Source organism: Streptomyces chisholmiae (assembly GCF_031845445.1).
GTDB classification, from domain to species: Bacteria; Actinomycetota; Actinomycetes; order Streptomycetales; family Streptomycetaceae; genus Streptomyces; species Streptomyces chisholmiae.
Genome location: NZ_JAVREO010000006.1, coordinates 115344 through 228408 on the forward strand (window position 1 = coordinate 115344; position 113065 = coordinate 228408).

Annotated in this window: 103 protein-coding genes and 3 pseudogenes (2 of these 106 only partly in view); 46 read left to right on the forward strand and 60 right to left on the reverse strand. The window is 73.1% G+C overall.

Annotation, left to right across the window (positions count from 1 at the left end; genetic code table 11):
* Together RM844_RS11885 and RM844_RS11890 are read right to left on the reverse strand one after the other, a co-directional pair.
* Positions 1–661: the 5' portion of a substrate-binding domain-containing protein gene (locus RM844_RS11885; protein ID WP_311667046.1), read on the reverse strand. 2552 nt of this gene lie to the left of the window's left edge; 661 of the gene's 3213 nt are visible here — the first part of the coding sequence; the start codon lies at positions 659–661; its stop codon lies beyond the left edge, outside the window.
* A gap of 466 nt (positions 662–1127) precedes the next feature.
* The gene (locus RM844_RS11890; protein WP_311667047.1) at positions 1128–2099 is read right to left on the reverse strand and encodes a pectate lyase family protein; all 972 of its coding nucleotides are present in this window, start codon (positions 2097–2099) and stop codon (positions 1128–1130) included.
* A 298-nt stretch (positions 2100–2397) separates the two neighbouring features.
* Here RM844_RS11890 and RM844_RS11895 point away from each other — a divergent pair, with 298 nt between their 5' ends.
* Both RM844_RS11895 and RM844_RS11900 read left to right on the forward strand, forming a co-directional pair.
* Positions 2398–2631, forward strand: coding sequence for a DUF2277 domain-containing protein (locus RM844_RS11895; protein WP_311667048.1), 234 nt, complete (start codon positions 2398–2400; stop codon positions 2629–2631).
* Positions 2628–3449 carry an alpha/beta fold hydrolase gene (locus tag RM844_RS11900; RefSeq protein ID WP_311667049.1) on the forward strand — a complete coding sequence of 274 codons (822 nt, stop codon included), beginning with the start codon at positions 2628–2630 and terminating at the stop codon, positions 3447–3449. The genes RM844_RS11895 and RM844_RS11900 overlap by 4 nt, the downstream gene beginning before the upstream one ends.
* A gap of 90 nt (positions 3450–3539) precedes the next feature.
* On the opposite strand, the gene RM844_RS11905 is transcribed toward RM844_RS11900, so the two are convergent.
* Entirely contained in the window at positions 3540–5207 is a 1668-nt protein-coding gene (locus tag RM844_RS11905) for a DUF885 domain-containing protein (RefSeq protein ID WP_311667050.1), read from the reverse strand.
* Positions 5208–5249: 42 nt separating this feature from the next.
* On the opposite strand from RM844_RS11905, the gene RM844_RS11910 reads away from it, so the two are divergent.
* Positions 5250–8549, forward strand: a complete 3300-nt coding sequence (locus RM844_RS11910) for an ATP-binding protein (protein ID WP_311667051.1) — start codon at positions 5250–5252, stop codon at positions 8547–8549.
* Between the two features lie 63 nt (positions 8550–8612).
* Here the strand turns inward: RM844_RS11910 and RM844_RS11915 are convergent, their stop codons facing one another.
* From RM844_RS11915 to RM844_RS11935, 5 genes are all read right to left on the reverse strand, one after another.
* On the reverse strand, positions 8613–9503 hold the full coding sequence (locus RM844_RS11915; RefSeq protein ID WP_311667052.1) for an ABC transporter permease: 891 nt from the start codon (positions 9501–9503) through the stop codon (positions 8613–8615).
* Complete coding sequence (locus RM844_RS11920; protein ID WP_311667053.1) at positions 9500–10546, reverse strand: ATP-binding cassette domain-containing protein; 1047 nt, start codon at positions 10544–10546, stop codon at positions 9500–9502. The genes RM844_RS11915 and RM844_RS11920 overlap by 4 nt, the downstream gene beginning before the upstream one ends.
* Before the next feature lie 140 nt (positions 10547–10686).
* Entirely contained in the window at positions 10687–11253 is a 567-nt protein-coding gene (locus RM844_RS11925) for an NADPH-dependent FMN reductase (protein WP_311667054.1), read from the reverse strand.
* Positions 11254–11431: 178 nt separating this feature from the next.
* Positions 11432–14020, reverse strand: a complete 2589-nt coding sequence (locus RM844_RS11930; RefSeq protein ID WP_311667055.1) for an ATP-dependent Clp protease ATP-binding subunit — start codon at positions 14018–14020, stop codon at positions 11432–11434.
* 211 nt (positions 14021–14231) lie between these two features.
* Positions 14232–14360, reverse strand: a complete 129-nt coding sequence (locus RM844_RS11935) for a hypothetical protein (protein ID WP_311667056.1) — start codon at positions 14358–14360, stop codon at positions 14232–14234.
* Between the two features lie 212 nt (positions 14361–14572).
* Here RM844_RS11935 and RM844_RS11940 point away from each other — a divergent pair, with 212 nt between their 5' ends.
* Entirely contained in the window at positions 14573–15577 is a 1005-nt protein-coding gene (locus RM844_RS11940) for a 1-aminocyclopropane-1-carboxylate deaminase/D-cysteine desulfhydrase (protein ID WP_311667057.1), read from the forward strand.
* Positions 15578–15768: 191 nt separating this feature from the next.
* Here RM844_RS11940 and RM844_RS11945 read toward each other — a convergent pair whose 3' ends face one another.
* Together RM844_RS11945 and RM844_RS11950 are read right to left on the reverse strand one after the other, a co-directional pair.
* The gene (locus tag RM844_RS11945) at positions 15769–16557 is read right to left on the reverse strand and encodes a class I SAM-dependent methyltransferase (protein ID WP_311667059.1); all 789 of its coding nucleotides are present in this window, start codon (positions 16555–16557) and stop codon (positions 15769–15771) included.
* A gap of 194 nt (positions 16558–16751) precedes the next feature.
* Positions 16752–17006 carry a hypothetical protein gene (locus RM844_RS11950; RefSeq protein WP_311667060.1) on the reverse strand — a complete coding sequence of 85 codons (255 nt, stop codon included), beginning with the start codon at positions 17004–17006 and terminating at the stop codon, positions 16752–16754.
* Positions 17007–17166: 160 nt separating this feature from the next.
* Between RM844_RS11950 and RM844_RS11955 the strand changes: the two are divergent.
* The 3 genes and pseudogenes from RM844_RS11955 to RM844_RS11965 all read left to right on the forward strand — a co-directional run bounded on the left by RM844_RS11955 (position 17167) and on the right by RM844_RS11965 (position 18769).
* A pseudogene (locus RM844_RS11955) lies at positions 17167–17973 on the forward strand (helix-turn-helix domain-containing protein).
* The gene (locus tag RM844_RS11960) at positions 17963–18145 is read left to right on the forward strand and encodes a DUF397 domain-containing protein (protein WP_311667061.1); all 183 of its coding nucleotides are present in this window, start codon (positions 17963–17965) and stop codon (positions 18143–18145) included. Before RM844_RS11955 ends, RM844_RS11960 begins: the two are co-directional and overlap by 11 nt.
* A 207-nt stretch (positions 18146–18352) precedes the next feature.
* Positions 18353–18769 carry a tellurite resistance TerB family protein gene (locus RM844_RS11965; RefSeq protein WP_311667062.1) on the forward strand — a complete coding sequence of 139 codons (417 nt, stop codon included), beginning with the start codon at positions 18353–18355 and terminating at the stop codon, positions 18767–18769.
* 25 nt (positions 18770–18794) lie between these two features.
* On the opposite strand, the pseudogene RM844_RS11970 reads toward RM844_RS11965, so the two are convergent.
* Positions 18795–20082 (reverse strand): annotated as a pseudogene (locus tag RM844_RS11970) (helix-turn-helix domain-containing protein).
* Between the two features lie 186 nt (positions 20083–20268).
* Here RM844_RS11970 and RM844_RS11975 point away from each other — a divergent pair.
* Together RM844_RS11975 and RM844_RS11980 are read left to right on the forward strand one after the other, a co-directional pair.
* Positions 20269–20733 (forward strand): glycine-rich domain-containing protein, encoded by a 465-nt coding sequence (locus RM844_RS11975; protein ID WP_311667065.1) that lies wholly within the window; start codon positions 20269–20271, stop codon positions 20731–20733.
* A 111-nt stretch (positions 20734–20844) separates the two neighbouring features.
* The gene (locus tag RM844_RS11980; RefSeq protein WP_311667066.1) at positions 20845–21534 is read left to right on the forward strand and encodes a class I SAM-dependent methyltransferase; all 690 of its coding nucleotides are present in this window, start codon (positions 20845–20847) and stop codon (positions 21532–21534) included.
* Positions 21535–21604: 70 nt separating this feature from the next.
* Here RM844_RS11980 and aspS read toward each other — a convergent pair whose 3' ends face one another.
* Complete coding sequence (gene aspS / locus RM844_RS11985) at positions 21605–23380, reverse strand: aspartate--tRNA ligase (protein ID WP_311667067.1); 1776 nt, start codon at positions 23378–23380, stop codon at positions 21605–21607.
* A gap of 120 nt (positions 23381–23500) precedes the next feature.
* Here aspS and RM844_RS11990 point away from each other — a divergent pair, with 120 nt between their 5' ends.
* On the forward strand, positions 23501–25621 hold the full coding sequence (locus RM844_RS11990; protein WP_311667069.1) for a SpoIIE family protein phosphatase: 2121 nt from the start codon (positions 23501–23503) through the stop codon (positions 25619–25621).
* Between the two features lie 76 nt (positions 25622–25697).
* Here RM844_RS11990 and RM844_RS11995 read toward each other — a convergent pair whose 3' ends face one another.
* On the reverse strand, positions 25698–25823 hold the full coding sequence (locus RM844_RS11995; RefSeq protein WP_311667070.1) for a hypothetical protein: 126 nt from the start codon (positions 25821–25823) through the stop codon (positions 25698–25700).
* A 236-nt stretch (positions 25824–26059) separates the two neighbouring features.
* Here RM844_RS11995 and RM844_RS12000 point away from each other — a divergent pair, with 236 nt between their 5' ends.
* Entirely contained in the window at positions 26060–27586 is a 1527-nt protein-coding gene (locus tag RM844_RS12000; RefSeq protein WP_311667268.1) for an NHL domain-containing protein, read from the forward strand.
* Between the two features lie 54 nt (positions 27587–27640).
* Here the strand turns inward: RM844_RS12000 and RM844_RS12005 are convergent, their stop codons facing one another.
* Both RM844_RS12005 and RM844_RS12010 read right to left on the reverse strand, forming a co-directional pair.
* Complete coding sequence (locus RM844_RS12005) at positions 27641–28138, reverse strand: hypothetical protein (protein WP_311667071.1); 498 nt, start codon at positions 28136–28138, stop codon at positions 27641–27643.
* 40 nt (positions 28139–28178) lie between these two features.
* Positions 28179–29273 (reverse strand): hypothetical protein, encoded by a 1095-nt coding sequence (locus RM844_RS12010; protein WP_311667072.1) that lies wholly within the window; start codon positions 29271–29273, stop codon positions 28179–28181.
* Between the two features lie 382 nt (positions 29274–29655).
* Between RM844_RS12010 and RM844_RS12015 the strand changes: the two genes are divergently transcribed.
* From RM844_RS12015 to RM844_RS12025, 3 genes are all read left to right on the forward strand, one after another.
* Positions 29656–30375: a hypothetical protein gene (locus RM844_RS12015; protein ID WP_311667073.1), complete on the forward strand. Its 720-nt coding sequence runs from the start codon at positions 29656–29658 to the stop codon at positions 30373–30375.
* A 66-nt stretch (positions 30376–30441) separates the two neighbouring features.
* Complete coding sequence (locus RM844_RS12020) at positions 30442–32274, forward strand: FG-GAP-like repeat-containing protein (RefSeq protein ID WP_311667074.1); 1833 nt, start codon at positions 30442–30444, stop codon at positions 32272–32274.
* Between the two features lie 200 nt (positions 32275–32474).
* Complete coding sequence (locus tag RM844_RS12025; RefSeq protein WP_311667075.1) at positions 32475–32813, forward strand: hypothetical protein; 339 nt, start codon at positions 32475–32477, stop codon at positions 32811–32813.
* 88 nt (positions 32814–32901) lie between these two features.
* On the opposite strand, the gene RM844_RS12030 is transcribed toward RM844_RS12025, so the two are convergent.
* Positions 32902–33144: a DUF397 domain-containing protein gene (locus tag RM844_RS12030; protein WP_311667076.1), complete on the reverse strand. Its 243-nt coding sequence runs from the start codon at positions 33142–33144 to the stop codon at positions 32902–32904.
* A complete protein-coding gene (locus RM844_RS12035; protein WP_311667077.1) occupies positions 33141–34013 on the reverse strand; it encodes a helix-turn-helix domain-containing protein in 873 nt (290 codons plus the stop codon). Before RM844_RS12035 ends, RM844_RS12030 begins: the two co-directional genes overlap by 4 nt.
* Positions 34014–34917: 904 nt before the next feature.
* Between RM844_RS12035 and RM844_RS12040 the strand changes: the two genes are divergently transcribed.
* The 4 genes from RM844_RS12040 to RM844_RS12055 are packed head-to-tail and all read left to right on the forward strand — an operon-like array spanning position 34918 to position 36576.
* Positions 34918–35442, forward strand: a complete 525-nt coding sequence (locus RM844_RS12040) for an NUDIX hydrolase (RefSeq protein WP_311667078.1) — start codon at positions 34918–34920, stop codon at positions 35440–35442.
* Positions 35442–35591: a hypothetical protein gene (locus RM844_RS12045; protein ID WP_311667079.1), complete on the forward strand. Its 150-nt coding sequence runs from the start codon at positions 35442–35444 to the stop codon at positions 35589–35591. The genes RM844_RS12040 and RM844_RS12045 overlap by 1 nt, the downstream gene beginning before the upstream one ends.
* Before the next feature lie 15 nt (positions 35592–35606).
* A complete protein-coding gene (locus RM844_RS12050; RefSeq protein WP_311667080.1) occupies positions 35607–36260 on the forward strand; it encodes a hypothetical protein in 654 nt (217 codons plus the stop codon).
* Positions 36261–36279: 19 nt separating this feature from the next.
* Positions 36280–36576, forward strand: a complete 297-nt coding sequence (locus tag RM844_RS12055; protein WP_311667081.1) for a hypothetical protein — start codon at positions 36280–36282, stop codon at positions 36574–36576.
* 252 nt (positions 36577–36828) lie between these two features.
* Here RM844_RS12055 and RM844_RS12060 read toward each other — a convergent pair whose 3' ends face one another.
* Together RM844_RS12060 and RM844_RS12065 are read right to left on the reverse strand one after the other, a co-directional pair.
* A complete protein-coding gene (locus tag RM844_RS12060; protein ID WP_311667082.1) occupies positions 36829–37809 on the reverse strand; it encodes a pirin family protein in 981 nt (326 codons plus the stop codon).
* Positions 37810–37916: 107 nt separating this feature from the next.
* Positions 37917–38450: an SseB family protein gene (locus RM844_RS12065; protein ID WP_311667083.1), complete on the reverse strand. Its 534-nt coding sequence runs from the start codon at positions 38448–38450 to the stop codon at positions 37917–37919.
* A 113-nt stretch (positions 38451–38563) separates the two neighbouring features.
* On the opposite strand from RM844_RS12065, the gene RM844_RS12070 reads away from it, so the two are divergent.
* From RM844_RS12070 to RM844_RS12080, 3 genes are all read left to right on the forward strand, one after another.
* On the forward strand, positions 38564–40390 hold the full coding sequence (locus tag RM844_RS12070) for an acyl-CoA dehydrogenase (RefSeq protein WP_311667084.1): 1827 nt from the start codon (positions 38564–38566) through the stop codon (positions 40388–40390).
* Positions 40391–40520: 130 nt separating this feature from the next.
* Positions 40521–41840 carry a M18 family aminopeptidase gene (locus tag RM844_RS12075; protein WP_311667085.1) on the forward strand — a complete coding sequence of 440 codons (1320 nt, stop codon included), beginning with the start codon at positions 40521–40523 and terminating at the stop codon, positions 41838–41840.
* Positions 41841–42068: 228 nt separating this feature from the next.
* Positions 42069–42893, forward strand: coding sequence for a maleylpyruvate isomerase family mycothiol-dependent enzyme (locus RM844_RS12080; protein WP_311667086.1), 825 nt, complete (start codon positions 42069–42071; stop codon positions 42891–42893).
* A 121-nt stretch (positions 42894–43014) separates the two neighbouring features.
* Here RM844_RS12080 and RM844_RS12085 read toward each other — a convergent pair whose 3' ends face one another.
* A complete protein-coding gene (locus tag RM844_RS12085) occupies positions 43015–44706 on the reverse strand; it encodes a protein kinase domain-containing protein (protein ID WP_311667087.1) in 1692 nt (563 codons plus the stop codon).
* 232 nt (positions 44707–44938) lie between these two features.
* On the opposite strand from RM844_RS12085, the gene RM844_RS12090 reads away from it, so the two are divergent.
* Positions 44939–46597: a protein kinase domain-containing protein gene (locus RM844_RS12090; RefSeq protein WP_311667088.1), complete on the forward strand. Its 1659-nt coding sequence runs from the start codon at positions 44939–44941 to the stop codon at positions 46595–46597.
* Positions 46598–46605: 8 nt separating this feature from the next.
* Positions 46606–47652, forward strand: coding sequence for a phosphotransferase (locus tag RM844_RS12095; protein ID WP_394814489.1), 1047 nt, complete (start codon positions 46606–46608; stop codon positions 47650–47652).
* Positions 47653–48145: 493 nt separating this feature from the next.
* Here RM844_RS12095 and RM844_RS12100 read toward each other — a convergent pair whose 3' ends face one another.
* Positions 48146–48817: a response regulator transcription factor gene (locus RM844_RS12100; protein WP_311667089.1), complete on the reverse strand. Its 672-nt coding sequence runs from the start codon at positions 48815–48817 to the stop codon at positions 48146–48148.
* A gap of 343 nt (positions 48818–49160) precedes the next feature.
* On the opposite strand from RM844_RS12100, the gene pdhA reads away from it, so the two are divergent.
* The 3 genes from pdhA to RM844_RS12115 are packed head-to-tail and all read left to right on the forward strand — an operon-like array spanning position 49161 to position 52988.
* Positions 49161–50510 (forward strand): pyruvate dehydrogenase (acetyl-transferring) E1 component subunit alpha, encoded by a 1350-nt coding sequence (gene pdhA, locus RM844_RS12105; protein ID WP_311667090.1) that lies wholly within the window; start codon positions 49161–49163, stop codon positions 50508–50510.
* Position 50511: 1 nt separating this feature from the next.
* Positions 50512–51492 (forward strand): alpha-ketoacid dehydrogenase subunit beta, encoded by a 981-nt coding sequence (locus RM844_RS12110; protein WP_311667091.1) that lies wholly within the window; start codon positions 50512–50514, stop codon positions 51490–51492.
* Between the two features lie 26 nt (positions 51493–51518).
* Positions 51519–52988, forward strand: a complete 1470-nt coding sequence (locus tag RM844_RS12115) for a dihydrolipoamide acetyltransferase family protein (protein ID WP_311667092.1) — start codon at positions 51519–51521, stop codon at positions 52986–52988.
* Positions 52989–53088: 100 nt separating this feature from the next.
* On the opposite strand, the gene RM844_RS12120 is transcribed toward RM844_RS12115, so the two are convergent.
* The 9 genes from RM844_RS12120 to RM844_RS12160 all read right to left on the reverse strand — a co-directional run bounded on the left by RM844_RS12120 (position 53089) and on the right by RM844_RS12160 (position 61438).
* Positions 53089–53649, reverse strand: coding sequence for a bacterial proteasome activator family protein (locus RM844_RS12120; RefSeq protein WP_311667093.1), 561 nt, complete (start codon positions 53647–53649; stop codon positions 53089–53091).
* Between the two features lie 21 nt (positions 53650–53670).
* Complete coding sequence (locus RM844_RS12125; RefSeq protein WP_311667094.1) at positions 53671–56526, reverse strand: FtsX-like permease family protein; 2856 nt, start codon at positions 56524–56526, stop codon at positions 53671–53673.
* Complete coding sequence (locus tag RM844_RS12130) at positions 56526–57293, reverse strand: ABC transporter ATP-binding protein (protein WP_311667095.1); 768 nt, start codon at positions 57291–57293, stop codon at positions 56526–56528. The genes RM844_RS12125 and RM844_RS12130 overlap by 1 nt, the downstream gene beginning before the upstream one ends.
* Positions 57290–57922, reverse strand: a complete 633-nt coding sequence (locus RM844_RS12135; protein ID WP_311667096.1) for a PadR family transcriptional regulator — start codon at positions 57920–57922, stop codon at positions 57290–57292. The genes RM844_RS12130 and RM844_RS12135 overlap by 4 nt, the downstream gene beginning before the upstream one ends.
* A 118-nt stretch (positions 57923–58040) precedes the next feature.
* Entirely contained in the window at positions 58041–58352 is a 312-nt protein-coding gene (locus RM844_RS12140) for a hypothetical protein (RefSeq protein WP_311667097.1), read from the reverse strand.
* Between the two features lie 152 nt (positions 58353–58504).
* A complete protein-coding gene (locus RM844_RS12145; protein ID WP_311667098.1) occupies positions 58505–59515 on the reverse strand; it encodes an NAD(P)H-quinone oxidoreductase in 1011 nt (336 codons plus the stop codon).
* Positions 59516–59570: 55 nt separating this feature from the next.
* Positions 59571–59843 (reverse strand): hypothetical protein, encoded by a 273-nt coding sequence (locus RM844_RS12150; protein ID WP_311667099.1) that lies wholly within the window; start codon positions 59841–59843, stop codon positions 59571–59573.
* A 407-nt stretch (positions 59844–60250) separates the two neighbouring features.
* Entirely contained in the window at positions 60251–60562 is a 312-nt protein-coding gene (locus RM844_RS12155; protein WP_311667100.1) for a TFIIB-type zinc ribbon-containing protein, read from the reverse strand.
* A 33-nt stretch (positions 60563–60595) separates the two neighbouring features.
* Positions 60596–61438, reverse strand: coding sequence for a phosphotransferase family protein (locus RM844_RS12160; protein WP_311667101.1), 843 nt, complete (start codon positions 61436–61438; stop codon positions 60596–60598).
* Between the two features lie 156 nt (positions 61439–61594).
* On the opposite strand from RM844_RS12160, the gene RM844_RS12165 reads away from it, so the two are divergent.
* Complete coding sequence (locus tag RM844_RS12165) at positions 61595–62404, forward strand: aminoglycoside adenylyltransferase domain-containing protein (RefSeq protein ID WP_311667102.1); 810 nt, start codon at positions 61595–61597, stop codon at positions 62402–62404.
* 142 nt (positions 62405–62546) lie between these two features.
* Here the strand turns inward: RM844_RS12165 and RM844_RS12170 are convergent, their stop codons facing one another.
* From RM844_RS12170 to RM844_RS12180, 3 genes are all read right to left on the reverse strand, one after another.
* Positions 62547–63566, reverse strand: coding sequence for a ketopantoate reductase family protein (locus RM844_RS12170; RefSeq protein ID WP_311667103.1), 1020 nt, complete (start codon positions 63564–63566; stop codon positions 62547–62549).
* Between the two features lie 62 nt (positions 63567–63628).
* Complete coding sequence (locus RM844_RS12175) at positions 63629–64714, reverse strand: L,D-transpeptidase family protein (protein ID WP_311667104.1); 1086 nt, start codon at positions 64712–64714, stop codon at positions 63629–63631.
* Positions 64715–64913: 199 nt separating this feature from the next.
* Entirely contained in the window at positions 64914–66449 is a 1536-nt protein-coding gene (locus RM844_RS12180) for an ATP-dependent DNA ligase (protein ID WP_311667270.1), read from the reverse strand.
* Between the two features lie 106 nt (positions 66450–66555).
* Here RM844_RS12180 and RM844_RS12185 point away from each other — a divergent pair, with 106 nt between their 5' ends.
* Positions 66556–67638 carry an ABC transporter ATP-binding protein gene (locus tag RM844_RS12185; protein ID WP_311667105.1) on the forward strand — a complete coding sequence of 361 codons (1083 nt, stop codon included), beginning with the start codon at positions 66556–66558 and terminating at the stop codon, positions 67636–67638.
* A gap of 24 nt (positions 67639–67662) precedes the next feature.
* The gene (locus tag RM844_RS12190) at positions 67663–69381 is read left to right on the forward strand and encodes a DUF6297 family protein (protein ID WP_311667106.1); all 1719 of its coding nucleotides are present in this window, start codon (positions 67663–67665) and stop codon (positions 69379–69381) included.
* A 35-nt stretch (positions 69382–69416) separates the two neighbouring features.
* Here the strand turns inward: RM844_RS12190 and RM844_RS12195 are convergent, their stop codons facing one another.
* Positions 69417–70148, reverse strand: a complete 732-nt coding sequence (locus RM844_RS12195; RefSeq protein WP_311667271.1) for a sulfite exporter TauE/SafE family protein — start codon at positions 70146–70148, stop codon at positions 69417–69419.
* A gap of 405 nt (positions 70149–70553) precedes the next feature.
* Here RM844_RS12195 and RM844_RS12200 point away from each other — a divergent pair, with 405 nt between their 5' ends.
* The gene (locus RM844_RS12200) at positions 70554–71720 is read left to right on the forward strand and encodes an acyltransferase (protein WP_311667107.1); all 1167 of its coding nucleotides are present in this window, start codon (positions 70554–70556) and stop codon (positions 71718–71720) included.
* Between the two features lie 73 nt (positions 71721–71793).
* Here RM844_RS12200 and RM844_RS12205 read toward each other — a convergent pair whose 3' ends face one another.
* The 8 genes from RM844_RS12205 to thiC form a co-directional block, all read right to left on the reverse strand.
* On the reverse strand, positions 71794–73164 hold the full coding sequence (locus RM844_RS12205) for a polysialyltransferase family glycosyltransferase (protein ID WP_311667108.1): 1371 nt from the start codon (positions 73162–73164) through the stop codon (positions 71794–71796).
* Positions 73161–74135 carry a glycosyltransferase family 2 protein gene (locus RM844_RS12210; protein WP_311667109.1) on the reverse strand — a complete coding sequence of 325 codons (975 nt, stop codon included), beginning with the start codon at positions 74133–74135 and terminating at the stop codon, positions 73161–73163. Before RM844_RS12210 ends, RM844_RS12205 begins: the two co-directional genes overlap by 4 nt.
* A 140-nt stretch (positions 74136–74275) precedes the next feature.
* Positions 74276–75136: an Fpg/Nei family DNA glycosylase gene (locus tag RM844_RS12215; RefSeq protein WP_311667110.1), complete on the reverse strand. Its 861-nt coding sequence runs from the start codon at positions 75134–75136 to the stop codon at positions 74276–74278.
* A gap of 70 nt (positions 75137–75206) precedes the next feature.
* Positions 75207–75812, reverse strand: coding sequence for a DUF1707 and DUF4190 domain-containing protein (locus RM844_RS12220; protein WP_311667111.1), 606 nt, complete (start codon positions 75810–75812; stop codon positions 75207–75209).
* Between the two features lie 279 nt (positions 75813–76091).
* On the reverse strand, positions 76092–78401 hold the full coding sequence (locus RM844_RS12225; protein WP_311667112.1) for an excinuclease ABC subunit UvrA: 2310 nt from the start codon (positions 78399–78401) through the stop codon (positions 76092–76094).
* A 145-nt stretch (positions 78402–78546) separates the two neighbouring features.
* A complete protein-coding gene (locus tag RM844_RS12230; RefSeq protein ID WP_311667113.1) occupies positions 78547–80457 on the reverse strand; it encodes an NAD-binding protein in 1911 nt (636 codons plus the stop codon).
* Positions 80458–80574: 117 nt separating this feature from the next.
* Complete coding sequence (locus RM844_RS12235; RefSeq protein WP_311667114.1) at positions 80575–81057, reverse strand: hypothetical protein; 483 nt, start codon at positions 81055–81057, stop codon at positions 80575–80577.
* Between the two features lie 139 nt (positions 81058–81196).
* Positions 81197–82843 carry a phosphomethylpyrimidine synthase ThiC gene (gene thiC / locus RM844_RS12240; protein ID WP_311667115.1) on the reverse strand — a complete coding sequence of 549 codons (1647 nt, stop codon included), beginning with the start codon at positions 82841–82843 and terminating at the stop codon, positions 81197–81199.
* Positions 82844–83021: 178 nt separating this feature from the next.
* Here thiC and RM844_RS12245 point away from each other — a divergent pair, with 178 nt between their 5' ends.
* Entirely contained in the window at positions 83022–84398 is a 1377-nt protein-coding gene (locus tag RM844_RS12245; RefSeq protein ID WP_311667116.1) for a YibE/F family protein, read from the forward strand.
* Here RM844_RS12245 and RM844_RS12250 read toward each other — a convergent pair.
* Together RM844_RS12250 and RM844_RS12255 are read right to left on the reverse strand one after the other, a co-directional pair.
* On the reverse strand, positions 84367–84576 hold the full coding sequence (locus RM844_RS12250; RefSeq protein WP_311667117.1) for a DUF5326 family protein: 210 nt from the start codon (positions 84574–84576) through the stop codon (positions 84367–84369). The genes RM844_RS12245 and RM844_RS12250 overlap by 32 nt on opposite strands.
* 251 nt (positions 84577–84827) lie before the next feature.
* Positions 84828–85145, reverse strand: coding sequence for a cupin domain-containing protein (locus tag RM844_RS12255; protein WP_311667118.1), 318 nt, complete (start codon positions 85143–85145; stop codon positions 84828–84830).
* Positions 85146–85193: 48 nt separating this feature from the next.
* Between RM844_RS12255 and RM844_RS12260 the strand changes: the two genes are divergently transcribed.
* The 5 genes from RM844_RS12260 (at position 85194) to RM844_RS12280 (ending at position 88824) form a co-directional block, all read left to right on the forward strand.
* Positions 85194–85565 (forward strand): phage holin family protein, encoded by a 372-nt coding sequence (locus RM844_RS12260; protein WP_311667119.1) that lies wholly within the window; start codon positions 85194–85196, stop codon positions 85563–85565.
* A 31-nt stretch (positions 85566–85596) separates the two neighbouring features.
* Positions 85597–86100, forward strand: a complete 504-nt coding sequence (locus RM844_RS12265; protein WP_311667120.1) for a low molecular weight protein-tyrosine-phosphatase — start codon at positions 85597–85599, stop codon at positions 86098–86100.
* A gap of 7 nt (positions 86101–86107) precedes the next feature.
* Positions 86108–87013 carry a fructosamine kinase family protein gene (locus RM844_RS12270; protein WP_311667121.1) on the forward strand — a complete coding sequence of 302 codons (906 nt, stop codon included), beginning with the start codon at positions 86108–86110 and terminating at the stop codon, positions 87011–87013.
* An 87-nt stretch (positions 87014–87100) separates the two neighbouring features.
* A complete protein-coding gene (locus tag RM844_RS12275) occupies positions 87101–88243 on the forward strand; it encodes a cystathionine gamma-lyase (RefSeq protein WP_311667122.1) in 1143 nt (380 codons plus the stop codon).
* An 83-nt stretch (positions 88244–88326) separates the two neighbouring features.
* Positions 88327–88824 (forward strand): NUDIX domain-containing protein, encoded by a 498-nt coding sequence (locus tag RM844_RS12280; RefSeq protein WP_311667124.1) that lies wholly within the window; start codon positions 88327–88329, stop codon positions 88822–88824.
* A 121-nt stretch (positions 88825–88945) separates the two neighbouring features.
* On the opposite strand, the gene RM844_RS12285 is transcribed toward RM844_RS12280, so the two are convergent.
* Both RM844_RS12285 and RM844_RS12290 read right to left on the reverse strand, forming a co-directional pair.
* Positions 88946–89842 carry a pyridoxamine 5'-phosphate oxidase family protein gene (locus tag RM844_RS12285; RefSeq protein WP_311667125.1) on the reverse strand — a complete coding sequence of 299 codons (897 nt, stop codon included), beginning with the start codon at positions 89840–89842 and terminating at the stop codon, positions 88946–88948.
* 75 nt (positions 89843–89917) lie between these two features.
* On the reverse strand, positions 89918–91135 hold the full coding sequence (locus RM844_RS12290; protein ID WP_311667126.1) for a globin domain-containing protein: 1218 nt from the start codon (positions 91133–91135) through the stop codon (positions 89918–89920).
* 225 nt (positions 91136–91360) lie between these two features.
* Here RM844_RS12290 and RM844_RS12295 point away from each other — a divergent pair, with 225 nt between their 5' ends.
* A complete protein-coding gene (locus RM844_RS12295; protein ID WP_311667127.1) occupies positions 91361–91810 on the forward strand; it encodes a GNAT family N-acetyltransferase in 450 nt (149 codons plus the stop codon).
* Between the two features lie 34 nt (positions 91811–91844).
* Here the strand turns inward: RM844_RS12295 and RM844_RS12300 are convergent, their stop codons facing one another.
* Positions 91845–92162 (reverse strand): DUF7586 domain-containing protein, encoded by a 318-nt coding sequence (locus tag RM844_RS12300; protein WP_311667128.1) that lies wholly within the window; start codon positions 92160–92162, stop codon positions 91845–91847.
* The gene (locus tag RM844_RS12305; protein ID WP_311667129.1) at positions 92138–93382 is read right to left on the reverse strand and encodes a serine hydrolase domain-containing protein; all 1245 of its coding nucleotides are present in this window, start codon (positions 93380–93382) and stop codon (positions 92138–92140) included. Before RM844_RS12305 ends, RM844_RS12300 begins: the two co-directional genes overlap by 25 nt.
* Before the next feature lie 189 nt (positions 93383–93571).
* On the opposite strand from RM844_RS12305, the gene RM844_RS12310 reads away from it, so the two are divergent.
* Complete coding sequence (locus RM844_RS12310; RefSeq protein ID WP_311667130.1) at positions 93572–94447, forward strand: GNAT family N-acetyltransferase; 876 nt, start codon at positions 93572–93574, stop codon at positions 94445–94447.
* A gap of 217 nt (positions 94448–94664) precedes the next feature.
* Positions 94665–95057: a VOC family protein gene (locus RM844_RS12315; RefSeq protein ID WP_311667131.1), complete on the forward strand. Its 393-nt coding sequence runs from the start codon at positions 94665–94667 to the stop codon at positions 95055–95057.
* A 207-nt stretch (positions 95058–95264) separates the two neighbouring features.
* Here the strand turns inward: RM844_RS12315 and RM844_RS12320 are convergent, their stop codons facing one another.
* The gene (locus RM844_RS12320; RefSeq protein ID WP_311667132.1) at positions 95265–95951 is read right to left on the reverse strand and encodes a helix-turn-helix domain-containing protein; all 687 of its coding nucleotides are present in this window, start codon (positions 95949–95951) and stop codon (positions 95265–95267) included.
* A 27-nt stretch (positions 95952–95978) separates the two neighbouring features.
* On the opposite strand from RM844_RS12320, the gene RM844_RS12325 reads away from it, so the two are divergent.
* Positions 95979–96392: a VOC family protein gene (locus tag RM844_RS12325; RefSeq protein ID WP_311667133.1), complete on the forward strand. Its 414-nt coding sequence runs from the start codon at positions 95979–95981 to the stop codon at positions 96390–96392.
* Here RM844_RS12325 and RM844_RS12330 read toward each other — a convergent pair.
* From RM844_RS12330 to RM844_RS12340, 4 genes and pseudogenes are all read right to left on the reverse strand, one after another.
* The gene (locus RM844_RS12330) at positions 96332–96988 is read right to left on the reverse strand and encodes a phosphotransferase family protein (RefSeq protein ID WP_394814495.1); all 657 of its coding nucleotides are present in this window, start codon (positions 96986–96988) and stop codon (positions 96332–96334) included. The genes RM844_RS12325 and RM844_RS12330 overlap by 61 nt on opposite strands.
* Positions 96958–97260, reverse strand: a pseudogene (locus RM844_RS33545) (phosphotransferase); the annotation flags it as partial. The gene RM844_RS12330 and the pseudogene RM844_RS33545, both read right to left, overlap by 31 nt.
* Positions 97261–97373: 113 nt before the next feature.
* Positions 97374–98543, reverse strand: a complete 1170-nt coding sequence (gene argJ, locus RM844_RS12335) for a bifunctional glutamate N-acetyltransferase/amino-acid acetyltransferase ArgJ (protein ID WP_311667135.1) — start codon at positions 98541–98543, stop codon at positions 97374–97376.
* Between the two features lie 107 nt (positions 98544–98650).
* Positions 98651–99346, reverse strand: a complete 696-nt coding sequence (locus RM844_RS12340) for a haloacid dehalogenase type II (protein ID WP_311667136.1) — start codon at positions 99344–99346, stop codon at positions 98651–98653.
* A gap of 154 nt (positions 99347–99500) precedes the next feature.
* Between RM844_RS12340 and RM844_RS12345 the strand changes: the two genes are divergently transcribed.
* Complete coding sequence (locus RM844_RS12345) at positions 99501–100037, forward strand: CGNR zinc finger domain-containing protein (RefSeq protein ID WP_311667137.1); 537 nt, start codon at positions 99501–99503, stop codon at positions 100035–100037.
* Positions 100038–100190: 153 nt separating this feature from the next.
* Here the strand turns inward: RM844_RS12345 and dnaB are convergent, their stop codons facing one another.
* Positions 100191–102851, reverse strand: coding sequence for a replicative DNA helicase (gene dnaB, locus RM844_RS12350; protein ID WP_311667138.1), 2661 nt, complete (start codon positions 102849–102851; stop codon positions 100191–100193).
* A gap of 443 nt (positions 102852–103294) precedes the next feature.
* Between dnaB and RM844_RS12355 the strand changes: the two genes are divergently transcribed.
* Complete coding sequence (locus tag RM844_RS12355) at positions 103295–104695, forward strand: MATE family efflux transporter (RefSeq protein WP_311667139.1); 1401 nt, start codon at positions 103295–103297, stop codon at positions 104693–104695.
* A 99-nt stretch (positions 104696–104794) separates the two neighbouring features.
* Here the strand turns inward: RM844_RS12355 and rplI are convergent, their stop codons facing one another.
* The 4 genes from rplI to rpsF form a co-directional block, all read right to left on the reverse strand.
* The gene (gene rplI / locus RM844_RS12360; protein ID WP_311667140.1) at positions 104795–105244 is read right to left on the reverse strand and encodes a 50S ribosomal protein L9; all 450 of its coding nucleotides are present in this window, start codon (positions 105242–105244) and stop codon (positions 104795–104797) included.
* 24 nt (positions 105245–105268) lie between these two features.
* The gene (gene rpsR, locus RM844_RS12365) at positions 105269–105505 is read right to left on the reverse strand and encodes a 30S ribosomal protein S18 (protein WP_003978893.1); all 237 of its coding nucleotides are present in this window, start codon (positions 105503–105505) and stop codon (positions 105269–105271) included.
* Between the two features lie 57 nt (positions 105506–105562).
* Positions 105563–106135: a single-stranded DNA-binding protein gene (locus RM844_RS12370; RefSeq protein ID WP_311667141.1), complete on the reverse strand. Its 573-nt coding sequence runs from the start codon at positions 106133–106135 to the stop codon at positions 105563–105565.
* Between the two features lie 216 nt (positions 106136–106351).
* Positions 106352–106642: a 30S ribosomal protein S6 gene (gene rpsF / locus RM844_RS12375; protein ID WP_122183433.1), complete on the reverse strand. Its 291-nt coding sequence runs from the start codon at positions 106640–106642 to the stop codon at positions 106352–106354.
* A 192-nt stretch (positions 106643–106834) separates the two neighbouring features.
* On the opposite strand from rpsF, the gene RM844_RS12380 reads away from it, so the two are divergent.
* The 3 genes from RM844_RS12380 to RM844_RS12390 all read left to right on the forward strand — a co-directional run bounded on the left by RM844_RS12380 (position 106835) and on the right by RM844_RS12390 (position 109581).
* A complete protein-coding gene (locus RM844_RS12380; RefSeq protein WP_311667142.1) occupies positions 106835–107161 on the forward strand; it encodes a hypothetical protein in 327 nt (108 codons plus the stop codon).
* 167 nt (positions 107162–107328) lie between these two features.
* Positions 107329–108447 (forward strand): lipid II:glycine glycyltransferase FemX, encoded by a 1119-nt coding sequence (locus RM844_RS12385; protein WP_311667143.1) that lies wholly within the window; start codon positions 107329–107331, stop codon positions 108445–108447.
* Between the two features lie 102 nt (positions 108448–108549).
* Positions 108550–109581: an alanine racemase gene (locus tag RM844_RS12390; protein WP_311667144.1), complete on the forward strand. Its 1032-nt coding sequence runs from the start codon at positions 108550–108552 to the stop codon at positions 109579–109581.
* 100 nt (positions 109582–109681) lie between these two features.
* Here RM844_RS12390 and RM844_RS12395 read toward each other — a convergent pair whose 3' ends face one another.
* Positions 109682–110764 carry an inositol-3-phosphate synthase gene (locus RM844_RS12395; RefSeq protein WP_311667145.1) on the reverse strand — a complete coding sequence of 361 codons (1083 nt, stop codon included), beginning with the start codon at positions 110762–110764 and terminating at the stop codon, positions 109682–109684.
* Positions 110765–110820: 56 nt separating this feature from the next.
* The gene (locus RM844_RS12400) at positions 110821–111462 is read right to left on the reverse strand and encodes a PadR family transcriptional regulator (protein ID WP_311667146.1); all 642 of its coding nucleotides are present in this window, start codon (positions 111460–111462) and stop codon (positions 110821–110823) included.
* 435 nt (positions 111463–111897) lie between these two features.
* Here RM844_RS12400 and RM844_RS12405 point away from each other — a divergent pair, with 435 nt between their 5' ends.
* Positions 111898–113065 carry the 5' end (the start) of a transglycosylase domain-containing protein gene (locus tag RM844_RS12405; RefSeq protein ID WP_311667147.1) on the forward strand. Its footprint extends 1541 nt past the window's final position, so 1168 of the gene's 2709 nt are visible here — the first part of the coding sequence; the start codon lies at positions 111898–111900; its stop codon lies off the right edge, out of view.

Consider the following 113065-nt stretch of genomic DNA (forward strand, 5'->3'; position numbering starts at 1 on the left):
CCACCTCCTCGGGAACCCGCACGCCGCGCGCGGTGAGGAAGCGGAGCGCGTCGGCGGCGAGCGCGTCGCTGCACGCCACCACCGCGTCGAAGTCCCGCCCGGGCCGCAGCCCCCGCACGTCGATCAGCACCCGCATGGCCGCCGCGCCGGCGCCGGCGGCGTAGTCCAGCGAGGCGGCGGTCAGCGTGCGGTCCTGCGGTATCCGGTGCCGGCGCAGCGCCTCGGTGTAGGCGCGGGCCCGGTCCAGCGCTACCGGGTTGGTCAACGGGCCCCGGATGCAGGCCAGTCGACGTCGGCCGTGGCCGGTCACCAGGTGGCCGACGGCCTTCCGCATCCCCGCGTAGCTGTCCAGCAGCAGCGTCTCGTGGTCCGCCAACGCCCGGTTGAGGCTGACCACCGGCAGCCCGCCGAGGGTGCGGACCAGCCGGGCGGCCCGGTCCCCGGGGGCCGGCAGGCCGAGCGTCGAGGTCCAGCAGATGGCCCCGTCCAGCCCGGCGGAGTCGAGCAGTTCGTAGAGCGCGTTGCGCGGCGCGCCCTCGCGGACCGCGTCCCCGGGGAAGCAGACCAGGCTGGCGCCGCCGCGTTCCACGGCCTCGCGCACCCCGGACCACAGGGTGGCGCCGACGCCCAGGTGGATGTTGGCCGTCAGCAGGCCGAGCACGGGACGGTGAACTCGCCCGGCCGCGGGGGGTCTTGCGGCGGGGGGTCGTGCGGGGGTGGGTCTTTCGGGGCTGGTTCTTTCGGGGGCGGGGCGCGCGGGTCCGGCGGTGCGCACGGCGAGCGGCGCGGGCGCCGGGCGGGGGACTTCGGGGGGCACGGGAACGTCCGACGATCCGGCCGGTGCGGGTCCGGCCGGCGGCTCGGTCGGTGGGGGGTCCCCGAGCGCGTGTTCCACCATGCGGCAGCCTCGCTCCTCGGCAGCGCTTGGGCGCGCGCCGCGCGGCGCGCTGCGGTGCCCCGGCGACGCCGCCGAGGTGGCGAGGACGATAGCGCCGCCCGGCCACGCCGACAAGGCCAGCGGCACGGCGTTCACGTGCCGTACCGCTGGCCCCGGTCAGTCGGGCGCTGCCGTGCCCGGCCCGCCGGCGGCCGGTCCGACGTCGGTCGGCCGCGCCGGTGGAGTCCCGCTAGAGCTGGCCGACCCCGGCGCCGCCGGACACGATGGACTTGACGTCGGCCGCCGCGTCGGGCGAGTAGCTGTAGGGGATGCCGGCCACCGAGCCGCCGGTCTCGCCCGAGCCGGAGTTCTCGAAGTGGTTGTCCCTGGCCACGATCGAGCCGTCGCCCGAGTCCCCCTCGCCGAGGTGGAACGGGTCGTCGGTGTTCTCGAAGTAGTTGGCCTCCACCAGCACCCCGGCGTCCTCGGTCGAGGCGACGCCGTAACTGCCGATGTCCTGGTAGTAGTTGTTGTAGACGTGCACCGGGTCGCCGAACCTGACCCGCGGGTTGCGCTGGTTGACCCCGTCGAACCAGTTGTGGTGGTACGTGACGTTCAGCTTGCCGATGTCCTCGGAGCCGTTGCCGTCGTCGTGCCCCAGCAGCATGTTCTTGTCGGAGTCGTAGGTGTGGTTCCACGACACCGTGATGTCGGTGGACGCCCGCTTGATGTCCAGCGCCCCGTCGTTGGGGTTGGTGAAGTCGTTGTGGTCGATCCAGACGTTGGTGCTGTACTGGACGTTGATCCCGTCGTCGTTCGAGTCGGCGAACACGATGTTCTGCACGATGACGTTGTCGGCCTCGCTGATGTTGAGGCCGCTGCCCTCGATGGTGGCGCCGGATCCGGCGCCGACGATGGACTTGTCCGAGGTGACCCGGACCATGGAGTCCACCGAGACGGTGCCCTCGACCTCGATCTGGAGCGGCCCGTCGCTGCCCGCGGCCTCGATCAGCTCGTCGCCCGAGGTGACCGTGACGACGTCGCCGCCGGCTCCGCCGGTGGTGCCGGCGCCGAAGCCGGTGGGGCTGCCGACCGCCAGCGGGGCGATGTCGGCCGGCTCCGAGGCCGACCCGGTCGCGGCGGTCAGGCCACCGACGGTCGCCACGGCCGCGGTCACCGCGACCGCGCTGGCCAGCTTGAATCGTGCGCTCGTCCTGCGCATGAGACTCTCCGTCCGGTATGTGGGGGGTGTTGGGGGGAGAGAAGCCGTGCCGCGCGACCTGGCATCCGCTTCGATGCTAGGGCGGGGGCTGTGGACGATGACGGGGCGTGTGTGGACTATCGCGCTGGGCGTGCGCCGGGGCGGGCGGCCGCGCGAGACGGGCGGGGCGAGCAGGGGCGAGGCGGCCAGTGGCGGGCGGCCAGTTGGGGCGGGGCGAGCGGCTGGTGGGCGGCCGGGGGCCGGCGGGCGGCGGCGGCTCGTCCGGCGGATTGTCAGTGGGCGGGGGCACACTGGGCTCATGTGTCGCAGCATCAAGACCCTCCGTCCCCCGGCCACGCCGGATGTCTCCGCGGACGACATCCGGGCGGCGGCCCTCCAGTACGTCCGCAAGGTGAGCGGCTTCCGGGCCCCGGCCGCGCACAACCGGGCGGTCTTCGACCAGGCGGTGGCCGACATCACCGCCGCCACCGAGCATCTGCTGGCCCACCTGGAGGTGCGCGGCTCCTCCGCCGGGGGCGTGAGCCGGGGGTGAGCGCGCTGCGGCTGCACGTCGGCCGGATCGACGGCCCGGCCGAGCGCACGCTGCTGGTGATCCACGGCGGCCCCGACTGGGACCACGGCTACCTGCTGGACCCGCTGCGGCGGCTCGCCGGCCGGCGCCGGGTGCTGCTGCCCGACCTGCGGGGCTGCGGCCGGTCGCCCGGCGGCCTGGCGCCCGAGCGGTACACCCCGGACGCCGCCGTGGGCGACCTGCTGGCGCTGCTCGCCGCACTCGACGTGGCCCGGGTCGACGTGCTCGGCTTCTCCTACGGCGGGCTGCTCGCCCAGCGGTTGGCGCTGGCCGCGCCGGAGCGGGTGCGCCGGCTGGTGATCGCCTCCAGCACGGTGCTGCCGGTGCCGGCCGACGCCTACGACGACTGGCCGGAACGGGCCGAGCGGCGGGCCCCCGAGGCGAGGGTCTGGGCCGACCCGACGCTGGACGGCCCGGCCCTCACCCGGGCCGCCGCGGTGGCCGGGGCGCCGGCCAACGTCTGGCGGGCGGCGGCGCTGCCTGACTATCTGGCGCGGCTGGCGCGGGTGCGCTTCACGGCCGAGTGGCTGGGCCCCTTCCGGGCCGGCACCCTGCCGCCCGCGCTGCCGACGGACGCCGCCGGCAGGCTGGCCGCGCTCGGCCTGCCGACGCTGCTGCTGCACGGCCGCCAGGACATGGTCTTCCCCGCCGCCCTGGCGGAGCGGGCCGCGCGCCGCATACCCACGGCCCGCGCCGTCCTGCTGGACGAGGCGGGCCACATGGCGCATGTCGACCAGCCGACGGCCTGGTTGGCCGCCGTCACCGACCACCTGCGCTGAACCACCGCGCTGCACCACCGCGCTGCACCGCCCCCGCGCGGCCGGCCGGCGACGGGGGCCGACCGCGGGGTCGGGCGGCGGGCCCGGTGGCTAGAGCTGGCCGAGTTCGCCCGTCAGGTCGTCCAGGCCGAGGGAGCCGAGGGACAGCGCGGCCATGTGCCAGGCGCGGGCGTCGAACGTGGCGCCGGCCCGGCGGCGGGCCGCGTCGCGGCCGGCGAGCCAGGCCCGTTCCCCCAGCTTGTAGGAGACGGCCTGCCCGGGCATGCCCAGGTAGCGGACGATCTCCGAGTCGGTGAACGACTGGTCGAAGCCGGTGCTCTGCCGGAAGAACGCGGTGGCCAGCTCCGGGGTCCAGCGTTCGCCGGGGTGGAAGTCCTCCCCGGCGGGGACACGCAGCCCCAGGTGCAGCCCGATGTCGATGATCACCCGCACCGAACGCATCATCTGGGCGGAGAGGTAGCCGAGGCGTTCGGCGGGCTCGGTGAGGTAGCCCAGCTCGTCCATCAGCCGTTCCGCGTACAGCGCCCAGCCCTCGGTCATGGCGCTGACCGAGCCGAGGCTGGCCTGGTAGGTGGAGAGCCGGTCGGCGACGTGCACCCACTGGGCGAACTGGAGGTGGTGGCCCGGCACCCCCTCGTGGTACCAGATGGAGACGAGCTGCCAGGTCGGGAAGCGGGTCGCGCCCCGGGTGGGCAGCCAGGTCCTTCCTGGCCGGCTGAAGTCCATGGACGGCCGGGTGTAGTAGGGCGCGGCGGCGCTGCCCGGCGGGGCGATCATCGCCTCCACCCGGCGCACCGGTTCGGCCAGGTCGAAGTGGACGCCGTCCAGCGCGTCGATGGCCCGGTCCATCAGCTCCTGGAGCCAGTTCCGGACCGCCTCCTCCCCCTCGATGGCGGTGCCGTGCTCCTCCAGGTGCCGCATGGTGGCCAGGGTGGTCTCGCCCGGCAGCACCTCGGCGGCGGCGGCGCGCATCTCCGCGGTCAGCCGGCGGTACTCGGCCCAGCCGTAGGCATAGGCCTCGTCCAGGTCCAGGTGGGCGCCGTTCCAGGCGCGGGCGCCGAGCAGGTAGCGGTCCCGGCCGACGCCGTCGGGGGTGTGGGCGGCGGCCGGCAGGTAGCTGTCGGTCAGGTAGCGGCGCAGCTCGGCCACGGCGGCGCTGGCCTGCCGGGCGGCTTCGTCGAGTTCGGCGCGCAGCTCGGCGGGTCCTCCGGCGACGAGGGTGGTGTACCAGTCGGCGGCGAGGAGTTCGCGCAGCTGCTCGGCGAGGGTGCGCACCTGCCGGGGTGCGGCCAGCAGCCCGCGCTCGACGCCGACGGTCAGGCTCTCGGTGTAACCGGCGAGCGCGCGGGGGGTGTTGCGCAGCTGGCCGGCGATGACCGCCCAGTCGTCCGGGGTCTCCTTGGGGGCCTGGATGAGCATGCCGCGGAGGTGGAAGAAGGGGGAGAACAGGTTGCGCACCTGGCGCAGCCCCTCGCCGGCCTCGTGGTTGTCCAGCTCGGTGGTCAGGCGTTCGCGGAGGAGTCGGGCCGCGCGGCGTTCCACGGCCGGTAGCCCGTCGTCGGCGGCGGCCTCGGCGGCGGTCAGGTCCCGCAGGGTGGCGCGGCGCGCCTCGGCTATCTCCTCCTGTCCCGCCGGCGAGTAGTCGGGGAGCGCCGAGACGCCGGGGCGGATACCGAGGGCGAGGCCCGTGGACGGGTCGAGGTCGGCCAGCGTCTCTACGTGGGCGTCAGCGATGAGCCGAGGGGTGGAAGGCAGCATTGTGTCATCCTCATACAGCACAGGACACGACGGAAGGCACACGTGTTCGATCCACTGATCGGCCGGGAGCACGCCCTGTCGGTGCTCGGCGCCGAGATCGCCAGGGCCGCCGCCAGCCACGGTGGTCTGGTGCTGGTCGCCGGGGAGGCCGGCATCGGCAAGACCGCGCTGGTCACCCGGGCCGCCCAGGAGGCCGGCCGGCAGGGCTTCCTGGTGCTGGGGGGTTCCTGTTGGGACGCGGACAACGCGCCGGGGCACTGGCCGTGGGTGCAGGTGCTGCGCGCGCTGCGCCGGCTGCTGGACGCCGAGGAGTGGGCGGAGTTGGCGCGTGTCTCGGGCCACGCGCTGGGCGTGCTGCTGGGTGGGTCGGACGAGCCGGCCGGGCGCGGGCCGGGCGAGGACGGCGCGCGCGGCGACTTCGCGCTCTTCGACGCGCTGACCACGGCGCTGGTGACGGCCGCTCAGCGCCGGCCGCTGCTGGTGGTCATCGACGACCTGCACTGGGCGGACGCCGCCTCGCTGCGACTGCTCCGCTTCGTCGCCCAACACACATGGTTCGAGCGGGTGTTGTTGGTGGGCACCTACCGGGACGCGGAGCTGGGCCCGGCGGCCGACGGCGGGCCGGGCGACGGCGGGCCGGCGCAGGCCTCGGCGACCGACCCGGCGGCGACCACGGAGGCGGGCGCCGGGGGAACGGCGGCACCGCAGCCCCGTTCGCCGCTGGCGGCCGTGCTGCCGCTGCTGGCCCGCGCCACCACGCTCTCGCTCGGCGGCCTGGACGAGGCCGAGGTGGGAGCGCTGATCGGCCGCACGGTGGGCCGGGAGCCGGACGGCGCGCTGGTGGCCGAGGTGCACCGGCGCACCGGCGGCAACCCGTTCTTCGTCGAGGAGACCGCCCGGCTCTGGCACGCCGGTGGCGGCACGGTGCCGCCCGGGGTGGCGGACGCGGTGCGCCGGCGGGTGGCGCTGCTGCCCGGTGAGGTGACCGAACTGCTGCGGCAGGCCGCGGTGTTGGGCCGGGAGTTCCACCGGCGGGTGCTGGCCGGCAGCCTGGCGACGCCGCCGGCCCGCGCCGACCGACTGCTGGAGACGGCGCTCACCGCCCGGCTGGTGGTGCGGCGGGGCACCGGCCGGTTCGGCTTCGTCCACGACCTGGTGCGGGAGACGCTCTACGCGCAGCTGCCGGAGGCCGAGGCGCGGCGCCGGCACGCGGCCGTGGTCCGGGGCCTGGACCAGCAGCCGGAGTTGGCCGACCTGGTGGTGCCGGCCGACCGGGCCCGGCACGCGCTGCTGGCCGGCGACCAGGTGCCGGCGGCGAGCACGCTGGCCCTGCTGCGGGCGGCGGCGGCCGACGCGGGCAGCCGGATGGCGTACGACGAGGAGCTCGGCCACCTGCGGCGGGCCCACGAGCTGGCCGCCGACGTGGACCCCAGGCGTCGGGTGCTGCTCGGTCTCGAACTGGCCGAGAGCCTGGCGGCGGACGGCGCGTGGGAGGCCGTGTGGCCGTACGTCCAGGGCGCGTTGGCGGAGGCCGAGCGGCTGGCCGACCCGCTGCTGTCGGCCCGGGTGGCCCTCCGCCTGCACCGGTCCCGGGCGGCGCGCCGCGGGCTGGTGCGGGAGACGCTGCCGGCGCTGCTGGCCGCGGCGCACGGCCAGCTGGTGCCCCGGGGTGGCGAGCAGCCGGTGCCGGCGCCCGACGACCAGCCGACGCTGAACCGGCTGGCCCGCGAACTCGCCGTGCGCGTCGCGGTGTTGGGGCGGCGCGAGGGGAACGACGACGTGCTGGCCGCCGGCCTCTGGTCCCGGCACGCGGCGATCTGGGGCCCCGGCTCGGCGGACGAACGGGCGGTGCTCACCCAGGAGTTGGCCGCCCTGGCGCGCCGCACCGGGGACGCCGACCTGGAGCACTTCGCGACCTCGCTGCGCTGGGTGGCGCTGTTGGAGCTGGGCGACCCGGACTACCGGAAGCAGCTGCGGGAGTTCGAGACGACGGTGGCCCGGCTGGCCCGGCCCAGCTTCGAGGTGTCGGCGCTGGTCGACCGGGCGGTGGTCGCCGCCCTCCAGGGCGACTTCGCCGAGTCCGAACGGCTCCAGGACCGGGCCGAGTCGCTGGTCACCGAGCGCCGCCAGGACCGTATCTACCAGCGGCACGTGCTGCACATGGACTGGAGTCGGCTGCTGCTCCAGGGGCGGCTGGCGGAGGCCGAGGAGCTGCTGGCCGAACTGCCGGCGGTGGGCTACCGCCATCCGGAGCTGCTGGAGGGCATCACCGCGGCGGAGCGCGGCGACGGCGAGCGGGTCTGCTGGGCGCTGGCCGCGGCCGGCGACGGGGACCAGCGCTATCCGGGGTCGGTCCGAGCGCTCTGGCTGCGTTTCCAGGCGCAGGCCGCGGTGCTGCTGGGGGACCGGCGGCGCTGCCTGGCGGTGGCCGAGACGCTGGCGCCGGTCGCCGACCAGTGGGCGGTCTCGCTCTACGGCTCCGACATCGGCGGCCCGTTCGCGCTGTGGCTCGGCGAGTTGGCGGCGGCGCTGGGCGACTGGGAGACGGCGGCGGCGCGGTTCGCCGCGGCGGCGCGCTCGGCCGATCTGCTGCGGGCCCGGCCGTGGGCCGCGCGGGCGCGGGTGCGGCAGGCTGAGGTGCTGCTGACCGTCGGCGGGCCAGGCGCCGGCGAGGAGGCGGAGGCGCTGTTGCGGGCGGCGGGCGGGGAGGCCGAGGAGTTGGGGCTGGCGCGGCTCGGCGCGCGGGTGCGGGAGGTCAGGGACGGCCGGCTGTCGCTGGGGCGACAGGACGGGGAGGAGGCGGAGTTCCGCTTCGACGGCGCGCTGTGGACGCTGTTCTTCGCGGGCCGCACGGTGCGGCTGCCGCCCGCGAAGGGGCTCACCGACCTGCGGGAGCTGCTGGCCAGGCCGGGCACCGACGTGCCGGCGGCCCGGCTGCTGAACCCGGCCGGCGGCGAGGAGCTGGCGGCGGCCCGTTCGCTGGGCGGTGACCCGGTGTTGGACGACACCGCCAGGGCTGCCTACCGGCGGCGGCTGGCCGAGCTGGACGCGGAGATCGACCGGGCGGACGCCCGGGGGGACGCCGCCGGGGCCGGCCGGCTGGACGGCGAACGCCGGGCTCTGCTGGCCGAGCTGCGGGCGGCGGCCGGCCTCGGCGGGCGGGCCCGGCGGCTGGGCGACGAGGCCGAACGGGCCAGGAAGACCGTGACCGCCCGGATCAGGGACACCCTGCGGCGGCTGGACGAGCGGCACCCGGAGCTGGCCGCCCACCTGCGGGCCGCCGTCACCACCGGGACGCGGTGCGGCTACCACCCGAAGGAGCGGGTGCGCTGGCGGCTCTGAGCCACCGGCGCCCCCGCCCGGGCCGCCACCCCCGGGTAGCGCGGCTACTCGCGGCTGTAGCGGCTACTTGCGGTTGTAGAGGCGCATGGTGAGGGTGCCGAAGACCGCGGTCAGCAGCGCCGCCGCCACGAACACCCAGAGCAGCTGGCCGGCCTCGACGTTCCCGTCCATCAGGCCGCGGACGGCGGCGACCAGCCGGGTCACCGGGTTGACGTCGACCAGGGACTGGAGCCAGTCGGGCATGGTGTCGGGGGAGACCATGATGTTGCTCAGGAAGGTGGCCGGGAAGAGCACCATCATGCTGACGCCCATCACCGACTTCTCCGAGCGCAGCAGCAGGCCGAACATCGTCCACACCCAGGAGAAGGCGAAGGAGAAGCCGACCAGCAGGGCGATGGCCAGCAGCACACCTATCGGGCCGCCGGCCGGCCGGTAGCCGAGGACCAGGCCGAGCGCCAGGATGACGACCGAGGCGATGCTGTAGCGCAGCATGTCGCCCAGCAGGTAGCCGACCATCGCGGACGGCCGCCAGACCGGCAGGGTGCGGAAGCGGTCGAAGACGCCCTTGGCGATGTCGGTGTTGACCGCGACGCCGGTGTACATCGTGGTCATCACGACGCTCATCACCATGATCCCGGGCAGCAGGAACTGGAGGTACTCGCTGGTCGAGCCGGCCAGCGCGCCGCCGAACAGGTAGGTGAACATCAGCGTCATCATCACCGGGAAGACGGTGACGTCGGCGAGCTGCTCGGGGACGTGCTTGATCTTCAGCATCGCCCGCCAGCCGAAGGTGACGGAGGCGGAGAGCGGGCTGGGGCGCGGGGGCCGCTGGCCGGGCGCCAGCACGGCGGCCAGCGTCGCGTGGTCCGGCTCGTAGCCGTCCGCCGGCTCGGCCGCGGCCGGGGTGGCGGCCTCGGCCGCGCTCGGGGTGGTGGTGTCCGCCGCGGTGCTCATGCCACGGCCTCCTTCTGCTCGTTGTCGGACCGCGGGCGGTCGGGGTCGGTGGGGCCGGTGGGGCGCGCGGGCTCGGCCGGCCTGCCGGTGAGGGCCAGGAAGACCTCGTCCAGGCTGGGCTGGCCGAGCGCGAAGTCGTCGACCGTGACGCCGCCGGCGGCCAGCTCGCCGAGGGCGGCGGCGGCCCGCTCCGCGGGGCCGCGCGCGGTGTCGTCGGCGGGCAGCCGGGCGGTCAGCGAGAGCGGGTCGGCGTCCAGCTGGACCTCCGTGCCGAGCCGGGCGGCCAGCACCCGGCGGGCCGCCTCACGCTGGTCGGCCGCGCGCAGCCGGACCCGGACGGAGCCAGCGCCGACCGAGGACTTCAGCTCGCCCGGCGTGCCCTCGGCGATCACCCGGCCGGCGTCGATGACGGCGATCCGGCCGGCCAACTGGTCGGCCTCGTCGAGGTACTGGGTGGTGAGCAGCACCGTGGTGCCCTGGGCGACGACGGCCCGCACGATGTCCCAGACCTGGTTCCTGCTGCGCGGGTCGAGGCCGGTGGTGGGCTCGTCGAGGAAGAGGAGATCCGGGGTGTTGAGGATGCTGGCGGCGATGTCCACCCGGCGGCGCATCCCGCCCGAGTAGTTCTTCACCTGCTTGTCGGCGGCGGCGGTCAGCCCGAAGGCGGCCAGCAGCTGCTCGGCGCGCTGGCGGGCGGCCGGCTTGCGGTGGCCCAGCAGGCGGGCCAGGAGTATCAGGTTCTCCGCGCCGGTGAGGTCCTCGTCGACCGAGGCGTACTGCCCGGTCAGGCTCACCCGGGAGCGGACCAGCTCCGCCTCGGCGACCACGTCGTGCCCGAACACCCGGGCCTCGCCGCCGTCCGGGCGCAGCAGCGTGGCCAGCATCCGGACCGTCGTGGTCTTGCCGGCGCCGTTCGGCCCCAGCACGCCGTAGACCGTGCCGGCCGGGACGGCCAGGTCGACGCCGTTGACGGCGCGCTGCGCGCCGAAGGTCTTGACGAGCCCCGATGTCTCGATCGCCCACTCGTCCCCGCGCTCACTCATTCCAGTCCTCTCCAAGGGGTGTTGCGGGGTGGACCGCCCCGGCGGGAAGAACTCATCGCCCCGACACACCCGTAATCGAATTTCCGTTCGTTTTCCTGGGTAGCCTAACGCGGGGGTCTGACAACGCCCCGGCGCGCGGCTCAGCCCACGTAGGGCCGCCGCAGCTTGGCCTCGCGCAGCGCCAGGCCCCACCACCGCAGCTCGGCCAGCATCGCGTCGGCCGCGGCCGCGTGCGCCGGGCCGCCCAGCGGTGCCGCCAGGTCGATCGCCACGCAGTCGCGCACCGGCACCGTCCGCAGCTCGTTGAAGACCAGCCGCAGCCCGGCCACCGCGAACTGGCCGCAGCCGCCGTGCCCGTACGAGACGAAGCCCACCGGCTTGGCGTGCCACTCGTCGTAGGCGTAGTCCACGGCCTGCTTGAGCGAGGCCGGGTAGCCGCCGTTGTACTCGGGGGTGACCACGACGAAGCCCTCGGCCGCGTCGATCGCCCGCGCGAACCGGCACATCTCGGCGGTCGGCTCCTCGGGGAACCGCGCCGGGAACACGTAGTCCGCCAGGTCGACCGCCTCGGCGACCAGGTCGTCCCGGCCCTCGACCCGCGCCAGGACCCATGCCCCGACCGCCTCGCCGACCCGCCCCTCGCGGGTGCTGCCGACCAGCACCGCCAACCGCAGCGGTGTCCGCCTCCCGGCCGAATCCCGTGTCACGCCGCCCACCTCCCCGGCTCCGCGCCGGCCGCTCCGGCGCCCGCACCCCACGGGCGCCAGAACGGCCGCGAGATCGGATCTAGCGGACACCCCCACGCGTCCGGACACCCGCACGACCGGACGCCCCGCACCGCCCGGCGGCTCCTCCTCCCGGTCCCTGGGCGGGCGGCCGGTCCCGCTACCCCCCGCCGGTGCCGGACCCGGCCGGCTCCCGCGCCCGGAAGTCCAGCCGGCCGTCCGCGACATCCACGGTCAGCGTCGAGTGCGGGGCCAGCTCGCCGCGCAGCAGCCGCCGGGACAGCTCGTTGGTCACCTCGCGCTGGATGGTGCGGCGCAGCGGCCGGGCCCCGTACTCCGGCTGGTAGCCGCGCTCCGCCAGCCAGTCCACCGCGGCCGGGGTGAACGTCACCGCCACGTCCTGGGCGTGCAGCTGGTGCCGGGTCTCGTTGAGCAGCAGGTCGGTGACCTCGCGCAGCTGCTCGCGGGCCAGCTGGCGGAAGATCACGATCTCGTCGATCCGGTTCAGGAACTCGGGCCTGAAGTGCTCCCGCAGCGGACGCACCACCCGCTCCCGGCGCTCCGCGTCGTCGCCCTGGCCGCCGGCGAAGCCGGCCCGCGGGCCGCGCGCGCTGATCGCCTCGGAGCCCAGGTTGCTGGTCATCACGATCACCGTGTTGCTGAAGTTGACCTTCCGGCCCTGGGCGTCGGTCAGCCGCCCGTCGTCCAGCACCTGGAGCAGGATGTTGAACACGTCCGGGTGCGCCTTCTCCACCTCGTCCAGCAGCAGCAGCGAGTACGGGTTCCGGCGCACCGTCTCGGTCAGCTGGCCGGCCTCCTCGTGGCCGACGTAGCCGGGCGGGGCGCCCACCAGCCGGCTGACCGTGTGCCGCTCCTGGTACTCGCTCATGTCCAGCCGGACCATCCGGTCGTCGCTGCCGAAGAGCGCCTCGGCCAGCGCCCTGGCCAGCTCGGTCTTGCCCACCCCGGTCGGGCCGAGGAAGAGGAAGCTGCCGATCGGCCGGTCCCCGCTGGCCAGCCCGGCGCGGGAGCGGAGCACCGCGTCGGCGACCGCGTCAACCGCCTCGTCCTGGCCGATCACCCGCTCCTTCAACCGCCCGGCCAGACCGAGCAGCCGGTCCCGCTCCTCCTCGGTGAGGCTGCTCACCGGGATGCCGGTCTGCCGGGAGACCACGTCGGCGATGTCGTCCACGGTGACCTCGGCGATCCGGTCCCGGTCGGGACGCCGCCGCCCCTCGTCCTCGATCCGCCGCTCCAGCTCGGCGATCCGGTCCCGCAGCTCGCTGGCCCGCTCGTAGTCCTCGGCGGCCACCGCCTGGTCCTTGTCGCGGCCGGTCTGCTCCAGGTCCCGTTGCAACGTCCGCACGTCCCCGCTGGTGGTCGAGGCGCGCATCCGCACCCGCGCGCCAGCCTGGTCGATCAGGTCGATCGCCTTGTCCGGCAGGAACCGGTCGGTGAGGTAGCGGTCGGCCAGCCGCACCGCGGCCACCAGCGCGTCGTCGGCGTATCGCACCTGGTGGTGCGCCTCGTAGCGGTCCCGCAGCCCGCGCAGGATGGTCACCGCGTCCTCGGTGGTCGGCTCGGGCACCAGGATCGGCTGGAAGCGGCGGGCCAGCGCCGCGTCCCGCTCGATGTACCGCCGGTGCTCCTCCAGCGTGGTGGCGCCGATGACGTGCAACTCGCCGCGGGCCAGCGCAGGTTTGAGGATGTTGGCGGCGTCCATCGCGCCGCCCTCGCCGCCCCCGCCGCCGGCGCCGACCACGGTGTGCAGCTCGTCGATGAAGACGATCACCTGGTCGGACTGGGCGCGGATCTCGTCGATCAGCCCGGTCAGCCGCTCCTCGAAGTCGCCCCGGTAGCGGGTGCCGGCCACCAGCGCCGAGAAGTTGAGCTGCACCACCCGCCTCTCCAGCAGCACGTCCGGCACGTCCCCCTCGACCATCCGCTGGGCCAGTCCCTCGACCACCGCGGTCTTGCCGACGCCGGCCTCACCGATCAGCACCGGGTTGTTCTTGCCCCGCCGGGCCAGCACCTCCACGGTCTGCTCGATCTCCCGCTCCCGGCCGATCACCGGGTCGATCTCCCCGGCCCTGGCCAGCTCGGTCAGGTCCCGGCCGTAGCGGTCGAGGTTCGGGGTGCGTCCGCCGTCCCCCCGGCCGCCGGCCGCCGGGCGCGGCCCGGCGCCGCGTTCGGCGCCCGCGCCGAGCGGGCCGCCGGCCGGGCCGGCGGCGGAGGCGGACGGGTCGAACCTGGCGGCGTCCAGGGTGCGGCCGGCCGTCGAGTCCTTGTTGGCGGCCAGCGCCAGCAGCAGGTGCTCCGGGCCGATGTAGCTGGCGCCGGAGGCCAGCGCCACCCGGTGCGCGTCCAGCAGCGCGCGCTTGGCCGCCGGGCTCACCGAGATGGAGGCGCGGGCCGGCCCCTCCCGCTCGCCGGCCCGGTCGTCGATCGCCTGGGCCAGCGCGTCCGGGTCGGCCCCCGACCTGGCCACCATCGACCGGGTCGGCTCGGTGACCAGCGCGGTCCGCAGCAGGTGCTCGGTGTCCAGGTCGTCGCTGCCGTGCCGGGCCGCGTAGGAGGCGGCGCCGGAGACCAGCTGCCAGGCCGGCTCGCTCATCAGCCGGAGGTAGTCGTGGTACCCCCGGTCGGGGCCGGCCCCGCCGAGGGGCGCGCCGGCGCCGCCGAAGAGCCGCGCCAGGTACTCCCCCAGCGGATCGCGGCCGAAGTCGTCAGGACCCAAAGGACTCGTCATCGCTGCCACCCGTCGGCCGGCCAGCGCCCTGGCCGGGATCGCTCGTGCTGGACGTGTGCCAGCGCCGAGTTCCCCCCGGCCGCCGATCCACACCCCGCCCCTGACGGACGGGACGGGGCGGGACGGCGGCCGAGTGCGGGCGGGGGTGGAGCGGGACGGAACGGGTCAGCGGGCGCCGCCGGTCAGTGGGCGTGAACGCGGGCCCGCCGGGTCAGCCGCGATGGGGGGAACACGTGACGGAGGACTGACAGGCGTACCCCCGGCCCTTGCAGTGCCAGCAGCGGTGCGGGGCGACCACGCCCTCCGCCTCGCCGTTGTTCGAGAGGTAGAACGTCTCCATGACGTCCACCCGTTGACCGCCGCAGCCCCGGCACTGGGGATGCGGACCCGGGCATCTGAACTGCCATCTCCTGGTCATGCCGTTGGTGGCCTTCCGTATCGGTGGGGGCGATTCGGTCCGCATCGGTGGGGACGATCCGGTGAGTGTTACCACTGAGTCACTTCTACCCGGTCCACACGGGACCTATATCCGTGCTTCATACACTTGTCCTGATGCTGCCAAACTTGCCGCCCGAGCCGGCGGCCACCCCGGTTCCGGCCGGCGCGCCCGCCCCCGAGTGGCGCGCCTGGACGGCGGCCGCCGCGCTGCCCGCGCCGCTCCAGCCGGTCTCCGACCCGCGGCTGGCCCGGGCCGGGGTCAGCCTGTGGCTCAAGCGGGACGACCTGATCCACCCGGTGGTCTCCGGCAACAAGTGGCGCAAGCTGCTGCCCAACCTGCGCGCCGCGCACGCCGCCGGCCAGCGGCGGCTGCTGACCTTCGGCGGCGCCTACTCCCACCACCTGACGGCGGTGGCCGCCGCCGCGGCCGCCACCGGCTTCGCCAGCGTCGGCCTGGTGCGCGGCGACGAGCTGGCGGACGCGCCCCGCAACCCGGCGCTGGCCAGGGCCGAACGGGACGGCATGACGCTGGCCTTCCTCAGCCGCGCCGACTACCGGCGGACGCTGCGGGAGTTGACCGAGCCGGCCACCACGCGCCGGCTGACGGAACGATTCGGCCCGGCCTACCTGCTGCCCGAGGGCGGCTCCAACGCGCTGGCCGCGCGCGGCGCCGCCGAGCTGGTCACCGAGCTGGCCGGCCAGCTGCCCGACCTCGGCCCGGGCGACGTGGTCTGCTGCCCGGTCGGCAGCGGCGGCACGCTGGCCGGCATCGCCGCCGCGCTGCCGCCCGGCGCCCAGGCGCTGGGCGTCGCGGTGCTGCGCGGCGGCGCCGGCTACCTGGAGGCCGAGATCACCGCGCTGCACCGGGCGGGCTGGCCCGGCCGGACGTTCGACCGGTGGTCCGTCGACCACGCGCACCACGGCGGCGGCTACGGCCGGATACCGGCCGAACTGGCCGCGTTCACCGACCGGTTCGAGGCGGAGCACGGGCTGCGGCTGGAACGCCGCTACGTCGCCAAGGCGGTGAGCTGCCTCTACCACCGCGCGCTGCGCGGCGACTTCCCGCACGGCACCCGGCTCACCGCCGTCATCACCGGCGCCCCCAGCGACCACGACTGAGCCGCGGCTCGGCCTTCGAGGGGCCGCCCGCGAGCGCCCGAGGTCGGGGCGCGCGGACTCGGCAAGCCCGCCGCCTCAGGCCCCGAGCCGGCCTGGGCCCCGCCGGCCCAGGCCGCGAACCGGCCCAGGCCACGAACCGGCCCAAGCCGCCAGCCGGCTCAGGAAACTTGCCGTCTCGGGCCCCGCCGGGCTCAGGCCCCGCCGGCCGTGATCCGCAGCTTGGACTGGCCGTGCGGCAGCCGCTCCCAGTCGTCCATGAAGCGGGCCTTCAGCCCGTGCCGTTCGGCCAGTCCCACCAGCGTCTCCGTCCGGTAGTAGAAGTCCTCGCGCAGCACGTGGTGTTCGCGGCCCTCGGTGCGGTCGAAGGTGAAGTCGAAGAAGCCACCGGGGGCCAGCACCCGGCCGACATGGGCGAGGCACTCGTCGATCACCTCGATCGGCGAGTGCGAGAACACGCTGTGCGCGTGCACCACGTCGAAGTGTCCGTCCGGCAGGAAGTCCAGGGTCAGGTCGCCGCTGATGGTCAGGTACGGCAGCTTGGCCTGCAACTCGTAGGTCACCAGCGTCTTCTTCGCGCTGACCAGGATGTCGGGGGAGATGTCGATGCCGTAGTAGTGCCCCGGCTCCAGGTAGTCGATGAACCGCCAGCCGGCCCGCAGGTTGCCGCAGCCGATGTCCAACATCCGGTGCGCCGGCGTCAGTCCGTGCTCGCGCAGGTAGTCGAACTGCATCAACCCCAGCGCCAGCCACCGCTGGTGGCTGCGGCTGCCGACGGCGGCCGCCGGGTCGCGGGCGGCGTCCGAGGCCATCACCGCGCGGTAGTAGCCGACATGGTCCCGGTGTCTGGCCCGCAGCCACAGGTCGCGGGCGGTGCGCCGCAGATACGGCACCACCCGCTCCGGGTGCCGGGCGGCGTACCGCGCCCGGTGCACCACGCTGGCCCGGTTCACGTTCAGCTTCTTCCGTGGCTGGCCCGCCATGAACGGCTCACTTTCCTCGGCGTCCCCCACGCCAGCCTGGGTCACCGGCCCGCCCGGCGGCAAAGCGGCACGCGGCGAACGCCGAAGGTCCCCACCGCCCGGTGACCGCCGCAGCGTCGCGTTGACGCGGAAGCCACCCCCGCACCGGCGCTGGGCAGGCCGGTGCGAGGGTGGCAGCTGGAGGTGGAGGGCTCTCAGCCCGTCGTCTGCCGGACCGGGGCGGCGTTCAGCGCCTCGACGATCCGCCGCACGATGTCGCCGCGGGCTCCGCCCAGCTGCACCAGGCAGGAGTCCGGGTCGGGGTTGTCCACATACGTCGACTCCAGGCCGAGCGACGGCAGGACGAGGCCGTGCCGGCGCAGGGCCTTGCTCATCTCCGCTACCAGGCCCAGCGGTTCGTCATCGTCGTAGGACAGGTCGATCTCGTCGCTGCGAAGGTACGTGATCACGCGCTTACCTCCTTCGGGGGTGGGTCACGAGAACACCACACACGGCGACGCGATGCTGTGCATGATGCGAGCTCGGGAATCCCCGTAGTGGCGTGAAATGGGGCAGTCGCAGGAAGAAGGACTGGTGGGGACGTTGAATGTTGTAGCAAGTCCTGGGGGAATGAACGACCTTGAGTATCTTGGGGTCGAGGTGAAGGGCGCGCGGGACCGGGCCGGCCTCTCGCAGCGCCAGTTCGCGGCCGGGACGGGGTTCAGCCAGAGCTCCATCAGCAAGGTTGAACACGGAGCGCTCATCCCTTCGGAGGACTTCGCGCGGAAGTGCGATCTGGTGCTGGCCACGGACGGGCTCTTCGAGCGGATGCGCGCCCGCGTGGTCGAACGCGGCCACCCCAGCTGGTTCGCGCCGTTCGCCAAGCTGGAGAAGCAGGCGGTAGAGATCTTCTACTACTCGACCTGGCTGCTGCCCGGGCTCCTTCAGACCGAGGAGTACGCCCGGGCGATCTTTCAGGGTGGCAATCCAGACCAGCCTGAGGACTGGGTGAACCACCAGGCGAAGGCCCGAGTGGCCAGAAAAGAGACGCTCACCACGAAGGATGCGCCTACCTTCTGAGCCGTGATCCAGGAGTCGGCCCTGCACACCCGCATCGGCGGCAGCCGGGTGATGTGCGAACAGTTGCTCTCCCTGGTGACCGCCGCCGAGACGCCCCGGGTGACCATCCAGGTGATCCCCTTCACGGCAGGTGCGCCGACTGCCACCGACGCGTTCATCCGCTTGCGACTCCGCGACCGGCGGGCAATCGTGTACGCGGACACCGTGATGGGCGGACAGATGAGCGAGTCCCCGGACCGAGTAGCCTTCACCGCGAGGACGGCCGACCTGCTCCGGGCCGAGGCACTGAGCCCGCAGACATCCATCCGCCTTCTCAAGAAGATCGCAAAGGGAATGCGGAGAGACGATGAAGACTGACACCCGGTGGCGGAAGTCCTCCTACAGCAGCAGCCAGGGCGGCGACTGCCTCGAAGTACGGGACGACGTCCCCGGCACCGTCCCCGTCCGCGACAGCAAGCTCACCGGCGGCCCGGTCCTCACCATCTCCACCGCGGCCTGGACCAACTTCCTGCGTCTCGCCAGGCGTTGACCGCACCCGACCGCACGCGAGCCCCCCGTGGACGACGACCCCCCGGGGGGTTCGTCCGTGTCGGCGTTCGGGCCGCCGAATGGACATCGGCCGGCCAGGCGGAATAATCAGTCCCGAGGGACGGTCGGGAACGGCGGTGCGGCACCGGGGGGGCTCGGGAGTCGGCGGCCGGCCCGCCGAGACGAGGGGGGCTAGGTGGGCAAGGAAATGCACGACTGGTTGGCCAACCGCAAGGCGGCGTTCCGTGGCGCGCCCTACCGGGACGCCAGCATGGCGATGTGCGCCCTGGTGGCCACGGCGGACGGCTCCGTCCACCCGGCCGAGCGGAAGCGCGTCGAGTCGCTGATCGCCGGGCACGAACGGCTGAAGCACTTCCCGCCGGACCAGTTACTGCGTCTCTTCAACCGGCACATCGACCGGCTCGGCGCGGACTTCCGGCGGGCCAGGGTCGGGGTGCTGCGGGAGATCGCCAAGGTCAGGGAGCAGCCGGCGCTGGCCCGCGCGGTGATCAGGACCGGCGTCGTGGTCGCCGGCGCCGACGGCCACTACGCCCACGCGGAACGCCAGGTCATCCACGAGGTCTGCGAACTGCTCAACGTCTCCCCCACCGAGTTCGGCCCCTGACCAAGCCCCGTGACCGGCCCCCGGGTCAGCGAGCGCCCGCGACGGCGACGTGCAGTTCCCGCACTCCGCGCGCGCGTGGATGGTGGCGAACCAGCTCGGTGACGATGTTACGGATCGCGGGCCGGTCGCGGACCTCTCCGGGACTGGCCCGGTGGGCGTCGAGCAACGCGTGGGCGGTCTGCTCGGGGCGTTGCCGGGCCCACCAGGCCCGGGCCATGTCGGTGCCAAGGCGGGCCCTGCGTTCGGCGGTCGGAAACTGTTCGGGGCGCAGGCCGGCCCCGGTCGCGAGCGCGGCACCGGCGTCCCCGAGGGCCCAGTGCACGCCGACCGCGTACAGCTCGACGGAGGCCGGGGTGACGGGGAACAGGCGGCCCGGGGGCACGTCGCCTGGCAGCCCGCTGGCGGCCCGGCGGGCCTCACCGGTCATGGCCAGTGCCTCGTCGCGCTGTCCCCCTCGGGCCGCGGTGTAGGACAGGGTGCAGAGCAGTTGGGCGTACGCGGCGGCCGACGCCTCGGTCCGCAGCCCGGTCGCCTCCACGTCGGCAGCCGCCGAGGAGACCAGGCGCTGTGCCTCCACGGTGCGGTCCTGGTGGCGCAGGACGATGGCCAACTCCCGTGCGGCGGCGGCCGACGCGAGCGGCGAGCCCGACACTTCCGCCCAGGTCCGGGCGCGGTCCGCGGTAAGCCGGGCCCGGTCGTACGATCCGAGCTTGACCAGGACCGCGGCGGCCAGGCTGTAGACGGAGGAGAGGCGGGCCTGATCGAGTTCGTGACGGGAGGTGGCAGCGGCGTGGCCGTCGGCGATGAGACCGGGCAGTGCCGCGAGGAGCTGCCCATGGGCTCCGCTGTCGTACCGAGCGCGGGCGGCGACCAGTCGGGCGTCCAGCGGGCCAGCGTCGGTCGTCCGGGGAGTGTCAGCCAAAGCCTGGTCCAGGCCCAGCAGCAGGGTGGCCGGTCCAGCTGCTGCCCGTGGCGCTGAGCATCGTGCGGCGGCGCATCGGGTCCTCCTCGGCGTGACTGGCCGTCACTCTAGTGGTCGCCGAGGTGGCTGGCGCGGGTGGCGCCAGCGCGGCCAGCAGAACGTGTCGGGGTACGCCGACTTCGAGGGCCGCGCGCTGGAGCAGCGCGAGATCGACGACCCGGCTGCTGCGTTCCAACCGGGAGACCGTGGCGGGCGAGCAGCCAAGTCGGTTGCCCAGCGTGGCCAGGGTCCAGGAGCGGTGCCGGCGGCCGAGGCGGACGAGTGCGCCCAGGCGTCGTGCCGCGGCTAACTCGCGGGCCTGATGAGTGTTCCAGAGCGGGTCAACGGGCACTGGCCCCTCCCACGCCGCACGACCGGGCTCTCCACGGTACGGACGCCGACTCGGGCTCGTCGAGCGCTCTTGCACGATGTGCAAAGACCTTGCGCCAGCCGGTTGTTGTTCCCTGCGGGCCGGATCGGCGCGGTGTGCTGGAACCGGCGGCTCCGAACAGCGGGGCCCCTGTCCATTGGAGGCACCATGGCAACCGCCATCGCATCCCCCCTGATCGCCGGTCCCTACACCGGCCCGGCTCGCTCCGTGACGGAGATCGTGCCGACCGCCCTGTGGGACAAGCAGATCGGGCTCCTGGCGCGGGACTACCCGTACGACACGATCATGGCCGCGCGAGTCCTCGGCCAGGGGTACGCCTACCTGCTGACCGCGATGCGGCACCGGGGCGAGTCCCTGGGGCTGGCACCCAGCAAGCTCGTTGACATCGGTGTACACACGATCATCCTCGACACCGTGGCGTACGCCGAGCTGTGCGAGAAGTACAACGGAGGTCACTTCCTGCACCATGTGCCCAAGGTCGCGACCAAGAACGACGGTTCGGTCCTGAGGACCGCCCGCCTGGTCGCAGGCGACGGTTGGGAGGTTGACCTGCCCCTCTGGGCCAACGCCGCCGACTGCGGACCGTGCCATCCGGGCAACGACTCGCACTGACCCACAGCGGCCTCCGGGTCCTCGGTTCACCGCGACCGAGGACCCGGAGGTCTCAGGTGACATCAGGCGAAAGCCGCCCGGACGCCCGCCCCACCCGGGCAGGATGAGGCGGTGACCGCACGCACCGATCTCTGGCACCACTACGGCCGCGGCCGCGCCGAGCGCGACCACGCCGTCGACGACGCCTTCCGCTGGGTCTGGAGCCAGGACGGCGGGCCGGGTGCCGAGCTGTTGGGCGACCTGACGGGGCGGAACGTCGCGGACCTCGGCGCCGGCGCCGCCCGGCACGCCGCTCACCTCGCCGTGCACCACGAACCCGCCCGGGTCACCGCCATCGACGCCTCGCCGGCCCAACACGCCTTCGCCGACCGCATGTTCGGACACCTCGCGCCCCGGCTGCGGCTGGCCAGGGCCGACGCGGTCGCCCACCTGAGCGCCGCGCCCGGGTCCTACGACGTGCTGTACAGCGTCTTCGGCGCGGTCGACTTCACCGATCCACGCCGTCTGTTGCCGGCCGCGGCCGTGGCGCTCCGGCCGGGCGGGCGGCTGGTGTTCGCCACCCTGGCGCAGCACGTGGGGGGCGCGCCGGCGCGGCCGGCCGTGTTGGCCACCGACATTCCGGCGCGCACCCCGGAGGGCGAGGCGACCACCCTGCGTCGTTGGGTGCTCCAGGGACCCGTGTGGACCGCGGCCCTGGCCGAGGCCGGCTTCACCGCGGTCACGGTGGAGGTGCGGCCAGCGCGGCACGGCGGGCCACGGGACGCCGGCACCCTCCTGGTCACCGCCCGCCGCCCCGGCTGAGATCGCGGCGAGCACGCGCCCCGGCCCCTGACGCGGGTGCGGCAGGGGCCGGGGCGAGGCTGCCGGTGGGCTACTTGGTGGGCGGCTTGCGCAGCGCCAGGTGGAGTTCCTTCAGCCGGGCCTCGGAGACCTCGTTGGGCGCGCCCATCAGCAGGTCCTGCGCGTTGCCGTTGAGCGGGAAGGCGATGGTCTCGCGGATGTTGGGCTCGTCGGCGAGCAGCATCACGATCCGGTCCACGCCCGGCGCGATGCCGCCGTGCGGCGGGGCGCCGAAGTGGAACGCGCGGAGCATCCCGCCGAACTCGCGCTCGACCTCCTCGCGGGAGTAGCCGGCGATCTCGAACGCCCGGTACATGATGTCCGGCTCGTGGTTCCTGATGGCGCCGGAGGACAGCTCGATGCCGTTGCAGACGATGTCGTACTGCCAGGCCAGCACGTCCAGCGGGTCCTGCTTCTCCAGCGCGTCCAGGCCGCCCTGCGGCATGGAGAACGGGTTGTGCGAGAACTCGATCGCGCCGGTGTCCTCGTTCCGCTCGTACATCGGGAAGTCGACGATCCAGCAGAACCGGAAGACGTTCTCCTCGAAGTGGCCCGCGCGCTGGGCCGCCTCGACCCGGACCGCGCCCATGATCTTGGAGACCTCGTCGAAGGCGCCGGCGCCGAAGAAGATCGCGGTGCCGGGGCCGGCGGACAGCCGCTCGGTGAGCGCCGCGATGTTCTCCTCGGTGAGGAACTTGGCGATCGGGCCGGTCAGCTTGCCGTCCTCGCCGACCCGCACCCAGGCCAGGCCCTGCGCGCCCTTGGAGACGGCGAACTCGCCGAGCTGGTCGAAGAACTTGCGCGGCTGGCCCGCCGTGTCCGGCACGGCCAGCGCCCGCACGTGCTTGTCGGCGAACGCCTTGAAGCCGGAGCCGGCGAAGACGTCGGAGACGTCCACCAGCTCCAGCTTGGCCCGCAGGTCGGGCTTGTCCGAGCCGTACTTCAGCATCGCCTCGCGGAACGGGATGCGCGGGAACGGCGAGGTGACGTGCCGGCCGCCGCCGAACTCCTCGAACAGCTCGGTCATCACCCGCTCGATGACCCGGAAGACGTCCTCCTGCTCGACGAAGCTCATCTCGACGTCGAGCTGGTAGAACTCGCCGGGCGAGCGGTCCGCCCTGGCGTCCTCGTCGCGGAAGCAGGGCGCGATCTGGAAGTACCGGTCGAAGCCGGCGACCATCAGCAGCTGCTTGAACATCTGCGGCGCCTGCGGCAGCGCGTAGAAGGTGCCGGGGTGCAGCCGGGACGGCACCAGGAAGTCGCGCGCGCCCTCGGGGGAGGTGGCGGAGAGGATCGGGGTGGCCAGCTCGGTGAAGCCCTGGTCGGTCATCTTGCTGCGGATCGCGCTGATCACCCGCGAGCGCAGGATGATGTTGCGGTGCATCCGCTCGCGGCGCAGGTCGAGGAAGCGGTACTCCAGCCGGCGCTCCTCGTTGACCCCGTCGTCCGCGTTGATGGTGAACGGGATCTGGTCGGCCGCGCCCAGCACCTCGACCTCGGCGACCTCGACCTCGATCTCGCCGGTCGCCAGCTCCGGGTTGACGTTCTCGGCGCCGCGGGCGACGACCTTGCCGTCGATCCGCAGCACGGACTCCTTGCTCAGCGAGCTGAGCCGCTCCTGGACGGCCGCCGCGCCGGGCGCCTCCGGACGCACCACGAGCTGGGTGATCCCGTAGTGGTCGCGCAGATCGATGAAGAGGATGCCGCCCAGGTTGCGACGATTGTGCAGCCAGCCGGCCAGCCGAACGTCCTTGCCGAGCTCCGCCGAACGCAGTTCGCCGCAGGTGTGGGACCGGTACCGATGCATCGTGAGTCCAAGTCGTCTACGTGATTCCGGGAACGGGCTCAGACTACCGTTGCCCGCCCGGGTACCGCCCCGGCGTATCCCGCCCGGCGAACAGGAATGAATCGGCATAGATTCCCAGATATGCGCACGGAGGATGTGCTGGCCGCCGCCGGGGTCGGCGTCTGGACCTGGGACGACGCCCGGGGCGTGATGGTGCTGGACGCGGTGGCCGCCGAGCTGTTCGGTCTACCGGCCGAGGCCGCGGTGCTGACCGAGGCCACCTTTCGGGCGCGCGTCCACATCGAGGACTTCGCCACCATGGAGCGGGTGATCGGGCTGGCCGCCAGCGAGGGCCCCGACGCCGGCCCCCGCGAGGTGGTCTTCCGGGTGGTCGACACGTCCAACGAGATCATCGCCCGGGTGCGCAGCCGGATCCGGGTGATCGACCCCAGGGAGCTGGACGGCGGCCCGGGCGACGGCTCACCCTCGCTGGTCGGCGTGCTCATGCCGACCCAGGACGCGGACGAGCGGGAGCTGGGCGGCGACTGGGAGACCACCCGGGCGCGGGAGACGTTCGTGCTGCGCACCGGGCAGGCGCTCTCCGAGGCGAACACCGTGCACGAGGTGCTCCAGGTGGTCGCCGGCCTGACGATGCCGGGGTTCCGGCCGGACGGGGTCGCCGTCTTCGACCGGGCGGGCGACGAGCTGCGGCTGCTGGACTACCAGGGGCGGGACCAGGACTTCGCCCCGATGGGCTTCCCGATGCCGATGGACACCGACTACCCGGCGGCCGAGGTGATGCGCACCGGGCGGGCGGTCTACGTCTCCACGCCGGAGGAGTTCGCCGAGCGGTTCCCCCAGGTGTGGCCGGTGGTCGAGCCGCTGAACCGGACCTCGTGGGCGTACCTGCCGCTGGTGGTGGCCGGGCGGGTCATCGGGGCCTGGCTGGCCGCCTTCGACTACCACCTGGACTTCGACTGGGCGGAACGGGCCACCTTCTCCAGCATCGCCCGGCTGGTGGCGCAGGCCCTGTCCCGGGCCTCCCTCCAGGACACCGAGCGGGAGCTGGCCGCCGACCTCCAGCACGCGATGGGGCCGAGCCCGACGCCCCGGGTGCCGGGGCTGGCGATCGCCGCCCGCTACGTGCCGAGCGGGTCCGGGCTCCAGGTGGGCGGCGACTGGTACGACGTGATCCCGCTGCCGTCCGGCCGGGTGGCGCTGGTCATCGGGGACGTGCAGGGGCACGACGTGCGGGCGGCCGCGGTGATGGCGCAGCTGCGGATCGCGCTGCGCGCCTACGCCTCGGAGGGGCACCACCCGGACGCGGTGCTCAGCCGCGCCTCGCGGTTCCTGGCGGCGCTCAGCCCGGCGGGCGACGGCGAGGCGGCCGACAGCCGGTTCGCGACCTGCCTCTACGTGGAGGCCGACCCGCGCGCCGGCACGTTCGACGTGGCCAGGGCCGGCCACCCGGAGCCGGCGCTGCTCTCGGACGACGGCACCCTCCAGGTCCGGCCGACGGACGGCGGGCCGCCGCTGGGCGTCGAGCTGAGCACGGACTACCCGGTGACCCGGCTCAGCCTGCAACCGCGGGAGACGCTGCTGCTGTGCACGGACGGGCTGCTGGAGACCGGCCGGCGGCACCAGGACGCCGGCTGGGAGCGGCTGCGCCGGGTGGTCCGCGGCCTGCCGGTCACCGGCCTGGAACAGCTGGCGGACACCTTGCTGGAGTCCGTCCCCGACGAGGACACCGGGCCCGGCGGGGCCCCGGCGGGCGGGGCGGGCAACGAGGACGACATCGCGCTGCTGCTGCTGCGCCGGGAGGAGGCCGGCTGGCAGGTGCCGCGCGGCGGGGCGCCGGTGCGGCGCTTCGTGCTGCAGGTGGGGCAGTACGAGCCGGCCAGGATCGCCCAGGCCAGGCGGCAGTTGACCACGCTGCTGCACGACTGGACCGACCAGGACGCGGTGCACGGCGCGGTGCTGATGCTCTCCGAGATGCTGACCAACGTGCTGGCGCACACCGAGGGGGACGCGCTGCTGGTGGCCGAGGTGGGCGGGGTGGTGGGGGACCGGAAGCTGCGGGTGGAGGTGGCGGACTCGTCGGACGAGCTGCCGCACCGCAGGGAGCCGGGCGAGCTGGCCTCCTCGGGGCGCGGGCTGCTGCTGATGGACTCGCTCGCCGACGCCTGGGGCGCGGAGCCGCGCGGCGCGGGCAAGACCATCTGGTTCGAACTGGGCGAACGCTCCGGCGCCGGGCACGCCTGAGCCACCCCGGCGGCCGGCCGCCGGGGTGGGGCGACCCCCGTCGCTGACCCGGGCCCACGCGGCGGCCCCGGCGGCCTCAGCCGCCGGCGCCCGGCACCCGCTTGGCGTACTGGACGAACCCACGCCAGGCGTCCCGCCGAGCGGTCACCGTTCCTTTCCCGCGTGCCTTGGTGTCCCGCACCATGAGCCGGAGGACGAGCACGGCCGGGTCGGTCCACGCGGCGCCGCGGGTGGGCCACGCCCAGTCGAGCAGGGGGGGTAATGGCCGTTCTGACCCGCCGTTCGCGGGGCCCCGGGGGTGGGGGCGGGGGCCGCATCGTCAACGTTACGGCGAGGAGCACTCATAAGTGATTTACCGGCCTGGGCGGCTCGAGTGGCTGATGCAATTGAGGCGCATCTGACTGTAGTGGGCAGTCGGTGGCCGACGAAAGGATAGCCATGAGCACTGACCAGGCAGAGACTGCCGACGGTGAGGGCTTTGCCCCTCGGATCAGCACGATCGCCGGGACCGGGACCGCGGGTTTCGCCGGCGACGACGAGGCCGCCGTCTCCGCCCAGTTCAAGCATCCGTACGAGATGGCGGTGAGCAGCACCGGCATCCTCTACGTCTCGGACTACAGCAACCACCGGGTCCGGAGGATCACCACCGACGGCAAGATCAGTACGGTCGCCGGGACCGGGGTCGCGGGCTCGGGCGGCGACGGCGGTCCCGCCGCCAAGGCCCAGCTGAACTGTCCCCGTCAGATCGCGGCGGACAGGGACGGGTCGGTCTACATCGCCGATGCGGGCGGTCATCGGGTGCGGAGGATCGGTCCTGACGGGATCATCAGCACGGTCGCCGGCACCGGGACCGCGGGTTCCGCCGGCGACGAAGGCCCGGCCGTCAAGGCGCAGTTGAACAAGCCGTTCGGGGTCGCGGTGGACGCCGACGGGGTCCTGTACGTCTCCGAGTTCCGCGGTCATCGGGTGCGGAGGATCGGACCTGACGGGATCATCAGCACGGTCGCCGGCACCGGGACCGCGGGTTCCGCCGGCGACGAAGGCCCGGCCGTCAAGGCGCAGTTGAACAGTCCGTACGGCATCACCGTGGACAGCACCGGCATCCTCTACATCGCCGATTCGGGCCGCCACCGGGTGCGGAGGATCGGACCTGACGGGATCATCAGCACGGTCGCCGGGACCGGGACCGCGGGTGACGCCGGCGACGAAGGCCCGGCTGACAAAGCGCAGTTGAACAAGCCGTACGGCATCACCGTGGACAGCACCGGGGTCCTGTACGTCTCCGAGTACGGTGGTCATCGGGTGCGGAGGATCGGACCTGACGGGATCATCAGCACGGTGGCCGGGACCGGGACCGCGGGTTCCGCCGGCGACGGGGGCCCGGCCGCCGAGGCCCAGCTGAACTGCCCGTTCGGTCTCACCGTTGACAGCGTCGACGCTCTGTACATCGCCGACCACCTCAACCACCGCATTCGTAAGGTGACATCGGCGTTGATGGCCGGGCTGCCGGACACGGGGTCGGTGGTCGCCCTGGGCAATGTCCGCAGCAGGCTCCGGGCCGGCGTGGTCCGCGAGTCCACGAAGGACGGCAGCGAGATCCACCAGTCCCTTCCCTCTCCGAGGGCCCACCAGCAGTGGCGCTTGGTCGTCGCGGGTCAGGACGACGGCGAGGTCCTGTACCGGATCGAGAACCTCCGCAGCGGCAAGGCCCTGGAAGTCGTCGGAGGCGGGACAGCGGAGGGAGCGGTGGTCGCGCAGCGCACCTATGAAGGAACCGAGGCGAGCCACCAGCACTGGCGGCTCATCCCCACCGGCCCGGCCGCCGATAGCCCGCGGGTGTACGAGATCGCGAATCGCAACAGCGGCCTGCTGTTGAGCATCAGCACGAGGGCGCCGTCCGTGCTCAGGCAGTTCGGTGCACAGGGGGATCACCGCGACCGGCAGTGGCAGCTACTCCCGGTGTGAACACACGAGTGGTCAGAGGCAAAGACGCCTCTGACCACTCGTTTCGCCGTGGATCTACTGGGAGTCGGCCGGTTTCTCGGCAGTCGCCTTGGGAGCCTGGGGCTGCTCGGCCTCGGGGGAGGCCGGGGCGTCGGGGGCCTTGAAGTCGCTCTTCTTCGGTGCCTGCAGACCCTCGTCCTTCTGCAGGTCGGCGTTCTGTTTCACCGTCTCGCTCGACGTCTGCATGCCCGCGGCCGCGGCTGTGGATACCGAGCCGGGGTTCTGCGCGTACTGGCTCTGGGCGTTGGCGGAATCCTGGGTGGTCTGGATGAAGGAGCCGAGGAAGCCCAGGATCGCCCGTGCTTCGGGCGCCTGTTCCTGCACGGTCTTCGCCCGGTGGGAGGCCCCGTGGATCCCACTGGTGAACAGGCTGGTGGTCGTGTCGTCGTACGTGTGGTCGTCTGCGTCCTCGAAGTCGACGTCCGCCCCGGGTTGTGGCTTGTCGCGGTCGGTGGTCACCGAGAAGAGCCCTGCGCCCTTGCCGGCGGAGCCGAAGATGTTGCTGAACACCATGGTCGTCACCTCTGGTCGTTGTGGCGGCACAGCCTGCCGGTTACGGCGTTTTGTACAGGTCTCGTTCGCTGTCGGTGAGGCTCTCGCCGTCGAACATCGTGTGATGGACCTCCAGGGCGGAGACGACCTCGGCCAGCCCCTTCATACGGAAGCCGCCGCCGGCCAGGTCGAGGTCAGCGATGTCGCGGGCGACCACCGGAGCGAGCCGGGGGTAGTCGTCCGGCTGCGGGGGAGAGAGGACGGCCACGGGAACGTCGTAGTTCACCGCGAACAGCCCGGAGAAGGTCACCGGGATCTCGTAGGTGTACTGCCTGAGAGCCCGGCGCTGCGTGACAATGGTCTCAACCCGTGAGCCCGGCGGGACCTTTCCGGAGATCTGCGACTTCGAGGCCCAGCTGGTGGTCAGGGAACCGCCGACGGAGGCCGTGATGCCCAGGGCGAGCGCGGCGTTGAGAGTGGCGGTGCCGGACGCGCTGCCCGTGGTGGTGAAGTCCACCGAGCCGGCCAGCGAGGTGGATGCGGAGTTCGTCATCCCGTTGGTCACCGATGTGTCGACGGTGTTGGCGTTGTCCACCCCCACGCTGTCCTTGCTGTTCTTGTTGGTCACCGTGTTCGCGTTCTTGTTCGACATGTCGTTCTTGAGCTGCGTCCCGAGCTGCGTCTGCAGGTTCATTCCGAGCTTGCTCTGCAGCTGCAGCTGGAGTTGGGCGCTGACGCTGCCGCCGAAGGTGAGCTTGGAGTCTCCCGAGAGTGACCAGGTGGCCCCGTTCGACACGTTGAAGTCGACCGAGTCGGTGAAGTTCATCTCGGACCCGCTGCGGTTGACGTAGGTACGCGAGGAGAACGAGTCGGGTGGCGGCTGGGCGATGTTGCGCCGCTCCTCGATCAGCGGCTCGCCGAGGTTCATGTATGCGAGCCAGCCCAGCCCGTGCGAGGTGCCGGGGAAGGAGCCGAAGCTCGACTTGTTGACGGAGAACCCGACGGGCTTGTGGCTTACCCCGTAGTCATCGACGTAGACCAGGTTGGGGTGGTCCAGAATGGCCTGCCAGGTCTGCTCGATATTGAGTTCCCGCAGGTTCTTCTTCGTCAGCGGTTGGCGCTTGGCCCGCTCCAGATTATACGCGTTGGAAGGCAATTTCTGTCCTCGGCTGATTTGGTCGAAACCGCACTCGGTGAAATGGCAACAAAGAAGATGAGCAAGAAAATGAACAAGCTTCGAAAGCAAAGCTAGCAGGGCCCGTCGGCCCCCGAGAAGGCGCCTCCGGGCACCGCACTCAAACGAGTGACCCAATAAGGCTGACGGTTTCTGTCACTCGATCGATGGTCGCCCGGCTGCCCACCCTGGGGCCCCGACCTCGAAAGTCGCCACTTTGGGTGCATTTACTTCGATCACACTTTCGTTTGTGCAGCCATTCAGATCGCAATCGATTGAGCACCGGGAAACGCCACGTGATAAACCATTTCACTGAGTTCCCGAGGTGTTGTTCTCCGCATCAAGAACAGGTGAGGTTTCCGCGATGTACACCCAAGAACGCACGGCAATGACCAATTTGGTGGTCGGCGGCCCGGTGGCAGTGAACAGCTACGACAACGCGATCGTGGCCGCACTCGTCGAGAACCGGCCGGTCATGCTCGTCCACGCCTTCAACGGCGGCTACCTGCGGCCCGCCGAGCTGGCGGCGAGCAGCCATGACAAGGGCGTCAAGCTCGCCACCGCGCTCGACCCCGCCACCAAGGAAGCCCAAGGCCACCTCTGGCACATCACCCCCGGCGGCTTCTTCGGCCAGCGCCCGCTGTACTACATCGAGAGCGCCGCCGGCCAGGTCGCACCCCCGGCCCCCGGCACGGCCGAGACCGACAGCGGTCGCGGCGACGACGGGGCACCGAAGCCGCAGCGCCGACGCGTCACCGCCCACCAGGACGCCCCGCAGAGCACGGCCGACACCGTGCAGGTCGGCCTGCCCTCCAAGGTGAGCGACAAATGGCGTGGCAAGAACGGTGCGGTGGAGGACACCCAGCTGTGGATCGTCACAGTGACGCCCTGGGGCGGCATCACCTTCGTCCCGATCACCCACCCCGACGCCATCCTCGGGTTCAAGGACCACACGGTGGCGAAGGACAGCGAGGCACGGCTCACCTACAACTGGGGCGGGGACTTCACCGGGACCGTCATCAACACGTTCTACCCGCGGCTCCCCAACGAGTGGGACGTCCCCTACCACCACGTCTTCACGTGACCCGCGGCCGCCACCGCGCCGCCCCCGTCCCGAGCCGACGCCCCAACCGCTGGAAGAGGCACCACCATGCCCGTGCCCACGCACGAACTGAAACTGGAGATCGTCAACGCCGCCACGGGGCAGACCCTAGGCGCCAGGGCCACGCCGGGCCCGGACGGAGCGCTCGTCGTCCGGGACTTTCCCGAGGACGGCCCGAGCCCGGAACAGTGGCACTTCACCCCCGTGCCGGGCACACAGGACGATCCGGCGTACGTGATCCGTAACGCCGCCACCGGCAAGGTGCTCGACGATCCCGCGGCCACAGACCGCGGTGTCCGCCAGTGGGACGCCGCCGCCAACAAGAAGAGCCAGCAGTGGCGCCTCGTTCCCGTCGAAGGCGAAGCGGGACTTCACTTCATCGAGGGCGCGGCCGACGGCACCGTCCTCGACCTCGACGACACCGGCAAGGACGAGGCCCGGATCGTCCTTGCCGAGTACGACGACAGCGCGCAGAGCCAGCGGTGGCGCCTCGTCCCCGCGGAACCGGAGCGCACCAGCGACCTCGTCCTGAACTGGGCATCCCTGAGCCACTGGAACAGCCGCCAGTCCTGGCGACTGACCCACAACAACACCTCGCTGCGGCCGGCACCCGACGCGACGCCTTCCTTCAGCAATCCACTGCTGGTCCTGGAGCAGTACGGAAGCGACCAGGACGCCGGCGGGTGGCAGACCACAGGGCCCGGCCACCACCCTGCCGGGCAACCGGGCTGGTGGGCAGGGCCCGGCGACCGGCTTCTCGCCGACACCACGGGAACGGGGCGTGCCGACGTCGTCGGGCTCAAACCCGCGAAGGGGGCCGTGGCAGCGTCCGGCAGAGGGGACGGGACGTTCGACGACGAAGAGCGTGTCCTGCACCCACCCGCTCCGTCCGCGAGCCCCAAGGACCTGTGGACCCTTTCCGACATCACCGGAGAGGGGCGTCCCAGTGCCGTCGTACTCTGCGCCGAGGGTGTGCGGGTAAGCACCCAGGACGAGAGTGGCGCGTTCACTCCCGCGGGCGGCGAACTGGTGATCGAAGCGTTCGGACACGGGCCGCAGGCCGGCGGGTGGCTCGCCGAGAAGCATCCGCGTTTTCTCGCCGACACCACCGGTGACGGCAGGCTCGACATCGTCGGCTGCCACGACGACGGCCTCTGGGTGTCCCTCCAGGACGAGGAAGGCACGTTCGCGCCGCTCGCCGACGAACCCGCCCTCCGGGCATTCGGCCACGGAGAGGAGGCCGGCGGGTGGCTCGCCGAGAAGCATCCCCGTTTTCTCGCCGACACCACCGGTGACGGCAGGCTCGACATCGTCGGCTGCCACGACGACGGCCTCTGGGTGTCCCTCCAGGACGAGGAAGGCACGTTCGCCGAGCCTCTCTACGTTCTCGACGACTTCGGAGTCGACCAGGGGTGGAGCTCGACCGCGGAACACCCCCGGTTCGTGCTCAGCACCACCGGCGGGAAAGTCCCCGACATCGTGGGCTTCGGCCCACTGGGCGTCGTCGTCGCACGCGGGCGCGGTGACGGCACGTTCGAGCCCTCCCGGCTCGTCCTGAACGACTACGGACAAGCCCAGGGCTGGACGAGCACCCGGCACCACCGGCTCCTGGCCGACGTCACCGGCGACGGCGCCCCGGACATCGTCGGCTTCGGCAACGAGGGCGTCTGGGTGTCGCGCAACAACGGCGGCCAGTTCGAACAGGCCCAACTGGTGTGCCGCGGTTTCGGATACAACGAGGACGCCGGCGGCTGGCGCACCGACCGCCACCCCCGCTTCCTCACGGACATCACCGGCGACGGACGCGTCGACATCATCGGCTTCGGAGGCCCGGGCGTACACGTAGCCCGCAACCTCTTCCGCCGCTTCAGGACCCAGTAGCCCCAGAACCACACAACCACGCGGGCCAACCGGGCGTGGCGGTCGGTGTCGAGCAGGTCGGTCTGCCGGAGGACGCCGATCGGAGTCAGGTCCAGGCGCTGTGCGAGGCGCATCGTGTAACCGGGCAGGTTCTTACCGGGCAACGGGGCCGGGCATTGTGGTAGTCGGCGGGACAGTTGGGGCACGGATCAGCCTCGCCCATGGCCGGTTCGGGGCCCAGCCCGTCGAGGCCCACCACGACGCGGCTGCGATGCACCTCGACGAGGATGTCGTCGCCGCTACTGGAAAAAGCCGCCGCCGAGGAGGAGCCGGACACGGTCGCCGAGGACAACGTTTACTCGTCCCGCGACAACCGCGCCCACCTTCGCAAACGCCGTATCAAGGCGGTTATCCGAGAGAAGAAGGACGCAGCCACCAACCGGAAGAAGAAGGGCTCCAGCGGTGGCCGGCCCGTCAGGGGCGCCGACGCGGACGGCATTCCCGGCCGCAACTCCCTCACCGTCCTCGGCAACCGCCACGGCTTCACCGCCACCACCTGAACGCCAACCGCGCGACAACGCGCCCTCGTTCCCCGGCTCGCTGCCGGGGAACGCGGGCGCGTCTTTCGTTCTGCGCGGCGCTCACCGGTCAGGAGGGCCGAAGCCCGCCCGCGCCGGTGGCGTTGACGAAGGAGGACCAGCTGGTCGGTGCCACCAGTAGCGCGGCACCGTGCGGCATCTTGGAGTCACGGACCGCGACGCCGCCGTAGACCTCGGACACGTCGGCGGTCTCGACGCAGTTGTTCCCGGAGCCACTGCTGTATGAGGACTTGTACCAGTCAGCAACGCCAGCGAGGTCGGCGGCCCGGAGCGTGCGGGTGTGGTGGGTCATTCTGTGATCTCTCGCGATAGTTGTTGCAGGAACTTCGGAGTGTCCTCGGGCGGTAGCGCCGAAGCCACCAGAGCGTCGAACTTCCGCGTGAACTTGCCGACCTCCTGTGGTGTGTCCGAGACCGACGAAGCTCCCCACGCGTTGTCCACCTGAACCGTTGTCGGCAGCGTGTCACCAAGGTCCAGGATAGTGAAGTCGTGATCTGGCAGATATCCCCGCACGGCCTGCGGAAGCACCTGGACGGTCACATGGTCCAGCGAGGAGAGCTTAGTGATCTCGTCGTACTGCTCGCGCATGGTTTCGGCACCGCCCACTACGTAGCGTAGCGAAGGCTCGTAGAGGATCACCCAGAGCCGCAGGGGATCTTCCTCTACGAACAGTGACTCCTTGCGCTTCATCCGTACCTTGACGCCGTTCTCGATGAAGGCGTTGGTGGTGTCCTCTATCGGCTTGGCGATCTCGTACAGGGCCCTCGCGTAACCCTCGGTCTGGAGCAATCCCAAGACCAGGCACGGGTGGTAGGCCCGGATGGACTGGGCCGCCGACTCGATCCCGACGAACCTCGGCATCCCCGAAGGCATCGAGCTGCGGAACTGGGTCCACCACTCCCGGCTGGACGCGCCGCGCTGGATGGCCAGCAGCCGCTCCACGTCCTCGTCGTCGGTGACGTCGTAGCGGGCGAGCAGCTTGCGTAGGTCGTTGGCGTTCCGAAGGTCCTGAAGTCCCGTCTCCACCCGGTAGAGCTTGGTGTCGCTCAACGGCAACCCGCGAACCGCCTCTTCCAGGGTGAGCTCCGCCTGCTGGCGCAGCTGTCGTAGTTCATGGCCAAGTTCGATGCGTCGGGCCGTTGGCCTCGCTCGTGCTGCCATCTGTACGTCTCCACTCTTCATGTGCCCGGCGCCGACGGGATGCTGGCGCCCCAGCCGCCCAACTGCCCGCCGAAACAGCCTATGTGCGCGTCATGGCATGTGCCACTTTCCCCGCGAGCGCTGATTCAGTGCGGTTTCACTTGCGCTCTCACTCTGCCACGCGCCACCGTAGATACACCCCGGTACGTCACGGGGATGCGAGGGGGGAACAGCCTGCCGAACCCTGATCAGGAGCGGCGGCATCCGCGTTGCTCACCAACGGAGTTGACCCATGCCGCTACAGCACACGCCACACCGTAGTAACCATCCGAGTGACGGCCTGGCCGCCGTCCCGGCGGACCAGTCCGAGCGGGAAGTCGTCGAAGACGCGCCCCTGCCCGACCTCAAGCCCGGCGGGGAACCGCGGTCGGCCCCCCTTACCGCAGAGGAACTCGCTGCCAGGCAACGCGCCTTGAGTATCCAAGTCGCCGAGCATCTGCACAGGTTGTCGAAGTGACGGGGCGGGATGTTCGGCGGCGACTCCCCACGATTGATGGGCTGTTCGCTGGTCTGGCCCTGATCCTGCTCAACGTCTTCGGGCTCGTGTTCCTGCTCTACGGCGCGGGGACTACCGAGGCCACGTCGCCGGTACCCAGCGACGCACCGCACCACTCGATGCGGCTTCCCCCCGAGGCATAGCCGCACCTGCCAAGACCCCGTCCGACTCGTCGGTGTGGCTTCCGGTCTGCCCAGTCCTGGAGGCCACCCGGCGAGTCGGGCGGACCGTCGCCCGCGCCCCGCACGCCCCGCGCCATGCGGCGGGTGCGGGCGACACCTCCGCTTCCCGGGCCGGTCGAGGAACCTCCCGGCCCGGGGATGCGGCCCAACCCCTTCTCCACTCACCAACGAACGTTCGGAGCCCGCCATGTCCCACCCCACCCCGGCCAGTGTCCGTACCCCCGGTGCGCCGGCGCCCCAGTCGGCGCGCGAGCTGACCGTCCGGCTGTCGCTGCTGGCGACCACCCGCGACAACCACGTGCTGATGGTGCGCGACCCGCATGTCGATGGCGGCTGGCAGTTGCCCGGCGGCGTGGTCCCGGCCGGCGCCTGCCCGGTGGCCACCGCCCGCCAGCTGAGCATCAAGCAGACCGGGTACTACCAGGAGGCCACGCACGCGCTGGCCATCACCTTGGAGCATGGCCCGTCCGGGTACCCGATCGCGCTGGACTACGTGCTGGACGGCGGGCGCACCGACACTCCCCCCGGCGGCGAGGAGTCCCTGGCGGCCGACGCCCGCTGGCGCCCGATGCGGGAGTTGTTGGACTCCACACCCCTGGTACAGAACGCCCTACTGGCCCTGACCAACGGCGAGCGCGTCCCCGTCCTGATCAACGGCGACCAGCCCTCCGCCGCCTGGTCGGATGCGGAGAACCCGTTCCCGTCCGCCTGATGCTGCTGGTGCTGTGCGCCACCCCGCTCGCGCTGCTGCTGCCCCTCCTCCCCGGGGGCGCCTTCACCGTCGCGTTGGTGCTGCGCATCTCCCAGGCCCACCGCGACACCACTGCCACCTTCGACCTCGGCCATCGACCGGAAAGCTGATCACCCGTGCCTGACATGCTCGTTCCCGAAGCCCGGACCTGGGGCCCTCGCCACCTCCCGGTGCCGTACGCGGCCTACTGGAGTGGTGAGGGGAGCTACGGGCGGCGGGTGATGATGCGCCCGGACGGGGCCGGTATCTGGTACCCGGACGAGACCCGGGCCGACCGGGACGCCTTCGGCGTGCTGTGGGCCCGGGTCGCCGACGAGCCCGGCCAGGGCCGTCCCGAGTTCTCCGCTCTCCACCCCGCCCGCCAACGGCGGGCGCAGGCCGAGCGGTTGTGCCAGGTCTGCGGCAAGGTGGCCAGCCACACCCGGGACGGCTGGCTGTTCCTGATGACCGGCGACGGCGAGGGCGACGCGGACGCGTGGGAGGGCTCGCTGAGCACCAAGCCCCCGATCTGCCTGCCCTGCGCCGCCCTCGCCGCCCGTTTCTGCCCGCACCTGTCCCACCCGCTCGGCGTGCGCGCCCGCCGCCCCAAGATCTGGGGCGCCTTCGGCACCCTCTTCGTCCCCACGCCGGACGCGCGGATTCGAGCCCACCCGGACGACCAGTACCTGCCCTACGGCCACCGCGCCAGCAGGTGGTTCCTCGCCTCCCAGCTGGTGGTCGAACTCAAGCGCTGCACGGTGGTCGATCTCGACGCGGAGCTCGCGGTCCTGGACGGATAGCCGGGATCAGGTGGTCTGCATGCCGGCCGGTGAAGCCCGGTGCACTTGCGTCACGAACGACCTCGGTCACTCAACTCTCGGAGGTCTCACGCGTCAGCCGCCCGCCTACGCCACCTTCGAGGATGCCTACCTCGACGTCCTCGACCACGTCTCGGGAGAATTCGAGTACCGCAACGCACCCCGGGGGAACAGCAGTCACGAATACCTGAGGCTGTCCTTCCACCTCACCGATCCACGGGGCCGGCGCATCGGCGCCGGCCCCGCAGTGCTCGCGCAGCTCGGCTGGCGGGCGCCGGTCGGAGAAGAACGGGGCTGATCTGAATGGGCGCGGCGGTACGCATTCGCAGACCACGTTCAACGGGCGGCCGGCCCTGCCCTGCGGGGGCGGGGATCGGCTCCTGGGCGTCGATCGCGGTGCCCAGGAGGTGGGGGAAGGCGGGCGGCGCCCAGGTCGTGGACGGTCACTTCGTAGCGCTGGGCGGCCTGGTCGGCGATGCCGCGGTCCAACCAGCCGATGACGGCGCCGGCCCGTTCAGGGCCCGTCCTGTCCCGCCTGCGACGTTCCCGACTAACTGTTGGGCCCCGAAGCGTTCATGCCGTGGACAGCCGGAACGGTGCCGAGGCGGCCCTTCTGGAAGTCGTCGAAAGCCTGCTGGAGCTCGTCGCGGGTGTTCATCACGAACGGGCCGTAGTGGGCCATCGGCTCGCGGATGGGCTGGCCGCCGAGGAGGACGACGTCCAGGTCCGGGGTGTGGGCGTCCTGCCGCTCGTCCGCGCGGACGGTCAGCGCGGCGCCGTCGCCGAAGACGGCGGTCTGGCCGGTGTGCACGGGGCGGCGGTCGGTGCCGACGGAGCCACGGCCGGCGAGGACGTAGGCGAGCGCGTTGAAGTCCTCCCGCCAGGGGAGCCGCAGCTCGGCGCCCGGGGCGAGGGTGGCGTGGATCAGGGTGATCGGCGTGTGGGTGGCGCCCGGCCCCTGGTGGCCGGCCAGCTCGCCGGCGATGACGCGTATGAGCGCGCCGCCGTCCGGGCTGGTGAGCAACGCGACGCTGCCGCTGCGCAGGTCCTGGTACTTGGGGGCCATCATCTTGTCCTTGGCCGGCAGGTTCACCCACAGCTGGATGCCGTGGAAGAGACCGCCGGACATCACCAGGGACTCCGGCGGGGCCTCGATGTGCAGCAGCCCGGCGCCGGCGGTCATCCACTGGGTGTCGCCGTTGGTGATGGTCCCGCCGCCGCCGTGGCTGTCCTGGTGGTCGAATATGCCGTCGATGATGTAGGTGACGGTCTCGAACCCGCGGTGCGGATGCCACGGGGTCCCCTTGGGCTCGCCAGGTTCGTATTCCACCTCGCCCATCTGGTCCATCATGATGAACGGGTCGAGGTTGCGGTAATGGATGCCTGCGAAGGCGCGGCGGACCGGGAAGCCCTCGCCCTCGTAGCCGGTCGGCGCCGTGGAGACGGCCCGCACGGGACGCGCAACGGCGTCCGGAGCCGGGGGGCTGACTCGGGGCAGGGTGAGCGGGTTCTCGACGGTGATCGCTGGCATGGTGGCCTCCTCGACGGATGACCCCACTTTAGTTGAACAATCAACCTTCGTCGAGTGGTCAGCCCCGAGGTCCAGCGCCCGCCCCGCCCGCGACGGGTCCGGCGGGCTCAGCCGTACAGTCGGCGCATCGTGTACTCGACCATCTCCTCCACCGACTTGGCGTCCAGGACCAGCCGGTGCTCGCCCTCCATGTCCAGCGCGAAGCCGTAGCCGGTCGGCAGCAGGTCCAGCACCTCGCCGCCGGTCACCGTGAAGTAGCGGGACTCCTTGCCGGCGTAGCGGCGCAGCTCCTTGAGCGAGGTGAAGAGCGGGATCACCGGCTGCTGGGTGTTGTGCAGCGCCAGGAAGCCCGGCGTCTCGCCGCGCGGGCAGTAGATCTTGGCGGCCAGGAAGGTGTCGTGGAACTCCTCACTGGACATCGCGCCCGAGGTGTAGGCGCGCAGCGCGTCGGCCAGCGTCGGGGGCGCGGGCGGCGCGGCCTGGGGCGCGGCGGGCGGCTGCTGCTGTTGCTGCTGCTCCGGGTAGTACTGCTGGCCCCCGTAGCCCTCGACGTAGCCCTCGGCGAAGCCCTCGCCGGCCGGCTGCCGCTGCGGGTCATAGGGCTGCTGCCCGGAGTAGCCGGACTGGTCGTAGCCGTACATGGCGAGAAGACTACTGACTCACCTTCGGCTGGTTTCCGCTTGCTTCTTATTACCAGTGGGTAGCATCATGGTGGCTACTTCCCGGTATCACCGCCAGCTACGGAGCCGTCGTCATGGGGCACTACAAGTCCAATCTCCGCGACATCGAGTTCAACCTCTTCGAGGTCCTGGGTCGGGACGCCGTCTATGGCAGCGGCCCGTTCGCCGAGACCGACAGCGACACCGCGAGGAGCGTGCTCGCCGAGATCGCCCGGCTCGCCGAGAACGAGCTGGCCGCCTCCTACGCCGAGGCGGACCGCAACCCGCCGGTCTTCGACCCGTCGACCAACACGGCGCCGGTGCCCGAGACCTTCCGGCGCAGCTACCGCGCCTACATGGACGCCGAGTGGTGGCGGATGAGCATCGGCGAGGAGCTGGGCGGGCTGACCGCCCCCCGCTCGCTGATCTGGGCCGCCGGGGAGAACGTCCTCGGCTCCAACCCGGCGATCTGGATGTACGCCTCCGGCCCCAGCTTCGGCCGCATCGTCTACGACGAGGGCACGGAGGAGCAGCGCAGGATCGCCCAGCTGATGGTGGACCGCGAGTGGTCGTCCACGATGGTGCTGACCGAGCCGGACGCCGGCTCCGACGTGGGCGCCGGCCGCACCAGGGCGACCCGCCAGGAGGACGGCAGCTGGCACATCGAGGGCGTCAAGCGCTTCATCACCTCGGGCGAGCACGACCTCACGGAGAACATCATTCACCTGGTGCTGGCCCGCCCCGAGGGCCACGGCCCGGGCACCAAGGGTCTCTCCCTCTTCGTGGTCCCCAAGTACGACTTCGACTGGGAGACCGGCGAGCTGGGCGAGCGGAACGGCGTCTACGCGACCAACGTCGAGCACAAGATGGGCCTGAAGGTCTCCAACACCTGCGAGCTGACCTTCGGCGCCAACCACCCGGCCAAGGGGTGGCTGCTCGGCGAGAAGCACGACGGCATCCGGCAGATGTTCAAGGTCATCGAGATGGCCCGGATGATGGTCGGCACCAAGGCCATCGCCACCCTCTCCACCGGCTACCTCAACGCCCTGGAGTACGCGAAGGAGCGGGTGCAGGGCGCCGACCTGACCCAGTTCACCGACAAGACCGCGCCCCGGGTCACCATCACCCACCACCCGGACGTGCGGCGCTCGCTGATGACGCAGAAGGCCTACGCCGAGGGCATGCGCTCGCTGGTCCTCTACACCGCGGCGGTGCAGGACGACATCCTGGTCAAGGAGGCCGCGGGCGAGGACGCCAGCGCCGAGCTGGCGCTGAACGACCTGCTGCTGCCCATCGTCAAGGGCTACGGCTCGGAGCGCTCCTACCAGCAGCTGGCCGAGTCGCTGCAGACCCTGGGCGGCTCCGGGTACCTCCAGGAGTACCCGATCGAGCAGTACCTGCGGGACGCCAAGATCGACACCCTCTACGAGGGCACCACGGCGATCCAGGGGCAGGACTTCTTCTTCCGGAAGATCGTCCGCAACCAGGGGCAGGCGCTCAGCGGCCTGGCCGAGGAGATCAAGAAGTTCCTCGCCGAGGAGCCGGGCGGCGTCGAGCTGGCCGCGGCCAGGGAGCAGCTGGGCCGCGCGGCCGGTGAGCTGGAGGGCCTGGTCGGCGTGCTGCTGACCGAGCTGGCGGCGACCGAGAAGGACGTCCGCTCGCTCTACAAGGTCGGCCTCAACAGCACCCAGCTGCTGCTCTCCTCCGGCGACGTGGTGGTGGGCTACCTGCTGCTGCGCGGCGCCGCGGTGGCGGCGGCCAAGCTGCCGGCCGCGGCCGCCAAGGACATCCCCTTCTACCAGGGCAAGATCGCCGCCGCCCGGCACTTCGCGGCCACCGTGCTGCCCACGGTGGCGGTGGCCCGCTCGATCGCCGAGGGCACCGACCTCTCCCTGATGGAGCTGGACGAGGCGGCCTTCTGACCGCCGCCTCCGGCCCCGTTCGACCGGGCCGCCCCGCCCCCGGCCGCCGCGATCAACGGTGGTGGGGGCGGGGCGGCGCCGTTTCCGGGCGGCCGGGCCGGCCGGCCTCGGCGTTCGTATGCTGAGAGGCATGAGCGCTCCCTTTGACCGGGCACACACCGACGAGCTGATGAGTTTCCTGGGCAGCTCGCCCTCGCCCTACCACGCCGTGGCCAACACCGCCCAGCGACTGGAGAAGGCCGGCTTCCGGCAGGTCGAGGAGTCCGCTCCGTTCGACGAAGCGGCGGGCGGCCGCTACCTGGTGCGCGGCGGGGCGTTGATCGCCTGGTACGTGCCGGAGGGCGCGGTGCCGGCCACCCCGTTCCGGGTGGTGGGGGCGCACACCGACTCACCGAACCTGCGGATCAAGCCCGTGCCGGACACCGGCGCGCTCGGCTGGAAGCAGCTCGCCGTGGAGATCTACGGCGGCACCCTGCTCAACACCTGGCTGGACCGCGACCTCGGCCTCTCCGGCCGGCTGGCGCTGCGCGACGGGCGGCAGCCGCTGGTCCGGGTGGACCGGCCGCTGTTGCGCGTCCCGCAGCTGGCCGTGCACCTGGACCGGCAGGTCAACGAGGGCCTCAAGCTGGACCGGCAGCGCCACATGATGCCGCTGTGGGGCCTCGGGCAGCCCAGGGAGGGCGAGTTGATCGAGTTCCTCGCCGAGGAGGCCGGAGTGGCCGCCCGCGAGGTGCTGGGCTTCGACCTGATGGCGCACAGCGTGGAGCCGCCGGCCTATCTCGGCCGGGACGAGGAGCTGTTGGCCGCCCCGCGGCTGGACAACCTGCTCTCGGTGCACGCCGGGGCGGCCGCGCTGACCGCGGTCGTCGGCCGGCCGCTCGGCCACATCCCGGTGCTCGCCGCCTTCGACCACGAGGAGACCGGCAGCCAGTCCGACACCGGCGCCGAAAGCCCGCTGCTCGGGCGGGTGTTGGAGCGCTCGGTGCACGCCAGGGGCGGCACCCTGGAGGACCACGCCCGGGCCCTGGCCGCGTCCTTCTGTCTCTCCTCCGACACCGGGCACGCCGTGCACCCCAACTACCCGGAGCGGCACGACCCGGGCCACCACCCGGTCGCCGGCGGCGGCCCGATCCTCAAGGTCAACGTCAACCAGCGCTACGCCACCGACGGCGCGGGCCGGGCGGTCTTCGCCGCGGCGTGCGAGCGGGCCGGGGTGCCCTGGCAGTCCTTCGTCTCCAACAACGCGATGCCCTGCGGCACCACCATCGGCCCGATCACCGCGGCCCGGCACGGCATCGCCACCGTGGACGTGGGCGTGCCCATCCTCTCCATGCACTCGGCACGCGAACTCTGCGCGGCCAACGACCCGTTCCTGCTGGCCAACGCCATGACCGCGTTCTTCGACGAGGGCAGGGACGGTGCCCCGACCGGGAGTTCGTGGCAGGCCTGACGACGGCCTGTGGCCGTTTGGTGAAACCCGGGGACCAGAGTGGGACACACGGGGGCGGGCGGCGGCGCACTGCACGGCGTCGCCGCCCGACCCCGCCAAGGCCCCCGTCACTGGCTCGGGGTGGCTCGCGCACCCTAGGATCGTGCCCTAGAAGCATTCACCGGCTATGCCCGCGCAGCGTAACGTGTGAACACACCCAGCCAGCGACGAACCGCCACGAGGGGTCCTGTGACCGTGCATCCGAGCCTGCAACCGTCTGTCGATGCCTGGACCCAGTCCATCGAATCGATATCCGAGCTGGTGTCGTCGCTGGTTGACGGTGAGTGGAACCGTCCAACAGAGCGCGTGGGCTGGTCGGTTCGGGATCTGGTCTCCCATGTGATCGGCGGCGAGTGCGAGGCCCTCGGCGATCCCCGCCCCATACACAGCCTGCCCCGGGACCTCTACCACGTCGTCGACGAGACGAGCAGGTACCACGAGGTGCAGGTGGACGTACGACGCCACCACACCGGCCCGGAGATGACCAGCGAGCTGGAGTACACCATCATCCGCCGCTCCCGCCATTTGCGGAACGAGCGCCGGACCGCGTCCGACACCGTCTCCCACCCGCTGTACGGCAAGCTCCCGCTGGGCGAGTACCTCCAACTGCGGGTCGCCGACGTCTGGGTGCACGAGCAGGACCTGCGGCGGGCGTTGCGCCAGCCGACCACCCCCGACACCCCGGGCGCGCTGGTCGCGCGGGACGTACTGTTGCGGCGACTGCCGCAGGTGGTCGCCGAGCAGGCCAAGGCGCCGGCGAAGTCGGCCGTGGTCTTCGATGTCAGCGGCCCGGTGGAGTTCCTGCGCACGGTCCGGGTGGACGAACAGGGCAACGGCTCGGTGGACAGCAGCCCTTCGCTGGGTCCGCTGGTCACCTTCACGCTGGAGTGGGAGATCTTCACCCGGGTGGTGACCGGCCGCCTGCGCGGGCGGCGCATCGCGGACCAGGTCCGGATCGAGGGTGAACAGGACCTGGCCGAGCGCATTCTGGCCGGCCTGGCCACCCCGTGGTGAGCCAACACCCCGGAACCAACGGACAGCGCGGGCGTTTCACGTGAAACGCCCGCGCTGTGCCGTTCAGTTGTCGATCGCCCGAGCCGTCATGGCCGGGCGGCCCCGGTTCAGTTGAGGGGCTTCAGTTGAGGGGCTCCTGCCCGGTGGAGACGATCAACTCGATGTAGAGGTCGTCGTCCTCGGGGTCGTAGGGGTCGTGCGCGCCCGGGTTCTGCCCCACCACCATGCCCTCGCCCTTGAGCACCTCGTCCTTGTAGGTGAGGTCCTCCTCGTAGGCCCAACCGGCGGCGCGCAGGCACTCCTTGACCGAGTCGATGTGGACGTCGTAGAAGTCCGGCATCGACACGGCACCCTCGTGGTCGTCCTGGTCCCAGTACGGGCTGGCGTTGACGCACTTGTTGGGGTCGATCGTCTTCTCCGGGTCGCCCTCCTGGTAGCGACGCTCCCGGGCCGTCGGTTCCGGCTCCTCGTCCCCGCCCCCGTTGCCGCCCGGCACCTCGATCTCGGTGCCCTGGGTGGTGTCGCCGTCGGCCTCCGGCTGCTCGTCGCCGCCGCCGCCGTTGTTGGCGATCACCACGATGGCCACCGCGGCCACCAGCACGATCGCCGCCACCGCGGCGACCAGCACCAGCCACTGGTTGCCGCCCTTGCCGGAGCCGCCCCCGGCGCCGCCGCCCGCCGGCGTCGGGCTGCTCGGCGGGTACCCCGGGCCACCCACCCCGGGCTGGCCCATCGCCGGGGTCGCCGGGTTGGGGTAGCCGTAGCCACCGCCGGCGGCCGGCGCGTAGGGCGACGGCTGGCCGGCCGGCGTCACCGGGGTGTGCTGGGCCGGCGCCGGGGTGCCGAACTGCGGGAAGACCGCCTGCGAGACCGCGGCCCCGCTGTTGGTCGGCGACTGCGCCGCCGGGTTGATCTGCGGCGCGGCATGCGTCAGCGTGCCGCCCACCTGGAGGCAGGCGGTGCGGAACGCCTCGGCGGAGGGGAACCGCTCGTTGGGGTTCTTCCGCAGCGCCTGGGCCACGATGGCGTCCAGCGCCGGCGTCACCGAGGCGTTGATCGAGGAGGGCGTCGGCGGCTCCTCCTGCACATGCGCGTAGGCGATGGCCAGCGGCGAGTCCGCGTCGAACGGCAGCCGGCCGGTGAGGAGTTCGAAGAGCAGCACGCCCACCGAGTAGAGGTCGGACCTGGCGTCGACCCCCCGGCCCAGCGCCTGCTCGGGAGAGAGGTACTGCGGGGTGCCGACCACCATGCCGGTCTGGGTCATCGCCGTGACCCCCGACTGCATGGCCCGGGCGATACCGAAGTCCATGACCTTGATCACGCCGCGCCGCGTGATCATCACGTTCCCCGGCTTGATGTCCCGGTGCACCAGCCCCATCTCGTGGCTGATGTCCAGCGCCGCCAGCACGTCGGCGGTGACCCGCAGCGCCTTGTCCGCCGGCATCGCGCCGAACTGCGCGATGTCCCCCTCCAACTCCTCCCGGAGCGGCCGGCCCTCGACGTACTCCATCACGATGTACGGCACCTGGGCGCCGTCGATCTGGTCCTCACCGGTGTCGAAGACCGAGACGATGTTGGTGTGCGCCAGCTTGGCGACCGCCTGCGCCTCGCGCTTGAAGCGCTCCCGGAACGCGTCCTCGCGCCCCAGCTCGGAGTGCATGGTCTTGATGGCGACCTGCCGGTCGAGCACCGTGTCGTAGGCGAGGTGGACGGAGGCCATACCCCCGGTGCCCAACTGGTGCCGCAGCTGATAGCGTCCGCCGCCGACCGAACGGCCCTGGTAGTCGGCAGGCCGCTGCGCGTGGTCACTCATCCGACTGATCCCCCTAGGGCGGCGTCGCTGTTGATCAGCACCACCCCGTCGCTTGGGCGTGCCACACCGCGCATCATACGAACGCTGGCTACTCCGTCCCCAGTCTGCCCCAGGGCCCCGGCACGTCAAGCTCGTTGTCCGTACCGTGACCGGCGGCGATGGGCTCAACTTGTCAGCGCCACCCAGAAACGGGTTTGATGGCCGGGCTACACCGCGACTACGGCGAGGACTGATGGCACAGGTGCGAGGCGCTGCGGGTCCCGGCGACGAAGGGCCCGAAGGCCCCGGCGACGAGGTGCCCGACGCGCCCGAGCTGTGGGGCAACAACGGCATGGTCGGCGACGGCCGCTACCGGCTCACCCACCGTCTCGGCCAGGGTGGTATGGCGGAGGTCTTCGGCGCCGAGGACGTGCGGCTGGGCCGCATCGTCGCCGTCAAGCTGCTCCGCGCCGACCTCGCCCAGGACCCGGTCTCCAAGGCCCGCTTCACCCGCGAGGCACAGTCGGTGGCCGGCCTCAACCACCACGCGGTGGTCGCCGTCTTCGACTCCGGCGAGGAGCAGGTCGGGCGGAACGTCGTCCCCTATATCGTGATGGAGCTGGTCACCGGCCACACCATCCGGGAACTGCTGGTCGACTCCGAGAACCCGCCGCCCCCCGAGCAGGCCCTGGCCATCGTCTCCGGAGTGCTGGAAGCGCTCGCCTACAGCCACCAGCACGGCATCGTGCACCGCGACATCAAGCCGGCGAACGTGATCATCACCGAGACCGGCAGCGTCAAGGTCATGGACTTCGGCATCGCCCGGGCCCTGCACGGCGCCAACCAGACCATGACCCAGACCGGCATGGTCATGGGCACCCCCCAGTACCTCTCGCCCGAGCAGGCGCTCGGCAAGGCCGTCGACACCCGCTCCGACCTCTACGCCGTCGGCTGCCTCCTCTACGAACTGCTCGCCCAGCGCCCGCCGTTCGTCGGTGAGACCCCGCTGGCCGTGGTCTACCAGCACGTGCAGGACCAGCCTCGGCTGGCCTCCGAGGTCAACCCGGCCGCCCCGCCCGAGCTGGACGGGCTGGTGATGCGCTCGCTCGCCAAGGAGCCGGACGACCGGTTCCAGACCGCCGAGGAGATGCGCGGCCTCGTCCAGTACGCCGCCCGGATGCTGGCCGAGCACGGCGGCCACACCGGCGGCCTGTGGAACACCGGCTCGGTCACCGCCGTCAACACCCCGCCGATGGGCACCGCCCAGCAGCCCGCGGCCGGCCACCGCGGCGGCGCCCCCACCCCGGCCACCGGTCAGCTCACCGCCCCGCTGCTACTGGGCGACCCGCGCGGCGAGGGCGACGACGAGCCGCCCAGGCGCGGCTCCACCCGCGCCAAGATGCTGCTCTTCGCACTCCTCGCGGTGGTCGCCATCGGCACCGGCGTGCTGGTCGCCGCCAACCGGGACTCCGGCGGGGACGAGGAGCGGGACCCCAACGAGATCGTGGAGACGACGCCCGACGAGCCGGACGAGCCCGAGGAGGAGCCGGCGGAGACCGACGAGCCGGCCGAGCCCGACGAGCCAACCGGCGACGGCGACGACTACTACCAGCCCGGCCCCGGCGACATCCAGGAGACCGACGAGGAGCCGGACCCGACCGACCCGGAGCCGACCGAGCCCCTCGACCCGACCACCCCGGACGAGCCCACCGACCCGGAGACCCAGCCGGACCCCCCGGAGGAGACCGACGACGGCAGCACCGACGACGGCACCAGCACCGGCCCCTCCGGCCCCGGCGGCGATGACGACGACGGCACTCCGGGCGACCCGGGCGATCCGGGCGAGACGACCGCCCCGCCGATCGGTGGGCCGGACTCGAGCGGCCTTGAGGGCACCAGCACCGTTCCCTGAGCCGAGCCGTGACCGTCCCCCGCACCACCAGGCCCGCCCTCCCCCGGCACACCCTCACCGAACTCCTGGGCCACTACCGCGCCGGTGAGCCCCTCAGCTGTGAGCCGCTCAGCGAGGGCCTGCTCAACCACGGCTACCGGCTGGCCACCACCAGGGGCCGGTACTTCCTCAAACACCACCTCGACGGTGATCCCGAGGCGATAGCCCCGCTGGTCCGGCAGCACCGGGCGACGGCGGCGCTGGCCCAACTCGGCCTGCCGGTGGCGCCCCCGCTGGCGGACCGGCACGGGCGGACCGTCGCCGTACACCGGGGCCGCTGCTACGCGCTGCACCCCTGGGTGGAGGGACAGCACCGGGACGGCACGCAGCTGAGCACGGCCGAGAGCCACCGGCTCGGCGCCCTGCTCGGACGGGTGCACGGCGCCCTGGAGCAGGTGATAAGGCGTTCCCCCCGGCCACTGCCGAGCGAACGGGCCGCCGCCACCCCCGCCGAGACCCAGGCCGTGATCGACCAGTTACTGGCCCACGTCCGGGCCAGGGCCCGCCGCACCGGCTTCGACGAACTGGCCGAGCACCGGCTGCTGGAGCGGCGGGCCCTGCTGCGCACCCACGCCCACCTGCGTCCTGGCCCCGCCGAGGTGCCCACCGAGGGCTGGGTGCACGGCGACTTCCACCCGCTGAACCTGCTCTACCGGACGGAGGGGCCGGTGGAGCCGGTCGCCATCGTCGACTGGGACCGGCTGGGCGTCCAGCCGCGTGCCGAGGAGGCGGTCCGGGCCGCCTGCATCTTCTACCTCCGGCCTGACGGCGGCCTGGCGCTGGGCAAGATCCGCGCCTACGCCACGGCCTACCGGGCGGCGTCCGGCGCCTCACCCGACGAGCTGGCGGCGGCCGTGCACCGGGTGTGGTGGGAGCGGCTCAACGACTTCTGGATGCTGCGCTGGCACTACGAGTTGGCGGACGGCCGGGCGGATCCGCAGTTCGCGGCGGCCTCGGCGCTGGTCGTCTGGTGGACGCGGCGTGCGGCGGCGGTGCGCGACGCGTTCTGTGACTGACGGGGGCGGGCCCCCCGCCCGGCTCCGCCGGGCCCGGGTCCCCGCCCAACCCCGCTTCCCCCCACCGAGGGCGGGCCCCACCCCACCGGGGGCCAGCCCTCCCGGCTCCACCGGGCCGGTTCTCCCGGCTCCACCGGGGCGGTTGTTCCGGCCACGGCCGGGGTAACCCCGGCTACGCCGGAGGTCGGTCCGGCTCCGCCGGCAGATGCGGCTGACGGCCGGGGTGCTCGGCTTCGCCAGGAAGTTTCCCGCTCCGCCGGGGCGGGTGTTCTGGCCACGGGCCGGGGTAACCCCGGCTCCGCCGGGAAGCGCGGCCACGGGCCGGAGTAGCCCCGGCTCCGCCGGAGGTCGGTCCGGCCGCCGGCCGGGGTGCCCGGCTTCGCCGGAGAGTGGCGGCTACCGGTCGCCGTTGCCCGGCCGTGACGGGGCGGGTGCCGGCTCCGCCGGGGGCTGAGGTCCGGGGTGGTGCCCCGGCTTTGCCGGGGACGTGGGGTCAGCGGCGTTGTTGTTCTTGGAGGCGGGCCACGTAGGCGGCGGCCTGGGAGCGGCGTTCCATGTTGAGCTTGGCCAGCAGGGTGGAAACGTAGTTCTTGATGGTTTTTTCGGCCAGATGCAGCTCCTGGCCGATGGCCCGGTTGGTCAGGCCGTCGCCGATCAGTTCCAGGATGCGTCGCTCCTGGTCGGTCAGCTGTTCCAGGCGTTCGTCGCCGGCGCCGCGTTCGCCGCCACGCAGCCGTTCCAGGACGCGCTGGGTGGCGTCCGGGTCCAGCAGGGACTTGCCGGCCGCCACGTCTCGGACGGCGGAGAGCAGCTCCGTCCCCCGAATGGCCTTGAGGACGTAGCCGGAGGCGCCGGCCATGATCGCGTCGAAAAGTGCCTCGTCATCGGCGTAGGAGGTGAGCATCAGGCAGCGCACCGAGTCGTCGCGGGAGCGGATCTCCCGGCACACCTCCACCCCGCTGCCGTCGGGGAGCCGCACGTCGAGCACGGCGACCCGGGGGTGGGTGGCGGGGATGCGGTCCAGGGCCTCCGCGGCCGTGCCGGCCTCGCCGACCACCTCGATGTCGGGCTCCATCGCCAACAGCTCGTGCACGCCGCGGCGCACGACCTCGTGGTCGTCCAGGAGAAACACGGTGATCGCACCGTCTTCTACGTTTTCGGGCACCTTGTCAGTTTTCCACACGAGGGGCCCGCACGCCTTCCCGGGAAGCGGAGGCGCGGGTTAACGTGCGAGTTACCCGATGACTTGTAAGGCTCGGACCAGCACTTTTCGGAGATCCCATCCGACTACTTGGATATCCAGGTAAATGCGCAGGTCAGGGCTGGTTTCACGGCTTGTGGACCCGCTCGGTACCGTGCTCTCATAGGGCGGACGAACGGGACAGGGAAGCGGGAAAGGGAATCGTTCGATCCCCGTCCGCCGCACCCACCCCGTGCGCCGTACGGATCGGGCGAACCGCACTGGCCGCCCGGCGGACCCCGGGGGCCGGACCGACGGAGGAACACGAGTGACCGTGGAGAGCACGTCGCGCGACGCCTCGCGCAGCACCACCACGAAGAAGTCCACCGCGCGCGGAAAAGCGCCAGCGAAACAGGCCCCCACCCGCAAGGCCGCCCCGCGCGAGACGTCCAGCCAGGCACCGGCGACGCCCCCGGTCGCCGAGCCGGCCCCGGCCGGCAAGCCCACTGCCAAACGGGCTCCAGCCAAGAAGACCACCGCCAGGAAGACCACCGCGAGGAAGTCCGCCGCCAAACGAGCCCCCGCCCAGAAGGCCGCGGCCGACGGCGCGCCGGAGATGGTGCAGCTGCTCACCCCCGAGGGCGAGCGGGTGGAGCACCCGGACTACCCGTTGACCATCAGCCACGAGGAACTCCGTGGCCTCTACCGCGACATGGTGCTCAGCCGCCGGTTCGACGCGGAGGCGACCGCGCTCCAGCGGCAGGGTGAACTCGGCCTGTGGCCCTCGCTGTTGGGCCAGGAGGCGGCGCAGATCGGCTCCGGGCGGGCGCTGCGGGACACCGACTACGTCTTCCCCACCTACCGCGAGCACGGCGTCGCCTGGTGCCGTGGGGTGGACCCGACGCAGCTGCTCGGCATGTTCCGGGGCGTCAACCACGGCGGCTGGGACCCGAACAGCAACAACTTCCACCTCTACACCATCGTCATCGGCTCGCAGACGCTGCACGCCGCCGGCTACGCGATGGGCGTGGCCAAGGACGGCGCCGACGTCGCGGTGATGGCGTACTTCGGGGACGGCGCCTCCAGCCAGGGCGACGTGGCGGAGGCGTTCACCTTCGCCGCCGTCTACAACGCGCCCGTGGTGTTCTTCTGCCAGAACAACCAGTGGGCCATCTCGGAACCCACCGAACGCCAGACCAGGGTGCCGCTCTACCAGCGGGCCCAGGGCTTCGGCTTCCCCGGGCTACGGGTGGACGGCAACGACGTGCTGGCGGTGCTGGCCACCACGCGGGCGGCGGCCGAGCAGGTCCGCAGCGGCCAGGGGCCGACGCTGATCGAGGCGTTCACCTACCGGATGGGCGCGCACACCACGTCGGACGACCCGACGCGCTACCGCCGGCAGGAGGAGCTGGAGTCCTGGGAGGCGAAGGACCCGATCCTGCGGCTGCGCCGGCACCTGGACCTGGAGGGCGCGGCCGACGCGGCGTTCCACGCCGAACTGGAGGCGGAGAGCGACGTGTTGGCCAAGCGGGTGCGGGAAGCGATCCGCACCATGCCGGACCCGGACCCGATGGCGATGTTCGATCACGTCTACGCGGACGGGCACACCCTGGTGGACGAGGAGCGGGCGGAGTTCGCCGGCTACCTCGCCTCCTTCGCCGACCACGAGGGGAACTGACATGACCGCGGAGAAGATGTCGTTCTCGAAGGCGCTCAACGCGGCTCTGCGCGCCTCCCTGGAGTCCGACCCGAAGACGCTGGTGATGGGGGAGGACGTCGGCAAGCTCGGCGGGGTCTTCCGGATCACCGACGGGCTGCAGAAGGACTTCGGCGAGGAGCGGGTGGTGGACACCCCGTTGGCCGAGTCCGGCATCATCGGCACCGCCATCGGGCTGGCGCTGCGCGGCTACCGGCCGATCGCCGAGATCCAGTTCGACGGGTTCGTCTTCCCGGCGTACGACCAGATCGTCACCCAGCTGGCGAAGATGCACGCCAGGTCGCTGGGCAAGGTCAAGCTGCCGGTGGTCATCCGCATCCCCTACGGCGGCGGCATCGGCGCCGTCGAGCACCACAGCGAGTCGCCGGAGGCGCTGTTCGCGCACGTCGCCGGGCTCAAGTGCGTCTCCCCCTCCACCCCGTCCGACGGGTACTGGATGCTGCGGCAGGCGATCGAGTGCGACGATCCGGTGATCTTCTTCGAGCCGAAGGCCAGGTACTGGGAGAAGGGCGAGGTGGACCCGGAGGGCATCCCGGACGCGCTGCACACCGCCCGGGTGGCGCGGCGGGGCACGGACCTGACCGTGGTGGCCTACGGCCCGACGGTGCGCACCGCGCTGCAGGCCGCGACGGCCGCCGCCGAGGAGGGCAAGTCCCTTGAGGTGGTGGACCTCAGGTCGATCTCCCCGATCGACTTCGACACGGTCCAGCGTTCGGTGGAGCGGACCGGCCGGCTGGTGGTGGTGCACGAGGCCCCGGTCTTCCAGGGCATGGGCGCCGAGCTGGCCGCGCGGATCACCGAGCGCTGCTTCTACCATCTGGAGGCCCCGGTGTTGCGGGTCGGCGGGTTCCACGCGCCGTACCCGCCCGCCCGGCTGGAGGACGAGTACCTGCCAGGGCTCGACCGGCTGTTGGACAGCGTCGATCGCGCCTTGGCGTACTGAGGGAGAGGCTGAGGAGAGTCGTGACGATGGCTGCGGCAACACAGCGCTACCGCGAGTTCAGAATGCCGGACGTGGGCGAGGGGCTCACCGAGGCGGAGATCCTGAAGTGGCTGGTCCAGCCGGGGGATCCGGTGACGGACGGCCAGGTCGTGGTGGAGGTGGAGACCGCCAAGGCGGCGGTCGAGCTTCCCATTCCCTATGACGGCCGGGTGGGCGAGATCCTCTTCCCCGAGGGGACCACGGTCGAGGTGGGCACCCCGATCATCACCGTGGACACCGGCGAGGGGCCGGCGGAGCCGGCGCCGGGCGAGCCGGCGGCGTCGGCCGAGCCCACCGAGCCCGCGGCGCCGGCCGAGCCGGCCGAGTCCGCCGCCGAGGGCGGCGCGGCGCGGGAGCCGGTGCTGGTGGGCTACGGCGTCGCCGCGTCCAGCGGGCGCCGGCGGCCCCGGAAGGCGGCCGCGCCGGCCGAGCCGACGGAGCCGGCCGCCGCGCCCGCCACCGCGCAGGTGCCGGCGCCGGCCGAGCCGGCCCCGGCTCGGGCCAACGGCACGGCCGCGCCCGGCCGTTCCGGCGTGCTGGCCAAGCCGCCGGTGCGGAAGCTGGCCAAGGACCTCGGCGTGGAGCTGGCCTCCGTGGTGCCCACCGGCCCCGGCGGCGTGATCACCCGGGACGACGTGCACGCCGCCGTCGCCCCCCGGAAGCCGGCACCGGCGCCGGCCGTCGAGGCGGGCGAGCCGGGCGAGGCGGGGCCGACGGCCACGGCGCCGGAGGTCGAGCCGCAGTCGCTGGCCGCGATCCGGGAACGCCGGGTGCCGGTCCGCGGGGTGCGGAAGGCCACCGCGCAGGCCATGGTGGACAGTGCCTTCACCGCGCCGCACGTGACGGAGTTCGTCACCGTCGACGTCACCCGCACCGTCCGGCTGGTGGAGAAGCTCAAGTCGGACCCGGACCTGGCGGGGCTGCGGGTCAACCCGCTGCTGCTGGTGGCCAGGGCGCTGCTGGTGGCGCTCAGGCGGAACCCGGAGGCGAACGCCGCCTGGGACGAGGAGCGGCAGGAAATCGTCTACAAGGACTACGTCAACCTGGGCATCGCCGCGGCCACCCCCCGGGGTCTGCTGGTGCCCAACATCAAGGACGCCGGCGCCAAGACGCTGCCCGAACTCTCCCGGGCCTTGGGCGAGTTGATCAACACGGCGCGGGAGGGCCGGACCAGCCCGGCCGAGATGCGCGGCGGCACCGTCACCATCACCAACATCGGGGTCTTCGGCATCGACACCGGCACACCGATCCTCAACCCGGGCGAGTCCGCGATCCTCGCCTTCGGCGCGATCAAGGACCAGCCCTGGGTCCACAAGGGCAAGGTCAAGCCGCGCAAGGTGACCACCCTGGCGCTCTCCTTCGACCACCGGCTGATCGACGGCGAGCTGGGCTCCCGGCTGCTCGCCGACATCGCCACCATCCTGGAGCACCCCAAGAAGCTGATCACCTGGACCTGACCACACGTGGCGCGGTGGCCACGACCACCGCGACACGGCGACGGGCCCCGGAGCGAGGGATCGCTCCGGGGCCCGCGTGCGTAGCGGTGGCGGCCAGCGGTCAGAGGTAGGGGCCCGAGCGGGCGCCCCCCTGGTGCGGGTCCTCCTGACCGAGGTCGTCCGGGCCGAGCGCGCCGGGCGGCAGGGCCCGCCGCATCTGCTCCAACTGCGCCCTGGCCGCCATCTGTTGGGCGAAGAGCGCGGTCTGGATGCCGTGGAAGAGGCCCTCCAGCCAGCCGACCAGCTGCGCCTGGGCGATCCGCAGCTCGGCCTCCGTCGGCACCCCGTCGTCGGTGAACGGCAGCGAGAGCCGCTCCAACTCGGCCACCAGCTCCGGGGCGAGCCCCTCCTCCAGCTCCTTCACCGAGCTGGCGTGGATCTCCTTCAGCCGCACCCGGCTGGCCTCGTCCAGCGGTGCCGCCTTCACCTCCTCCAGCAGCTGCTTGATCATGCTGCCGATGCGCATGACCTTCGCCGGCTGCTCCACCATCTCCGTGAGCGGCGTCTCGGACTGGCCCTCGTCACCGTCCCGGCCGGCGGGGCCGCTCAGCGCCATTCCGTCCGGGCCGACGACCAGGACCTGGGCGTTCTCCTGCGCTGGTTCGTTCCTCGGCTGAGTCATACCTCCATCATGCAACGAGCCTCACCCCGCCCGCCGCGCCAGGGGCACCCGGGAGCGGGTCAGCAGGGTCGCCAGCAGCCAGGCGACCAGCGGCACCACGATCAGCAGCTGGGCGAACGTGGCCCACGGCAGCTCGATGAACAACTCGGGCCGTGGGGTGCTGATCTCGCCCGCGTCCCACAGCGGCTGCCACCAGTCCAGGCTGGACCGGTGCTCGGTCAGCCGCAGGCCCAGCGCCGGCACCAGGCCGGAGACCGCCCCCAGCAGCACCCCCATGAAGGCGATCAGCCCGCACTGGAGCCCGGCGAGGGTGCGCCGCATCCGCGGGGTGGCGCCCACGGCGGAGAGCGTCGCCAGGTCCGCCTCGGCGTCGGCCTGGGCCAGCCCGGTGGCGATGCCGGCCGCGCCGATGGTGACCACCAGGGCCACCGCGGCCAGGATCAGCAGCGCCAGCGAGTTCCGCTCCTCGAAGCCCTCCTCGGCGTAGAACGACAGCGTCCCGCCGAGCCGCTCCATCTCGGCGTCCACCGCCTGCTGCACGGCGCCACTCGGCGGCTCGTCCATCCGGTAGAGGCTGCCCGAGTCGGCCAGTGCCAGGCCGAGGCCCTCGGCGGCCTCCGGGCTGAGCAGCACCGCCGGCATCGGCAGGTCCGAGGTCAGCACCCGGCCGGGCACGGTGAGCTCGCGCGCCGGTGGGCTGAGCGGAATCTCCGCGTCGTTGAACTCGGCGATCGGGCTGGTGAACAGCCCCAGCGTGAGCAGGCCGTCCGCGTCGAGGTAGTCCGGGTGCGCCACCAGGGCCTCGCCGTCGGCGAGGGCCTCCCGGGCCGCCGGGTCGGTGACGCCCATCGCGGCCAGCGTCGCCGGCTCGACCACCAGCACGTCGTTGGTCCAGTTGTCCATCCAGTAGAAGCCGGTGCAGGGCGGCCCGGCCAGCGCCTCCCGGCGCTCCTCGACGGTCAGCCCCGCGCCCTCCGCCGTGTAGGCGGGGCAGTCCAGGCCGGTGGCCGGGAACGGCACCACCTGGCCGCAGAAGCTCTCCGTCTCGCCGCCCGCGTCCGGGATCTCGAACTCCCGGCACTCGCCTGGGGCCGGCAGCGGCACCGCCAGGTCGAACCGCTCGGCGCCCTGCAGCTCGCGGGTCACCGTCGACCTGGCCTGCTCCACCTGGTCACCGACCGACACGTCGTACGCGGTCAGCACGGCGGTGTTCGCCGGCAGCCGCGCCTCGTAGCCCGCGCGCTGCTGGGCGTTGTCGCTGACCAGCACGGTGGCCACCGCGACGGCGCCGGCGACGGCGGCCAGCACGGCGGCGACGGCCGGCGCGGTGCGGCCCCGGTTGCGGGCCGCGTCGCGCAGCGCCATCCGGGCGGTCAGCGGCAGCCAGCGGGCCAGCCGACCGAACGCGCCGACCAGCGCCGGGGTCAGCGCCACCAGGCCCAGCTCGGCGATCACCGCGCCGGCGGCCACCGCCACCGTGTTGGCCATCAGCAGCCCGCCGAGCAGCGCCAGCGAGGTGCCCAGCACCAGTGCGCTCGCGCCGACCAGCGGCAGCACCCGGCTGCCGCGACGCACCCCGCGCCGGCCGGTCAGCGAGGCGAGCACGCTGGACCTGGCCGCGTTGAACGCCGGGATCACGGCGGCGAGCAGGCCGATCAGCACGGCCAGCGCCGCGATCGCGGCCAGCTCCAGCGGGCGGACCTCCCAGGCGCCGAACCGCTGTCCCAGCTGCCCCTCCAGCCAGGGCTTGGTCAACAGCACCAGCAGCACGCCGCCCACCAGCCCGACCACGGCGGCGACGGCGCCCAGCACCACGCCGCTGGCCAGCATGATGGCCCGCAGGTGCCGCCGGTCGCCGCCGTTCGCGCCGACCAGGCCCAGCTGCCGCCTGGACCGGCGGGCGCTGACCGCGAAGGCCGGCCCGGCCAGCAGGCAGATCTCCAGGACGATCAGCGAGACGGCCACCACGGCGACCGCCACCACGGCCTCGTCGACGCCGCCGCCCCACTCGAGGTCGCGCGCCTCCGGCGCCAGCTCGCTCGCGGCCGGCGGGTCGGCCAGCACCGCGCGGGAGAGGACCACGAAGCCGTGTTCGTTGGCCGCCCGCACGGCCGCCCAGTCGATGTCCGTGCCGTCCGGCGCGCTGACCAGCAGCTGGGCGTACTGGTAGGAGCTCTCCAGCAGCACGCTGTCGGGCAGCACGACCAGCTGGTTGCTGTCGAGGGCGAGCGGGATCTCGTACTCGCCGACGATGGTGAGGGGGGTGCCCTCGTCCACCGGCTCGCCCCAGTCGTTGACCGTCAGCTCGTCGCCGACGGCCAGGCCGCTCTCGTCGAGGAACGCGCTGGTGACGGCCGTCTCCCCGGCGGCCTCCGGGTAGCGACCGTCGAGCAGCGTCCGCATGCCCTCGGTGATCGGCGCGTCCGCCTCGGTCTCCACGAGCTCGATGTCGGCGACCCCGTGTGCGGTGCTGGCCCGCAGGTAGTCGGAGCGCTGGTAGACGACGGTGCTGCCGCTCGGCAGCACCGGCGCGGCCAGCTCGACCAGCTCATCCGAGGTCTCCCAGGTGACCGCTTCGTCGGTGGCGGTCTCCCCGTCGACGGACTCGTCCCCGTCCTCCAGGAACGTCCAGTCGCCCTTGCCGTTCTGCGCCACCGGGGAACTGTCGACCCACTCGAAGCTGGCGTCGGACTGGCCCAGGTCCCGTTCGAGCTGCTCCTCGGCGCTGACGGTGCCGCTGCGCAGCGCCAGGTCGGCGGCGGTCGCGCCGAGGATCGGCAGCGCGATCATCGCCACCACCAGCGCGCTGCGGCCCTTCGCGCGCCGCGCGTCGCGGCGGGCGATCCGCAGCGCCAGCCGCCAGGTGCTCCCCGCCATCAGACGCCCTCGCCGGTCAGCAGGGACTCGGCGGCGCTGGCCGACGTCTCGTCCACCACGGTGCCGTCGCGCAGGAAGACGACCCGGTCCGCCCAGGCGGCGAAGCGGGTCTCGTGGGTCACCATCACCACGGCGGCGCCCTGGTCGGCGCGGCGGCGCAGCAGCGCCAGCACCGCGTCGCTGGTCTCGGTGTCCAGCGCGCCGGTCGGCTCGTCGGCGAGCAGCAGCCGGCGGTCGCCGACCAGCGCGCGGGCGATGGCGACACGCTGCTGCTGGCCGCCGGAGATCTCGTCGGGGAACCGCTCGGCCACCTCGGCCAGGCCCATCTCCTCCAACGCGGCCAGCGCCTCCCGGCGCGCGACCCGCGGCTTCGCGCCGTCCAGCTCGCGGGGGAGCGCGATGTTCTCGGCGGCGGTGAGCGCCGGTATCAGGTTGTAGTCCTGGAAGACGTAGCCGACGGAGGTCCGCCGGAGTTTGGCCAGCCGGGCCCTGGTGAGCTGGCCGAGGTCCTGGCCCTCGACCAGGACCTGCCCCTCGGTGGCCGTGTCCAGCCCGCCGGCCAGGGTGAGCAGGGTGGACTTCCCGGAGCCCGAGGGCCCCATCACGGCCACGAACTGCCCGGTCCGCACGGTCAGGTCAACCCCGCGCAGGGCGGCCACCGCGGCCGGCCCGGTGCCGTGTGTCCTGGTCAGGCGGCGCAGTTCCAGTACCGCGCCCCGGTCTTCCGCGGCCTGTCCGGCCCGGACTTGTTGTGCCCGCGTGCTCACGCGTCGGCCCCCCGTCGGGTGGTGGTTACGTTGGTCGTTGGCTCGGTGGTCTCCGGCGGGTCCGGAGGGGGTGGCGGCTGCCGCCAGTCGTCGCGGGTGGCGGCCAGCCGCACCAGCCGTGACTCGCAGTGGTCCAGCCACCGGATCTCGGCCTCGGCGGAGAAGATCAGCTGTTCCAGCACCAGCAGCCAGGCGATCTCGTCGGGCGTCGGGCGTTCGATGGCGAGCGCGTCGGCCTTCAGCCGGGTGTAGTCCCGCATGGCGCCCAGGGTGTGCCGGCGCTGCCGCTGGATCACCGCCGACATGTCGACGCCCGGCGTGCCGACGGCCATCGCCAGCTTGATGGCCAGCTCGTCCCTGGCCGGCTGGGTGCGGTCGACGGGGCTGTCGAACCACTCGCCGAGCGACCGGCGGCCGGCCTCGGTGATCGCGTACAGCTGTTGCTTGGCGTCGCCGCCGCCCTCGGGCCTGATCAGCCCGTCCCGCTCCAGGCGGCCCAGCGTGGTGTACACCTGCCCGATGTTCAGCGGCCAGGTGGTGCCGGTGCGGGACTCGAACTCCGCACGCAGTTGGGAGCCGTAGCGCGGCCCCTGGTCCAAGAGGGCCAGCAGCCCGAAACGGATCGACATACCGAGTATGTATACCCGGTATGCAGGGCTACGGCAAAACCCCGGCCCCCGTGCGGACACGGGGAACGGGGTTGCGTGGCACCGGACTTCGGCGGGTGTCAGCCCTGACGGACGGGCGTCAGCTCTGTCGGAGGTGGTAGCCGACCAGCCCGATACCCAGGCCGAGGCAGGTCAGCCCGGCCCCCAGCGGCAACACCTCGGTGGGCCCCGCGGTCGGGGCGGCGGCCACCCGCCCGCCCGAGTCACCGCCCCAGCGGGTGCGCGGCTGGTCGAGGATGCGCCAGCTGGCGGCATCCGCCCCGGCCCCGCGCCGCTCGGCGAACCCGTCCGCCGCTTCCCGGTCGTTCGCCTCCGCCGACCCGGCCGCGAGCGCGGTGAGGACGGTCAGCAACACCGTCCCGGTCAGCACGATTCCCACCCACAGCCTCACGAGTCCCGACCCTCCGCGGTCCGCCATCCGGTGATGCCATCAGCTTGACATATAGGAGTTAATCGGGCATCTCGGGCGGAGCCGTGTCGAGCGGCGCGGACGGGCGGTGGGCGGCGGGCCGGGGTCGGACCAGCCGGACGGGCGGCGGGGGTTCAGGCGCCGGGCGCCGGGGCCAGCAGGTCCCCCGCCGCGCCGGGCGGGGTCAGCAGCACCTTCCCCACGTGGCCGCTGGCCTCCAGCACCCGGTGCGCCTGGGCCGCCTCCGGCAGCGGCAACAGCCGGTCGACCACCGGCCGCAGCCGCCCGTCGGCCAGCAGCGGCCAGACGTGCTCCCGCACCTCGGCCACCAGCGCGGCCTTCTCGGCCGGCGGCCGGGCGCGCAGCGAGGTGGCCGAAATGGTGCCCCGCTTGGCGAGCAGCGCCCGCAGGTCCAGCTCGGCCTTCACCCCGCCCTGGAAACCGATCACGGCCAGCCGGCCGCCGGGCGCCAACGCGGCGATGTTCCGCGCCAGATAGCGCGCGCCCACGATGTCCAGGATCACGTCGGCGCCGCCGACCCGGCGCAACTCCTCGACGAAGTCGTCCCGTTGGTAGTCGATCAGCAGCTCGGCCCCCAACTCCCGGCAGCGCGCCAGCTTCTCCGCGCTGCCCGCGGTCACCGCCACCCGGGCCCCGAACGCCCGGGCCAGCTGGATCGCCGCGGTGCCGATGCCGCTGGCCCCGCCGTGCACCAGCAGCGTCTCGCCGGCCCGCAGGCCGGCCGTCTGGAAGACGTTGGACCAGACCGTGCAGAGCACCTCGGGCAGCGCGCCGGCCGCCACCAGACCCACCGCGGCCGGCACCGGGAGCAGCTGCCCGGCCGGCACGTTGACCAGCTCGGCGTAGCCGCCGCCGGCGAGCAGGGCGCACACCTCGTCGCCCACCCGCCAGTCGGTCACGCCGGGGCCGAGGGCGACGATCCGGCCGGCGCACTCAAGACCCGGGTAGGGCGAGGCACCGGGCGGCGGGTCGTAGAAGCCCTGCCGTTGCAGCACGTCGGCCCGGTTGACGCCGCTGGCGACGACCTCGACCAACACCTCGCCCGGCCCCGCCACGGGGTCCGGCACCTCGGCCCAGACCAACGCCTCGGGGCCGCCCGGCTCGGGAATCGTGATAGCGCGCATGGCCGCGACGCTACCGCCTGGCGGCGGCCGGCCGGCCGCCGCGGTCCGGCGGGGGTCAGCCCTGCGGTTGGACCGGCAGGTCCAGCCGGTGCTGCTCCTCGTAGACCATGTGCACCAGCTCGGCGATGCACTGCCCGCAGGCGTACAGGTCACCGTCCGCCCGGGGGGCGCGGATCGGGCCGATCCACAGCACGCTGATGTTCTCCCGCCGGCAGTAGAGCCAACACCGCCCGGTGACCCACTCGTTGCCGCCGGTGCCCCGGTGCGGCACCGGCCAGCCGCTGACCCCGGAGAAGCTGATGCCGCCGAGGGAGACCCGCGCCCTCACGCCGCCCCCACCAGCCCACGCCGAGGGCAGCGCGACCCCGCGCTCCGAACGCTCCCTGCCATCCTCACTCCAAGTCGGTGTGCCTCTTAACCTTCCGTACTCACACCATCACCCACCGGAAGGCCCACTTGTGCCGAGTCGCGAATTTTCACCGGTTCGGAGCCCATCGCCCCGCACACCCGTACGGGAACGGCGCCCGGGTCGGCCTCGTGCGGAGGCCGACCCGGGCGCCGGCGAAAAGAGGGACCCGGGGCGGGGCGGCGTAGCGGCCGGGACCGGCGCCGAACGGTGCGGCTCAGCGCGGACCGGCTCGGCCCCGGCCGAGACCGGCCCAGGGTCAGCGCGGATCAGCCCGGGTCAGCCCGGGTCAGTGCGGATCAGCCTGGGTCAGCGCGGATCAGCCCGGGTCAGGAGGAGAAGAACAGGCCGGAGAGGCCGCCCTTGCGGCGGTGGCCGTAGTGCCCGCCGTGGTGACCGCCGTGGTGGCCACCGTGCTGGGGAGCGCCCCAGCCGGGCCCGGGCGGCGGCTGCTGCTGGTAGCCCGGCTGCGGGCCGGGCGGCGGCGGACCCGGCTGGGACCACTGGCCCTCCAGCTTGGTGATGTGCTCCAGCTCGCCGTAGTCGAGGAAAATCCCCCGGCAGCCGGAGCACTGCTCGATCTGAACGCCGCTACGGGTGAACGTGTGCATCGGCGCACCACACTTGGGACACTGCATCATCGGCTCCAGGGTCGATCTGCTGTCCCCAACACCCTACGGCAGGCCGGCGATCCGGCCACAGGCATCCACCAACGCCACGCCGGCCTCCGAGAGTTGACGGGCCTCCAGCTGAGCCCGCGCCACCTCCTGGGCGGCGCTCTGCACGGTCAGCGCCCGGGCCGGGCCCTCCAGCCACGGCCACGGGTCGCCGGCCGCACCGGCGGCGTCGGGCTCGACCAACCGGTAGCCGGCCAGCAGCTGTTGCCAGTCCTCGGGCGGCAACAGGCCGGCGGCGTACCAGGCCGCCGGCCTGGCCAGGTCCCAGGCCGGGTCGCCGACCCCGAGGTCGTCGATGTCGATCAGCCGCCAGCCGGCCGGCGGGCCGGCCGCCCTCACCAGCTGCCCCAGGTGGAAGTCCCCGTGGCACAGGGCCGGTTGCCGGCCGGGCGGCGGGAGGGGACGCCGGTGCGCCCGCAGCACCAGCCGCCGGGCAGCCCCCAGCCGGGGCTCCGGCGGGAGCCCGCGCAGCCGCCGCACGGCCCGCGCCAGCCGCTGCCGGCCGCCGGCGGCCGGCAGCGGCCCGGGCAGCTCGGCCAGCGGCGCCGCGTGCAACCGGGCCAGCAACGCCCCGGCCGCCGCCCAGGGATAGCGCTCCGGCACGGCCTGGTCGACGGGCTCGCCGTAGGGCCAGCGGGTCACCAACCGGCCCTCCCGCACGGCCGGTTCGGCCAGTGGGGGCAGCAACACCCCGCCCAGGCCCGGCCAGCGCGCCACCTGGACCCGCACCCGCAGCGCCGCCGGGTCGGTGTCCGCGCGGTGCGTCTTCACCACCTCGGGGCCGTGCCGCGCCACCCGCCCCCGCTCGCCCGCGCCCGGCGCGGCGGCCTCGACCGTCACGGCGTCCCTCCCCCGGTCCCGTCCCGTGGTCGCCGCCGAGGACCCGGCGTCGCCCACCGCCAGGGTAGGCGCCCGGCCGCGTCCCGGGGACGGCCGCCGGGAGGCGTTCGGGCAGAGTTGACGGTGCTGGACGGGAACACGGGGATCGGAGGACGGATGGACGAGGTGCTCACGGCGGTGCTCGACCACCTGGACCGGGAGCGGCCCGGAGGGCCGGTCGGCGCCTACCTCTACGGCTCGGCGGCGGCCGGCGGGCTCCGCCCGGAGAGCGACCTCGACCTGCTGCTGGTGGTCAGCGCCTCGCTGAGCGCCGCCGAACGGCGGTCGCTGGTCGCGCTGTTGCTGGCCCACTCCGGCTGGCGCGGGCACGCCGAGACCTTCCCGGCGGCCGCGGCGCGGCGGCCGGTGGAGCTGACCGTCCTGACGCTGGACCAGCTGGGCCGGCTGGACCAGTCGGCCGCCGGCGCCGCACCGCCGGCGTACGACTTCCAGTACGGCGAGTGGCTGCGGGCCGAGCTGGTCGCCGGGCGACTGCCACGGCCGACCGCCGACCCGGACGTCGTGATCCTGCTGGCCACCGCGCGGTCCCGGAACCGGGTGCTGCGCGGCCCGGAACTGACCTCGCTGCTGCCGGCGATCGCGCCGGACCGGCTGCGCCGGGCGGTGCTGGCCGTGGTCCCCGAGCTGCTGGCCGGCGTCGCGGGGGACGAGCGCAACGCGCTGCTCACCCTGGCCCGGGTCGTGGTCACCCTGGAGACGGGGGAGATCGTGCCCAAGGACGCGGCGGCCGCCGCGGTGGCGCCGCGACTGCCGGCGCCGGCCCGGGCGTTGCTGGCCCACGCCCGGGCCGGCTATCTCGGCCTGGTCACCGACGACTGGTCCGGACGCACCGACCAGGCCGCCGAGCTAGCCCACACGCTGGCCGAGCTGGCCCGCCGGCAGGCGGGCCCGACCGGCCGCGCCTGACCGGGCAACGGGCCGGCACCCAGCCGGTTGGTCGCGGCCCGGTCATCGAGACCGCGCCCGCCTCGCAGACCCGCACCGGCCCGGTCGGACCGGCCCCCGGCCCACCCCCGTCAGGCCGAGGCCTGGCCGGCCAGGCCCCCGTTCAGGCGGCCGCCCCGTCAACCTCGGTGAGCAGCTCGGCGACCGGCAGTGAGCCCGGCTCCCGACCCTCCGCCGCGAACGTGCCGGCCAGCCGGCTCAGCGTCGCGTTCCACGGGGTCGGCACCCCGTGCAGCCGGCCGAGCAGCACGATCTCGCCGTTGAGGTAGTCGGCCTCGATCGATCCGGTGCCCCGGCGCAGGCTCTGCCAGGAGGAGTTGGCGCTGGGCTCGGCGCCGGGCACCGGGCGGATCCGCATCCGCTCGCCGCGCAGCTCCCGCTCCCGCCGCTGGCTGACCCAGGGGATGCCGGCCGCCGTCAACACCGCCTCGCCCTCGGCCCTGACCAGGTCGTACGCCTCGGTCAGCCGCCGGTCGTCGGCGAGCGGGCCGCACAGCGCCTCCAGGCTGTTGGCCAAATTGGCCAGCAGCTTGGCGTACTTCCAGTGGGACACCTCGGGGGTCAGGAAGGCCAGGAAACGGGACCGTTCCAGGTCATCGGCGATGGGCCGGAGCGTCGCCTCGTCCATCCCGTCGGGGCGGGCGGGGTAGTCACCGAGGTGCAGCATCCCGGTGTAGGGGGCGCAGGGCGCCACCACCCGGCCCGGCGTGAGGTACTGGGCCGGCAGCCAGACGCAGACCGGGTGGACCCGGCGGAAGCGGCGCAGCGCCAGCCGGTCGCCGGCCACGCCGTTCTGGGCGCAGAGCAGCGGCAGCCGCTCGCCCGCGGTGCCGCCGCCGGCCACCGGCCGGCGCGCCCAGGCGTCCAGCGCGGCGACGCTGTCCTGCACCTTGACGGCGAGCAACAGCACGTCGTCCGGGGTCAGTTCGACGTCCTCCGGGCCCTCGGCCACCGCGGGTCGCAGCAGCAGGGACTCCTCCGGCGTGTCCAGCCGCAGGCCGTCGGCGCGCATCGCCTGTGCGTGCGCCCCTCGGGCGACCAGCACCACCTGGTGGCCACTCTGCGCCAGCCGGCCGCCGATGGCCCCGCCGACCGCGCCCGCTCCGATCACCACGTACCTCATGGGCGCATTCTCGCCCCCGGCCCCGGCCGCCGCCCACCCCCCGGCGGCGGCCGGCGCTCAGGTCACCAGTAGACGACGACCTTGTCGCCCTCTGTCACCTCGTCGAACAGCGCCGCTATCGCCGCCTCGTCCCGGACGTTGACACAGCCGTGGGAGGCGCCGTTGTAGCCGTTGGCCGCGAAGTCCTCCGAGTAGTGCACCGCCTGGCCGCCGTCGAAGAACATGGCGTACGGCATCGGGGAGTCGTAGAGCGTCGAGTGGTGGTGCCTGGACTTCCAGTAGACGTCGAACTCGCCCTCGCGGGTGGGCGTCTCCTCGGCGCCGAAGCGAACGTCGACCGTCATCCGGACCTCGCCGTCGACCACCCAGGAGAGGGTGTTGCTCGTCTTGGAGACGCAGAGCGCCCGGCCGGTCAGGCAGCGCTCGTCCAGCTCGTTCTCCGGCTCCACCTCGGGCACTTCGAGGGGCGGGAACATCTCCTCCTCGGTGGGCTGGGCGGTCTGCCCGACCAGCGCCTCCCAGGTGTCGTCGAAGACCGTGCCGCTGGCCTCCAGGCCGGCGGCCGACTGGAAGGAGCTGACGGCGGCGGCGGTGACGTCGCCGTAGTAGCCCGTCGGGTTGTCCGCGAAGTGGTCGAGCTGGGCGAGCCGGGCCTGCAACTCCCGCACCTGGTCCGAGTTGTCCCCGTAGCCGAGCACCTGCTGGGGCGGGAACAGCTCGTCCTCGGTCGGATCGCTCGTCGCCGCCAGCAGCGCGTCCCAGGTGGACTGGGTGACCTCGCCGGAGACGTCGAGCCCGCCCGCGCGCTGGTACTCGGAGACCGCGCCGACCGTGACATCGCCGTAGTACCCGGTGGGCTGGGCGGTGAAGTGGCCCAGCTGGGCCAGCCGGGCCTGCAACTCCCGCACCTGCTCGGACTCGGCGCCGAAGGCCAGGATGGCCGGCTCGGCCGGCTCCTCGGACGGCTCCTCGCCGCCGGCCTCGTCGTCGTTCTCCTCCTCGGGAGCGGTCTCCTCCTGGGAGGCGGCCGGGTCGTCGTCGGGCGCCTCCTGCCCCTGGGCGGCACAACCGGACAGCAACAACCCACCGGCGGCCACCGCGGCGACGGCGGAGAGCAGCGCGCCGCGCGGGCCGCGACGCGAGGACATGCGGACGCTGCTCGATGGCAGTCGGACGGGCGCGGAGCGCATCAGAGTTCCCCCCTGGGTTACCTGGACCTCGTTCAGGCCTCACAGGTAAAGATGCGCGAAATCGCCGGTTTGTTTCGGCTGTCGCCATAACAATGCGGCCACGTAGGTCACGGTGCGGTTGACCCGTCCCGTCAAACCGCCCTGAACTACCCCAAAGTCACCGCAAGTACGAGCGCACGGTGGCCACCGTGTCGGCCTCCGCCGGGGACTTGTCCGCCCGGTACCGCACCACCCGGGCGAACCTGAGCGTCACCCCCGCCGGGTAACGGGTGGACCGCTGCACCCCGTCGATGGCCACCTCGACCACCAACTCCGGCCGCACCCGCACCCCCCACGGCTCCTCGACCTCCGCCAGCGCGCACAACCGCTCGGTCTGCCAGGCCAGCAGCGCGTCGGTCAGCCCCTTGAACGTCTTGCCCAGCATCACCGGCGCACCGTCCTCGCCGCGCGCCCCCAGATGCAGGTTGGAGAGCCACCCGGCCCGCCGGCCGTGGCCCCACTCGGCCGCCAGTACCACCAGCTCCAGGGTGTGCACCGGCTTCACCTTCAGCCAGGCCGCGCCCCGGCGGCCGGCCGCGTACGGCGCGTCCACCGACTTGAGCAGCACCCCCTCGTGGCCGCCGGCCAGCGTGGCGGACAGGAACTCCCGGGCCGCCGCCCGCTGTTCCGGGTCCGCCGGGTCGCCGACCAGCAGCCGCCGCACCCGGCGCGGCGCCGGCGCGATCCGCGCCAGCTCGGCGTGCCGCTCCTCGGTCGGCCGGTCCAGCAGCTCCCGGCCGTCCACCGCCAACAGGTCGAAGAAGACCGGCGAGAGCGGCAGTGTGGCGTGCGCGCCCGCCACGTCCAGCCGGGAGCCGACCCGGCCCGCCGTCTCCTGGAACGGCCGTGGCCGGCCCGCCGGGTCCAGCGCGATCACCTCGCCGTCCAGCACCGCGCTGGTCACCGCCAACTCCAGCGCGGCCCGCCGCACCTCGGGCAGCCGCTCGGTGATCTCGTCCAGCGTCCTGGTGTAGATCCGCACCCGCTCGCCGTCCCGGTGCACCTGCACCCGGATGCCGTCCAGCTTCTCCTCCACCGCGCACGGGCCGAGCCGGTCCAGCCCCTCGTCCAGCGAGGCGGCGCTCCTGGCCAGCATCGGCAGCACCGGGCGGCCCACCCGCAGCCCGAACTCGGCCAGCGCCGCCGGGCCGCGGGCCAGCAGCGCCTCGGCGACCGCGCCCAGCGAACCGCCGAGCATCACCGCCCGCCGCACCGCCGCCGGCGGCGCGTCCCCGGCCACCGCCAGCCCCTCGACGACCAGCGCGTCCAGCGCGCCCTGCCGCAGCTCGCCGCTGATCAGGCCGGTCAGGAACGCCTGTTCGGCCTCGGTTGCCTCGGCCAGCAGGCCGTGCAGCAGGCGGCGCCTGGCCGCCTCCGAACCGGCCCCGGCGACCTGGCTGACCGCGGTCAGCGCCGCGTCGGTCGCGGCCACCGTCAGGGTGGCCGTGCCGGCCGGCGGCGGGCCACCGGCCAGCGCCCGCCAGCCGGCCCCGAGCCGGCGCTGCGGCAGCCGGCCGGCCAGCCAGGTGGTCACCACGGGCGCCAGGGCGGGGTCGGTGTCGGCGAACAGCCGACCCAGCGCGGCCACCTTCGCCGACCTGGCGGTGGTGGCCGCGACCTCCCGCCAGGTGCGCGCGACCTCGGCCAACAGCATGCCTCCCATGCTGTCCCGGCCGGCCACCGGCGGCGCGTCGGGCGCCGCCATCCGGCGGGCGGGACCCGCCGACGGCCGCCCTGACGCGGCGTGATCTGCTGGTCGGGTGCCCGAGATCCTGCGCCTGACCGGCGTGACCCACGCCTACGGGCGGCGCCCCGTGCTCGACGACGTCGCCCTGACGCTGGGCGCCGGCGAGATCGTCGCCGTGCTGGGGCCGAACGGCGCCGGCAAGTCCACCCTGCTGCGGATCGCCGCCGGACGGGAACGGCCGGACGCCGGCACGGCGACCTTCCGGGGGGCGCCGGCCAGCGAGGACGACGCCGCCTTCCGGGCCGAGGTGGCCTGCGCGCTGGGCCCCGGCGCGCACTACCCGGACCTCACCGTCCGGGAACATCTGCTGCTGGTCGCGCTGGCGCACGGGGTGCCGGACGCCGAGGCGCGGGTGGCGGACGCGCTGGCCGAGCACCGACTGGCCGACCACGCCGAGCAGTTCCCCGACGCGCTCTCCGCCGGCCTGGGCCAGCTGCTGTCGCTGGCCGCGACCCGGGTCCGGCCGTGCGCGCTGCTGGTCCTGGACGAGCCGGAGGCCCACCTGGACAGCCGGGCCCGCGCCGCGCTGGCCGAGCGGCTGCGGGGCGCGGCGGCCGGCGGCACGGCCGTGCTGCTGGCCACCCACGACGACGCGCTCGCCGCCCGCACCGCCGACCGCCGGCTGGTCCTGACCGACGGCACCCTCCGGCCGGCGGCCGGCGGCGCAACCGGCGGCGCCGGCCGCGCCGGGCGCGGGCCGGCCGCCGGCGCCGACGGGGCGGCGTACGACGGGGACGGGGCCCGGGCCGCCGGGACGGCGCACGACGGCGAGACGGTGCACGACGGGGCCGAGGCCGGGGCCGGGGACGGGGACGTGGCCGGGGCCGGGGCCGGGGACGGAAACGAGGCCGGTACCGGCGCGGACGGGGCCCGGGCCGCCGGGACGGCGCACGAGGCCGAGGCCGCCGGCGGAAGCGACGAGGCCGAGGCGGCGGTGCACGTCGAGCGTGGTACGGCCGGGCCCGAGGCCACCGAGGCCACCGAGGCCACCGAGGCCACCGAGGCGGCCGGGGCGGCCGGGGCCGGCGAGGCCGGGCCGGACGCCGGCGACAGATCCGGGCGCGGCGGCGGAGCCGCGCCGCCGCGGGCCGGCTGAGCGGCCGGGGGGAGGAGTCCGTCGATGGGGCAGGCGGGTCCGGAAGTGCTGCGCCGGCTGGATGAGTTCCGCGCCCGGGGGCGCGCGGCCCGGCGCCGGCGGGCACTCTACGTCGGGTACTGCGTGCTGCTGTTCGCCGCCATCTACGGGGTGCCCTACCTGGCGGCGCTGGCCGACGTCGCCGCCGCCGGGCGGTGGCGCGGGCCGACCGCGGACCGGGTGCTGACCGCGTTGCCGGCGCTGGCGCCGGCGCTGGTCGGGCTGGCGCTGCTGGGCACGGCCCAACTCGCCTTCTGGCGCGGCCCGGTGCGGCTGCCGGCGGCGACGGTGCACTGGCTGGTGCCACAACCGGTGTCGCGGGCCGCGCTGTTGCTGCCGAGGCTCCGACGGTCCTGGCTGGTGAGCGGGGTGCTGGGCGCGCTGCTCGGCACGCTGGCCGGACTCGTGACGTACGCGGTGGGCGGCGGCCGACCGTGGCCGGTGCTGCTGGCCGGCGCGGGCGGCGGGCTGGCGGTCGGGCTGTTGGCGGTCACCGTCGGGGTGGTGACCCAGCGGTACCACCCGTGGTGGTGGGGCGGTCGGCGGGGCGCGCGCCAGCGGCTGGTGCTGGCGGTGGTCGCCGGGGCGCTGGTGGCGCACGCGGGGCTCGCGTTGGCGGCGGCGGGCGCCGGTGGCGGGCGGCTGGTGCTGTGGTCCGGGCCGTGGGGCTGGGCCGCGCTGCCGCTGGCCGCCGCTGCCGGCCGGGTCCCGGTGCTCGACGGGGTGCTGGGTGGAGTGCTGACGCTGCTGGTCACGGCGGGGGCGCTGGGGCTGGCACGGCGCGCCGCGGTGGCGCTGCCGGCCGCGGTGCTGCGCCAACAGACCCGGGTGGCCCACGTGTTCACGGCCGCGCTGTACGGGTTCGACCCGGGGGTGGCGCTCGGCGCGCTCCGGGCGCCGCGCCGGATGCGGCGCGCCACCGGGCGCCGGCTGCGCGCGCCACGCGCCCGGTGGCTGCTGGTGCCCTGGCGGGACGCCCTCGGGCTGCTGCGCGCCCCGGGGCGCACGGGCGGCGGGCTGGCGCTGTGGGCCGCGACGTTGGCGCTGCTGTCCCTCGACCATCAAGAAGCGGGCCTGCTGGCCTTGGGCACCGGCTACCTGGCGGCGGCCCAACTGGTGGAGCCGGCCAGGCTGGACGGTGAGCGCCCGGAACGGGCCGGCCAGCTGCCCTGGCGGCGCGGCGCGTTGGCGCTGCGCCACGCGCTGCTGCCGGGCGCCCTGCTGCTGGCCACGCTGCCGGTGGCGGCGGCGCTCGGCGCCCCGGCCGGCCGTCTGGTGCTGGCCGGCGCCTGGGCGCCGGCGCTGGTGGGCGCGGCGCTGGTCAGCGCGCACCGGGGGACGATGCCGCCGGCGACGCTGCTCGGGGTGGAGACACCGCTCGGCGACACCGGTCCGGTGCAGGCGCTGTTCTGGCTGGCCAGGGCGCCGCTGGTGACCCTGCCGGCGCTGGCCGCCGGCCAACTGGCGGCCGGCTCACCGCCGTTCGCGGCCAGCTGGGCGCTGGCGGTGGGCGGCGCCGCCCTGGCCTGGGCCCGCCGGACGGCGGGCCGGGACGCGACCGGCCACCGCCCGGCGGCACCGGCCGACCCGACCGACGAAACGACCGACCAGACGGAGACGACCGAGCCGACGGAGACGGAGCCGCAGACGGGTCCGGGTACGCGGGCCGGGACGACCGGGACGGGGAAGACCGGGACGGGGTAGACCGGGACGGGGAGGGCCGGGACGACCGGGACGACCTAACGCAGCAGGTTCAGCGCGGAGACCACGGTGAAGCCGAGGATCAGCTGTTGGAAGAGCTGTTGCCGGTCGCTCTTCTGCAGCCAGCGGATCAGCAGCCGGCCGAGCAGCGCGCCCAGCAGCACGCCGGGGATCAGCAGCGCGTTGAGGCCCAGGGACTCCACGGTGATCAGTCCGAGGCCGGCGCTGAACGGCACCTTGAAGAGGTTGACGATCAGGAAGAACCAGGCGGCCGTGCCGAGGAAGGTCAGCATCGGGAAGCCGGCGGCCAGCAGGTAGACCGCCATCACCGCGCCGCCCGCGTTGGCGACCATCGTGGTGAAGCCGGCGAGCAGTCCGAAGAGCACGGCCGGCGGCTTGGACTCGCCCCGGCGGCGGCGCTGCCAGAGGTGGACGAGGACCACGAAGAGCAGCACCCCGCCGATGGTGCGGCGCATCACCGTGTCGTCGACCCGGGAGACGAACCAGGTGCCGGCCAGGATGCCGGCGGCCACCGAGGGGAAGAGCCGCAGCAGCGCGCTCCAGTCGGCGTGCCGGCGGTAGGCGGCGACGGCCAGCAGGTCGCCGACGATCAGCAGCGGCAGCAGCGCGCCGCTGGACTCCTTGGCGGGCAGCGCGGTGGCGAAGAGCGCCACCGTGATGGAGGCGACCCCGCCGATCGCGGTCTTGGCCACCCCGACCAGGACGGCCGCCACCGCGAGGAGCGCCAGCTCGCCGCCGCCCAGATCCATGACCATCCGGCCATCGTCGCACCGGGCCCGGCCCGGACGGCCGCCGCCCACCGGCGGACCTACCACCCCAAAGAGCGCCAAACCGGGATCGAACGCGGGTGCGAGAGCCGCCCCGCCGAGCGGCGGTGTGGCCTACCCCACCCCCGCCCACCACCGCGCCGAACACGCCCGCCACGTGCCTTGGCCCGAAGTTCACCGCCCGTACGCCTCGCCGCGACGGGGAGTTGGCATGCCCCAGCTAGGTTCGCTCCGCCCCAGCCCACCGCCGACATCGGGCGGTTTCCGGCCTGTCACACTCCTCGGCGCGTTCGCTCTTCGGGGTTCTCCGGGACCGGTGGCCTGCCGCCGGCACCGGCGCGGCACCAGACGACCCCGAGAACCAACGACGGGAACCAGCCGAGCGACATGCCGACCAACACGCCCACCGACACCACCACCGGCGACGCCCCCGCCGGCGGAGCGGACGCCCCAGATCCCGTCGGTCCCGAGCCGGCACCGGCCACCGAGCCCCAGGCGCCGGCCGCCGAGGCCCAACCGAAGCCGCCGAAGCCACGGCGCGAGCACCGCTTCGACATCGACCTGCTCCGCCTGGTCGCCTCCTGCGCGGTGATCATCGAGCACGTGTCCGCCGCCCTGATCCACGCCGTGAACCAGCGGCGCTCGGAGGGCGAGCCGGTCTACTGGGCGGGCTTCGTCGGCGACTCGGCCGCCTCCTTCGCGGTCCCGGTGTTCTTCGCGATAGCCGGCTGGGCGGTGATCAGCGGCGCGCCCCCCAGCAGCAGCTCCCGGCTCTGGCAACGGCTGGTCCGCAACGCCGTGCCGATGTTCCTCTGGACCGCGCTCTACCTGCTCTGGGCCTGGCTGCGGAACCGCAACGAGGACCCGATGGCCGACCTCGCGGTCGACTCGCTCTTCGACTCGGTGCAACCGGCGTACCACCTCTGGTTCATGTACGCCTATCTGCCGATCGTGGTGCTGCTGGGCTTCGTCGTGCTGCTGCGGGACGGGCAGCGCCCCTGGGGGATCGGCCTGTTGCTGCTGGGCGTGGCCGGCCTCGGGCCGGCGCTGACCACGGTGCACGAGATCACCGGCTGGTCGACGCCGCACGTCGGCTGGGGCTTCGGCACCTACTCGGTGATCTACGCGGTGGGCGGCGCGTTCCTGCTCTCCGCCGCCCGCCCAGTGCCGAGGCGCTGGCGCTGGCCGCTGGTCGGCACGGCGCTCGCCGTGATCGTCGGCATCGTCTGGTACAACACCGACATCCACTACGTGATCCCCAACGCCCACCCGTTCGTCGCGGTGTTGAGCATCTGCGTGATCCTGCTGCTGGTCCGCGTCCGGGTGCCGGAACGCCGCCGCCCGCTGGTCACCCGGCTGGCCAACGCCGCGCTCGGCGCCTACCTGGTGCACGTGTTCTTCGTCGAGGAGCTGGTGGACCGGATCGTCCAGCCCGACCTGTCGGCCGGGCAGGTCGCCCTGGTCCTGCCCGCGGTGCTGGCGCTGACCACCGTGCTGTCCTACGGGCTCAGCCTGCTCTGGGGCAGGCTCGGCCTGCGCCGCTACCTCGGCTGAGCCGAGGCCCGGCGCGCACGACGGCGCCCGCGCTCCCCGAGGGGGCGCGGGCGCCGTTCGTCGTCGGCCTCGGTCAGCGCTTGGCGCGGGTCGCCTTGCGCACCCGCCGGGCGACCCGGAGCGCCGCGGCGCTGCCCGGGAGCTGGCGGGCCAGGTGGGAGCCGAAGCCGCCCGGCAGGGCCAGCGCGGTGAGCCGGGCGCGCTTGAAGTAACGGTTGGTCTCCGGGCCGAGCCGGGTCGCCAGCCAGCGTTCCGCCTCCGGGCGCAGCCCGGGGTTGGTCTTGGCCTGCATGCAGTAGCCGACGGTGCGCAGCAGCGGGGCCACGCTCTGGGCCAACTCGGCCCGCTCGGTGACCACTTCGCCCTTCTGCGCCACCTCAAGGTCCGGCAGCAGGGCGTCCACCAGGGTCAGCGGCACGCGGTTGCTGTTCTGGTACGGGGTGATCCGCTCCAGCAGCGGCTCGGTGCCGACCCGGGCCACCGGCAGCCCGTAGTAGACGGAGGCGGTCAGCAGCGCGGTGGAGAAACAGCCCACCACCAGCCCCGGCCGGTAGTGCGCGAACACCGACTCGGCGAGCATCGGGGTGTCCAGCACGGTCAGCCGCACGCCGGCCTCGGCGGCGGCCTTCTCCAGCACCTTCGAGTAGTGGGCCGGCGCGGTCGGGTGCGGCTTGAAGACCACGGACCGGAAGCCGGCGACGGCCGCGCCGCGCAGCATCCGCTCGTGCAGCGCCTCCTCCTCGTCCTGGGTCAGGATGTCCAGCGCCGCCAGGTACTGGCCGAGCAGCACCGCCGGGCGCTCCACGCCCAGCTCCTGCCCCGGCCGCGGGGTGGCCGCGGTGATCTCGTCGAGCACCGCGCGGAACGCGTCGCCCGGCACCGTCTCGGCCGGGGTGTCGTACTCGGAGAGCAGCAGCGGGCGCAGTCCTGGCACCAGGTCCAGGTGGAGCAGCCGGCGCAGCCGGACGGCGGTGTTGGCGGGCAGCCGGTCCCGGGTGGGGCCGTAGCTCATCAGGCCGTCCGCGTACACGTGGATGTCGGCGTCCGAGAAGATGACGGCCAGCGCGGCGGCCGGCACCGCGTGCACCGACTCCAGCACCAGCTCGACCGGCCCGTCGCCCAACTCCCAGTAGCGGCGCAGCAGCCGCTGCCAGAGCACCGCGTCCCGGTCCAGCGGACGCCAGTCGCCGGGGTGGAACGGGCGGATCGCCTCGTTCCAGTCCAGCACCCGGTCGAAGCGGGCGGCGACCGCGTCCCAGCCGGCCATCTCCGGCAGGCCGGGGGCGACCTCGGGCACCGCCGCGTTGTTGGACAGCAGCAGCACCCGGGTGGCCGAGCCGCGCGGGCCGAACTGGCCGGCGTCCAGCGCGGCGGCCAGGGTGGCCGCGCCGTAGAGCGTGGAGACCTCGAAGAGCTGGACGCGCCGCCCGCTGGTGCCCGTCATGCCACGACCGCCTTCCGGTTCCGGCCGGCCAGCCGCCGCAGCACCCGGCCCCGTTCCTCACCCATCGCCGTCAGGGTGCGTTCCAGCAGCTCGGGCGGGAAGCGGTGCAGGGCCGCGGCCGCCTCCCGCTTGAGCCGCCTGGCCGCCGCCGGCTCATAGCCGTCGGCGTTGGCCGCGTGGAAGGCGATCATCGCGCAGTAGGTCCGGATGATCTTCGGCAGGAAACGCTCCGCCTCCGGATCGTCCGAGACCTCGGCGAGTATCCGGTCGTGCGCCGGGAGGAAGTCCAACTGCCGCTCGTCCTTGATCTGGGTGAGCGAGGTGGTGACGCCACGCCGGTAGAAGACGCCGAGCAGGCCGACGCTCGCCATCTTCCTGGCCCGCAGATGCAACTGCCAGGTGAACAACCGGTCCTCGGCGGTGCGCAGGCCGGTCTCGAAGCGCAGCCCGCGCTCCTCCAGCAGCGCCCGGCGGTAGATCCCCGCCCACACGAAGGGGTAGTCGACCATGGTCTTCCGGTCGGCCGGGCCGATCGCCGACCTGGGGTCGAAGGCGACGTCGCGGCGGGGCGCGGGGGCGCGCACCACGGTGCGCCGGCGCGCGGTGGACTGCACGTGGTCGGTGCGCACCACGTCGCAGTCCAACTCCTCGATGGCGGTGACCAGTTCGTCGAGGTATCCGGGGGCGTACCAGTCGTCCCCGTCGAGGAAGGTCAGGTACTCGCCGTTGGCCGCCTCGATCCCGGTGTTCCGGGCCTGCGAGATGCCCCGGTTGGTCTCGTGCCTGATCACTCTGGAGCGCGCCAACTCGCCCTCCGCACGGCCGAGGATCTCCCCGGTCGCGTCCACGGAACGGTCATCGACCAGGATGAACTCCGTCTCCGGCCCGGCGTTCCGGGACAGTCCGCGCAGGGTGGTGGGCAGGAAATCCTGCACGTTGTGGCAGGCGACGATGACAGAAAGTTTTGGCACCAGGTTTCCAGAAGCCGTAGGCAGAGTCCATGCGACGGTAAACACCTGATCAGCGGTCCAGGGTACGGACAGATGACCTGGTGGTGAACCATGTGTGTACGCTCGGTGAGTCACGGCTTTTCCGCTGGTCAGGGCCGGTGTCAGCGGGTAGGCCGGCGGGCCGGGTGGCCGGCCGCCGGGCCGCTCGGGCCGTGCTGGCAGCGCGGGCACCAGTAGGTGGGGCGCTCCCGGCCCGGCTCGCCGTGGGCGTCGCCGACCACCCGGATCGGGGTGCCGCAGACCAGGCAGGGCCGGCCGGCGCGGCCGTAGACGAAGAGCCGGGACCGGCGCTCGCCGGGCGGGGTGGTGATGCGGTCGAAGCGGTCCCGGTTGGCGGCCAGCAGGCGCGCGGCGGACCGCAGCAGCCGGGCCAGCGGCTCGGCGGGCGCGGGCGCGAAGCGGGGCAGCTCGCCGACCGGCACCCAGGGGGTGACCCGGGCGAGGAAGCACAGCTCGGCGAGGTAGACGTTGCCGATGCCGGCCAGGTTGCGCTGGTCGAGCAGGGCGTCGCCGAGCGGCCGTTCGGGCGCGGCGGCCAGCCGGGCCAGCGCCGCCGCCTCGTCCCAGTCGGGCCCCAGCAGGTCGGGGCCCAGATGGCCGACGACCCGCTCCTCGTGGGCGGTGCGGAGCAGGTCGAGGACCGGCAGCCGGTAGCCGACGGCGGTGCCCGCCTCGGTGCCGAGGATGGCCCTGATCTGGTGGCCCGGGCCGCCCCGCCAGCGCTCGCCGGCGGCGAAGACCCGCCAGGCGCCGTCCATCCGCAGGTGCGAGTGGAGGGTGAGGCCGCCGGAGACGCGGGTCAGCAGGTGCTTGCCCCGGGGCACCACCGCCAGCACGGTACGGCCCCGCAGCTCGACGGTGGCCAGCCGGGGCACCCTCAGCTCGGCACGGGTCAGCGTCCGCCCGGCCAGGCCGTCGTGCAGCCGCCGAGCGGTCAGCCAGACCGTGTCTCCCTCGGGCATGCCTCCATGATGCGCCCACCGGGACGAACCGGACGGCGGGGCGGCCCCGGCGCGGGGGCCGCGGGGCGGCTCAGACCAGCAGCACCAGCAGCGTGATGCCGACCGCCATCAGGGCCAGGCTGAGGTAGCCCATCACCAGGCCGCCCAGCGCCATGCCGTCGCCGCTCTCCCCGGTCCGCCGGATGGTGGCCCTGGCCCGGTGTCCCAGGATGACGGCCGGGATGGCGGTCAGCCCGTAGGTGAAGAAGCAGGAGATCCCGCAGACCATGGCGGCGACCGCGTTCCCGTTGGTCTGCGGCGGCGGCGCGGCGAACGGGAACGGGCGCGGCGCGTGGTAGATCGGGCGCGGACCGCCGGGCACCGGCCCCTGGTACGGCGGGCGGTGGATGACCACGGCGGGGGCGGGCGGGCCGAACGTCGGAGGGTAGGGCGTCGCCGCCGGGGTGGGCATGGGCACCGGGCCCTGCGGCAGGTCGGCGAGGAGCGGCTGGATCTCGGCGTAGGTGGTGGTCGTCTGGAGACGCTGCACCCGGTCGTCGAACTCGGTCTTGCTCAGGCGTCCTTCGGCGAAGCCGGCCTTGAGCACGTCAGCGGCGCGCTCGCGGTCGCTGTCCGAGGCCCGCATGATGGTCGGGTTCTGCTCGGCTGGTCCGCTCTGCCAGTACTGCATCGACATGTGCCCTCCCCAGTCATGCCACCGATCCGAGGACGCGCCGGGTCGGATACGACGCCCCCTCGGGAACGGGTCTCCCCGGTAAGGGGACGTCCGGGTGATCGAGAAGGTTCCCCGGGCGGGTCCGGCGCCATCCGCCGGCCCGGTCCGTCGCTCCGGCCGTCCGCCCCGCGGTGGCCTCCCGACCATGCTCGCCCACCGGAGCGCTCCCGTCCACTCCCTGAGCCCGCGCCGGCGGGGCCGGCCCGCGGCCGAACGCCCCGCCGGCGCGGCCCGGCCGGCTCAGCCGCGCTGGCCGTACGCCCGCAGGTGGGTGGCGGTCCTGGTGTCCGCGTCCGCGACCATCTGGGCCGGCGTCCCGGTGAAGATCACCCGGCCGCCGTCGTGGCCGCCGCCGGGCCCCAGGTCGATCAGCCAGTCGGCGTGCGCCATCACGGCGAGGTGGTGCTCGATCACCACCACCGTGTTCCCGCTGTCCACCAACCGGTCGAGCAGCGCCAGCAGTTGGTCCACATCGGCCAGATGCAGTCCGGTGGTGGGCTCGTCCAGCACGTAGATCGCCGCCCGCTCCGCCATGTGGATGGCCAGCTTGAGCCGCTGCCGCTCGCCGCCCGACAGCGTGGTCAGCGGCTGACCGAGCCGCAGGTAGCCGAGGCCGACGTCGGTCAGCCGGCCGAGGATCGCCGCCGCCTGCCCCGAGGTGAAGAAGTCGTCCGCCTCGGCGACCGACATGTCCAGCACCTCGCTGATGTTCCGGCCACGCAGCCGGTACTCCAGCACCTCGGGGGTGAACCGCTTGCCCTCGCACTGCTCGCAGACCGAGGACACGCCGGCCATCATCGCCAGGTCGGTGTAGACCAGGCCCAGGCCGTTGCAGTTGTCGCAGGCGCCGGCCGAGTTGGCGCTGAACAGCGCCGGCTTCACGCCGTTGGCCTTGGCGAACGCGGTGCGGATCGGGCCCAACAGGCCCGTGTAGGTCGCCGGGTTGCTCCGCCGGGAGCCGCGGATCGGCGTCTGGTCGGCCACCACCACGCCGTCCCGGCCCGGCAGCGAGCCGTGGATCAGCGAGCTCTTCCCCGACCCGGCGACGCCGGTGACCACCGTCAGCACGCCCAGCGGCACCTCCACGCTCACGTCCTGGAGGTTGTGCAGCTTGGCGCCGACGATCGGCAGCTGGCCGGTGGGGCGGCGCACCGACTCCTTGACCGGGACCCGGTGTTCGAGGTGGCGGCCGGTGAGCGTGCCGGAGGCGCGCAGCCCGTCCAGCGGCCCCGCGTACTGGATCTCCCCGCCGGCGGTGCCGGCGCCGGGACCGATGTCGACCACGTGGTCGGCTATCTCGATCACCTCGGGCTTGTGCTCCACGACCAGCACCGTGTTGCCCTTGTCCCGCAGCCCGAGCAGCAGGCCGTTCATCCGCTGGATGTCGTGCGGGTGCAGCCCGGTGGTGGGCTCGTCGAAGACGTAGGTCACGTCGGTGAGACTGGAGCCCAGGTGGCGGACCATCTTCACGCGCTGCGACTCGCCGCCGGAGAGGGTGCCGGAGGGGCGGTCCAGGCTGAGGTAGCCCAGCCCGATCTCCACCAGCGAGTCCAGCAGCTCCCGCAGCGCCGTGAGCAGCGGCCCCACCTCGGGTGCCGCCAGCCCGCCGACGAACCGCGCCAGCGCGCTGATCTCCATCGCCGAGCAGCTGGCGATGTTGACCCCGTCGATCGTGCAGCCGAGCGCCGCCTCGTTGAGCCGGCTGCCGCCGCAGGACGGGCACTCGGCGAAGACCACGGCCCGGTCCACGAACGCCTTCAGGCCCGGCCGCATCGCCTCCCGGTCCTTGCTGAGGTAGACCCGCTGCACCTTGGGGACCAGCCCCTCGTAGGTGATGTTGTTGGTGCCGATCCGGATCTTGGTGCTCGGCTTGTGGAGGAAGTCATCCCACTGCTCGGCGGTGAAGTCGCGGAGCCTGGTGTCCGGGTCGTAGAGCCCCGAGCCGGCCATCACCTGCCAGTACCAGGAGCCCACGTCGAAGCCCGGCACCGTGATGGCGCCCTCGTTCAACGACAGGTCGCGGTCCACCAGTTGGTCGATGTCGATCCGGCTGACCTCGCCCAGCCCCTCGCAGGGCAGGCACATGCCCTCGGCGCTGTTGAAGCTGAACCGGGTCGAGGTGCCGATGTGCGGGGTGCCGAGCCGGCTGAAGATGATCCGCAGCATCGTGTACGCGTCCGTGACGGTGCCCACGGTGGACCGGGAGTTGGCCCCCATCCGCTCCTGGTCCACCACGATGGCGGCGCTGAGGTTGCGCAGCTCGTCCACGTCGGGACGGGCCTGGCTGGGCATGAAGGACTGCACGAAGGCCGTGTAGGTCTCGTTGATCAGCCGCTGCGACTCGGCGGCGATGGTGCCGAAGACCAGGGAGGACTTGCCGGAGCCGGAGACCCCGGTGAAGACGGTGAGCCGGCGCTTGGGGAGGTCGAGGGAGACGTTCCGCAGGTTGTTCTCGCGGGCGCCGCGGACCTGGATCAGATGGTGCTGGTCGGCGGCGACCGGCCCGGACGCGGGCAGGGAGGAGGACGGACGGGACTGCTCGGAGGTCATGATCGTTCCTGCGCTGTCGAGAGGAGGCGGGACGCGTGAGACGTCGCCACGCGTTCAGATCAGGGCCCCAGATGATGACACGCCCCACTGACAGTCGCCCCGGCTTTTCCCCGGGCGCCGGGCCCGGACCCGGACCCGACGCGCCCTATCGGCCCAGCAGTTCCGCCAGCCCGCGCCGGGTCGCGGCGACCACCACCCGGTCCCTGGGGCGCAGCACGTAGCCCGGGTGCACGTCCCACAGCAGGCCGCCCGACGGCTCGCCCCGCCCGGACGCGCGGACCGCGGTGAGGTCCGGGTGCCGGTCGTCCGGCGCGGTCAGGTCCAGCGCCAGCACCCGCCAGGCGCCGGGCCGGTCCGCCTCCGCCACCGTGCGGTCCGCGAACCGCGGGAAGTCCGCCACGTCGAGCGCCGCGAAGAGCAGCACCCGGCGCTCCACCGGGATGGCGCCCAGGATCTGCCGGCCCATCATCGCGCTGGCGAACGCCGGCGCGGCCAGCGTGGAGACGCTCCGGCTGCGGGTCAGCGCCTCCGGGTGGGCCGCCCGCAGCGTGCGGTAGACCACGGTGGCGAAGTCGTCGTCGTACAGCCGCAGCGCCACCCGCAGCTCCGGCTTGATGCTCCTGGCGTGCAGCACCGCCTCGAGGTTGGTGGCGTCCGCGCTGGTCAACGCGAGGAAGGCGCGCGCCCGGTGGATCTTCGCCGACTCCAGCACGTCCTCCTGGGTGACGTCGCCGAGCACCACCGGCACCTGGAGCCGGCGGGCCAACGGGATGCCCCTGGCCTCCGGGTCCTCCTCGACGCAGACCACCGGGATGTCCATCTCCCGCAGCTGGGCCAGCACCCGGGTGCCGATCTTGCCCAGACCGAGCAGCACCACGTGGCCGGCGAGCCCGCGCGGCGGGCGCGGCAGGTTGGTCGCGCCCCGGAAGGCGCCCAGCGCCTGGAGCGCGGCGGCGATCAGGATCGGCAGCAGCGCCAACCCGACCAGTCCGGATATGAGTTGGATGACCTGCCGGGCCACGGGCTCGTCCTCCGCCGGGTCGCCGATGGAGAACAGGTCGAGCAGCGTCAGGTAGGCGGCGTGCAGCGCGTCGCCGCCGGTGGTCCGCCAGAGCGCCAGGGCCAGCGCGCAGACCGCCAGCGCGATGCCGAGCAGGGAGAGCCGCAGCCGGCGGGAGAAGATCTCGGCCAGCGGGGCGCCGCGCCTGGCCAGCCGCCGGGCGGGCAGCGCCGGGCCGGTGTGGGTCACCGTCTCCAGCACCACGGTGCCCCGGCCGGTGGCGTCGGCCACCTGCCGGTCGTCGGGCAGCAGTTGCGGACCCTGGGGGCCGCTGTTGTCCGAGCCCTCCGCGCCGGCCGGGTCGTTGACGGTGGCCGAGAGCAGGGCCAGGGTGCACAGCCCCGGGTCGGCGATCTCGCCGCTGGCCGGCGGCGGGCGTTCGGCCGCGCGGAGCAGCAGCCCGTCGGCCGCCACCACCTTGCGGGTGCCGGCGACGGCGGTCGCGGCCAGCGCGGGGGCCGCCGTGTCGGCGTCGGAGAGCACGGTGGTCGAGGCGTCCAGGGCGCGCGGCTCCGCGGTCGGCCGGGCGACCGCCGCCGCCTGGTCGAGCAGCTCGGCCAGGTGCTGGCCGAGGCGGCGGTTGTAGTGCCGGATCACCAGCCGCAGGTGCGGGTTGAGCCGGCGGGCGGCGAGGGCGCCACGCAGGTTGGTCTCGTCGTCGTCGTAGACCAGCGCCAACGCGGTGGCCTGGGGCACGCCGGCCCGGGTCAGCGCCTCCTCGGTGGGCTCGGGCGCGGCCATCTCGCCGATCGGGATCCGGATGCCGCCCCCGGTGGTGTCGTCCCCGGGGCCGGCGCCGGCGCCGGTGGCCGGGCGGTTGATCGCCGCGGACACCCGGCCCAGCAGCGCGGAGACCCGGGGGCGCGCGCCCGCCATGCCGGGCCGGCCGGCCGGGCCGTCCGGCGGCGGCATGACCAGCGTCACGCGTTCGCGGTAGACGTCGTGCAACTCCTCGGCGAGCCGGATGGCTAACGCGTCGTCACCGCAGACCACCATGTGCCCCGTGTCGACGGCCCGTTGGCCCTGGCTGGGTTGTGGGACCACACTGGTGGGACGCCGCCCGGGGCCCGAACGGTTGCACGGTGACACCGGCCGGTCACCCGCGCCGCGTCCTCACCCGCCGCCGGCGCGGGCCCACCGCTCGGTGCTCCGGTGCCGGTCCAGGCCGACGGCCGCGAACTCGTCCACCGCGCCGCCGGCGGTCGCGCCGAGCCGGCGCAGCGCCTGCGAGAGCGGGCTGCCGGCCGGCGACGACGGCCGGCCCTCGGGCGTGTGCGACGGCCCCCACACCAGCGCCCCCGCGGCCCAGACGGCGGCCCGCTGCTCGCCGGTGCCGCCGAAGTAGTCGGCCTCCCCGTAGGCCACGGGTCCGGCGGCCGACCAGCGGGCGAGGACCGCGGCGAAGCCGGCCGGCAGCGACCAGAACCCCAACCCGTCCGCCGGCTCGGCCGCCGACCCGCCCGGGTACCGCCCCTCGGTCATCGGCAGCAGCGCGAGGCCCTGGGCCAGCGGGACCACCGTCGCCCCGGGCAGCTCGCGGGCCGCCGCGCCCAACAGCGCGTCCCCGGCGATCACCGCCTCCAGCGTGTACCCCACCCCGGCTCCCTTCCCCGGCCGATCCGCCGGGCCAGGGTAGCGAGCGCCCCCCCGGCCCGGCGGAGGGCCGGTCGGCCGGCCGGTCAGACGGCAGGATCGGCCGGCCAGTTCGGCCAGTCGGTCAGTTCGGTCAGTTCGGTCAGTCGGTCACCGGCAGGTAGACCCGGCCGCCGGACTCGGCGAACTCCCGGGACTTCTCGGCCATGCCGTCCACCGCCGTCCGCTCGGCCTCGGTCAGCCCGAGCTGCTCCCCGAAGTCCTCCCGGATCTCCCGGCTGATCTTCATCGAACAGAACTTCGGCCCACACATGGAGCAGAAGTGCGCGGTCTTGGCGGGCTCGGCCGGCAGGGTCTGGTCGTGGTAGGCGCGTGCGGTGTCCGGGTCGAGGGCCAGGTTGAACTGGTCCTCCCAGCGGAACTCGAAGCGCGCGTCGGAGAGCGCGTCGTCCCAGAGCTGGGCGCCCGGGTGCCCCTTGGCCAGGTCGGCGGCGTGCGCGGCGATCTTGTAGGCGATCACGCCGGCCTTGACGTCGTCCCGGTCGGGCAGCCCCAGATGTTCCTTGGGTGTCACGTAACACAGCATCGCGGTGCCCCACCAGGCGATCATCGCCGCGCCGATGGCCGAGGTGATGTGGTCGTAGGCCGGCGCGATGTCGGTGGTCAGCGGGCCGAGGGTGTAGAACGGCGCCTCCTGGCACAGCTCCTGCTGGAGGTCGACGTTCTCCTTGATCTTGTCCATCGGGACATGTCCTGGGCCCTCCACCATGGTCTGCACCTCGTGCGCGCGGGCCACCCGGCACAGCTCGCCGAGGGTGCGCAACTCGGCGAACTGGGCCGCGTCGTTGGCGTCCGCGACGGAGCCGGGGCGGAGTCCGTCGCCCAGCGAGAAGGTGATGTCGTAGGCGGCGAGCAGCTCGCACAGCTCGGCGAAGTGCGTGTAGAGGAAGTTCTCCCGGTGGTGGGCCAGGCACCAGGCGGCCATGATGGAGCCGCCGCGGGAGACGATCCCGGTCTTCCGCCGCGCGGTCAGCGGCACATGGCGCAGCAGCACCCCGGCGTGCACCGTCATGTAGTCCACGCCCTGCTCGGCCTGTTCCACGACGGTGTCGCGGTAGACCTCCCAGCTGAGTTCCTCGGCTCTGCCCCCGACCTTCTCCAGGGCCTGGTAGAGCGGCACCGTGCCGATCGGCACCGGTGATCCGCGCAACACCCCTTCGCGGGTGGTGTGGATGTCCTTGCCGGTGGAGAGGTCCATCACGGTGTCGGCGCCCCAGCGGGTGGCCCAGGTCATCTTGGCCACCTCCTCCTCGATGGACGAGGTGACGGCGGAGTTACCGATGTTGGCGTTCACCTTGACCAGGAAGTTCCGGCCGATGATCATCGGCTCCGACTCCGGGTGGTTGACGTTGGCCGGCAGCACCGCCCGGCCGGCGGCGATCTCGTCCCGGACGAAGGCCGGCGGGCGGTTCTCGCGCAGCGCGACGAACTCCATCTCCGGGGTGATCTCGCCCCGGTTCGCGTACGCCAGCTGCGTCACGGCCGGCTGGCCGTCCCGGCGCCGTTCCTCGATCCACGGCCGTCGCAGCGGCGGCAGGCCGCGCCCGGCCACCGCGGGCGCGGCCGGGTCGGTGTACGGCCCCGAGGTGTCGTAGAGGGTCACCGACTCGCCGTTGCTGAGGTGCACCCGCCGCACCGGCACCCGCAGGTCCGGGCGGGATCCGGTGAGATATCCCTTGTGCGCGCCGAGGACGGGCGCGCTGGACGCGTCTGTGTGTCGATCGGTCATCAGACCTTGCTCCCTACGCCGGCATTACCCGGTAACAGGTTCAGCGGTCGGCGCAGCCGCAGCGCCCTCTCAGCCTCGTGCTCGAAGCTCCCGCGATGATGGTTCTTGCCCCTCCACGCTAAGGGGCCGACGGCCGTGATGAACAGAGGCCCCGGGATTCTTAGGCGATGATCGGAAGGTGACCGCTCCTCAGGACCCCCTGGATCCCCACGCCCATCCGCATGGCCACACCCACCAGCACGGCCCGGCGGCCCCCGTCTCCCAGCACCTGCGGCGGGTGATAGCCGCCGTGCTGGTGCCGTTCGGCATCGTGATGGTCGCCGGTCTGGTGCTGCTGTGGCCAGGCGGCGCGCCGGAACAGGAGGAGCGCTCCGGGGTCGGCTTCGACCAGCAGCACGAGGACGCCCGGGTCACCGAGTTGGTGGACCGGCCCTGCGAGGACCTGGGCGTGCAGGTCCAGGAGGGGGTGACCGGGGCGTGCCAGGAGGCCACCGTGGAGGTGACCAGCGGCCCCGACGCCGGGCACACCTTCAGCGAGGTGGTGCCGCCGGACGCCACCAAGCGGTTCCACGAGGGGCAGCGGGTGGTCGTCTCGTACGCCCCGGAGGCGCCCGAGGAGCTGCGCTACAGCGTGGTGGACGTCGACCGCAAGCTGCCCATGCTGCTGCTGGCGGCGCTCTTCGCCCTCGTGGTGGTGGCGGTGGGGCGGCTGCGCGGGCTGCTGGCGCTGGTCGGCCTGGTGGTCAGCTTCCTGGTGTTGACGCTCTTCATCCTGCCCGCGGTGCTGCACGGCTCCAACCCGCTGCTGGTGGCGGTGATCGGCGGCAGCGTGATCATGCTGGTGACGCTCTACCTCTGCCACGGGGTCAACGCCCGCACCTCGGTCGCGGTGCTGGGCACGTTGGTGTCGCTGCTGCTGATCGGGGCGCTGGGTTCGCTCTTCATCGGCTGGGCGCACCTCACCGGCAACACCGACGACCAGACCGGGCTGGTGCACAGCCTGTATCCGGGCATCGAGATCAAGGGGCTGCTGCTGGCGAGCATCCTGATCGGCTCGCTCGGCGTGCTGGACGACGTGACGGTGACCCAGACCTCGGCGGTGTGGGAGCTGAAGCAGGCGGCGCCGGAGGCGAACTGGCGGCGGCTGTACTCGGCGGCGATGCGGATCGGCCGGGACCACATCGCCTCGGTGGTCAACACCCTGGTGCTGGCCTACGCGGGGGCGGCGCTGCCGCTGTTGCTGCTCTTCAGCATCGCGCGCAGCGGGGTGGAGACGGTGGCGTTCAGCGAGTTGGTCGCCGAGGAGATCGTGCGGACGCTGGTCGGCTCGATCGGCCTGGTCGCCTCGGTGCCGGTGACGACGCTGCTGGCGGCGCTGGTGGTGAGCGCCGACCGCAGGTCGTCTGGGGGCGCCGGGGCCGGTGGCGACGGGGCGGCCGGGGCGCCGGGCGGGCCGGCGGCCGGCTCGACGTTCGGCTCGGCGTTCGGGGAGCGCTGGGGCCCCCGGCCGACGCGGCGGCGGGCTACCAACCACCGCCGGAGGAGGAAGAGGTGAACTTCCGCACCACGAAGATCAGTACGGCGACCACGGCGACGAACAGCAGGATCCGGAAGACCAGGCCGATCACCCAGGTCAGGAGGGAGAACAACAGGCCCCCGAAGACCACCAGCGCGATGGCGGGGATGGCGATCCACCGCACCCACCACGGCAGTGTCATAAAGGCTTCCTTCATGGCCCTGGCTCCTGTTCCGCACGTATGTCGTTCCACCGGGCGACGGCCCGACAGCGTGATAGTTCGATGACTCGATGCTAAGCGCGCGCCCACCCCTCCCGGGAGTCGCACCGGCCCCAGTCCTCCCCTGACCGTTCCCTGAGGCGACCCTGAGAGAACGGTGGGCGGGGGAGGCGGGGTGCGCGGGCGAGGTGGGGTGCGCGGTGGGCGGGGGCGGACGGAGCCGGGAGCGGCGCTCGGGAGTCGGCCGCTCAGGGCTCGGGCGGTGAGAAGACCACGAGCACCCGCAGGTCCTCGGTGATGTGGTGGAACCTGGCGCCGACGCCGGCCGGCACGTAGACCACGCTGCCGCGGGCCACCATCGTGGTCTCGTCACCCACCGTCATCGCGGCACGACCGCTGACCACGAAGTTGATCACGTCCTGGGCCTGCGGCTTCTGGCCGTCCGCCGCGCCGGCGGCCAGCGCGTAGAGCCCGGCCGACATCCGGGGCTCGCGCAGAAAGCGCAGGTAGGCGCCGTCGTGAGCGGCGCGTTCCGCGTCCAGCCGATCCAGCCGGAACTCCTTCATCGGCTCATTCCCCTTGCGCAGCCAGTGCCATCTGAAACGATCTCCTGTATGACAACCATCTTCGTGAAGTTCATCGCCAACGCGGTGGCCCTGGCCGCCGCCGTGTGGCTGGTGAGCGACATCACCATCGGTGAACCCGGCGACAGCACCGGCAGCAAGGCGGTGACGCTGCTCATCGTGGCGCTGATCTTCGGCGTGGTGAACCTCATCGTCAAGCCCATCGTGAAGCTCTTCGCCCTCCCTCTGCTCATCCTGACCCTCGGCCTGTTCACCCTGGTGATCAACGCCCTGATGCTGATGCTCACCGGCTGGCTCGCGGACGACAGGTTCGAGGTCGGCGGCTTCTTCTCCGCGGTGCTTGGCGGTCTGATCATCTCCATCGTCTCCTGGGCGGTCAACATGATCCTGGACCGCGACTGAACGGGCGGTAGCCGACCGAGGACTGACCGACATGTATCGCATCTGTTTCGTCTGCACGGGCAACATCTGCCGCTCGCCGATGGCCGAAGTCGTGCTGCGCGCCCGGCTGGTGGACGAGGGGCTGGACACCGGCATCGTGGTGGAGAGCGCCGGCACCGACGGCTGGCACGTCGGGGACCCGGCCGACCCGAGGGCGGTCGCCGCGCTCAACGCCGCCGGCTATCCGGCGGCGCCCGGCGACCACGCGGCCCGCCGGTTCACCGCGGACCGGTTCGCCGGCTACGACCTGGTGATAGCCCTCGACCGCGGCCACGAGCGGGAGTTGCGCCGGCTGGCCCCGGACGAGGCGGCGGCCGCCAAGGTGCGGCTGCTGCGCTCGTTCGGCGGACCCGACGGCGCCGCCGGGGTGGAGCTGGACGTGCCCGACCCCTACTACGGGGACGACGGCGGCTTCGCCGACTGTCTGGAGATCATCGAGACCGCCCTGCCCGAGCTGTTGCGGACGGTCAGGGCACGGACCGGGGCGGTGGGTTGAGACGGCGATGACGACCGGCCACGGCCCCGGCCCCACCCCCGCCGAGCTGGCCCGACGGGTCGCCGCCGCCGTCGGCGGCGCCCCGGACGGGACGCCGAGCCGGGTGGCCGGCGGCGAGATCTGCGACGCGTACCGGGTGCCACTCGACGACGGGCGGACGGTGTTCGCCAAGACCAGGGCGGGCGCGCCCGCCGACTTCTTCACCGCCGAGGCGGCCGGCCTCGACCTGCTGCGCGGCACCGGCGCGGTGGCCGTGCCCGAGGTGCTGGCGGCGCGGCCCGGACTGCTGGTGCTGTCCTGGGTGGAGCCGGCCGGCCCGAGCCCGCGCCAGGCGGAGCGGCTGGGCCGGGAGCTGGCCGCGCTGCACGCCACCCCGGCCGCGCACTACGGCACGGCCGGCCCGCTCTATCTGGGCCCGGTGCCGCTGCGCACCCCGGAGCCGGTCAGCGATCCGGCGGACTGGCCGGCCTGGCACGCCGCCCACCGGCTGCTGCCGCTGCTGCGGCTGGCGGTGGACGGCGGCGGCATCGACCGGCGGGACGCCGCCGACGTGACGGCGGTCTGCGAGCGGATCGCGGAGCTGGCCGGCCCGCCGCAGCCGCCCGCGGTGATCCACGGCGACCTGTGGGCGGGCAACATCCTGTGGACCGCCGGGCCGCGCCCCTACCTGATCGACCCGGCCGCGCAGGGCGGCCACCCCGAGGCCGACCTGGCCTTCCTCGAACTCTCCGGCTGCCCACACTTCGACCGGCTGATCGGCGCCTACCAGGAGGTGCGCCCGCTGCCGCACCGGGCCGCCCACGCCCCGCTGCACCAGTTGCACCACATCCTGATCCACGCCGCGCTGTTCGGCGGCGGGTACGGCCAGGAGAGCGGCGACGCGGCCCGCGCGGTGCTGCGGACCGGCGGCTGACCCGCGCCCAGCCACCCCGGCCCGCCCGGATCCGTACACTTGAGCGGCGATATCAGGCCACATCGGACCTGTCGGGAGTGTGGAGCGATGACCGGAGACGGGACACGGGCCGTGCGGGCCGGGCTGCCGGCGGTGGAGCCGTACCAGCCGCCGATGCCGCCGCCGGTGCTGGCGGCGCACTTCCACCTGCCGGGCGACCCGGCGGTGGCCCCGTTCGGCTACGGCCGGGAGAACAACCCGACCTGGGTCGGTCTCGAACGGGCCATCGCCGAGCTGGAGAGCCCGGCGGAGCCGGCCGAGGCGGTCGTCTTCCCGTCCGGCATGGCGGCCATCTCGGCGGCGGTCCTCGCGCTGGTCAAGCCGGGCGAGGCCGTGGTGCTGCCGACCGACGGCTACCAGCTGTGGCCCAAGCTGCGCGAACGGCTGGAGTCCTTCGGCCTGTTGGTGCACACCGCGCCCACCAGCGGCGACGCCCAGCTGGCCGCGCTGGAGTCCGCGCACCGGGCGGCGGCGCCGGTGCGGCTGCTGTGGCTGGAGACGCCGTCCAACCCCGGGCTCGATCTCTGCGACATCGCCAGGCTGAGCGCGGCGGCGCACGCCAGGGGCGCGTTGGTCGCGGTGGACAACTCGCTGGCCACCCCGCTCGGCCAGCGCCCCCTCCAGCTGGGCGCCGACCTGTCGGTGGCCAGCGGCACCAAGGGGCTCAACGGCCACGGCGACGTGCTGCTCGGCTATGTCGCCAGCCGGCAGCCGGCGCTGGTCGATGAGGTCAGGCGCTGGCGCACCACCACCGGCGCCATCCCGGGCCCCATGGAGTCCTGGCTGGTCCACCGCGGGCTGGCCACCCTGCACCTGCGGGTGGCCAGGCAGGCGGAGAACGCGCTGGCGGTGGCGCGGGCGCTGGCCGACCGCCCCGAGGTGACCGGCCTGCGCCACCCCGGCCTGCCGACGGACCGCGACCACGCGCTGGCCGTCCGGCAGATGCGGGCCTTCGGCTGCGTGGTCTCCTTCACCCTGCCCGACCTGGCGCACGCCGAGCGCTTCCTGACCGCGCTGGAGCTGGTGGACGACGCGACCAGCTTCGGCGGGGTCAGGTCCACGGCGGAGCGGCGGGGCCGCTGGGGCGGCGACGCGGTGCCGGCGGGGTTCGTCCGGCTTTCGGTCGGTGTGGAGGACCCGGCGGACCTGGTGGCCGACGTCCGCCGGGCGCTGGACGTGGCGCGCGGCTGAGCCCTTCCCGGGGTGCCGGGGCGGGACGCCCGCGCCGAACAGCGGAAGGTTTCGGCACCGGGCGCACGGGCCACACCAACCCCATGGACCAGGCACAACCCGTGGTCAAGCGCACCGCACGGGCCATCCTGCTGGACGGCCCGGAACTGATCGTGATCAAACGCGTGCGGCCCGGCAGTCCCCCGTACTGGATCACGCCGGGCGGCGGGGTCGAGCCGTCCGACGCCGGGGTGGTGGCCGCGCTGCACCGCGAGGTCTTCGAGGAGTTGGGCGCCCGGGTCACCGACGTGGTGCCGGCCTTCGTGGACACCGTGCCGCACCTGCCGGAGCCGGACGAGCGGGTGCCGCCCGGCCTGAAGGTGCAGCACTTCTTCGTCTGCCGGCTGGTCTCCATGGATCCGGCGCTGCGGCACGGCCCGGAGGTCACCGCGCCGCGCGGCACCTACGAGATCGTCCGGCTGCCGTTCACCCCGGAGGGGCTGGCCTCGGTCGAGGTGGTGCCGCCCCGGCTCAACGACTACCTCAGCCGGAACATCGCCGGCATCCACGCCCTGCTGGCCCCGGACTTCGCCCGCGGCTGAGCGGCGCTGGGCCCCGCCCGGCCGGGCGGGACGGCCGGGCTTCCGGGGCTCGGGGGCCGCCGGGTTCACTCGGGCCTGGGTCGTGCTGGCCGGGGTCGCGCGGGCCGGGCCGGGGTGCCGGTCAGCCGAACCAGCTGCCGCCGCCGCCCGTCGGGGTGGTGGCGCCGTCGCTGACCTCGGCCCGGCGGGCGCGCTCCAGCGCGCGCAGCGCCTCCGCGCGCCAGGCCGCCGCGTCCGGCGACGGGGGAACGGGGTCCGGGGCGGGGGCGGCAGGAGTGAGGGCGGCGGGAACCGGGGCGGCCGGGGCCGGGGCGGGGTCCGGCAGCGGCGGCGGGGTCCGCGACTCCCGCAGCTCCCTGGTCCGCCGCAGCTGCGCGTCCCTGGCCGCGCCGAAGAAGTCACCGCCCTTGCGCCGCTGGTCGTCGGTGCCCCAGTCGCGGGACGTCCGCCTGGGGGCCTTCACCAGGTGCGGGATGTGCTTGGCGCAGTGGATGTACGCCTCGACCACCTCGATCCGCACCCAGATCTCGGTGCGCCGCCCGGGCACCGGGTCCACCGGCAGGTCGGGGTGGGCGGCCCGCAGCTCGGCGTCGGTGACCATCCGGGCCCGCCCGTTGACGTGCAGCCCGATCCGGGCGCGGTCGAAGTCCAGCAGAAGCAGCCCGGCGTGCGGATTCTCGGCCAGGTTGCCCAGTGAGGCGTGCACCCCGTTGCCGCGGTACTCGGGGTAGACCAGGGTGCGCGGGTCCAGCACCCGGAGGAAGCCGGGCGGCCCGGCCCGGAAGGTGTTGTCACACTCGCCGTGCCGGTCCGCCGTGGCCAGGAAGAACATCTCGACCTCGGCGACGAACTCCCGCATCCGCTCGTTGAGATGGTCCAGCACCTGGTCCCGGTAGAAGCGGTCGGCGCGCCGCTCGCTGCCGAGCCGCGCCTGGAGCGCGTGCTCCCCGTCGCTGCCCGGTCGCCCGGCGCGCGTGGCCAGCGCCGCCGGCCATCCGTTTCCCACTGTCCCTGCCATGCGCTTACTTTCTGAGCTTGCCGAAGTTAGGTGCTCCCGGGGCGCGGCACCCGCGCGATCCGGAGGGGTGCCGCGTCAGGTCGTCGGGGACCGGGTGCCGGCCCGGCCCTGGGCACCGACCAGCGAACCGATGAAGTCGTGGCGGATCCGCTCGGCCGGGATGCCGCAGGAGACCAGCGCGTCCACGCCCTTGCGGATCATCTGCGGCGGCCCGGAGAGGTACCCGTCGAACTCCCGCCAGGGACCGAACTGCCTGACGGCCTCCGGGAGTTGCCCGGCCAGGCCGAGGGTGGCGTACTGCGCGACCACGGGTCTGACCGCGAGCCAGGGGTGCCGGCGCTCCAGGTCGAGGAAGGAGTCCAGGTCGTACAGCTCGTTGTCCCGGTTGGCGCCGAAGAAGACCTCGACCGGCCGGCGGCGGCCGCGCTCCGCGACGTCCTCGACCAGCGCCTTGATGGGCGCGATGCCGGTGCTGCCGCCGACGCAGAGCAGTCCCCGGTCGGAGTCCGGGTCCAGGGTCATCGAGCCGGCCGGCGGCCCGAGTCGCAGCACGTCGCCCGGGATCGCGCGGTTCACCAGGGAGCGGGAGACCCAGCCGGCCGGCACCGCCTTCACGTGGAAGGACAGCAGCCCGTCCGGCCGGGGCACCGAGGCGAACGAGTAGGACCGCCAGACCCGGGGCCACCAGGGCGTCTCCAGGCTGGCGTACTGCCCCGCGCGGTAGGCGTAGGGCTGGTCGGGGCGGACGGTGACCACCGCGACGTCGTTGGTGCGGCGCTCGTGGGACACGATCTCGGCCTGCCACCAGGCGGGCGAGCGCGCCTCGTCCTCGGCGGCGGCGTCGATCATGGTCTGGGACATCAGCGTGTAGACGCGGACCCAGGCCGCCTCGGCCTCCGGGCCCCAACTGCGCGGGGCGTAACGTTCCAGCGTGTACATCAGGCACTCGCCGACCAAGGGGTACTGGTCGGACGTGGTGCCGTACTTGCGGTGGCCACGGCCGAGGTCCTGGAGGTACCGGGTGAGCGTCTCCAGGTCGTCGATGTGTTCCGCGGCGGTGAGCAAAGCCGCGAAAATCCGGTCCCGTTGGGCGTCCATCGCGGCCGGGAACATGTCGCGCAGATGCGGGCCGTAGGTGAAAAGCAGAGCGTAGAAGTAGGACGTCGCCTCATTGGCGACCGGCTCGATCTCCGCCAGTGTGCGCCGCACCACCAGTGCGTCGTGGGACGGCGGCCGCTCACCCCCGAGTTGGAACTCAGTGGCGGCACCGTCGTTGGCCGATATCGCGGTCATGCCCTGCCTCGCCTCGATCAACTCCTGGTCGCACAGCGTGTCAGCACGCTCACCAGAAGTGGAGCGGTTAACCGGAAAGCGGCCATCGAGCCGCCAGATCTCGTAAACTGAACGGCTTGCCACCCCGGTGCGGAACCGACCTTACCGTTATACGGCTGATACACAAGCCCCGCGCGGGAACGCGAAGTTCACCCCTTTTCCGACTGTTTCCCTATGCTGCCTCCCATGGATATCGTTCTGCGTCCCGCGACTTCTGCGGATGTGCCGGAAATCGTCGCCATGCTGGCGGACGACCCGCTCGGCGCCACCCGGGAGAACCCGGCCGAACCGGCCCCCTACCGGGCGGCGTTCGCGCGGCTGACGGCCGAGCCGAACCAGCACCTGCTGGTCGCCGAGGAGGACGGGCAGATCGTCGGCACCCTGCAACTGGCCATCCTCTTCGGGCTCTCCCGGCAGGGGGCGAGCCGCGCGCTGGTCGAGGCGGTCCGGGTGCGCGCCGACCGCCGGGGCACCGGCCTGGGCGGCTGGCTGATCCGGCAGGCCATCGAGCGCGCCAGGCGGGAGGGCTGCGCCCTGGTGCAGCTGACCTCGGACGCCAGCCGGCGGGACGCGCACCGCTTCTACGAACGGCTGGGTTTCCAGCCGACCCACGTCGGCTACAAGCTCCCGCTCTGACACATCCCGCCCCCGGCCGGGCGCGCCGGCCGGCTCAGCTCGTCCAGCCCGCCGGGTCGCTGCCACCGGGCACCGGGGCGCCGGGCTCGTACGGTTCCCTGGTGAACACGAAGGTGCCCAGGTCGAGATGGCTGACCCGGCCGTCCGCCGTCCGCCGGACGCGCAGCGTCTCGCCGGCGAAGTAGCCGTCGAGCCCCAGCCACTCGTCCGCCGCCACCCGCCGGAAGCCCGAGCCGCGCCCGCCGGACCGGCCCGCGTGCAACGCCACCCCGCCCGCCGGGTTCAGCCGCAGCACGAAGTCGGCGGCGCCCCAGAACCAGCTCCCGGTCAGCGGCAGCAGCTCCCGGTCCACGTCGGCCGCCGGCCGCCAGGGCGACGGGAACGCGGGCTCCCGCTCGCGCAGGTCGGCCAGCAACCCCCGGGCCACCGCCCCGATCGCCGGCCCCGAGGTGGCATTGGCCAGCACCGTGGCGGCCGTTCCCTCCCGCGGGTCACACCAGAGGCCGGCGACGAAGCCCGGCATCGAGCCGCCGTGCCCCAGGTAGGTCCGGCCGTCCTCGGTGACCAGTTGCAGGCCGAGGCCGTAACCGGCGAGCCCGTCGGCCGACTCGGCCGGCGCCGCCGGGGCCCGCAGCTCGGCCAGGCTGGCGGCGCCGAGCACCGGCCGGCGCGGTTCGCGCCGCTCGTATCCTCGCCACCGTGGTCGCCGTTGGTGCCCTGGTCGCCGTTGGCGGCCTGGCCGTCGGTCGTGGCCTGGCCGCCGGTCGTGGCTTCGCCGGTCAGTAGGAAGGCCGCGAACCGGCCCAGGTCCTCGGTGGTGGACCAGAGTTGACCGGCCGGCGCCATCCGCCCGGTGTCCACCATGGGCTCGGGCTGCCGCAGGTCGGCGTAAGGATGCACGGCCCAGCCGCGCACGGCCGGCTCCTCGGCCGCGTAGGAGGTGCGGGACATGCCCAGCGGCAGCAGCACCTCACGGCGGAGCACCGTGAACCACGGCTCGCCCCGCAGCCGCTCCACCAGGGCGCCGAGCAGCGCGTACCCGGGGTTGGAGTAGTGGTAGCGCCGGCCGGCCGGGTGGATCACCGGATCGGGGCCGAAGACATCCGGCAGCTCGGGGCGCAGCTCCCCCGGAGTGCGCTCCCACCAGGGGGCGCGCGCCTCGGCGGCCAGTCCCGCGGTGTGCGACAGGAGTTGGGCCACGGTCGCGTCGCCGCCGTGCGGGGTGGTCAGCCACCGGCCGACCGGCTGGTCCAGGTCCAGCAGTCCCTCGTCGCGCAGCCGCAGCACCAGCACGGCGGTCAGGGTCTTGGTGATCGAGCCGATCCGGAACCGCACCCGCTCCGGGGCCACCCCCGCGGGCAGCTCACCGGCGCCGGCACTCCACACGGGCGCGCCCGCGCGCACCACGGTGGCCACCAGCGCCGGCGCGCGCCCTTCCGACTGCCCGACCGCCACCCGGTGCGCCAGGGCGCGCAGCGTCGCGGGCAACGGCGCCCGGAACGCGGCGCCCGGGTCGGCGGGGGCGTCGGGACGGGGGGAGGCGGCCGGTCCGGCCGCGGGGTGTCGAGTCATGGGCAACAGACTTACCGCACCGGCCGGGCCCCCGGTGGGCGGGTCCGGCGCACCGCGCACCGCCCGCCCCGGCGCGGGCGCCGACCGCGCGCGGCGTGCGCCACCCCGCTCCGGGGGGCACCACCACACACCGGGGGAAAGCGCGAAAACAGCTCGCCGGCGCACCGCCCGCTCCGCCACGCTGAGCCGGTGACCTCAGCTGATGACCTCACCATTCGCCCGCTCACGCTGGCCGATCTGACCGCCTGTCTCGACCTCGCCGAAGCGAATGACTGGAGCCGCGAGGAGCACCGCTGGCGCCTGATGCTCGCCTCCGGCCAGGGCTACGGCATCGACGCCCCGCCCACGGACCCGGAGGGCGGCCTGCTCGCCGCCGTGGTGCGGACCTCCTACGCGCACCAACTGCACGCGGTGGGCATGATGCTGGTGGCCAGGCGCCGGCAGCGGCAGGGGCTCGGCCAGCGGATGATGCGCCGGGTGATCGAGGACGCGGCGGGCGCCCCGCTGCTGCTCACCGCGACCGGCCAGGGGCGTGGCCTCTACGAACGGCTGGGCTTCAAGGCGCTGGGCGAGATCATCACGCTGGTCGGCACCTTCACCGCGCCGCCCCCCGAACCGGCCACGACCGCCCCGGTCCTGGTGCGGCCGGCCACGGCGGCCGACCTGCCGGAGATCCTCGCCTACGACCTGCCGGCCTTCGGCGCCGACCGGACCGAGTTGCTGACCAGGCTGCCCTCCTACGCCGAGCGCTTCCTGGTGGCCAGGGACCGGGCGGGCCGGCTGGTCGGCTACGGCGCGGCCTGGCCCAACGTCACCACCACCTCCGTGGGGCCGCTCGTCGCCGACGACCTGGCCGTCGCCCGGGCGCTGCTCACCCCGCTCGCCCTGGACACCCCGCTGCCGGCCCGGGTCGATGTCTCCGATCTGCACCCCGAGCTGGCGACCTGGCTGGCGGCGCGCGGCCTCACCGGGGACGGGCGGACCACGCTGATGGTGCACGGCCTGGCCGCGGCGCCCGGCGACCCGGCCCGCCGGTTCGCACCGTTCTCCATGGCGCACGGCTGACGGGCCGGGCCGCACCGCGGTGGGCCAGAAGGCGGTGCGCCAAAGTTATCCACAGATTTGCGCCCCTGTGGACAACCCCCCTCACTCTGTGGATAACTCTGGTGGCAGCCCCGTCCCCGGCCGCCACGCACGGCCGCTGACCAGCTGGTTCGCCGTGGCTGGCCGGGACGGCTGATTCGTTCAAGACCGGCCGGGAGCGGCTTCCTAAGCTGGCCCCATGACACCGCGCATGGACATGATCTGCCTGATTACCGACGATATGGCCGCCTCGCTGGCCTTCTACCAACAGCTGGGCGTCCCCATGCCGGCCGACGGGGCCAGCGGGCCGCATGTCGAGGCCACCTTCCCCGACGGGCTGCGGATCGCCTGGGAGACCGTCGAGTCGGTCCGCGCGGCGGATCCCGAGTACCAGCCGCGACCGGAGGGCACCCGGCTCTCCCTCGCCTTCCGCTGCGACAGCCCCGCCGAGGTGGACGCCCTCTACGAGCGCCTGCTGGCCGCCGGGCACTCCGGCCTCAGGGAACCCTGGGACGCTTTCTGGGGCCAGCGCTACGCCGTCGTGCGGGACCCGGACGGCAACGCGGTCGACCTCTTCGCCTGGCAGCCCTGAACCGCTACCGGCCGGCCGCCCCCGGCGCCACGCCCCACCGACAGCCACGCCCCGTCATCTTGCCCACGGCGGGCCGCCGAGGAAGTTCCCGGTGACCGACGCTGGCCGGGCCCGCGTCCCGGCACCGGAGACCGCTCCAGTGCTGCCTTCCGTCAGGCTTGGCACCCGTTTCCCCGGCGGCGACCGGCCGCCGGGGTGCCGGCCGTCTCAGCCCGGCAGCAGCTGGCCGACCGGCACCCCGGCCAACGCCCTGACCTCGCGGGAGAGATGGGCCTGGTCGGCGTAGCCGGCCCGGGCCGCCACCCCGGCCAACGGCACCCCACCCCTGGCCAGCGCCAGGGCCCGCTGCATCCGCAGCACCCGGGCCAGCGTCTTCGGCCCATAGCCGAAGGCCCGCAGGCTGCGGCGGTGCAACTGCCGCTCGCTGAGGCCGAGTCGACGGGCCGTCTCGGCCACCGGCCGCCCCCGCCCCAGCGCCGCCACGGCCGCCGTCCGCCAGCCGGCGTCCGGCTCGGCCCGACGCAGCCGGTCCACGGCCAGCTCCTGGAGCACCGCCCCGGGCGACGCGGCGAGGGCGACGCGTTCGGTCAGCTCCCGCACCAGCCGTTCCGGCCAGACATCGGCGAGGGCCACCCGGGCATCGACGAAGGCGTGCGCCGGCTCACCGAGCACCGAGGGGCCCTGCCCCGGGGCGAAACGCAGGCCGACCGCCGCACCACCGGGCGCCGCGGTCGTGACCATCGCCCGGGTGTCGGGGCCGGCCACCACCAGCCGGCCGCCCAGCAGGATCAGATCCATGCAGCCATCCGGAAGCACCCGGCCGGTGCCCGGCTCGGGCACGCTCCGCCAGAGCACCGCACCCGGCACCCGGTCGGCGGGCCGCTCGCTGTACATGACCCCCAGCATGGCAGGCTCGCCCCCATGCGCCGACTGGGACTTGTGACGCTGGTGGTGCCGGAGTACGACGAGGCGATCGCCTACTACACCGAAGTACTCGGCTTCCACCTGCGGGAGGACACCCTGCTCGCCCCCGACGGGAAGCGCTGGGTGGTACTGGCCCCCAGCCCGGGCGCCGAGACCTGCCTGCTGCTGGCCCGGGCGGTGGGCGAACGGCAACGCGCCCGAGTCGGGGACCAGACCGGCGGCCGGGTCGGATTCTTCCTCGCCACCGACGACTTCGACGCCGACCTCGCCAGACTCACCGGCGCCGGCGTCACCCTGGAAGAGCCCCCCAGGACCGAAAGCTACGGCCGCGTGGTGGTCTTCGTGGACCGCTACGGCAACCGCTGGGACCTCATCCAACCCACCCAGGGCTCAGCCAGCCCACCGGCATAGACCCGCAGCAGCTCCAGCAACCGGTTGGCCGGCTGGGCGCTCCAGTGCCCGGCGTCGGGCACGGGCTCCCCGGACAGCCGGAGCACCGCCCAACTCAGCTGGTGCCACAGCACCCTGGCCACCCAGTGGCGCCCCTCCTCGGTCAGGGCCCGTGGCTCGCCGAGGTAGCCGGTGAGCACCGGGGGCAGCCGGCGCGGGGGCACCTTCGCGAACTCGACCGCCGGATCAGCCCAGGCCGCATCGCCCCAGTCGAGCAGGGCGCTGAGGGAGCCGTCGGAGGCGAAGAGCAGGTTGCCGGCCGAGACATCACCGTGGATCAGAGCCATCTCCTGGACAGCGGGCCGTTCCTCGTCGAGCCGTCCGAGCCACTCGCCGAGCCATTCGGCGAGCGACGAGCTGAGATAGCCGCCGCGGGCCAGGCCGGCGATCGCTGGACGTGGGTCGGTGGGCTCGTCGACCGGCAACCCAGCCCGCACCGACGGCGGCACGGGGGCCGCGTGCAGCGCCGCCAGCTCTCGCCCCAGCTCCCGCAGCCCGAGGTCGTCGGGTTCACCACCGGGTGCGGGTGCGCCGGCATCCGCCGGAGCAGTAGCCAGGGCAGCGCCCCGTCCGGGCCGGCCAGCTCGCCGGAGTCCAGCAACGCGGGGGCCCGCACGCCCCGTTCGGCGGCGAACGGCAGGACCAGGGCCTCCTTCCGGAGATCAGCCGCGTACCCGGCGCCTGGGCGGGCCACCTTGAGCACCAGCTCCGCGCCCGCGAAGTAGACGGTCCCCGCCACCCCCTGCACCGGAGCGACCCGCAGGTCGTTGCCTGCCACCCCGTGACGACGGACGATCTCCGCCAGCGCCGCGCGCTCCGCCTGGTCCATGACCCGGCACCGTACCGTGCGCCCCGACGGGTCCGGCCAGGGGTTTTCAAAGGAGGGCTCGTCTGTTTCACGTGAAACAGACGAGCCCCCCGAAGCTCGACGGGGCTTGCCCCTCAGGTGGTGTAGTCGGCGTTGATACGGATGTACCCCTCGGAGAGGTCACAGCCGAAGACGGTGGCGGACGCCTCGCCCAGCCCCAGGGTGACGCCGATCTCGACCTCGTCACGGCGCATGATCTCGACCAGCTGGGCCAGTTCCGCCTCGCCGGTCCCGCCGGGGTAGACCTGCATCTCCCCGAACCTGACCGTCACCCCTTCCGGGGTGATGGCCTGGTCCTCGGCGTGCTCGGTGTTCTTCCCGACGGCCATGACCACCCGACCCCAGTTCGGGTCGGCGCCATGCACCGCCGTCTTGACCAGCGGCGAGTTGAGGATGCTCTTGGCCACCCGCTTGGCCTGGACCGGGCTGGCGGCGCCGCCGACGACCACCCGCAGCAGCTTGGTGGCCCCCTCACCGTCGCGGGCCAGCTGCTCGGTCAGCTCCAGACAGACCGCGTGCACCGCAGCGGCGAACTCGTCCGGGTCCACCGGCCCGGCGGCGCCGTTGGCCAGGATCGCCACGGTGTCCGAGGTGGAGGTGTCGGTGTCCACGCTCAGGCAGTTGAAGGTCCGGTCGACGGCGCCCCGCAGCGCGTTGTCCAGCTCGATCGGGCCGACCTCCGCGTCGGTGACCAGGTAGGCCAGCATGGTGGCCATGTTGGGCTCGATCATGCCAACGCCCTTGGCCACGCCCACGATCCTGGCCCCGCCGACCTCCCGCACGCTGATCTTGGGGTGGGTGTCCGTGGTCATCATGGCGCTGGCCACCGCCAGCGGGGCGGCCTCGAACGCGGGCTGGCCACCGAGGTGCGTGCGCAGCGGTGCCATCGGGAGCTGGCGGCCGATCACCCCGGTGGAGCTGACCAGCACCTCCTGGTCCGGAACGCCCAGCAGCTTCGCGACCAGCCCGACCAGCTCGGCGGCGTTCCGCTCCCCCTCCGGGCCGGTGGCCACGTTGGCGTTGGAGGCCACGGTGACGATGGCCCGGAGCCGCTGGTCGGCGGCATGACGACGGCTGAGCAGCACCGAGGGCCCGGCGAAGTGGCTCTGAGTGAAGACCGCGGCGCCGACCGCCGGTCGCTCAGAGGCGATGACCGAGACATCGTCCCCGCTCTGGCGCAGCCCGGCATGCCCGGCGTGCGCGACAAACCCCTGAGGCCACTCGACTGCATCGCTATTCGTCATGCCACATATATTTCCATGCCCCCGGGGCCCCGTCCACCCCGCCTCGGAGCCGGCACCCCGTCCGCCAGGCCCGGCACCGGTCGGCACCGGGCACCGGGATCGCGCCGCTAGTCGGCCGGCGTCAACGCGGTGACCAGCTCGGTGAGGCCGTCCGTCCGCCAGTCGAAGGCGTCGGAGGCCGCCGGCGGGTCCCCTTCGGGGCGTCGCACGTAGGCGGTCCGCATGCCCACCACCTGGGCCCCGCGCAGGTCCCAGGCGTGCGCGGCGACCATCAGCACCCGGTCGGCCGGGCAGCCCGCCGCGGCGAGCGCGAGTCGGTAGACCTCGGGCAGCGGCTTGTAGGCCAGGGCCTCCTCGGCGGAGAGCGCCTGGTGCCAGCGCAGCCCGGCGTGCGCGTTGAGCCGGAGCAGGGTGGCACGGCTGGCGTTGGAGAGCCCCAGCACGGGGTACCGCCGCGCCAGACGCGCGAGTTGACCGGGGGCGTCGGGCCAGGGCCGGAGCCGCCTGCTCGCGGTGGCCAGGCGCTCGACGACCGCGGGGTCGCTGAGCCCGGCGCACTCGGCCACCCGGCGCGCCGCCTCCCGGTCGATGACCTCGGTGTTCGCGTACGGCCTGCGGCGCTGGCCAACGCGTCGCTGCTCGTGCTCGACCTGCTCCCGCCAGCCGGCGAGCAGCCGGTCGACGGCGGCCTCGTCGGCCGTGGGCAGCGCCTCGCGCAGCGCGTCCCGCAGCCCGCCGGGCTCGTCGACCATGGTGCCGAGGATGTCGAAGACGACCACCTCGATGTCGGGCGCTTCGGGCATCCCGGGACCTCTTCCACTTCGTGTGCCGCTTGGCGGGTGGTCCGGCGCGCGACGCCCTTGGGCGCTCCGCCGGCTGGCAGCCCCACGCACCCCGTCACCTGCTCAGGGGGTGACGAGTCTTGTTCGCGCGCGCATCACCTGTCAAGGTGGTGACGTGGGATTCGCATTCGTGAGTGGCAGCCCGGCCCTCGATCTGGTCGGCACCGTGGAGTCCCGCCGGGGCGCGGCCGTCGACCTCCTGGCCAGCCCCGCCGACCTGGAGCGTTGGGTCCGCGCCTGTGAGGAACTGCCCGATCGGGTGACCGCCGACGGCGCGGGGCTGGCCGCGGCGCTCCGCCTCCGCGAGGCGCTCTACCGGCTGGCCCTCGCCCGCCTGCGCGGCGCCCCCTTCCCTCCGGCCGAGCTGGCCGTGGTCAACGAGGCCGCCGCCGGGCCGGCACTCGGGGTCGAACTGACCGACGCCGGGCTACGCAGGTCAGGAGACCTGCCCGCCACGCTGGCCCAGCTGGCCCGCGACGGGATCGCCGTGCTCGCCGACCGCCGGGCGGCCCTGAAGGAGTGCGGGCGCGCCGACTGCACCCGCCTCTACCTCGACCGCTCCCGTGGGGCCCGGCGCACCTGGTGCGGCATGGCGGCCTGCGGCAACCGCGTGAAGGCGGCTGCCTACCGCGCCCGCCGGCAGGCCGGGTAGCGGCGGTAGGCCAGCGCCTGTCGCGGCGTCACGTATCGCAATCCGTGGAGCGCCGGGGAGATGGGGCCCGCCGGTCGTAGGCATCCTGGGACGCGGACACGTCGCCGACGTGCGCGATCGCCCATTCCTCCAGCGCGCGCAGCGGCCCGCGGCTCAGAAGCCGCCCTCCATGTTGACGAAGCGGGAGTAGTGCCCCTGGAAGGCGACCGTGATGGTGGCCGTGGGGCCGTTACGGTGCTTGGCCACGATCAGGTCGGCCTCGCCCGCGCGCGGGGACTCCTTCTCGTAGGCGTCCTCCCGGTGCAACAGGATGACCATGTCGGCGTCCTGCTCGATCGAACCCGACTCCCGAAGGTCGGAGACCATCGGCTTCTTGTCCGTGCGCTGCTCGGGACCACGGTTCAGCTGGGAGAGCGCAACCACCGGCACCTCCAGCTCCTTGGCCAGCAGCTTGAGGTTCCTGGACATCTCGGAGACCTCCTGCTGCCGGCTCTCGGGCCGCCGGCTGCCGCCGCTCTGCATCAGCTGGAGGTAGTCGATCACCACCAGCTGGAGGTCGTGGCGCTGCTTCAACCGCCGGCACTTGGCCCGGATCTCCATCATCGAGAGGTTGGGCGAGTCGTCGATGTACAGCGGGGCCTCGTTGACCTCGGCCATCTGCCGGGCCAGGCGGTTCCAGTCCTCGTCGGTCATGCTGCCGGACCGCATGTGGTGCAGCGCGACCCGCCCCTCGGCGGACAGCAGCCGCATGGCGATCTCGTTCCGCCCCATCTCCAGCGAGAAGATCACGCTCGGCAGCTTGTGCTTGATCGAACAGCTCCGCGCGAAGTCCAGCGCGAGCGTCGAGTTGTGCGTGGGCACCATCGAGCGGGTGGCGAGATACAGGTGGCTCGGATTGTCCACCTCCACGCAGCGAACCGGCACACTGGCGACCTGCCGAACACCGGTGATGACCCGCTGCCCCGACTTCGCCGTGCCCGGGCGCCGGCGCTCCGCGTGGACCCGTCGTTTCCGTCCCAGCGCGAACACCTCGTCCGTGGGGGTGAACGTGATCAGGTACGCGGTGGAGGAGTCCACGGATCGCCCCCTGACCGACCTGGTCCGCACTCCACAGCGATACCCGAGGCCGACGATCAGTTCGCGAAAGCCGTCGGCCAGGCTTCGGCTGGTCACCACGAACCGCACCGAACCGGTGCGCGTGACCGTCCCGTCCGTGTCCAGCAGGCCGGCGAGGAGCTCCCGGCGCTGCGCGACCGATCCGCGCAGATAGCTCTGCGGGATGTGCTTGTTCCCCAGCAGGCCCAGCTCCCGCAACCGGACCAGGAGGCTACCGTGCCGCCTGGCGCAGGAGGCACAACGAGGCTCGGCGGAGGCCGAGAAGCACCGCTCGCCGCAGTCCACGCACGTGGCGTGGGGCTGGGGCGCCGACCCGAAGCGTGCCCTGCCGTCACAGGAACGGCCACACGTCCGCACATGGGCGAGCTTGGGCACGAAGGGCTTACCGCACACCACGCACGTCCGCTCGACCGGCGCCGCCCCGCGCACCGCGAACCGCAGGGCATAAGTGATCGAGGCCCCGACCCTGCGGACATCGAAGCCCTCGTGCTCGATGCGGCGGACGAGGTCCGCGTCCGCCGTGGTGATCCTGGCGGCGGCGCTGTGTCCGTCGCCCAGCCACGCGCCCAGCACGTACGGCGGAATCGGCAGATCCTGCGGGGGCAGCTCAAGCGGGGCCGTGTTCCGCACGGTGTGGTTGTGACGGGCGTCGGCCGTGTGGCAGTGGAGGGTCTCGGCGATCTCCTTGGTGGTCCTGACCGCCGCCGGGACGCGAGCGGACCGGCGCGAGGCCCTGGTGTCGGTGAGCCACTGGTGGTCCGCGTCGGCGATCACGGTCGTGCCGTCGTCGAACGCCACCTCGTAGCAGGGCCGGCCGGTCATCACCTCGGTGGCTTCCACCACCCGCGTCGGCCGGCCCGACGCGTCGAGCAGACTGTCACCCGGCCGCACCTCACCCATGGTGGTCCACCCGGTGGGGGTGGGCAGCGGGGTGTCGAGCGCCAGGGCCTTGCCCATGGCCGGCCGGGCCGCGATGACGATCATCTGGCCCGGGTGCAGGCCGTTGGTCAGTGAGTCGAGGTCGGTGAAGCCGGTGGGCACCCCCGTCATCTCGCCGCTGCGGTTGCTGATCGCCTCGATCTCGTCGAGCGCGCCCTCCATGATCTCGCCCAGCGGAAGGTAGTCCTCGGCCGTGCGCTGCTCGGTGACCTGGTAGATCTCCGCCTGGGCCGAGTTGACGATGTCATCGACGTCGCCGTCCGCCGCGTACCCCATCTGGGTGATGCGGGTGCCGGCCTGCACCAGCCGCCGGAGCACCGCCCGGTCGTGCACGATCTCCGCGTAGTACTCCGCGTTGGCCGCGGTGGGCACCGTCTGCACCAGCGAGTGGACATAGCCGGCGCCGCCGACCTTGGCCAGCTCGCCGCGCTTGGTCAGGGCGTCGGAGATGGTGATCGGGTCGGCCGGCTCGCCCTTGGCGTAGAGGTCGAGGATCGCGTCGTAGATCGTCTCGTGCGCCGGCTTGTAGAAGTCCCGCCCGCGCAGCACCTCGACCACGTCGGCGATGGCGTCCTTGGAGAGCAGCATGCCGCCGAGCACCGACTGCTCGGCCGCCAGGTCCTGCGGGGGGAGCCGCTCGAAGGCGGCCCGCTCGTCCGGCGGCTCGGCCTCCCCGCCGCGCCGGGGGCGGGCGACGGACAGCTGGTCGTCCATACCGGCCTCGTCCCACACGGCTCCCGCGTGCTCCAGCTCCGCCATCGCTCGCCTCCTCCCGGCCCGGGCGTCACGCCCACGTCCATGTCTACGGCACGGCTCTGACAGTCGGTCGACGACTGGCTGCGCGGGGTCTCGGCCGGCGCCGGAACCACGCCGGGCGGACCTACGGTAAGGCCCGGAACGCGGAGGACCAACCCGAGTTATCCACAGGCTATGTGGATTTCAGATCAGTCCCTGTGGATAACCTGCCGCCTCCTGTGGACCACGCCTGCCCGGTGGCCGCGCCGCCCGCCGACCTTCGACCCGCCACACCCTCCCCACCTGCGGTTTTCCCAGAGGGTGACGACCGGTGCGGGGAGGGTGGCGAGCCCCGCCGGCCGGCGGCAAGGTCACACCGCCCAAGCCGCGGAACACCCGGGCACCCGGGCCCAAGTAAGGACTCTTGACGGCTTGCATCCATTACCTGTGGATGTTTGGATCGAGCCATGTCATCCACCGGCCAGGCGGCGGACCCGCCCGCGCTCCCCCAACCAGAGCCACCGGGGCACGAGCACACGCGAGCCGACCGGAAACGCCGGCTCCGCCGGCACGACCGGGAGATCTTCGCCCTGGCCGTGCCCGCCTTCGGCAGCCTGGTCGCCGAGCCGCTGTTCCTGCTGGCCGACAGCGCGATGATCGGCCACCTGGGCACCGCGCAGCTCGCCGGCCTCGGCGTGGCCGCCGCCCTGCTGACCACCGTGGTCAACGTCTTCGTCTTCCTGGCCTATGCCACCACCGGCGCCGTCGCCCGCAGCGTCGGCGCCGGCGACCTGGCCACCGCCATCCGCCGCGGGATGGACGGCGTGTGGCTGGCCATGCTCCTCGGCGCCGTGCTGGTCGCCGTCCTGGTACCGGCCACCCCGGCCCTGGTGGACCTCTTCGGCGCCTCCCCGACGGCGGCCCCACACGCGGTGTCCTACCTGCGGATCAGCGCGCTGGGCATCCCGGCGATGCTGATCGTGCTCGCCGCTACCGGCGTGCTGCGCGGCCTCCAGGACACCCGCACCCCGCTGCTCGTCGCCGTCGGCGGCTTCGGCACCAACATCGTGCTCAACGCGCTCTTCATCTACGGCCTGGACGGCGGCGTCGCCGGCTCGGCCTGGGGCAGTGTGCTCGCCCAGTGGGGCATGGCCGCCGTCTACCTGCGGGTGGTGGTCCGCGGCGCCCGGGCGCACGCGGCCAGCCTGCGGCCCAGCGTGGCCGGGCTGCGGAACAACGCCAGGGCCGGCGTGCCCCTGCTGGTGCGCACCCTCTCGCTGCGGGCGGTCCTGCTGATCGCCACCGCGGTCGCCGCCCGGCTGGGCGACGCGGACATCGCCGCGCACCAGATCAGCCTCACCATCTGGACGCTGCTCGCCTTCGCGCTGGACGCCATCGCCATCGCCGGCCAGGCGATCATCGGGCGCTACCTCGGCGCCGCCGACCGGGCCGGCGCCCGGGAGGCCTGCCGCCGGATGGTCTGGTGGGGCGTGGTCGGCGGCGGCGTGCTCGCGCTGCTGCTGATCGCCGCCATCCCGCTGGCGCTGCGGCTGTTCACCAGCGACCCGGAGGTCCGCGAGCAGCTGCTCCCGGTGCTGCTGGTGGTGGCCGTCACCCAGCCGATGGCCGGGGTGGTCTTCGTGCTCGACGGCGTGCTGATGGGGGCCGGGGACGGTCGGTACCTGGCCGTCGCCATGCTGCTGACCCTGGCGGTCTTCGCCCCGGTGGCGCTGCTGGTGCCCACGCTGGGCGGGGGCGTGACCGCGCTGTGGGGGGCGATCGCCGGGCTGATGATGGGCACCAGGCTGCTGACGTTGGGGCTGCGGGCCAGGACCGGGCGCTGGTTGGTGACCGGCGCCGCCGCCTGAGCCGGCAGGCCGGCCGCCGCACAGCGGCGAGGGCCGTGCCCCGGCGCCTGGCAGGCGCTGGGACACGGCCCCTGGAGCCGTCGTGCTCCCCCGACGGGGTTACTTGGCGGCGTCCACCGTGATGCCCACGTTGGCCACGACCTCGGGGTGCAGCCGGACGGAGACCCGGTGCGAGCCCAGGCTCTTGATCGGGTTGCCCAGCTCGATGCGGCGCTTGTCCACATCGGGGCCACCCGCGGTCTTCACCGCCGTGGCGATGTCGGCCGGGGTGACCGAGCCGAAGAGCCGCCCGCCGGAGCCGGCACGGACCTTGAGCCGGACCGTGACCCCCTCAAGCTGGGCCTTGACGTCGTTGGCCTGCTCGATCGAGGCGATCTCGCGGATCTTGCGACCGCGACGAAGCTGCTCGACGTCCTTCTCTCCGCCCTTGGTCCAGCGGATCGCCACCCCACGGGGCAGCAGGTAGTTACGGGCGTACCCGTCCTTCACCTCGACAACGTCGCCGGCCGTACCCAGGCCGGAGACCTCGTTGGTCAGGATGATCTTCATGACGCGTCACACCATCCTTTCCGGTCAGCGAGCGGTCGAGGTGTAGGGCAGCAGCGCCATCTCACGGCTGTTCTTGACGGCCGTGGCGACATCGCGCTGGTGCTGGGTGCAGTTGCCGGTGACCCGGCGGGCACGGATCTTGCCGCGGTCGGAAATGAACTTCCGCAGCAGGTTCGTGTCCTTGTAGTCAACGTAGGAGATCTTCTCCTTGCAGAACACGCAAACCTTCTTCTTGGGCTTGCGCGCGGGCGGCTTCGCCATGCTGTTTCTCCGGTGAGTGCAAAAGAAGTGGGGTGCTTGCGAGCAAGCGCGCCGCGATCAGAACGGGGGCTCGTCCGAGTAGCCGCCGCCACCACCGCCGCCCCAGCCGCCGCCACCGCCGCCCTGCTGGCCGCCGCCAGCCGGTGCGCTGCTCGCCCAGGGGTCGCCCCCGGGCGCGCCGCCACCCTGCTGACCGCCACCGGCGGGACCGCCCTGGCCGCCACCCCAACCGCCACCACCGCCGCCGCCACCCTGGCCACCGCGACCGGTGGTCCTGGTGACCTTGGACGTGGCGTTGCGCAGGCTGGGGCCGACCTCTTCGACGTCCAGCTCGAAGACCGTGCGCTTGACGCCCTCCCGGTCCTCGTAGGACCGCTGCTTGAGCCGGCCCTGGACGATGACGCGGGTGCCCTTGGTCAGCGACTCCGCGACGTTCTCCGCGGCCTGCCGCCAGACCGAGCAGGTCAGGAAGAGGCTCTCGCCGTCCCGCCACTCACTGGTCTGCCGGTCGAAGATCCGCGGCGTGGACGCGACACGGAACTTCGCGACCGCCGCACCGGATGGGGTGAAGCGCAGCTCGGGGTCGTCGACCAGGTTGCCGACGACCGTGATGACGGTCTCGCCTGCCATTGGGGGAACCTCTCGGCGGGGGTTAACTGCTGATGCTGCGATGATTACGCATGGCACTGACAGTGCGGTCCGCGCTGTCCGCGTGCCATCTCGACGACTGCTGGGCCGAGTCCGCCCTGGACCGCCACGCCTGGTCGGGCGGGGCGGACGAGCGGGCGGTCGCCAGAACCTTCGATACCTCGGTAGTACCGCTCGTACCGCGTCGATCCCGGGGGATCAGCGCGTGAGCGGCCGAAGGACCTTGGTCCGCATGACCGACTCGTTGAGGTTCATCTGTCGGTCGAGCTCCTTGACGACATCGGGCTCGGCCTGCAGGTCGATCACCGAGTAGATGCCCTCAGGCTTCTTGTTGATCTCGTAGGAGAGACGGCGGCGACCCCAGGTGTCCACCTTCTCGACCTTGCCGTTGGCCTCACGGACCACCGACAGGAACGACTCGATCAGGGGGGCGACGGAGCGCTCCTCGAGATCGGGGTCGAGGATCACCATCACCTCGTAGTGACGCATACGTGAACCCACCTCCTCTGGACTCAGGCGGCCACGGACGATCCGTGGCAGGAGGGTCGTGATGCGATCCGCACCCGGCGAGAACCGGGGGCGGACAGTACACCGTACCCGCACTCGGCCTTCCGGTTGAAATCCTCCCGGAGAGCGCTGCAAGCTGGACATACAGGGATGAAAGCCAAGGAAGGGTCTCTTATGGCTCAGGCAGCGCATCGCGGCTCGTTCACCCAGACCGTCGGGTTCCTGATGAACACCGACGGGCGGGCCCACCCACGGGAGAACACCCTCGCCTCGATCACCCTGGTGCTTGGCCTGGTCGCGGCGATCACCGCGCACTTCCCGGGACTGCACCTGACCAGCAGCTGGACGGGACTGGCCGGCCTGGTGGTCGGGGTGATCAGTCAGCTCGTCTCGGCCACCACCGGGCAGCGCGCCCTCACCGTGCTCGGCCTGGGCGGGGCGGGCGTCGGCCTCTATCTGGGGATGTCCAACGGAGGACTCTTCGGCGGCTGGCTCGGCTGATCGGGACCCGCGCGGGCCGGGCCACCCCGCGGGACGGGCGGTCGTGACACACCGTGAGCCGGCGCGCCACGCGCGTGCGCCGAGCGCCACCGCGCCGTCCCGGGGGAGTGGTCACGCCGTTAGGCTTCCGGGCGAGACGCTGCGTTTGACGCCCAAGGAGCGCCCGCATGAGCCTGACCCTGAGGACCATCAGCCGCGACGAACACCTCGCGTATATCCGCTCGCTCCCGTCGGCCAGCCATATGCAGGTGCCGGCCTGGGGCGGTGTCAAGGCTGAGTGGCGCTCGGAGTCGTTGGGCTGGTTCGACGCGAGCCAGCGGCTGGTCGGCGCCGGTCTGGTGCTCTACCGCCAACTCCCCAAGCTCAAGCGGTATCTGGCCTATCTTCCCGAGGGCCCGGTGATCAACTGGTACGCGCCCAACCTGGAGGAGTGGCTACGCCCGATGCTGGCGCACCTCAAGCGGCAGGGGGCGTTCTCGGTCAAGATGGGCCCCCCGGTGGTGATCCGGCGGTGGAACGCGGGCGCGATCAAGGCCGGCATCCAGAACCCCGAGGTCAAGCGGCTGCGGGACGTGGAGCCGAGCAGCCTGGAGCCCAAGGCGTTCGAGGTGGCCGACCAGCTGCGCCGGATGGGCTGGCAGCAGGGTGAGGACGGCGGCGCCGGCTTCGGCGACGTGCAGCCGCGCTACGTCTTCCAGATCCCGCTGCGGGACCGGTCGCTGGACGAGGTCCAGAAGAGCTTCAACCAGCTGTGGCGCCGGAACATCAAGAAGGCCGACAAGGCCGGTGTGCAGGTGGTCAGGGGCGGCTACGACGACCTCCCGGCCTGGCAGCAGCTCTACGAGGTGACGGCCGAACGCGACAAGTTCCGCCCGCGTCCGCTGATGTACTTCGAGCGGATGTGGCGGGTTCTGAATGAGGAGGAGCCCGATCGGATGCGGCTGTATTTCGCCCTGCACGAGGGTGAGCCGGTCGCCGCCGCCACCATGCTGATCGTGGGCGGCCATGTGTGGTATTCGTACGGTGCGTCGGCCAACCACAAGCGGGAGGTCCGGCCTTCCAACGCGATGCAGTGGCGCATGTTGCAGGACGCGCACCAGCTCGGTGCGCACGTCTACGACCTGCGGGGGATCGGCGACTCGTTGGAGGACACCGACCACCTCTTCGGCCTGATCCAGTTCAAGGTCGGCACGGGGGGCGAGGCGGCGGAGTATCTCGGTGAGTGGGACTTCCCGCTCAACAAGCTGCTCCACAAGGCACTTGATATCTACATGTCGCGGCGGTGACCGAGGGGCTCCTCGCCAACAGCGGTTGCGCGCCGTAGCCGGGCTTTCCCAGCCGAACAAAACAACAGAAACGCAGCAGTAACAGCAGAAAGGGCCTCCGCCATGGCGCTCACCCTCTACGTCGAGACCGACCGCTGGCGGGCGCACCAGCGGTCGGTGGTCGCAGAATTCCCCGGCCTGGTTCCCGTGTGCAAGGGCAACGGCTACGGCTTCGGGCACGATCGGTTGGCCGAGGAGGTCTCCCGGCTGGAGCTGGACACCCTGGCGGTGGGGACCACCTACGAGGCCCTGGCCATGAAGGACCGCTTCAGCGGCGACCTGCTGGTGCTGACGCCGTACCGGCGGAGCGAGGAGCCCGTCCCGCTCCCCGATCGGGTGATCCGGTCGGCCTCCTCCGTTGACGGGGTGTACGGGCTGGTCGGCTCGCGGGTGGTGGTCGAGGTGATGAGCTCGATGAAGCGCCACGGCGTCACCGAGCGGGACCTGGGCAAGCTGCACGCCGCGCTGGACGACGTCCGACTGGAGGGCTTCGCGATCCACCTCCCGCTGGACCGCACGGACGGCAGCGACGCGGTGGAGGAGGTCATCGGCTGGATGGACCGGCTGCGGGCCGCCCGGCTGCCGCTGGACACCATGTACGTCAGCCACCTGTCCGGCAAGGAACTGGCACGGCTGCGGCAGCAGTTCCCGCAGACCAGGTTCCGGGCCAGGATCGGCACCCGGCTCTGGCTGGGCGACCACGGCGCCACCGAGTACCAGGGCGCGGTGCTGGACGTCACCCCGGTGGCCAAGGGCGACCGCTTCGGCTACCGGCAGCAGAAGGCGCCCGGCGACGGTTGGCTGGCCGTGGTGGCCGGCGGCACCTCGCACGGGGTGGGTCTGGAGGCGCCCAAGGCGCTGCACGGGATGACCTCCCGCGCCAAGGGCATGGCCAGGGCCGGGCTGGCCACGGTGAACCGCAACCTGTCGCCGTTCGTCTGGGACGGCAAGCAGCGGTGGTTCGCCGAGCCGCCGCACATGCAGGTGTCGATCCTGTTCGTGCCGGCCGAGGCGCGGGAGCCGAAGGTGGGCGACGAGCTGAAGGCCATCCTGCGGCACACCACCACCCAGGTGGACCGGCTGGCCGACCGCTGACCGGTGCCGGCGCGCGGCGCCCGCCCACACGCCACCGGCGGCAGCCCCGGAAACGGACCGGGGCTGCCGCCGGTTGGGCTCAGGCGGTGTCGCGCGGGCTTCAGCCGTCGACCTCGCCGCGGATGAACTTCTCGACGTTCTCCCGCGCCACGTCGTCGAAGTACTGCACCGGCGGGGACTTCATGAAGTAGGAGGAGGCGGAGAAGACCGGGCCGCCGACGCCGCGGTCCTTGGCGATCTTCGCGGCGCGCAGCGCGTCGATGATCACGCCAGCCGAGTTCGGGGAGTCCCAGACCTCGAGCTTGTACTCCAGGTTCAGCGGGACGTCGCCGAACGCCCGGCCCTCCAGCCGCACGTAGGCCCACTTGCGGTCGTCCAGCCAGGCCACGTAGTCCGACGGACCGATGTGCACGTTCTTCTCGCCCAGGTCCCGGTCGGGGATCTGCGAGGTGACGGCCTGGGTCTTGGAGATCTTCTTGGACTCCAGCCGGTCGCGCTCCAGCATGTTCTTGAAGTCCATGTTGCCGCCGACGTTCAGCTGCATGGTGCGGTCCAGGACGACGCCCCGGTCCTCGAACAGCTTGGCCATGACGCGGTGCGTGATGGTGGCGCCGACCTGCGACTTGATGTCGTCGCCGACGATCGGCACGCCGGCCTCGACGAACTTGTCCGCCCACTCCTTGGTGCCGGCGATGAAGACCGGGAGGGCGTTGACGAAGGCGACCTTGGCGTCGATGGCGGCCTGCGCGTAGTACTTCGCCGCGTCCTCGGAGCCGACCGGCAGGTAGCAGATCAGCACGTCGGCGCGGGTGTCCTTGAGCACCTGGACGACGTCGACGGCCTCGGCGTCGGACTCGACGATGGTCTCGCGGTAGTACTTGCCCAGCCCGTCGTGGGTCTCGCCGCGCTGCACGGTCACGCCGGTGGGAGGCACGTCACAGATCTTGATGGTGTTGTTCTCGCTGGCGCCGATGGCATCGCTCAGGTCGATGCCCACCTTCTTGGCGTCAACGTCGAAGGCGGCCACGAACTCGATGTCCGAGACGTGGTAGTCGCCGAACTGGACGTGCATCAGACCCGGGACGCGGCTGTCCGGGGCGGCGTCCTTGTAGTACTCGACGCCCTGTACCAGCGAGGCGGCGCAGTTTCCCACGCCAGCGATGGCTACGCGAACCGAACCCATTCCGGTTGCTCCCTGTTGTGTGTTCTCGACGTGACCCCGCTCCGTCGCGGGGGGACTTAGATGGTGCGGTCGTCGGACGGATCATCGGGGCGGGCACGTTCCCTGGCACTGCCGGGGCCGCGCTGCTCGCGCTGGTCCTGTCCTTCCCGCTCGCTCTCGATCAGCTCGTTGAGCCAGCGCACCTCACGCTCCACGGACTCCATGCCGTGGCGCTGAAGCTCCAGGGTGTAAGCGTCGAGCTTCTCCCTGGTGCGGGCCATCGAGGCCCGCATCTTGGCCAGGCGCTCCTCAAGGCGGCTCCGGCGCCCTTCCAGGACGCGCATCCGCACGTCCCGCGAGGTCTGCCCGAAGAAGGCGAAGCGGACCCCGAAGTGCTCGTCCTCCCAGGCGTCAGGGCCGGTCTGGGCGAGCAGCTCCTCGAAGCGCTCCTTGCCCTCGGCCGTGAGGCGGTAGACGATCTTGGCGCGGCGGTTGGTCAGCGACGTGGCCCTGGGGTCGTCCGGGGCCCGGCCCGACTCCTCGGCCAGCCAGCCCTGTTGGACCAGGGCCTTGAGGCAGGGGTAGAGGGAGCCGTAGCTGAACGCTCGGAAGACGCCCAGCGAGGTGTTGAGCCGCTTGCGCAGCTCGTAACCGTGCATGGGGGCCTCGCGCAGGAGGCCGAGTACGGCGAACTCCAGGACGCCAGATCGCCGGCTCACCCGGGAGGTCACCTCCGTCCGCATCCGATGTGCCTTGCCTTACCTGTCCGCGCCCCCGGTGGGGGGCTCGTCTGTCCGCGCTGGGAGCGATGCTCGCTCGATGCATTGAACCGATGTATCAGCTCGATACATCGCCAAGATAGAACGACGGGGGGAGGTCGGCAAGCCGGCATGGTGGTGAAGGGGGTCACATCTCGGCTTCACCGCCGGAAGAATGTCCCAATTGCCCATTCCGGAAAGAAAGATGGTTTTTGCCGCTGCGTAGTCTGGGCCCGTGCGGATCAGCCCAACGGGGAACCTTGCGGAGCGCGATGACGTCTTCGTGGAAGGTGACGTGCGCCCGAAAGTGGCGAGGGATCACACACCGGGGGATCGGGCCACCAGAAGTACCCGCCGTCAACAGGCAGGGATGTCTGTCCTAGGAGTAGCTACCCCATGAGCGAGCACCGTCGCAAGCCGCCGCAGTCGCGCGGTCGCCGCGCCGCGTCGTCCGGCCGTCGCGCCGAGCCACCGCCCGCTCCCCCGGCGGCCCCCGTTGACGGGCCGCCGGGGGTGCCGGGCCAGCGGGCGCACGGCAGCCGCGCCGAGGCCCGCCGTGCCGCCCAGCGCGGCGGGCGGCGCCGGGCCGGCGGTGCCGCCGGCACGGCCGCCAGCGCCGCTGAGGGCGCCAGCGGGGGCCGTCGGCGCAGAGCCGAGCCCACTGGGCGCAAGCGCCTGATCGACTACCCGCGCGCCAACAAGCGCGGGCTGCGCCGCTGGGTGCCCTCCTGGAAACAGGTGGTGGGCAGCGCGGTAGCCTTCTTCGGCCTGATGGTCGGCCTCGTCGGCCTGGCCTACGCGATGACGGAGATCCCCGACCCCAACCAGCTGGCCCAGCAGCAGAGCAACGTCTACTACTGGTCCGACGACACCCGGATGGTGGTCTCCGGGGGCGAGGTCAACCGGCAGGAGATCCCCTACGAGGAGATCCCGGAGGCGATGCGGCACTCCGTGGTGGCGGCGGAGAACGCCACCTTCTGGGACGACTCCGGCATCGACCCGATGGGCATCGGCCGGGCCGTGCTCAACATGGCCAGGGGCGGCGACGTCCAGTCCGGCTCGACCATCACCCAGCAGTACGTGAAGAACATGTACCTCACCCAGGACCAGACCCTGGAGCGCAAGGCGCGCGAGCTGCTGCTGTCGATCAAGGTCGGCGCCGAGCGGTCCAAGACGGAGATCCTGGCGGGATACCTCAACACGGCCTACTACGGCCGGGGCGCCCACGGCCTCCAGGCCGCGGCCCAGGCCTACTTCGGCGTCGACGCGGTCGACCTCGACCCGAGCCAGTGCGCGTTCCTCACCAACCTGCTCAAGGGCCCCAGCCTCTACGACCCGTGGAACCTCCAGGGCGAGCCCGACGAGGGCAACCTGGAGCGCGCCCAGGGACGTTGGGAGTACGTGGTGGAACGGCGGGTGGAGGTCGGGAACCTCGACCAGGCCGAGGCCGCCGAGATGGAGTTCCCCGAGATCAACGAGCCCACCCCGGCGATGGACAAGGAAGGCCAGATCGGCTACCTGACCAGCCTGGTGGACCAGTTCCTCATCTCAGAGGGGATCGTCA

Bases quoted from the DNA above. Each gene is read 5' to 3' on its own strand.
- RM844_RS11890 (WP_311667047.1), bottom strand. From the start codon at position 2,099: ATGCGCAGGACGAGCGCACGATTCAAGCTGGCCAGCGCGGTCGCGGTG.
- RM844_RS11895 (WP_311667048.1), top strand. From the start codon at position 2,398: ATGTGTCGCAGCATCAAGACCCTCCGTCCCCCGGCCACGCCGGATGTC.
- RM844_RS11905 (WP_311667050.1), bottom strand. From the start codon at position 5,207: ATGCTGCCTTCCACCCCTCGGCTCATCGCTGACGCCCACGTAGAGACG.
- RM844_RS11915 (WP_311667052.1), bottom strand. From the start codon at position 9,503: ATGAGCACCGCGGCGGACACCACCACCCCGAGCGCGGCCGAGGCCGCC.
- RM844_RS11920 (WP_311667053.1), bottom strand. From the start codon at position 10,546: ATGAGTGAGCGCGGGGACGAGTGGGCGATCGAGACATCGGGGCTCGTC.
- RM844_RS11930 (WP_311667055.1), bottom strand. From the start codon at position 14,020: ATGACGAGTCCTTTGGGTCCTGACGACTTCGGCCGCGATCCGCTGGGG.
- RM844_RS11935 (WP_311667056.1), bottom strand. From the start codon at position 14,360: ATGGAGACGTTCTACCTCTCGAACAACGGCGAGGCGGAGGGCGTGGTC.
- RM844_RS11940 (WP_311667057.1), top strand. From the start codon at position 14,573: ATGCTGCCAAACTTGCCGCCCGAGCCGGCGGCCACCCCGGTTCCGGCC.
- RM844_RS11945 (WP_311667059.1), bottom strand. From the start codon at position 16,557: ATGGCGGGCCAGCCACGGAAGAAGCTGAACGTGAACCGGGCCAGCGTG.
- RM844_RS11960 (WP_311667061.1), top strand. From the start codon at position 17,963: ATGAAGACTGACACCCGGTGGCGGAAGTCCTCCTACAGCAGCAGCCAG.
- RM844_RS11965 (WP_311667062.1), top strand. From the start codon at position 18,353: ATGCACGACTGGTTGGCCAACCGCAAGGCGGCGTTCCGTGGCGCGCCC.
- RM844_RS11975 (WP_311667065.1), top strand. From the start codon at position 20,269: ATGGCAACCGCCATCGCATCCCCCCTGATCGCCGGTCCCTACACCGGC.
- aspS (WP_311667067.1), bottom strand. From the start codon at position 23,380: ATGCATCGGTACCGGTCCCACACCTGCGGCGAACTGCGTTCGGCGGAG.
- RM844_RS11990 (WP_311667069.1), top strand. From the start codon at position 23,501: ATGCGCACGGAGGATGTGCTGGCCGCCGCCGGGGTCGGCGTCTGGACC.
- RM844_RS12000 (WP_311667268.1), top strand. From the start codon at position 26,060: ATGAGCACTGACCAGGCAGAGACTGCCGACGGTGAGGGCTTTGCCCCT.
- RM844_RS12005 (WP_311667071.1), bottom strand. From the start codon at position 28,138: ATGGTGTTCAGCAACATCTTCGGCTCCGCCGGCAAGGGCGCAGGGCTC.
- RM844_RS12015 (WP_311667073.1), top strand. From the start codon at position 29,656: ATGTACACCCAAGAACGCACGGCAATGACCAATTTGGTGGTCGGCGGC.
- RM844_RS12020 (WP_311667074.1), top strand. From the start codon at position 30,442: ATGCCCGTGCCCACGCACGAACTGAAACTGGAGATCGTCAACGCCGCC.
- RM844_RS12025 (WP_311667075.1), top strand. From the start codon at position 32,475: ATGGCCGGTTCGGGGCCCAGCCCGTCGAGGCCCACCACGACGCGGCTG.
- RM844_RS12030 (WP_311667076.1), bottom strand. From the start codon at position 33,144: ATGACCCACCACACCCGCACGCTCCGGGCCGCCGACCTCGCTGGCGTT.
- RM844_RS12035 (WP_311667077.1), bottom strand. From the start codon at position 34,013: ATGGCAGCACGAGCGAGGCCAACGGCCCGACGCATCGAACTTGGCCAT.
- RM844_RS12040 (WP_311667078.1), top strand. From the start codon at position 34,918: ATGTCCCACCCCACCCCGGCCAGTGTCCGTACCCCCGGTGCGCCGGCG.
- RM844_RS12045 (WP_311667079.1), top strand. From the start codon at position 35,442: ATGCTGCTGGTGCTGTGCGCCACCCCGCTCGCGCTGCTGCTGCCCCTC.
- RM844_RS12050 (WP_311667080.1), top strand. From the start codon at position 35,607: ATGCTCGTTCCCGAAGCCCGGACCTGGGGCCCTCGCCACCTCCCGGTG.
- RM844_RS12055 (WP_311667081.1), top strand. From the start codon at position 36,280: ATGCCGGCCGGTGAAGCCCGGTGCACTTGCGTCACGAACGACCTCGGT.
- RM844_RS12060 (WP_311667082.1), bottom strand. From the start codon at position 37,809: ATGCCAGCGATCACCGTCGAGAACCCGCTCACCCTGCCCCGAGTCAGC.
- RM844_RS12065 (WP_311667083.1), bottom strand. From the start codon at position 38,450: ATGTACGGCTACGACCAGTCCGGCTACTCCGGGCAGCAGCCCTATGAC.
- RM844_RS12070 (WP_311667084.1), top strand. From the start codon at position 38,564: ATGGGGCACTACAAGTCCAATCTCCGCGACATCGAGTTCAACCTCTTC.
- RM844_RS12075 (WP_311667085.1), top strand. From the start codon at position 40,521: ATGAGCGCTCCCTTTGACCGGGCACACACCGACGAGCTGATGAGTTTC.
- RM844_RS12085 (WP_311667087.1), bottom strand. From the start codon at position 44,706: ATGAGTGACCACGCGCAGCGGCCTGCCGACTACCAGGGCCGTTCGGTC.
- RM844_RS12090 (WP_311667088.1), top strand. From the start codon at position 44,939: ATGGCACAGGTGCGAGGCGCTGCGGGTCCCGGCGACGAAGGGCCCGAA.
- RM844_RS12110 (WP_311667091.1), top strand. From the start codon at position 50,512: ATGACCGCGGAGAAGATGTCGTTCTCGAAGGCGCTCAACGCGGCTCTG.
- RM844_RS12115 (WP_311667092.1), top strand. From the start codon at position 51,519: ATGGCTGCGGCAACACAGCGCTACCGCGAGTTCAGAATGCCGGACGTG.
- RM844_RS12120 (WP_311667093.1), bottom strand. From the start codon at position 53,649: ATGACTCAGCCGAGGAACGAACCAGCGCAGGAGAACGCCCAGGTCCTG.
- RM844_RS12125 (WP_311667094.1), bottom strand. From the start codon at position 56,526: ATGGCGGGGAGCACCTGGCGGCTGGCGCTGCGGATCGCCCGCCGCGAC.
- RM844_RS12135 (WP_311667096.1), bottom strand. From the start codon at position 57,922: ATGTCGATCCGTTTCGGGCTGCTGGCCCTCTTGGACCAGGGGCCGCGC.
- RM844_RS12145 (WP_311667098.1), bottom strand. From the start codon at position 59,515: ATGCGCGCTATCACGATTCCCGAGCCGGGCGGCCCCGAGGCGTTGGTC.
- RM844_RS12155 (WP_311667100.1), bottom strand. From the start codon at position 60,562: ATGATGCAGTGTCCCAAGTGTGGTGCGCCGATGCACACGTTCACCCGT.
- RM844_RS12165 (WP_311667102.1), top strand. From the start codon at position 61,595: ATGGACGAGGTGCTCACGGCGGTGCTCGACCACCTGGACCGGGAGCGG.
- RM844_RS12170 (WP_311667103.1), bottom strand. From the start codon at position 63,566: ATGAGGTACGTGGTGATCGGAGCGGGCGCGGTCGGCGGGGCCATCGGC.
- RM844_RS12175 (WP_311667104.1), bottom strand. From the start codon at position 64,714: ATGTCCTCGCGTCGCGGCCCGCGCGGCGCGCTGCTCTCCGCCGTCGCC.
- RM844_RS12180 (WP_311667270.1), bottom strand. From the start codon at position 66,449: ATGCTGTTGGCCGAGGTCGCGCGCACCTGGCGGGAGGTCGCGGCCACC.
- RM844_RS12190 (WP_311667106.1), top strand. From the start codon at position 67,663: ATGGGGCAGGCGGGTCCGGAAGTGCTGCGCCGGCTGGATGAGTTCCGC.
- RM844_RS12195 (WP_311667271.1), bottom strand. From the start codon at position 70,148: ATGGATCTGGGCGGCGGCGAGCTGGCGCTCCTCGCGGTGGCGGCCGTC.
- RM844_RS12200 (WP_311667107.1), top strand. From the start codon at position 70,554: ATGCCGACCAACACGCCCACCGACACCACCACCGGCGACGCCCCCGCC.
- RM844_RS12205 (WP_311667108.1), bottom strand. From the start codon at position 73,164: ATGACGGGCACCAGCGGGCGGCGCGTCCAGCTCTTCGAGGTCTCCACG.
- RM844_RS12215 (WP_311667110.1), bottom strand. From the start codon at position 75,136: ATGCCCGAGGGAGACACGGTCTGGCTGACCGCTCGGCGGCTGCACGAC.
- RM844_RS12220 (WP_311667111.1), bottom strand. From the start codon at position 75,812: ATGTCGATGCAGTACTGGCAGAGCGGACCAGCCGAGCAGAACCCGACC.
- RM844_RS12225 (WP_311667112.1), bottom strand. From the start codon at position 78,401: ATGACCTCCGAGCAGTCCCGTCCGTCCTCCTCCCTGCCCGCGTCCGGG.
- RM844_RS12230 (WP_311667113.1), bottom strand. From the start codon at position 80,457: ATGGTGGTCTGCGGTGACGACGCGTTAGCCATCCGGCTCGCCGAGGAG.
- thiC (WP_311667115.1), bottom strand. From the start codon at position 82,843: ATGACCGATCGACACACAGACGCGTCCAGCGCGCCCGTCCTCGGCGCG.
- RM844_RS12250 (WP_311667117.1), bottom strand. From the start codon at position 84,576: ATGAAGGAAGCCTTTATGACACTGCCGTGGTGGGTGCGGTGGATCGCC.
- RM844_RS12255 (WP_311667118.1), bottom strand. From the start codon at position 85,145: ATGAAGGAGTTCCGGCTGGATCGGCTGGACGCGGAACGCGCCGCTCAC.
- RM844_RS12260 (WP_311667119.1), top strand. From the start codon at position 85,194: ATGACAACCATCTTCGTGAAGTTCATCGCCAACGCGGTGGCCCTGGCC.
- RM844_RS12265 (WP_311667120.1), top strand. From the start codon at position 85,597: ATGTATCGCATCTGTTTCGTCTGCACGGGCAACATCTGCCGCTCGCCG.
- RM844_RS12270 (WP_311667121.1), top strand. From the start codon at position 86,108: ATGACGACCGGCCACGGCCCCGGCCCCACCCCCGCCGAGCTGGCCCGA.
- RM844_RS12275 (WP_311667122.1), top strand. From the start codon at position 87,101: ATGACCGGAGACGGGACACGGGCCGTGCGGGCCGGGCTGCCGGCGGTG.
- RM844_RS12280 (WP_311667124.1), top strand. From the start codon at position 88,327: ATGGACCAGGCACAACCCGTGGTCAAGCGCACCGCACGGGCCATCCTG.
- RM844_RS12285 (WP_311667125.1), bottom strand. From the start codon at position 89,842: ATGGCAGGGACAGTGGGAAACGGATGGCCGGCGGCGCTGGCCACGCGC.
- RM844_RS12290 (WP_311667126.1), bottom strand. From the start codon at position 91,135: ATGACCGCGATATCGGCCAACGACGGTGCCGCCACTGAGTTCCAACTC.
- RM844_RS12295 (WP_311667127.1), top strand. From the start codon at position 91,361: ATGGATATCGTTCTGCGTCCCGCGACTTCTGCGGATGTGCCGGAAATC.
- RM844_RS12305 (WP_311667129.1), bottom strand. From the start codon at position 93,382: ATGACTCGACACCCCGCGGCCGGACCGGCCGCCTCCCCCCGTCCCGAC.
- RM844_RS12315 (WP_311667131.1), top strand. From the start codon at position 94,665: ATGACACCGCGCATGGACATGATCTGCCTGATTACCGACGATATGGCC.
- RM844_RS12320 (WP_311667132.1), bottom strand. From the start codon at position 95,951: ATGTACAGCGAGCGGCCCGCCGACCGGGTGCCGGGTGCGGTGCTCTGG.
- RM844_RS12325 (WP_311667133.1), top strand. From the start codon at position 95,979: ATGCGCCGACTGGGACTTGTGACGCTGGTGGTGCCGGAGTACGACGAG.
- argJ (WP_311667135.1), bottom strand. From the start codon at position 98,543: ATGACGAATAGCGATGCAGTCGAGTGGCCTCAGGGGTTTGTCGCGCAC.
- RM844_RS12340 (WP_311667136.1), bottom strand. From the start codon at position 99,346: ATGCCCGAAGCGCCCGACATCGAGGTGGTCGTCTTCGACATCCTCGGC.
- dnaB (WP_311667138.1), bottom strand. From the start codon at position 102,851: ATGGCGGAGCTGGAGCACGCGGGAGCCGTGTGGGACGAGGCCGGTATG.
- RM844_RS12355 (WP_311667139.1), top strand. From the start codon at position 103,295: ATGTCATCCACCGGCCAGGCGGCGGACCCGCCCGCGCTCCCCCAACCA.
- rplI (WP_311667140.1), bottom strand. From the start codon at position 105,244: ATGAAGATCATCCTGACCAACGAGGTCTCCGGCCTGGGTACGGCCGGC.
- rpsR (WP_003978893.1), bottom strand. From the start codon at position 105,505: ATGGCGAAGCCGCCCGCGCGCAAGCCCAAGAAGAAGGTTTGCGTGTTC.
- RM844_RS12370 (WP_311667141.1), bottom strand. From the start codon at position 106,135: ATGGCAGGCGAGACCGTCATCACGGTCGTCGGCAACCTGGTCGACGAC.
- rpsF (WP_122183433.1), bottom strand. From the start codon at position 106,642: ATGCGTCACTACGAGGTGATGGTGATCCTCGACCCCGATCTCGAGGAG.
- RM844_RS12380 (WP_311667142.1), top strand. From the start codon at position 106,835: ATGGCTCAGGCAGCGCATCGCGGCTCGTTCACCCAGACCGTCGGGTTC.
- RM844_RS12385 (WP_311667143.1), top strand. From the start codon at position 107,329: ATGAGCCTGACCCTGAGGACCATCAGCCGCGACGAACACCTCGCGTAT.
- RM844_RS12390 (WP_311667144.1), top strand. From the start codon at position 108,550: ATGGCGCTCACCCTCTACGTCGAGACCGACCGCTGGCGGGCGCACCAG.
- RM844_RS12395 (WP_311667145.1), bottom strand. From the start codon at position 110,764: ATGGGTTCGGTTCGCGTAGCCATCGCTGGCGTGGGAAACTGCGCCGCC.